This is a genomic window from Streptomyces sp. NPDC048389 (genome assembly GCF_040706335.1).
Taxonomy (GTDB): Bacteria; Actinomycetota; Actinomycetes; order Streptomycetales; family Streptomycetaceae; genus Streptomyces.
In genome coordinates this window covers 1-97,340 of sequence record NZ_JBEZKP010000025.1, presented here as the reverse complement: position 1 = coordinate 97,340, position 97,340 = coordinate 1, and the positions used below count along the sequence as shown (strand labels likewise).

Below are 97,340 nucleotides of genomic sequence, written 5' to 3'. Positions count from 1 at the left end.
GGCCTGCCAGGTACAGCCCGGCCCGGCGCCCGTCCGGCGCGATGTCCACGGTGCAGAGGGTCGCGAAGATCTCTTCGCTCTCCCGCTCGTGCTCCGGCACCCAGCGGCAGATGCACGATCCGGGCCGCGACCCCATGGGCGTGCAGCACCGCTCGTACCGCCGCGTCCCTGGCGTACGGCAGCGGATCGGCGATGTTGTACGCGCCGGGCGGCCAGTCGGCCGCGGCGAGGCACGCGTCGGCCAGGTTCTCCACCGCCGTGAGACTGAGCCGTACGTCCGGGCCCGGCAGCAGCAGCGTCCCCGCCCTGGTCCGGGAGAGCAGGCGCGGCAGGAGCTGTGTGTCACCGGGGCCGTACACGGCACGCGGGCGCAGCACCACCGCGCCGGCGGCCAGGGCGAGCGTGTCGCCGGCCGCCTTGGTACGTCCGTAGGCGTTGAGATGCCCGGCCCGTGGATGGTCCTCGCGGACCAGGGCGCGGCCGGGGCGCGGGTCGTAGACGCTGGCGCTGCTCACCCACACCACCGGGCGGGCCCCGGCCGCCTCCAGCAGCCGTACGGTGCCCTCCACGTTGACCGCGTGCATCCCGGCCTCGGCCTGCGAACCGGGCGGCGGGTCGCCGACCGCTGCCGCACAGTGCACGACCCGGTCGACGCCCGACAGGTCCGGTGCGCCCGACGCGGCGTCCCAGAAGCGGAACTCGCCCGTCGGCCCCGGTCGGCGGCCCAGGCACACCACCTCGGCGCCGGCCGCCGCCGCGGCCCGTGCGACATGGCCGCCGCAGAAGCCCGAGGCACCGGTGACGGCGACGCGGAGCCCGGCGGTCACCGCGGCACCGCCGATGCGGTGGCACGCAGTGTCAGCGTCCGCCAGCTCGGGAGGGCCGCGCCGCGGTCGACCCGCGCCCGCACCACGGCCGGGCGGTACGGGGCCAGCGCCGCGAGCAGGTCCTCCAGCAGCGCCCCGGCGAGACCTGCTCCCGGACAGGTGTGCGGCCCGGCACCGAAGACCAGCCGGGCCACGGCGGGCGGCGCCGGGTGGAGCGCGTCGGGGTCCCCGGTGTGCGCTCCGACGGCGTGCCGGGCGACGAGCAGCAGCCGGTCGCCGGAACGCACCGGGCACCCGCCGACCGCGCCGTCCGCCGCCGCGACCCGGGGCAGCAGCGGCGAGGCGGCCGTGACGCGCAGCAGTTCACCGGTGAGGCTCCGGCGCAGGGTGTCGTCCGCCGCCTGTTCCCACAGGCCGGCGTCGGCGCACCAGGCGGCTGCCCGGGGGAGGGCCGCGACGCTCGTGTTCACGGCCGCGACCGCCACCATCGCGGACAGCGCCTCGTCGCTGCCTCCGCTGCCTCCGCTGCCGTCACCGCCGTCGCTGCCGGTGCCCTCAGGGCCCTCGGGGCCCCGCGACCAGCCGGGCCCCCCGCCAGGCGCGCCGCCCGTGTCGCCCCCGCCGCCCAGGAGTTGCCGCAGACGGTCCGTCGCCCGCGCCACGGCGGCCCGTGCGCCGGGGCGGGGCGGGCCGGGGAGCTCGCTGCGCACCGAGACGGCGGCGACCTCCGCGGCGGCCGCGGCGACCGCCGAAGGCGAGGCCGCGGAGCCCAGCAGCGCGCAGACGACCGTGCCCGCCAGCTCCCGGGTGAGCGCGACGACGTCCACCGTGCCGCCCGCCGCCAGCGGTTCGAGACGGCGCTCCATCAACGGCCGCCACAGCGACCGTAGTTCCTCCACGCCCGCCGTACCGAGGTCCCGTACCAGGCCGCGGCGCAGCGCACGGTGGGCGCCGCCGTCCTGGTCGAACAGGACACCGGGGCTCGCGGCGCTTCCGTCGCCGCCCGCGCCGATCGCCGAGCGCGCCGCGCCGCCCGTGGTCCCGGGGGCCGTACGGTCGAGCGGCAGCCGGGTCAGCACCTCGCGATAGGCGTCCGCGCCGTGGACGAGCACGGTACGGCCGATCCGGCGGACCGGCCGCCCGCGGCCGGCCGCGAGCAGGGCGAAGAGGAAAGGGTGGGCCCGCAGGTACACCCGGCGGTCACGCCGCCGTGCCCGCGCGTGGCCGGCGCCGCCATCCCGGACACGCTCCCGCCCTCCTTTGTGGGCCGGGCGTCCGCCACCCGGCTGTGCGGCGTCGGCCGCTTCCGCGCCTTCGGCGCGCGTGCCGTCCGGCTCGCCGCGGGAGGTCACCGGGCACACGGCGTCGCCGCTGCCGCCACCGAGGCGCCGGTCCGACGAGGGGACGGACGGACGGCCGGTCATGGCCGCACCCCCGCGAGCCCCGCCGTGCCCAGGCGCTCCGCCGCGAGGCGCGACGTCGCCGCCCGGTCCGGCTTGCGTGACCGGCCGGACAGCGGCACGTCCGCGAAGACCAGCGCGTCCGGCCGGGCGGAGCCCATCCGCCGCAGCGGCCCGGCGAGCGCGGCACGCAGCCGGGCCTCGTCGTGGCCCGGCCGGGGCTGGACGACGGCGACCAGCCGCTCGTCGCCGTCGCCCGCCGGAACTCCGACCAGGACGGCGAGTTCGACGCCCGGCACGTGCAGCGACGGCTCGTACAGCCCCGGGTAGATGTTCTCGGCACGCCGCAGCACCATGTCCTTGCAGCGGCCCTCGAGCACGATCCGGCCCGAGGCGTCCAGGTGCGCGCGGTCGCCGGTGCGCACCCACGGGTCAGGGTCCTCCCCGAGGTAGCGGTTTCTGGCCGCCGGGCCGGACAGCAGCAGCTGCCCGTCCTCCGTCCGCACCTCGACGCCCGGCAGCGGAGCACCGACGAGGTCGCCGGCTCCCTCGTACGCCGCCTTGTCGCGGGATTCGACGGCCGCGGCGGGGAAGAGCTCGGTCAGCGCGTACACGCCCCACGCCTCCGCCGCGCCCGCGGCCCGTGTCCGGCCCAGCAGTTCGGCACCGGCCGGTGCCGAACCGGTCCACACCCGCCCCGTGAAGCGGGCACCGGCGTTCAGGGCGTCCCGCAGCTGCGGCGGGGTGAGGTACGTGCCCTGCGGGCGCAGCCGCCGCAGCTGACGCGCCAGGACCTTTGGCGAGCGGGCGGGAAGCGCGACCGGCGCGCCCTGGGCGAGTGAGGGGACGAGGACGAAGAACGTTCCCCCGACGACCGGTTCACCCGGCCGGGCGCGGAACAGCGCGGCGACCGTGCTCATTCCGGCGGCGAGGCCGGAGCGGGTGTGCACCACGGCCCTCGGCCGGGACGTCGTACCGGACGTGAACACGATGACCGCGTCGCCGTCGCCGTGGTCGAAGGCCGGCACGAGCGCCCCGGCCCTGCCGAGCGCCGGAGCGCAACCGGGCAGCCGGCGGCCGACCGTGGCCACCGGACCCAGCTCGTGAAGGGGCGGCAGGGCGAGCCGTGCCCGCGCCGCCAGCGGCCGGGCCCAGCCGGCGACGGCCTGCGCGGCGGCGTCGGCGAGTACCAGCGAGGGGCGGACCGACGCCAGCCTGGCGCGCAGCACATCCGGCCCGGCACCGGGGTCGAGGACGGCGCCGCGCAGTCCGAGCCGCCACAGCGCGAGCAGGACGGCGAGCGCACGGGGGCCGGGACGCACCGCCACACCGACGGTGTCACCGGGGCGCAGACCGCGTGCGTACAGCGACGAGGCGTACGCGTCGGCCAGCTCCGCGAGTTCGCCCCGTGTGGCCCGGACCCGCGTCCGCCCGGTGCGTGAAGCGCCGAGCACGGCGGGCCGCTCGGGCGAGGAGCGCAGTGAGTGGTCGAGAAGGTCCAGCATGGTCAGCCGTCCACGGGTAGGGAGCACGGAGGGAAGTCACGGACAAGGGGGCGCGCAGTGCGTCAGCGCGGGTCGTCACCGCGTCCGCCGCTGCCCTGGTCGAGGTACCAGCGGGCGGTGCCCCGGATGCCGTACGCCCGCAGCCTGCGGGTGGAGTTCTCCACGACCATCGCCGGGCAGCGCACGATCCGGTCCGTCTGCCGCCGCACGCGGTTCAGGAACAGCCGGTCCGTCGGCGACGGACGGCGGGGCATTCCGCCGCAGGCAAGATACAGGTCGGCGGTGATGGCCATGTTGTTGCCGGCGTGCATCCGGTACGGGGCGAGGAAGCCGTTGCGGCGGGCGTGCGCCGGCCGGAGCCGGCCGAACAGGGCGGCCAGCGCCACCAGGGCCGAGAACCCGGCCCGGCCGAAAGGACCGTGCTCGTCGCGCCGGGCGACGATGCGCCCGCACACCATGACCGGCCCGGTCCGGCAGGTCATCGCGGCGCGGGCGGCCCGCGTCCAGCCGGGTCGTGGCAGGCAGTCGGCGTCCGTACGGGCCAGCAGTGCGGCACCCCGCTCGATGGCGTACCGGAAACCGGTGTCCACGGCACAGCCGACGCCCTTCTCCGGCTCGTCGAGCACCTCCACCGGGAACGGCGCCCCGGCCGCGAAGTCCCTGGCGACCGCGCCGGTGCGGTCCGACGAGGCGTTGTCGACCACGAGCAGGGTGAAGTCACGGTCCTGCTGGGCCGCCAGCGCACGCAGGGTGCCGGCCAGCCGCTCCTCCTCCTGGTACGCGGGCACCACGACCCACAGGGCGCTCACGACTTCTCCCAGACCATCGTCATGATGCTGATCCCGCCGCCGAGGCCGACGAACAGCACCCGTTCGCCCGCCGCCAGCTCCCCGTGCACCCGCTCCAGCTGCACGCCGATGCTGGCGCTGGCGATGTTGCCCAGTTCTGGGACGGTGACCACGAGCTTGTCCATCGGCGCACCGGTCAGCTCGGCGAACCGCTCGAGGTAGGGCACCGTCACCTGATGCACCAGGACCTTCGCGAAGCCGTCCCAGTCGAGTCCGGCCCGGTGCAGGGTCCGTTCGACGACGGAGGCGCCCACCTTCTCGAACACGCCGCGCAGTTCGCGGCCGTCGCCGCGGAAGTAGGTGTGCTCGTCGCCGCGCGGGTGTCGCGAGCCGCCGCCGGGTATGCCGCCGACCTCCCAGTGCTCGGAGTGCGTCTCGGTGTCGACGTCGAGAATGCCGCCGCGCTCGACCGCCTCCAGGACGACGGCGGCGCCCGCGTCCCCGAACGTGTAGCCCGCGAAGCCGTCGCGGAACTCGGCGAGTCCGGCCGGATCGCGGCGTATCGCGCGGCTCGGCGTCTCGCCGGTGACGACCAGCGCCCGCCGGGCACGGCCCGCCAGGATGGTGCTGCGGGCGACGTCGATCCCGTTGACGAAACTGTTGCAGGCGTTGGTGACGTCCAGGGCGTGCGCCTTCGAGCCGAGCTCGGCCTGCACGATGTGCGCGGTGGCGGGCTCGACCATGTCGCGTGACGCGGAGGCGAACAGCAGCAGGTCGATGTCGCGCGGGTCGAGCGACGCCCGCTCCAGCGCGCGGCGGCCGGCGCGCACCGCGAGCGTCGAGGCGTACTCGTCGTCCGCCGCGACGCGCCGGGTCTCGATGCCGGTGGCCTGCGTGAGCAGGGTGGCGGGCAGGGACTTGGCCAGGTGGCGGGTCGCCTCGCCCTGGAGGCTGTGCGATGTCAGCACCGCGTCGGGCAGTGCGCTGCCGACACCGGTGATACCGACCCGCGGACGCGGATCGCTCGTTTGTTTGAGCATGCGCAGATCATCGCAGCCGGCGGGCGGGTGGGCCTGAGTACATCCGCTCAATTTCGGGTGCCTTGGGACTGAGTAGCGGCACGGGCGGTGGAACACGGCTGCCCCGGAGTCCCCGCCGCCTCCGGTGCCCCTGCCGTCCCCGCCGTCGTCCGGGCGGCGGCCCGCCGTCCCCGGCGCCCGGGACGGCTGCCCCGCCGTCCCTGACGGGAGGGCGGGGCAGCCGGCTTGTCGAAGCCGGGTCCGCGGGCCGGTGTCCCGCGGGCTCAGAGCTCCTTGATCCTGATGTCTCGGTAGGAGATCACGTCCGTCGTGCCGTGGACCTGGAGGCCGACGTAGCCGGTGGCGTACCGGCGGCCGTCCGTGCCCGGGTCGTCGGAGCGGGGCGGGGTGAAGACCTGGCCGCCGGTGTTGTCGAACTCGTTGACCAGCCTTCCGTTGCGGAAGACCGAGTAGTGCTGGCCCTCCACCCGGATCTCGTAGTCGTTCCAGGTGCCCTTGGGTGTCACCCCGGCGCCGCCGAGGCCGACGCGGTCGAAGCCGTAGACCGAGCCGGACTTGTACATGTCGCCGTCCGGGCGGTCCAGGATCTGCAGCTCGTGCCCGTACTTGATGGCGACCCACTCCGGACGGGGCTCCTCCGGATTGTCGTGGACGTACGGGAAGCGCACGAAGACACCGCTGTTGGCGTTGCCCGAGCCCGGGGCGTCGTCGCGCCACTGGAGCTTGAGCGAGAAGTCACCGTACTGCCGCTGCGGGAACCACAGCATGCCCATGCCCGGCACGGTGCCGCTGCTGGTCATGGCGCCGTCCTCGGTCAGCGAGAACCTGCCGCCGCCGACGTGCTGCCAGGCGTCGAAGGTGTCCCGGGTGCCGTCGAAGAGGTCCCGGTAGCCGTTCGTCCGCCCCGGCTTGCCGATGCCCGACTGCTTGGCGGCCCGGTAGATCCTGCGGTGCTCACGGCTGTCGACGACGCCCTCGTCCAGGAGCCGGTCGAGCACTTCGTCCACGTGTTTGAGGAACAGCGCGTGGGAGGACCAGTCCTTCTCGTCCTCGATCAGCTCGTTGACGGTGCAGCGGTCGCGCGTCACCCGGTTGGGGACGCCGGTGTCGACGTCGCCGACGATGACCGTTGCCCGCTCGTCGTACTCGGGGCAGTTGGGCGCGGGGACGCCGCCGCCGTCCACGACGCCGAAGGAGACGCTCTTCGCTTCCGAGGTGTTGCCCGCCCTGTCCGTGGCCCGGTACAGCACCGTGTGGTGGCCGACCCGGTCGACGACCAACGGCTCGGTGTAGGCCAGGTACGGGCCGCCGTCCAGGGAGTACTCGACCCGCTCGACGCCCGAGCCTTTGGAGTCCACGGCGACGACCGTGACCGTGGCCCGTCCGATGTACCCGCCGTCGGAGTTCTGGTCACCCGCGACGCCGACGGTGGTCTGCGGCGGCTCCTCGTCCTCGGCCGGCGGCGCGACGACCGTGAACCGCACCGACTTCTCGGCCGCCGTGTTGCCCGCCTTGTCGGTCGCCCGGTAGCGGATCGTGTGCGCGCCCGGCTCCCGCACCGTCACCGGCGCGGTGTACGGCTGCCAGGCGCCGTCCCCGAGCGCGTATTCGACGGTGTTGACGCCGGAACCCGTGTCGGAGGCGGTCACCGTGACCGTGGCCGCCCCCAGGTACCGGCCCTGGTCGTCCTTCTCGCCGCTCGCCGTGGCCGATGTCTCGGGCGCGGTGGTGTCGTCGGTCGGCACAGCGGCGACACGGAAGTCCACCGACTTGTCCGCCTCGACGTTGCCCGCCTTGTCGTGGGCGCGATAGCGGATCGTGTGCGAGCCGACCCGGTCGACGACGACCGGCGCCGTGTACGGCTGCCACGGACCGTCCGCCCCGACCGCGTACTCGATCCCGTCGACCCCCGTGCCCTCGTCGGTCGCCGCGAGGGTGACGGCGGCCTGGCCGATGTAGGCGCCGTCGGCGTTCCGGTCGCCGTCCACCCTGGCCGTCGTGACGGGCGCGGTGGTGTCCCCGCCGCTGCCCGCCGTCACGGTCAGGATGCCCTGCATGGTGCCGTGGCCGGGGATGGTGCAGTGGTAGAAGTACCGGCCCTCTGTCAGGTTGACCCGGGCGGTGTGCCTGCCGCCCATGTCGTCGTTCGGATTGGCCAGCAGGTTGAGCCGGACGTCGTCGTTGAACTCGACGTCGGAGACGGAGAACGTCAGGGTGTGCGGCATGCCGGTGGTGTTGCCGGTGGCCGCGCTGTTCTCGAAGACGATCGTCGCCGGGCCGGCCACGGCCGTCGTCGGGAAGGACAGGTACGTGTCGATCGGGTCGCCGGCCGTCCAGGTGAGCACCTGTTCGGTGGCGGCCTCCCGGCCCTTGGCCGGCTTGCCGTACGCGGCCGCGGACGTCAGTCCGACGACCATCACCACGGCGGCCAGCAGGGCCGTCCACACGCTCGTGGTCCGGTGTCCGAAGCTCACCGCGCCGCCCTCCTCGCGAGCTGGTGCGCGGCCGGGGTCGCCCCGCCGCCCTTGTAGGTGACGCGCCACAGCGCGGAGTCGGAGTCGGAGGTGAAGAATCCGCGCCCGTAGTCCAGGACGTACAGCGACCCGTCGGGGGCGAACTTCCAGTCCATGAGGTTGCGGATGCCGCCGGGGCCGGTCGGGACGATCTTCTTGAGCGACTCGGCGTGCACCGGCAGGCCGCCCCTGCCCACCGTCCTCGGGTCGGTCAGCACCGCGTGGCGCGGCTGGTCGCCGTCGTAGAAGTCTCCGACGAACCACTTGCCGTCCCAGTACGCGGGCCATCTGACCGCCGAGTCGCTCGACGCGTCGTAGCGGTAGACGGGCCCGTTCATCGTCGCCTGGCCGCCGCCCTTGAGCCACGGCAGCAACAGCTTCTGCTCCTCCTGCCGGTAGCTGGGGACGCCGTTCGCGTCACGTGGGTAGTCGACGCCGCCGCCCTGGGGCGAGTACCAGATGGTGTTGGGCGTGACGGACGGCAGGTTCACCAGACCGTCGTTGTGGGGCGACTCGTTCTTCGGGGCGTCGCAGTCGTACCAGCCGAGCGGCTGGGACGGGTCCGGCAGATTGCGGTCGCGGTAGGGCTGGTTGTTGCCCATGCAGTACGGCCAGCCGTGGTTGCCGGCCTCGGTGATGGCGGCGAAGGTGTCGTACTTGGCCGGACCCCAGGTCGTCGAGGGGGCGCCTGCGTCCGGGCCGACCCATCCCGCGTAGAGGATGTCGGTGCTCTTGTCGACGGAGATGCGTGCGGGGTTGCGGACACCCATCACATAGATCTCGCCGCGGGTCTTCCCGCCGCCTTCCGCGGTCTCCCGGCCCGTGAACAGGTTCCCCTCGGGGAGGGTGTAGGTGCCGTCGTCCTCGGGGTGGATCCGGAGGATCTTGCCGTTGAGGTTGTTGGTGTTGCCCGCGGTGCGGCGCGCGTCGGCGAACGAGACGCCCTTGAAGTTCGGTTGCGGGTTGTTGCCGGAGTAACCGCCGCTGAAGCCCGACGAGTTGTTGTCGCCGGTCGCGATGTAGAGATTGCCCTTGGAGTCCCAGGCCATGCCGCCGCCCGCGTGGCAGCAGCTGTGGATCTGCACCGGCCAGTCCAGCAGCACCTTCTCGCTCGCCGGGTCCAGCCGGTTGGTGGCCAGGTCGAGCGTGAAGCGGGAGACCCGGCGTTCGGCCGTGCGCGTCTCACGGTCGATGCGGGAGTGGGGTGTGTAGTGCAGATAGACCCAGCCGTTGGTCGTGAAGCCGGGGTCCAGCTCGATCCCGAGCAGGCCCTCCTCGTTCTTGACCAGTTCGTCGCCGCCGCCCTTGTTGCCGAAGACCGTCAGCGCGCCTGCCTCGGTGACCTGCTTCGTCGCCGGGTCGTAGACGTGGATCTCGCCCTGGCCCTTGCCGATGTCGGGGTCGTTCCAGTCCCGGACGACCGGCATGCCGGAGTCGGCTCCGCCTCGGCCGATGTAGAGCACCCGCCCGTCGGGCGCGGTGACCAGGCCGTGGGGTTCGCCGATCTGGTCGTTCCGACCGGGCTGGTTGGGCTCGGTGACCCGTTCCGCCGTGTAGTTGGCGTCGATGGTGGCCGTGCAGTCGGCCTGAGAGAGGCGGGCCGTCCAGGCGAGCGCGCCGCGCAGGTGGTCGCGGAAGTCGGTCTCGGCGAAGGTCTCGACCGTACCGCCCATGCCGGTGTAGAAGGAGCGGCCGCCGTCGTAGTCACGGCACCAGGAGACCGGGTGGTCCCAGCCGCCCGGCTTCGCCGCCGGGGTGTACGAGCTCTCCCTGACGCGCGCCACGGTGTGCACCGTGCCCGAGGGGTTCTTCGCCCAGTTGAACCACTTGTCGGGCCGCTTCCACTCCGGCGGGAGCGACGTGGTGGCCGGATGCACCCGGTCCCCGACCTCGACCACGGCCCGCTGTGTGCTGCTGGGCGCCCCTGTCGGCCGGGCGCCGATCAGGCCGGTGAACCAGTCGGAGTACGGCTCGGTGCGTGCCGCCTCGTGGATGCCGACGAAGCCGCCGCCCGCCTCCATGTACGCCTCGAGACCGGCCTCCTGCGGGGGGTCCAGCACATCGCCGCCGCCGGTGAGGAACACGACCGCGTTGAACCGGCCGAGCCGTTCGGTGTCGGTGAACACCGCCGGATCGTCCGTGGCTTCCGTCGTGAACCGGCCGGCCCGCGGCCCGGTCCGGCCGATGCTCTCGACGGCCGCGATTCCCGCGTCGACGGTCGGCGACTCCGCCGTGGCGGACGCGTGGAACACGAGTACCCGCACATTCGAGCCACCGGGTGGCGAGGGCAGGGATAACGTTGTCGAAGGCTCCGGGTGTGGGGCGGCGCCCGCGATTCCGCCTCCCGAGAGCAGGGAGGCGGTCAGGGCTCCGACGCCGAGTGCCGCCGCCAGTGGACGTTTCGAGGACTTCGTTCTTCCGGACCTGCGATGTGGTGCGTGCTGCATGTGGTCACCTCACCCGTCCCTCTGTGGTCACAACAACAGCCGCTGAAGCTAGACCTCTTCTCGCGGTTGGCCAATAGATATGACGGCAATCCGGCGAACTTTGTCCTGGAGGTGGATAAAGAAGGGTCGTCCGGCTACCGTGTGGCCGACCCCGGGGTGGCTTGCCCCGTCAATCTCTGCCGACGGACAGGGAGTTCGACATGGACAGACGGAGCTTCAGCCGGCGCCTCCTCGCGGGCGGTGCCGTGGCGGCCACCGGAGTGACATCGTTGTCGGCCGCCTCCGCCTCCAACGCCGTCCCCGCCCCGGCCGAGGGCGGCGCCCCCAAGACTGCCCCAGCGGGCGGCCGGGTACGCCATATGAAGCTGTACGCCGAGAAATTGGCCGACGGGCGGCTGGGATACGGCCTGGAGAAGGGCCGGGCCACCGTTCCCGGCCCGTTGATCGAACTGGTCGAAGGCGACACGCTGCACATCGAGTTCGAGAACCTGATGGACGTCCCCGTCAGCCTGCACCCCCACGGCGTCGACTACGACATCGCCAACGACGGCACGAGGATGAGCCGCAGCCATGTCGAACCGGGCACCACTCGCACCTGCACCTGGCGCACCCACACCCCCGGCAGGCGCTCGGACGGCACCTGGCGGGCGGGCAGCGCGGGTTACTGGCACTACCACGACCACGTGGTCGGCACCGACCACGGTACCGGCGGCATCCGCAAGGGCCTGTACGGTCCGCTGGTGGTGCGCAGGAAGGGCGACATCCTGCCGGACAAGCAGTTCACGATCGTCTTCAACGACATGACGATCAACAACCGCCCGGCCGCCGACCCGCCGAACTTCCGCGCCACGGTGGGCGACCGCGTCGAGATCATCATGATCACGCACGGCGAGTACTACCACACCTTCCATATGCACGGTCATCGCTGGGCGGACAACAGGACCGGCCTCCTGGCCGGCCCCGACGACGTCAGCCGCGTGATCGACAACAAGATCACCGGCCCCGCCGACTCCTTCGGCTTCCAGGTCGTCGCCGGCGAACATGTGGGCGCCGGAGCCTGGATGTACCACTGCCATGTCCAGAGCCACTCGGACATGGGCATGGCAGGGCTCTTCCTCGTCGCCAAACCGGACGGCACGATCCCGGGCTACGAACCCCCTCACCCGGCGGCGGGCTCGGGGGGCGGTGGCCACGCGCACTGACCGGCTCCCGCATACGGCACGACCCGGCGCCAGCCCGCGTACCCGTACGCTGAGTCAGCGTACGGGTACGTTCGGTGGACACCGCCCGTAACCAACCGTGACGATGGGGGAGTTGCGGCACGGTACGTGGAGGTGGGCGGCATGGCGGCAGATGACGGCGGCAACGCTGTGGGGGACAACGGGACGGTGGGCGGGACGGAGCCGGAGAGCTGCGCCAGCCTCAAATCGTTCGGCGAGGTCGTCAAGGCGCTGCGCAGGCGGGCGCGCCTGACGCAGGAGCAGTTCGCACCCCGGGTGCGGTACTCGGTGCCGACGGTCGCGTCGATCGAGCAGGGGCGCCGCTTCCCGCCGGTGGACTTCGTGGAGCGGGCGGAAGAGGTGCTCGACGCGTTCGGGGTGCTGCGGGGCGCGGCGAAACACCTGTCGCGCAAGCCGGGGCTGGCGAGCTGGTTCCGGCAGTGGGCACAGCTCGAGGCGGAGGCGGTCAACCTCTACACCTACGAATGCCGGTTGGTTCCCGGCCTGTTGCAGACGGAGGCGTACGCGCGTGCGCTGTTCTCGGAGCGCCTTCCGCCGCTCGGTGACGAGCAGATCGAGGAACGGCTCACGGCACGGACGGAGCGTCAGCGGCTGTTGCGGGAGCGCCCGAACACGGCGTTCAGCTTCATCGTCGAGGAGCACGTGCTCCGACGTGGCGTGGAGGCGTGCGCGGAGCTGCTGCCCAGCATCCTTGCGCTGGCGGAGCTTCGGAACATCGAGGTCCAGGTCATGCCGCAGACACGCCTCACCCATGCCGGGATCGACGGTCCGATCCGTTTGCTGGAGACACCGGACAACAAGTGGTTCGCGTACTGCGAGGGGCAGGAGAGCGGCCAGTTCATCTCGGACCCGAAACTGGTCAGCATGCTCCACATGCGGTATGCCAGGATGCGGTCGCAGGCCCTTTCGTTGGAGGAATCCGCGGGCCTGTTGCGTCGGATGCGAGGAGCAACATGAGCACCACAGAACTGGCCTGGTTCAAGAGCAGCTACAGCGGGAGCTCTGGCGACGACTGCATCGAGGTGGCGACGACACCGGGGGCGGTCCACGTCCGGGACTCCAAGGTCGACCGGAGTCCTCAGCTCGCCCTCTCGCCCACCTCGTGGACGAGTTTCGTCTCGTACGCCACCGAGGTCTGACCTCACCGGTGACGTCCTGGCCCGGTTCCCGGCCGGGGCGCTCACCGGTCCCGGGCCGGCTCAGGCCGCAGTGGCCAGATCCCACATCTCCCACGCGGTGTACGGCTCGGCCTGGACGTACAGGCGCGGGCCGCGGGCGAGGACGCGGTGGTTCCCGACGGGCGATCCGTCGGGCCGTACGAGTGTGCTGTGCAGATACGGCACCGCGGCGCTCTCGGCCAGCGTGCACAGGACGAGCCGGTCCTGCTCCTGGTCGTAGCCGCCGAAGAAGGCGACACCACCGCTGTGGACGGCGGTCGCCGTCGCCCCGGCGACCGGTGAGTCCCACACGCGTACCGAGCCGTCGCCGCGGACGCGGACCAGGGGGAAGTCGGTGTAGTAGTAGGCCCACGCCTCGCCCTGATACGTGTTGAGGGCGTAGCAGTCCGCCATGCATCCGTCGGCGGTGGACGGCGGCAGTTCCCACAGCGGCTCGCCGGTGGACGACCAGCGGCGCAGGCCGGCCTGGCTGAGCGGGTCGTCACCGAAGACGCCCTCGTCGAAGTACCCCACCCACAGGTCGCCGGACTCTTCGGCCAGCAGATGCTCGATGCCGTCGCCGACGGCGAACGCCCAGGACGGCCTGCCCAGCGGGTCGAAGACCTGGACATGGTCGGCGCCCGCCCGGCGGCGGGCGTCCGCCACGACGAAACCGCCGTCGGGCAGGGCGTCGAGTACCGGGCGGCGCGCGGTCACGGCGCCGAGACGGGTCTCGTCGACCCGGCCGTCGTCCACGGTGACGACCGACGCGTCGTACGGACCGTCGCCCGGGGCGCTCTCGGTGAGCAACCAGTGGGCGCGGCCGAAGGCGTCCACCGTGCTGTGCAGGATCACCGCACCGGCGTGTGCGCGCGGCAGACGGGCGTAGGGGGTCAGCGAAGTGGTGTGCGTAAGGGCGGGCATGCGACGGTGCTCCTCGGCGGTGGTGGACGGACCTGGCGGACGGGCCGGCCGGTCCGGCGGCGCGCGCACCCGGGGCAGCGGCATGCGCGTACGCGGCAGACGCCCGGGCGGCATGCGCCTGCTCGGCACGCGGCTACGCGGCATGCGCCCTTCTGGTCGTCACGGACACGGATCCTGCCGGACACCGCCACGCCGCCGCAACGGGATTGCGCCAGGACCGTAGCGGCACGGTCGACGCATGCGGTGCCGCTCGCGCGGCCCGTCCGCGGTGGTGCTGAGGCACCCGGAGGGGCAGTGGCCGACGGAGATCACGTCCGTGCGGACGTTTCCCGGGCGATTGCAGGGGCAAGCGGCCGTCGGGGACACCCCGTCCCGGACCGGCACCCGGAGGGAAGCGCGCCGCACACCACAGCGTGCAACCGGTCTGCCGCCGGGCCGCTGCCGGAACCGACTTGCTGAAGGTGACAGACATGACTGCGCAACAGGAGACCCTGGACGTCGAGGTGGAGATCGTCGACCCCGGCACCGCGATCCTGGTCGTCGGGGGCGAACTGGACGTGGACACCGCCACGCTTCTGCACCACCACCTGGCCAACCAGTTCCTGCACGGCCGCCGGCATCTGGTCCTCGACCTGTCGGCCCTCATGTTCATGGACTCGTCCGGGCTGAACGTCCTCATCAAGGGCGCCAGGGAGGCCCGGCAGCTGGCGGGCGACCTGCATCTGGTGGCGCCGACCCCCGCCGTGGGCCGGCTGCTGGAGATAACCGGACTGAACCTGACCACACCCCTGCACTCGGACGTGGACGAGGCGCTTGCCCAGGTGCGGACGTCCACGGGGCTCACCCCCGTCGCGGGGGACGCAGACGACACGCCCAGTGGTCGGTTGCCGACCTGACCGGCGCAGGAGCGGTGCCCGGCCTCCGTGCCCGGCCTCCGTGGCCGGGCGGCCTCGCCTGCTCCTGCCCCGTCCGTCGTTGCCGCCAGGTCCGGTGCTTCTGCCCCTGCCCCGCCCGTCGTTGCCGCCCCGTCCGGTGCTTCTGCCCCTCCGGCGACCGGTGGTCCGTCGCCCGGGGCCGTCGGCTTCGAGCGGGCGGGTCAGCCGATGCCCGCGCGGGGCCCGCGTGGTCCCCGCGCCGCGCCTCGGCTCGCGGGGCTCGCAGCCGGACCGGGGCCGGGACCGGCGGCCAGGGCGCCGGCACTCGCCACCGCGCCCGCGTCCCCGCTCGCCCCGGTGCACCGCAGGGCGAGCGCCAGCGTGTCGTCGGCGTGCAGGACCACGGTGTGCATGTCCGCCGCGAGCGCACCCGGGATCTCCTCGATGGGGGATCCCGCATGTCCGGTGGCCGCGGAGATGAGACGGCGCTCGCCCTCCAAGGGGTCTCTGCGGCTCTCGGTGAGACCGTCCGTATAGAGGACGACGAGGTCCCCCGGGGCGAGGTGGGTCTGCAAAACCTGTTCGCTCCCCGGCAGCGGGTAGCCGACGCCACGGCCTCGTGCCTCCAGGAACTCGGCCCCGCCGTCGGCGCGTACGACCAGGGCGGGCGGGTGGCTCCCGTTGGCGAGCAGCATCTCGCCCGTCGCGGGGTCGATCCGGGCGAGAAGCACCGAGGCCATCAGATCGGGGTCGACGCCGTTCAGCACGTCGCTGGCCCGTCCGACGACGGACTTCAACGGGCAGCCGTCCAGCGCCAGTGTGCGTACGGCATGGGTGACGTTCAGCGCTGAGCCCGTGCTGCGCACTCCGTGCCCGAGCGCGTCGACGATCGTGATGTGAACGCTGCCGTCGGGCAGGACGAACCAGTCGTAGAGGTCGCCGCCGGTCGGTGCGTCGGTGTCGGCGGGGGCGTAGTGCACGGCGAGTTCGAGCCCCGGGACCCGCAGCGGCGCGGGGCGCAGCGCGTCCTCGAGCGCGCGCAGCATCTGGCCGTGGGCACGGCGCAGTTGCTCGTCGCGTTCCTCGAGCTGGACGTAGAGGGCGAGTACCCCGCTGTTCGTCTCGTCCAGTTCGTCCTTGAGCCGCTGATGGTCGGTGGTCAGGGCGTCGGAGGCGGCCAGGACGGCGGCGAGTTCCTGCTCTGTCGTATCGTCTGATTCGTCGCCGGCGACCGGTTCCTCCAACGCCGACGCGGCGAGCGGGATGTCCCACACCACCGCCCCGTCGTCCGACACCGTCGCGGGCAGGGGGAGTCCTTCCGGCGGAGGTCCCGCCTCGGCGGCGTGGTCCAGCCGTACGCTGAGCGTCCGTGGGCCGGACCGTCCGTCTCCGGGCACGTACAGCGCCGTCACGTGCACCGTACGCCGCAGGGCCAGCGACGGCCGTGCCACCGCGGCTGCCGATACGGCGAGCCTGGCGCGTGTCTCCACGGGCAGGCCATGTACCGCGGCCAGGCCGCGCACCGCCCGGCGCAGACCGGCAAGGTCCGACAACGGGCCGCTGCGCCATACATGTTCGGTCATCGCAGTCCCGTCAGGCTGAGGGCGGAGGCGTCGTCCCGTGACCGGCGGTAGCGATGCGCGAGGGCTGCCGGTAGAAGCTCGGCCGGGAGACGGAGAAGGAACGGCGACGGATCGTGCGACCAGCGGCCCTCGATGCCGTCGGAGTGCATGACCACCACCTGGTGCGGCGTCACCGGCGCGGACCGCACGTGCGGAGTCGGCAGGTTCCACCCGACGATGCCCGGCCGGCCGTCCAGCCGGCGATGAGCGGCGTCCCGCGACAGCACGCACAGCCGGACGTTGCCGACCCCGCAGAACTCCGCGGCCTCGGGCCGCAGCCGCAGCAGACCGACGGCCGCGCCGCGGGTGTGCCGCAGCGCCCGGTGCAAGGCGTTCATGATCTCGGCAAGCGGCCGGTCGCACACGCCGCGGAAGGTGCGCAGCGCGCCGCGTGCGGCCCGTGCCGCCTCACCGCCGTGGCCGAGCCCGTCCACGACGACGGCCGTGCGTCCCGCGTCCGTGTCGAACACCGCGCAGCCGTCCCCGCACTCCTGTTCGCCGTCGGCAGGCAGGCACACCGCGCCGGCCCCCGGCCTCGGCGGGGCCTGGTCGGCGGCGGTGATCCGCGCCGCCGCCACCGTGCCGCCGGGCACCTGAGTACGGACGACGAAGGCCGAGGCGACCCGTTTCACGGCCCCGAGTCCCGTACCGAGTGTGCCCGTTGTCGTGAATCCGTCGGCGAGGCAGCGGTCCAGCCGCTCCATGCCCGGCCCCCGGTCGACCGCGATGATCTCGAGTCCGGCGTCCAGGGCGAGTGGCTGCACGTAGACGATGCCGTCGGTCGCGTGCTTGTCGAGATTGCTCGCCAGCTCGCTCGCCACCGCGGCCGCCTTGTCGGGCAGCGCACCCGCGAGACCGCAGTGCACGGCGGCTTCCCTGGCGCGCGTGGCGGCCAGGTGCACGGCGCTGTAATGGTCGATCGGTATCTGCGCGGTCGGCAGTCTCGCGTACCCGTGGCTGTTCAACGGCCGGCCCACCGCACCGCGGTCACCGTGGTGCCCTGCCCGGGAGCCGAGCGCACCTCGAACTCGTGCATGAGGCGCTGCGCTCCGCCCAGGCCGTGCCCGAGGCCGTGGCCCGTGGTGAAACCGTCGGTGAGGGCTCCGTCGAGGTTCGCGATGCCGGGCCCGTCGTCCCGCACGACGAGCCGCAGGCCGACGCCCGCGGCCCCGTGGACGCACTCCAGCGACAACACGCCGCCACCGCCGTGCACGAAGGCGTTGCGGGCGAGTTCGCTGGCCGCGGTGACCACGCGGGTCTGGTCGACCAGGCTGAAGCCCAGCTGCTGCGTGGCCGCCCGCACGGCGTGACGGGCTGCCAGCAGGTCCTCCTCGGTGCGCACCGGGCATTCGCTCCGCACAAGGATTCCCGCTCCCGCACGGCCAGGGCCGGCCCCGGCCCGGCCGGGGCCACGCCGTACCGTTACGGCGGGCCGCCCGACGACGATCCCGCCGCCGCCGTAGTGCCCGACGGCGAGCGGCCCTTCCGGCCGTCGTCCCTCGGCGCTCATCTCTGCCATGCCCCATCCGCGGTTCGTGGTGCAGAGGGCTCCTGCCGCGCGGGCGTCCGGGACCAGCCGAGGGCGGCCATCCCCTGCTCGGCGTTGAGCGCCGTCTCCACACCTTTGAGTTCGATACCCAGTTCCACGAGAGTGACGGCCACCGGCGGACTCATCCCGGCGACGATGACACGCGCACCGAGCAGCCGAGCCATCGTGCTGAGTTCCATCAGCGCGCGTGCCACGAACGAGTCGATGATCTCCACCCGGGAGATGTCGATCAGCACGCCCCGCGCACCTTCGGTGGCGATCCTCCTGGTCAGCTCGTCGGCCAGCGCGACGGCCGACGCGTCGTCCAACTCGCTGAGCAGCCCGGTGACCAGAGTGTCCCCGAGCCGGAGGATCGGCAGCTTGGTGGGTTCTCTTCCGCTCATCGGCCGTCCTGCATCTCGTCGGTCCACCCCGGGGCGACGCCCGGTTCCGACCGGAACGCCTCCTGCTGGGTGAGACGCATGGACGTTTCGAGGGCGTCGGCGAGGGTCGCCCGGGTCAGGATGTCGGACAGGTCGATGCCGAGCTGCACGATCGTCTGCGCGATCGCCGGACGGACCCCGCTGACGACGCATTCCGCGCCCATGAGGCGCACCGCCTTGACCGTCTGGATCAGGTGCTGGGCGACGGAGGTGTCCACGGTGGGGACGCCGGTGATGTCGATGATCGCCACCAGCGTCCCGTTCTTCTGGATGGCTTCGAGCAGGTTCTCCATCACCACCTGGCTGCGGGCGGTGTCGAGGTTGCCGATCAGCGGTACGGCGAGAACGTGCCGCCACAGGCGGACCACCGGTGTGGACGCCTCCAGCAGCTGCCGGCTCTGTCTGCGGATGATCTCCTCACGGCCGTGGACGAACGTCTCGAAGCACAGGGCGCCCGCAGCGTCGAGCACGCGGTTCACCGCCTGAACGGCGACGTACACCTCGTCGGTGTCGAACGGCTCCTGACGGACGGCCTCCAACACCGCATCCTTCAGCGCGAACACCGCCAGTGACGCCTCGGTCGGCACCGCGCCGGCCCGTGCCCGACGCATCGACATGTCCACCACCACGTCGTGCAGTCCGTCGTGTTCAACGGCCCGTACGAGGGGGACGTCACCGGCCAGGCAGGCGCGGACGGCTTCCACGAGCAGGTCCGCCTCCTCACGCCATTCGCCGTCCACCAAGCTCTCTCCGCCGGTTTCGGTGCGCTCCTCCTGGAGCTGCACCCACCGGTCGGCGATCTCGGCGCCGCGTCGCGTCAGAACCTCGTTCAGACGTGCTCGTACGGCGGACTCGGGGGTAGTCATGTTCGCCTCTCGCTGCGCTTTCTCTGTGGGTTGGCGACCGGAGCCACGGCCCGTCCCAGATGGAAACGGCCCCGGTCGCGCGGAACGGACGGCCGACGGGACGCCGGCACGGAGCGCAGCAGGCCGACGGTTTCTGCCCCGTGGTGTGCGCCAAGTGGCATGAGGACGGGGCCGTTCAGGCGCTCCGCCGTATCGGAGCGCGCCGGCCCGGACCGGCGGGACGCGCGCCCGGGACCGCGATCTCGCCGGCCTCCAGTTCCTGCCGCGCGGCAGCGAGGGCCCCATCCGCGGTTCGCGCGCCCGTGGCCGCGCACAAGGCGCAGGCGGCGTCCTGCAGTCGGGCGTGGATCAAACCCGAGCGCTCCCGCTCGTACCGTGCGACGAGCTCTTGGTACTCGTCGACGGCGTTCCGCAGGATGACCGGGTGCGCCATCAGCACGTTGCTCCTCCTCTTCGGTGGCCGGCCGACGTCGACGGGTCGGCATGATCCCGTTTGCCCCGCCCGCGCGCTCGCAATCGTCCGGGGACCTCTCGGGTGGCACGAGTCACGTCGCGGCGTCAGTAGAGGCGCACCATCGCGTGGATCGTCTTGCCCTCCGCGGCGGAGGTGATGGTCACTTCTTCGCTCAGCCTGTGGACGAGAGGCCATCCGTGTCCACCGGGGACCAGGGGATCCGGGCCGGGGAGCGCGCAGGGGCGGACGGGGGAGCGGTCCGTGACGCTCAAACGCAGCGCGCCCTCGATGATGCAGAGGGTCACGCCGGTCACGCCACCGGCGTGCCGGATGGCGTTCGTCACGAGTTCGGAGGCGACGAGAAGCGCGTCGGCCACGACCACACTGTGTTCGGGGCCCGGTGGCATGGGGCAGAACTCGTCCTCCAGCAGGCGGCGGACCTCTTCGCGTGCCTCTGCCGCCGACAGGGGGAACACGGTGCGGTCGCGGCCGCTCCGGACCGTCGTCATGGGTCCTCCAGTTTGTCTTCCCGGCGTTGGCGCTGGTTCGTCTACCCGGGAACCCTGGTCGCACACCGTCCCTCTTGCAGATCCCTGCGCGAGTGTCAAGAGGACGCGGACCGGGACGTCCCCCGGCGGGCGCCAGGAGCGCGCCCCGGAGCCTGTTGATGCGTCATTGAGCCGGTGTTTATCGGCCATCGGCAAGGTGGTCCGTATGCCGATCAACACCATCACCTCCGCCACCGAGGACGAACTCGCCTGGCAGGAGAGCGCGTTGTGTGCCCAGGCGGGCCCCGAGTTCTTCTTCCCGGCCCCCGGTTCCTCCACCCGTGAGGCCAAGCAGCTCTGCGAGGCGTGCGAAGGCCGGGTGGCGTGCCTCGAGTACGCGCTGACCCACGACGAGAGGTTCGGCGTCTGGGGCGGCCTCTCGGAGAAGGAACGCCTCCGCCTCAAGCGCGCCTCCCACTGAGCCGGGGCACTGCCCATACCCGGTGGCGGCGAGTGCTCGACGAGCTCGAGCATGTCGTGGGTACCCGAGCAGAAGCCGACGATCCCGGCCGTGCAGCCGTTGCCGTCGCCGGTGTCCTCGACGGTGCTGTGTCCTCGACGGTGCCGTACGGGCTGCGCCGGTTCAGCGTCGAGCTCTCGGCGCTCGCCACCAGCCGGGCGGCGAGCGCCTTCTTGCGCGGGTCCGCGGGGTGGGTTCTTCTTGCGTGGGTCCGTGGGGCGGGGCGGCATCGCGTCGATGCGCTTCTCCAGCTCACGCTGCTGCACCGGGGCGCCGGACTTCGGCGGGCCGGGTGCGCCGTCGTGGCGCAGATGCGGTCGCTCTATGAGACGTTGCGGCTCGCCGGCCCCGCCGTCTCCGCCGAACCGGGCGGGAGACGGCGAGGCCGTCGGGGCGCCGATCAGGGCGACACGGGTCAGGGGTCTCACACGGGACGGCGTACGGAGCGGCCGTCACGCTCCACAAGCCCCTGTCCGGCCCGGGCCGACGGCCCGGCAGCCGTCACTGGGCTGCTGCGCGGGCCGCCATCCGGGCCTTGCGGGTGGCGAGCTTCTCGTCGAACTTGAGCGCCTCGGAGTCCAGCCCGCCCATGTACAGGCCGAGCTCTTCCTGGGCCTTCTGCCCTTCAGCCCCGAGCCCGTCGATCTCCATGACCTTCAGGTAGCGCAGCACCGGCTGCAGCACGTCGTCGTGGTGGATGCGCATGTTGTAGATCTCGCCGATCGCCATCTGCGCGGCGGCCCGCTCGAAGCCCGGCATGCCGTGTCCCGGCATCCGGAAGTTGACGACGACGTCGCGCACGGCCTGCATCGTCAGGTCGGGGGCGATCTCGAAGGCCGCGCCCAGCAGGTTGCGGTAGAAGACCATGTGGAGGTTCTCGTCGGTGGCGATGCGCGCCAGCATCCGGTCGCAGACGGGGTCGCCCGACTGGTGGCCGGTGTTGCGGTGCGACACGCGCGTCGCGAGCTCCTGGAAGGCGACGTACGCGACGGAGTGCAGCATCGAGTGGCGGTTGTCGGACTCGAAGCCCTCCGCCATGTGGGCCATCCGGAACTGCTCCAGCTTGTCCGGGTCGACGGCGCGCGAGGTGAGCAGGTAGTCGCGCATCACGATGCCGTGCCGCCCCTCCTCGGCGGTCCAGCGGTGCACCCAGGTGCCCCAGGCGCCGTCGCGGCCGAAGAGGGAGGCGATCTCGTGGTGGTAGCTCGGGAGGTTGTCCTCCGTGAGCAGGTTCACGACCAGCGCGATCTTGCCGATGTCGGTGACCTTGGACTGGGCGGGCTCCCACGCCTCGCCGTCCTCGAAGACTCCGGGGAAGTTGCGGCCGTCGGAGAAGGGTACGTACTCGTGCGGCATCCAGTCCTTGGCGACCTTGAGGTGGCGGTTGAGTTCCTTCTCCACCACCTCCTCCAGCGCGTACAGCAGCCGGGCGTCTGTCCACGCTTCCGAACTGCCGAGGTGGGGAGAGGTGATCGTCACGGGGGCTCCTGGGGGACGCGAGAGTTACTTACGTAATCGTAGGTTACGAAACCGTAGGTTAAACGCGACATAAGGCCCCGGCCAAGCCCGGATCCGCGATGTCCGGTTACGTAGCGTTATGGGGGCTGCTCCAGTAGGCGCGACGGAGAGCCATGTCACTCTTCCGGCCCCTGCCCGGACCCGCCCCGCCCTGACCGGCCCGGCTCCGGAGGCGGCGGGAGGGTCCGCCGGGTCCCGGCCGGGACCCGCCCGCTCCGCCGTCGGGTCCGCGCTCGTCCCCGCCCTCATTCCATCCGGAACACCCCCTCCCGCAGCTCCTCCGCCGAGACGTCCCGCAGCTCGCCGTCGAGCAGCAGTCGGCGGGTGATGCCGATCGAGTCCAGGAACACCGGGTCGTGGCCGGCGACGATCAGCGCTCCCTCGTAGGACTCCAGCGCCGCCGTCAGGCTGCGCACACTCGCCATGTCGAGGTTGTTCGTCGGCTCGTCCAGCATGAGTAGCCGCGGAGCCGGCTCGGCGAGCAGCAGCGCCGCGAGCGCCGCGCGGAACCGCTCGCCGCCCGACAGCGTCCCGGCCGGCTGGTCGGCGAGCGCGCCCCGGAACAGGAAGCGTGCGAGCCGTGCCCTGATCCGGTTGTTCGTGGCGTCGGGGGCGAACCGGGCCACGTTCTCCACCACGCTCAGCCCGTCGTCGAGCAGATCCAGGCGCTGCGGCAGGAAACGGAGGGGGACCTCGGCCACCGCCTCGCCCGCCACCGGCTCCAACTCGCCCGCGATGGTGCGCAGCAGCGTCGTCTTGCCCGCGCCGTTGCGTCCCACGAGCGCGATCCGTTCAGGACCGCGCACCTCGAACTCGCCCTTCACCTGAGCCCCGTACCGCAGTCGCAGATCACGCAGGAGCAGCACTCCACGTCCGGGGTGCACCCGGGTGCCGGGCAGCTCGATACGGATCTCGTCGTCGTCGCGCACCGCCTCCACGGCCTCGTCGAGCCGCTCCTTCGCCTCCGCGAGCTTCTCCGTGTGCATGATGCGGTACTTGCCGGCCGACTCCTGGGCCGCGCGCTTGCGCGAGTTCATCACGATCCTGGGCTCGCGCTTGGTGTCGTACATCTTCTGCCCGTACCGCTTGCGTCGGGCCAATTTGACATGCGCCTGGGCGAGTTCGCGCTTCTGGCGCTGCACGTCGGCCTCCGCGGCGCGCACCGTTCTTTCCGCCGCCTCCTGTTCGACGGCGAGTGCCTGTTCGTAGGCGGAGTAGTTGCCGCCGTACCAGTTGACCTCGCCGTCCCGCAGATCGGCGATCTGGTCGACCAGCTCCAGCAGTTGACGGTCGTGGCTGACCACGACCAGCACCACGGACCAGCGCGCCACCGCGTCGTGGAGGCGCCGGCGGGCGAACAGGTCGAGGTTGTTCGTCGGCTCGTCGAGCAGCAGCACATCGGGCCGGGCCAGCAGCAGCGCGGCCAGCCGCAGCAGCACGCCCTCACCGCCGGAGACCTCGCCGATGGTGCGGTCCAGACCGATGTGCCCGAGGCCCAGCTGGTCCAGTGTGGCCTGTGCGCGCTCCTCGACGTCCCAGTCGTCGCCGACCGCGGTGAAGTGCTCCTCTGCGGGGTCGCCGCCCTCGATGGCGTGCAGCGCCGCGCGGGTCCGTGCGATGCCGAGCACCTCGTCGACCCGCAGGGCGGTGTCCAGGACGACGTTCTGCGGCAGGTGGCCGACCTCGCCCATGGTGCGGACCGCTCCGCCGGAGGGTGCGAGGGTGCCGGTGATCAGTTTCAACAGGGTCGACTTTCCCGACCCGTTGAGGCCGATGAGACCGGTCCGGCCGGGCCCGATCGAGAGATGGAAGTCGTCGAACACGACGGTGCCGTCGGGCCAGGCGAAGTCGAGCGCGGAGCAGGTGATGTACGTGGGGGAAGTGGGCACAGGGGCCTCCCGGTTGCATGGCGGAACGGGCAACGGGTGGAGACACCGGGGCGGGGCGACGGGCGCCGGGGAGAGAAGGTCCCGGCCGCGGGGTGGACGGCATGAGTCGTCGAGGTCGCACACGCGGCGCACGGGCCGAAGCCGTGCCGCACGGTGTCTCAAGACCTCAGACGAGCAACGTCCCACTCCGATCGACGACAACAGAACCGTCGAACACGCTAGGAAGCCGCCGGGCCGCAGTCAACGCATTAATCAGTCGACGCCTTGATCCGCGGACGCCCGCCCGCCGGGGTCACGTTGATGTCGGAAACCCGCCGGACAGGCGCAGCCCGCCCTGGTTGAGTGCTCGCCATGCCGAACCTCCATGATCTCGCGAACCGCTTCCGTGCCCTCCACAGCACCGGCCGCCCCCTGGTCCTCCCCAACGCCTGGGACACCGCGAGCGCCCGGATCATCGCCGAAGCCGGCGCACCGGCGATCGCCACCACGAGCGCCGGCGTCGCCTGGGACCTGGGCGCCGCGGACGGGGAGCGACTGGACCGGGCCGCGGCGCTCGAACAGGCGGTCCGCATCGCCGCCGCCGTGGACGTGCCCGTCAGCGCGGACATCGAGGGCGGTTACGCGCAGGACGCCGACGGTGTCGCGGCCACGGTCCGCCAGGTCCTCGACGCGGGGATCGTCGGCGTGAACATCGAGGACGGCCCGCGCCCCGCCGCCGAGCACGCGCGGCGCGTCGCCGCGGCGCGCGCGGCCGCCGACGCCGTCGGCGTGCCCCTGTTCGTCAACGCGCGCATCGACGTGTATCTGGCAGACATCGGTGCCGGGCCCGACCGGCTGGAGGAGACGCTGAAGCGGGCCGCCGCATGTCTCGCGGCCGGCGCGGACGGCATCTTCGTACCCGGCGTGACCGACCCGCCCACCGTGGCGGCACTGGCACAGGGGATCGACGCCCCGCTGGGCGTCATGGCCGGCCCCGGTGCTCCCGACGTGGCCGAGCTGGGGCGGCTCGGCGCGGTACGCGTCAGCGTCGGACCCGCGATCGCACAGGCCGCGCACGCGCTCGTACGGTCGGCGGCACGCGAGTTGCTCGAACGGGGGACGTATGGCGCACTGGCCGGCGGATACGACTACGGGGAACTCGACGCGCTCCTGGGGAGCTGACACCGCCGCCCGTCCCGCCCGTCCCGCCCGGGGCGCCCCGGGCGGGACGGGCGGCGGTCAGGTGGCGTCGCGCAGCAGCTCCGCCAGGTCCTCGTCGAGGCCCAGATACAGGTGCTCGCACCCGGCCGGGACCAGCTCCTGCACCCGGTCGAGGAAGCGCCGCAGTTCACCGGTGCGGATGTGCACCATGGCCATGCCTTCCGGTGCGTGGAACTCCAGTACCGTCCGGTCGTAGCCGTACGGCCGCACCCGCACGTCGCCCAGGCCGGCCGGCTCGTGGACGCCCTCCGCCAGCAGTTCCCGCGAGAACGCCCAGGACACGTCCGTGCCCTCCAGAGTCGCCGGGCCGGGAAAGTCGATCCGCACCGCGAAGGGATCGCGCGGGTCGTAGTGCAGTGTCGCCGGTACGGACTCCATCTGGGGCGCGGAGGCGACGAGTCGGGCCTGGACGGCCTGCTCGATGACGGTGGACAAAGGCCCGCTCCTTCGATTACGGCTCGCCGGGTCCGGTGGCGCAGGTTCTGCTGACACCACAGAAGACGTCGGAACGAGTGGTTCCGTGCACCTCCGTGAAGCGTGACATGTGTCACCGCCCGCCCCCGGCGGCGTATTCCGGCCGCCCACGCACCCTGGACGGCTCCGGGCGGCTGGGCTAGCTTCCAGCGCCATGACGTCCAAGGGGAAGACGAGAAGAGCGGTGTCGGTGGGACTGTGCGCGGCTGCGGTGGCGGCTGCGCTGGCCGCGCCGGCTCCCGTGGCTCCGGCGAACGCCGCGCCGGCTCCCGTGGCTTTGCTTCACGCGGCCCCGGCCGGGGAGTCGACGTCGAGGATCCGCACCCTGGGCTGGAGCCTGAAGGACACCGGGACAGACGTGCGGCTGCGCGGGCTGGCACCGGTCAGCCGGACGACCGCGTGGGTCGCGGGCTCCAAGGGCACCGTGCTGCGCACGGACGACGGCGGCCGCAGCTGGCTCGACGTGTCGCCGCCCGGCGCCGAGGGGCTGGAGTTCCGTGACGTCGAGGCGTTCGACGCCCGGCGGGCCGTGGTCCTGGCCATCGGCGAGGGGGTAGCGTCCCGGCTGCTGCGCACCGAGGACGGCGGAGCGACCTGGACCGAATCGTTCCGCAACACCGACCCCAGAGCGTTCTACGACTGCGTCACCTTCTTCGACAGCCGCCACGGGCTGGCCATGAGCGACCCCGTGGACGGCAAGTACCGCATCCTGTCCACCGCGGACGGCGGCCGCTCGTGGCAGGTGCTCCCCGACGCGGGGATGCCGCCCGCCCTGCCCGGCGAGGCGGGCTTCGCGGCGAGCGGCCAGTGCCTCGTCAGCGCCGGTCCCAAGGACGTCTGGCTGGCCACCGGCGGCGGCGCGACGGCCCGGGTCCTGCACTCCGCCGACCGAGGTCTGAACTGGACCGTCACCGAGTCCACGATCCCGGCCGGCGACCCGGCCCGAGGCGTCTTCGCGCTGGCGTTCCGCGACCGGTGGCACGGGCTCGCGGTCGGCGGCGACTACCGCCCCGGCCAGGCATCGCCGCGGGCCGCGGCCGTCACGCGGGACGGTGGCCGCAACTGGCTGCAGGCGAAGAACCCGCCGGGCGCGTACCGCTCCGGCGTGGCCTGGCTGCCGCACGGCAGGTCCGCCGCGCTCGCCGTCGGCCCCACCGGGACAGACCTCACGACAGACGGCGGTCGGAGCTGGCGCACGGTCGACACGGGCTCGTTCGACACCGTCGACTGCACGTCCGACTTCGGCTGCTGGGCCTCGGGGGAGAAGGGCCGGGTCGCGCGCCTGGAGTTCTGACCGGCCGGCAGGACGTCAGGAGGGCGGCTGCCGGTACGGAGCCAGCTCAGGGGCGGTCCTGGTCGCGACGAACTCCGTGATCCGGTACGCGCACACCGCGCCGAGGACGAAGGGGTCGGTCGCCGCGACCTTCTCGATTCCCGCGCGATCGTCCCCGACGGCGAGGACGATCCCGCCGTCGCGGGGCTTCTTGCGGCCCGACGCGATGACGACGCCCTCCTCGTACAGCGCGTCCAGCCAGGCCACATGGGCCTCCATGAGCGGTTCGACGCGTTCGAGCGGCGCGGTGTAGGTCAGCTCCATCACAAACATGACCGCCACGCTACCTCGCAGACCGGACCGAAAGGTTCCGGCCAACTCCTGGAGTCGCCGTGCCGGACGGGTGACACGCGGGGAACCGGGCGACGGCACGGGGAATCAGTGAGGCCGACCACTCTCCGCCACCGGCGGACCTCCAGAGAAGAGGGCTCATGTCGCGCCGATCCGTGAAGACCGTGCCGGCCGCCGCCGCAGCTGCCGCAGCCGTCGTCGCCGGCACTCCGTTCACCGCCCAGGCCGCGTCCTACTCAGGCGGCAACTACGGTGCGTACGCATTCGAGGGGCAGTACCCGACCGTCGGGGGCTGCGCCGGGACGTTCTCCCAGAAGTACGTCCGGTACGCCGAGGGCATGACGCTGCGTTACTACTACTCGGGCACGTGCGGTTCGTTCGCCCGGATCGAGAACTCCCGGCAGGGCTGCGTCGCCGTGGCGCAGCGCGCCGACGGCGGCGGCTGGGTCTCCGAGTCCGTCGACCCCGGCATCAACTACGCCTACACCAAGATCGCCAACAACCTCAACGGACGGCTCTCGCGCGCCATCCTGTCCTGCGACGGCCACGACCTGACCAGCACGCCCTGGTACTAGGATCATCCGCCGGGGTCCGGAGCAACTCCTGAGTACCAGTCGGTACCTTTCATCTCGGTGCCGACGCCTCGACGGTGGGCCGCCGGCGGGCCCGGTGCATCGCCGAACATCTCCCGGGCACCGGACACGCCTCTACGTCTGCCCGTCCGTACGGCCTACGACCGGTCCTGTGGCCGGCAGGCAACGGGACGTCGGGGCCTTGCGTTCACGGGGGCGGTCATGCCCTGCCACGCTCGCTCAGCAGCCTTTCCGTGTACGCACCCAGCATGTCGCCCTCGTCGGCGGAGACCCCCAGGGCGCGGGCCGCGGCGGGGAAGTCCCAGTCGGAGACCCGCTCCCGGACGTTGAGCCGGCCGAAGGCGTTGACGCGCTCGAAGTCGACGAGGACGCCGCCGTCGTACGACGACGCGCGCGCGGTGTAGTCGTTGTGGCCGAAGTAGAACGTGCCGGGGCACCGGATGCCGTCCAGCGCCAGGATCTCGCCGCCGGTCGCACCGTCGCCGCACTCGATCTCCCGCGCGGCGACCATGGAGTAGTCCGGCCTGCCCACCAGCGCTCCGGTGACGGACAGGCCACCCAGGACGAACAGCACCGCCTGTTCCTCCAGCACGAGGTCCCCGCTGACGCGGAGATCGGCCCCGACCACGTGGACCGTGCCCCCCGGTATGACGACACGTCCCGCGAGGTCGTACGGGCCGGCCGGAGGACACGCCTCCACCAGGACCCGCAGCACGGCCCATCGGAAGTGCTCCGGACCGTCGAGCCAGTCCCATGACGTTCCACTGCCCAGCCGGGCGGGCGGCTGCTGCATCCTCCGGTCGAGTTCCTCGATCGTGAAGCCGTACCGGGCTGCGTCCTGCATGAGCAGTGCGTCATCAACGAGTGATGCCCTGACGCGGGCATACGCGGCCTTGACCTGCTGTGCCGCGAGCGGGAAGGCCGCGGGGTGCCAGGGAAGGCCGTGCGAGGAGCTGACCATCCTCCGAACCTATCGAAGCCGAGCGGCGAGGTCATCGGTAGATCCACGTAAGCCGCATGCGTATGCCTGGCCTCGGGCTCTCGCGTGGCCGGGGGTTGGCGATGCATGATCGGACCGCGAGGTGGTCGACGTCTCGGTCCGCTCTACGGCGCGGATCCCCGTCCGGCCGGTGCGACTGATCGCTGAAAGCTGCCGTCTTTCCCGGGCCGAGGTCGAGAGACTCCTCACGGAGGGAAACTCGTTTCGGCGGTCCGGCTCGGTCGCAAGCTCTGCGACGACTTCACCTTCACGCTCAAGCGCTGAGCCCTTCTCGGGGTCAGGGGCGTGTCCGGCTGGTCCCTCGACGGAATTGCCGCGTACCGCCGGCGATTTCCGGCTCGGGTCACCGGGCGGCCTATGGTGGGCGGCATCATGAAGATCGTCGAAGCGCCGGCCGGCTGGCCCGTGAACGAGGAACAGGCCCTGGCCGTCCAGGACGAGCTGCGCACCCGCGTCGTCCTGGACGAGCCGGGCCCACCGGTCGGCACCGGGCTGGTGGCCGGCGTCGACGTGGCGTACGACGACGACCGCGATGTCGTCGCGGCGGCGGCCGTCGTGCTGGACGCGGCGACACTGGCCGTGGTGGAGGAGGCCACGGCGATCGGCCGGATCACCTTCCCTTACGTGCCCGGGCTGCTCGCCTTCCGCGAGATCCCGACGGTGCTGGCCGCTCTCGGGTCCCTCACGTCGGCCCCCCGCCTGGTCGTCTGCGACGGGTACGGCCGGGCGCACCCCCGGCGTTTCGGGTTGGCCAGTCATCTGGGTGTGCTGACCGGGCTGCCCGCGATCGGTGTCGCCAAGAACCCGTTCGTCTTCACCTATGGTGAACTCGGCGACGCGCGCGGTGACTTCGCGCCGCTCGTCGCCGACGACGGGGAGGAGGTCGGCAGGGCGCTGCGTACGCAGCAGGGAGTGAAGCCGGTCTTCGTCTCCGCCGGGCACCGGGTCACCCTCGACGCGGCGTGCGCGCACACCCTGCGGCTCTCCCCGCGGTTCCGGGTCCCGGAGACGACACGGCGGGCCGACGCCCTGTGCCGGAGGGCGCTTCGCGAGACGACGGGCGTGTGACGGGTTTGGTGCACGCCTCGGGTGAGGCGCCGGCGTGCCGGGGCCTCACCCGCGGTCAGGCGGCCTTGCCGCTGTCGACCGCCGCGGAGTACCCGAAGGCCCTGACTGCCTGGTAGTACGTCCACGCCGTGGAGTTGCACGCGGTGCGCGTCGCGCCGGAGCAGCGGTTGCACACCCGCTTCATGTCCTCGTAGAACGCCGAGTCCAGTCTCGACTTGTTGGCGTCGAAGCGGCCGACGGCCTTGTAGTTCCGATAGCCGAAGTCATGGCGCATGACATTTTGAACGGAAAGCCGAACGGGTTGTCCGGCGACGTGGAGCAGTAGCCCGTGGACCAGTTGAAGCCGTAGGCGCTCCAGGTGCCCTGGTTGGCCCGGGCGGCCGCCCGGGCGTTGTAGCCGGACGCGCTGGTCTGGGTCCAGGAGTTGAGCACCTGGAGCTTGTCGGCGGGGGCGGCGGACGCAGAGCCGGCGGGGATCAGGGCGGCGGGCGATGCGAGTACGGCTGACACGAGCGGCAGGGCGAAACGGCGACGCATGCAGAACCTCCATGTGTGGAACGGGGGTTGGCGCACGCCACGTGGCCTGTCCACGGGCAGGTCAAGAGCCCCGCTATACGCGCGTCCTGCACAGGCTTTGCGTCACATGCAATGGATGAATTCTTCGGGTCCTCCGGTCGCGGACGCGCCGTCGGAAGGAGAGGGCGGAGCCCGGCGGGCACCGGACGGTCGACGCCGCCGCATCCACTCCCGGCCGGCGGGCCGTCTCCGCCCCCGTCGTGCCGGGCGCCCCTGGAGGCCGGCCCGCGAGCCTCCACCGACACCCGCGAGCCTCCGCCGACGTACGCGAGCCCCTGGAGGCCGGCCCGCGAGCCTCCACCGACACCCGCGAACGCCCACGGACGGACCGGCGATCCGGGCGGCCCCGGCGATCCGGGCGCCTGGGCGGAGTGGCGATCCGGGCGGGTCTGGGCGGACCGGTGATCCGGGCGGCTTTGGGCGGCCTTGGGGCAAGGTGTCCGACCGTCCGTGTGCGTATTGCGAGCGGGGTCCGGGGCAGAGGGTTCGCCCCGCCGTACGGAGGGGCGGGCCCGGAGGAGGGCAGCCCCGGCACGGGCGGTCGGGGCCGCGCCGCTACCGCGAGTGCGCCACCCGGAAGCGCAGGCCCGCCCGCTGAAGCCGCGTCAGCAGCGCGTCGCCCATCGCCACCGCCGGCGTCACCTGACCGGACGTCCTCGGCAGTGTGTCGCCGGCGAGGCACATCGCCGACTCCGCGAGGATCTTCGCCGTCTCGTCGTAGCCGGGGTCCCCGCCGGTCACCTCGGTGAAGACCCGGCGGCCGCCGCCCTCGCCGACGAACCGGACGGAGAACCAGCTCTTTGCGCGCCGCTTCGCGCTCGGGCCGTCGCCCGAGGCGTAACGGTCCATCAGCCACCGCCTGGCGGCGGGCAGTTGCGCGAGGGCGAAGCCCGCGGCAGCGGCGGCCAGGCCGCCGAGGGCCATCGGCAGGGTCCTGACCGCCGCGTAGTGGCGGTAGCGGAAATCGGGGCCGTAGCGCTCGAGCGCGCGGGCCGAGCGGACCACGATCTGCGGGTCGATGGTGGGCAGGGGCAGCGCCCACGCCCCGGTCTGAGGGCTGAAGCGGGGCCCGGCGAACGGCGTCCGGGCGCGGCGGCCGACGAGGCGGGGCTCGTGCAGCCGGCGTTCCCGGGCGGCGCGCAGCGTCTGGCTCCCGCGACCCATCGCGGTGAGCGCGGACGCCATGGTTCCGCCGGAGAACATCGCGTTGGAGCGGACGAAGCCGTCGACCGTGAGCGGAACGCCCTCGGGCAACCGCCCGACCGTGAAGTACACGCCCAGGTCGTGCGGCACCGAGTCGAATCCGCACGCGTGCACGAGCCGCGCGCCCGTCTCCCGGGCCCGTGCGTCGTGCCGCACGTACATCAGATCCACGAACTCGGGCTCACCGGTCAGGTCGACGTAGTCGGTGCCGGCCTCCGCGCACGCGGCGACCAGGCCCTCGCCGTACCAGACGTACGGGCCGACCGTCGTGGCCACGACACGCGCGGACCCGGCGAGTTCCCGGACCGACGCCCGGTCCGAGGCGTCGGCCTCGACCAGGGGCAGGGCGGCGCACGCGGGGTCGATGACCGCCAGTCGCTCCCGCAGCCGTTCGAGCTTGCCGCGGCTGCGCCCGGCGAGCGCCCAGCGGAGGTCCTTCGGCGCGTGGCGCGCGAGGTACTCGGCGGTGAGCGCGCCGACGAATCCGGTCGCCCCGAAGAGCACGATGTCGTACGGGCGCTGTGCGCGCTCCGCCCCGTTCTGGCTGTCCACTGGCTCCTCCGCCGTCAGGCCGTCCGGCGGATCAGGGCCGGCGGCCCCTGCCCCACGCCGATGTCGGTGGCTGAGGCTAGCGCGCGATCGGTCCGTGCAGAAGATCCGTTTCCCATCGGTGATCCGCCGGGGCCGTACAGCGGATCACCGCGTGTCGCTCGTGTCTAAGCGCTTGCTCGGCCGAAACCCTTGTGCGGCTCGGACCACGTTCTTATCATTACTGGTGTTACATCAGTTGTGTCACATCGCTGCTGGGGGGCTGGATGACGGCGTCAGGAAACGGCCCGCTGGCCGGGGTGCGCGTGGTGGAGCTGGCCGGCATCGGGCCCGGCCCGTTCGCCGCGATGCTCCTCGGCGATCTCGGGGCCGATGTCGTACGGGTCGACCGTCCCGGCGGTGCCGGGCTCGCCATCGACCCGGCGTACGACCTCACCAACCGCAACAAGCGCTCGGTGCTGATCGACCTCAAGTCCGCGGACGGCCCCGGCCGCATCCTCGACCTGGCGGAGCGTGCGGACGTGCTCATCGAGGGGTACCGCCCCGGCGTCGCCGAGCGTCTCGGCGTGGGCCCCGACGCCTGCCTCGCCCGCAACCCGCGCCTGGTCTACGGGCGGATGACCGGTTGGGGCCAGCAGGGGCCGCTGGCCGAGCGGGCCGGACACGACATCGCGTACATCGCCCTGACCGGCACGCTCTCCATGATCGGCAAGGCGGACGAGCCGCCCGTCGTCCCCGCCAACCTCGTCGGCGACTACGCGGGCGGATCTCTCTACCTGGTCATCGGCGTGCTCGCGGCGCTCCAGCACGCCCGCACGGAAGGCGGCACCGGCCAGGTCGTCGACGCCGCCATCGTCGACGGCGCCTCCCATCTCGCCACGATGATCCACGGGATGATGGCGGCCGGGGGGTGGCAGGACCGCCGCGGCGCCAACCTCCTCGACGGCGGCTGCCCCTTCTACGGCACCTACGAGACGTCCGACGGCCAGTGGATGGCGGTCGGCGCGCTGGAGCAGCGGTTCTACGACGAGTTCGTCGAACGGCTCGGCATCAAGGACGACATCCCCGCCCGCAAGGACTTCGCCCGCTGGGACGAGCTGCGCCGCGCGGTCGCCGAGCGGTTCAGGACCCGTACGCGCGCCGAGTGGACCGAGGTCTTCGAGGGCTCGGACGCCTGCGTGGCGCCCGTGCTGTCCCTTCGGGAGGCCCCCGCCCACCCGCACCTCGCCGCCCGCGGCACCTTCACCGACCACGGCGGCATCACCCAGCCCGCGCCGGCGCCCCGCTTCTCCGCCACCCCCGGGGCCGTGACCCGCGGGCCCGCCCTGCCCGGCGCGGACACGGCGGAGGTCGCCCGCGACTGGGACGTACCCGGCATCCGGCCCCAGGAGGACCGTTGAAGCGCCAGATCTTCACCGCCGAGCACGAGGCGTTCCGCGAGAGTGTCCGCACCTTCCTCACCAGGGAGGTGCGGCCCCATTACGAACAGTGGGAGAAGGACGGCATCGTCAGCCGCGACGTCTGGCTGGCGGCGGGCCGCCGGGGACTCCTCGGCCTCGCCGTGCCGGAGGAGTACGGGGGCGGCGGGAACGACGACTTCCGGTACGCGGCCGTGCTGCACGAGGAGTTCACCCGGGCGGGCGCGCCCGGCCTCGCCATCGGCCTGCACAACGACATCATCGGGCCCTACCTGACCTCGCTCGCCACCGACGAGCAGAAGCGGCGCTGGCTGCCCGGCTTCTGCAGCGGTGAGACCATCACCGCCATCGCGATGACCGAGCCGGGCGCGGGCTCCGACCTCCAGGGCATCCGCACCACCGCCGAGGACCGCGGCGACCACTGGCTGCTGAACGGTTCCAAGACCTTCATCTCCAACGGCATCCTCGCCGACCTCGTGGTCGTCGTCGCGAAGACGACACCGGAGGGCGGCGCGCACGGCCTGTCGCTGCTCGTCGTCGAGCGCGGCACGGCGGGCTTCGAACGCGGCCGCAATCTCGACAAGATCGGCCAGAAGGCGCAGGACACCGCCGAGCTGTTCTTCAACGACGTCCGCGTCCCCAAGGAGAACCTGCTCGGAGAGGTGAACGGCGCCTTCATCCACCTGATGACCAATCTGGCGCAGGAGCGGATGGTGATAGCGGTCGCCGGTATCGCCGCCGCCGAGCACCTGCTGGAGATCACCACCGAGTACGTGAAGGAGCGCGAGGCGTTCGGCAGACCGCTCGCCAAGCTCCAGCACATCCGCTTCGAGATCGCCGAACTCGCGACCGAGTGCGCCGTCACCCGCGCCTTCCTCGACCGCTGCATCGAGGACCACGCGAAGGGCGAACTGGACGCCGTCCACGCCTCGATGGCCAAGTGGTGGGCCACCGAACTCCAGAAGCGTGCCGCCGACCGCTGCCTCCAGCTGCACGGCGGGTACGGCTACATGAACGAGTACCGCGTCGCCCGGGCCTTCACCGACGGACGCGTCCAGACCATCTACGGCGGCACGACCGAGATCATGAAAGAGATCATCGGCCGTTCGCTGCTCGGCTGACCTCCCGAAAGCTCGGCCGACCCCCGAGGGGCCGGGCCAACCCCCGAAAGCTCTGCCGACCCCCCGAAGGCTCGGACCAACCCCCGAAAGCTCGGCCAACCTCCCGAAAGGCTGACAAGGTGAGCACCGAAGCGTACGTGTACGACGCGATCCGCACCCCGCGCGGACGCGGCAAGGCGAACGGAGCCCTGCACGGCACCAAGCCGATCGACCTCGTCGTCGGACTGATCCACGAGATCCAGGCCCGCTTCCCCGGCCTGGACCCGGCCGCGATCGACGACATCGTGCTCGGCGTCGTCGGCCCGGTCGGCGACCAGGGATCCGACATCGCCCGCATCGCGGCCATCGCCGCCGGACTGCCCGACACCGTCGCCGGCGTGCAGGAGAACCGCTTCTGCGCCTCGGGCCTCGAAGCCGTCAACCTGGCCGCCATGAAGGTGCGTTCCGGCTGGGAGGACCTCGTCCTCGCCGGTGGCGTCGAGTCGATGTCCCGGGTGCCGATGGCCTCCGACGGCGGTGCCTGGTTCGCGGACCCGATGACCAATTTCGAGACGAACTTCGTCCCCCAGGGCATCGGCGCCGACCTGATCGCCACCCTCGGCGGCTGGTCGCGGCGCGACGTCGACGAGTACGCGGCGATGTCCCAGGAGCGGGCGGCAGCGGCGTGGAAGGACGGGCGCTTCGAACGCTCCGTCGTCCCCGTCCGCGACCGCAACGGCCTCGTCGTCCTCGACCACGACGAGCACATGCGGCCCGGCACCACCGCCGACTCCCTCGCCGCCCTCAAGCCCTCGTTCGCCGGCATCGGCGACGTCGGCGGCTTCGACGCCGTCGCCCTGCAGAAGTACCACTGGGTCGAGAAGATCGACCACGTCCACCACGCGGGCAACTCCTCCGGCATCGTCGACGGCGCCGCCCTCGTCGCCGTCGGCTCCAAGGAGGCCGGCGAGCGGGCCGGCCTGACCCCGCGCGCCCGGATCGTCTCCGCCGCCGTCTCCGGCTCCGAGCCGACCATCATGCTCACCGGCCCCGCGCCCGCCACCCGCAAGGCACTGGGCAAGGCGGGTCTGACCATCGACGACATCGACCTGGTCGAGATCAACGAGGCGTTCGCCGGCGTCGTCCTGCGCTTCGCCCAGGACATGGGGCTGTCCCTGGACAAGGTCAACGTCAACGGCGGCGCGATCGCCATGGGCCACCCGCTGGGCGCGACCGGCGCGATGATCCTCGGCACCCTCGTCGACGAACTGGAGCGCCAGGACAAGCGGTACGGCCTCGCCACCCTGTGCGTGGGCGGCGGCATGGGCGTCGCCACCGTCGTCGAGCGCCTCTGACCCCGTCCTCTTCCGCCCTTCCGCCTTACGGAGCAGCCATCACCATGAGCGAGCCCACCACCATCCGCTGGGAACAGGACGAGACCGGTGTCGTCACCCTCGTCCTCGACGACCCGGACCAGTCCGCCAACACCATGAACCAGGCGTTCAAGGCTTCGATCGCGGCCGTCGCCGACCGCGTGGAGGCCGAGCAGGACTCCATCCGCGGCATCATCTTCACCTCCGCCAAGAAAACCTTCTTCGCGGGCGGCGACCTCAAGGAGATGATCAAGGCCGGACCGGACGACGCGCGGTTCGTCTTCGAGGCGGGCATGGGCATCAAACGCGCCCTCCGCCGCATCGAGACCCTCGGCAAGCCCGTCGTCGCCGCCATCAACGGCGCGGCCCTCGGCGGCGGTTACGAGATCGCCCTCGCCTGCCACCACCGCATCGCCCTCGACGCGCCCGGCTCCAAGATCGGCCTGCCCGAGGTCACCCTCGGACTGCTCCCGGCCGGCGGCGGCGTCACCCGCACCGTACGGCTGATGGGCATCGCGGACGCGCTGCTGAAGGTGCTCCTCCAGGGCACCCAGTACAGCCCGGCGCGGGCCCTGGAGAACGGCCTGGTCCACGAAGTGGCCGCCACCGAGGAGGAGATGCTCGCCAGGGCCCGCGCCTTCATCGACGCCAACCCGGAGTCCCAGCAGCCCTGGGACGTCAAGGGCTACAAGATTCCCGGCGGCACTCCGTCGAACCCGAGTTTCGCCGCCAACCTCCCCGCGTACCCCGCGAACCTGCGCAAGCAGACCGCCGGCGCGCCCTACCCGGCGCCGCGCAACATCCTCGCGGCCGCCGTCGAGGGCTCACAGGTCGACTTCGAGACAGCCCAGGTCATCGAGGCGCGCTACTTCACCGAGCTGGTCACCGGCGCGATCGCCAAGAACATGATGCAGGCGTTCTTCTTCGACCTGCAGGCCGTCAACGCCGGCCGCAGCCGCCCCCGGGACATCGAGCCGCGCCGCGTGCGCAAGGTCGCCGTCCTCGGCGCCGGCATGATGGGCGCCGGCATCGCCTACTCCTGTGCCCGTGCCGGGATGGACGTCGTCCTCAAGGACGTCTCCGCCGAGGCCGCCGCCAAGGGCAAGGGCTACTCGGAGAACCTGTGCGCCAAGGCGGTGTCCCGGGGCCGTACCACCCGGGAGAAGGCCGACGCACTGCTCGCCCGGATCACGCCTACCGCGGACGCCGCGGACCTCGCGGGCTGCGACGCCGTGATCGAGGCCGTCTTCGAGGACACGGCGCTCAAGCACAAGGTGTTCCAGGAGATCCAGGACGTCGTCGAGCCCGACGCACTCCTCTGCTCCAACACCTCGACGCTCCCCATCACCGTCCTCGCGGAAGGCGTCTCACGGCCGGACGACTTCGTCGGGCTGCACTTCTTCTCGCCCGTCGACAAGATGCCGCTGGTGGAGATCATCAAGGGCGAGCGCACCGGCGAGACGGCGCTGGCCCGCGCCTTCGACCTGGTCCGGCAGATCAACAAGACGCCGATCGTCGTCAACGACTCCCGCGGCTTCTTCACCTCCCGGGTCATCGGGCAGTTCATCAACGAGGGCGTCGCGATGGTCGGCGAGGGCGTCGACCCCGTCTCCGTCGAGCAGGCGGCCGCGCAGGCCGGCTACCCGGCGAAGGTGCTGTCCCTGATGGACGAGCTGACCCTCACGCTGCCTCGGAAGATCCGCAACGAGACGAAGCGGGCAATCGAGGAGGCCGGCGGCACCTGGGCCGGCCACCCCTCCGACTCGGTGATCGACCGGATGGTCGACGAGTTCGGGCGCACCGGCCGCAGCGGCGGGGCTGGCTTCTACGACTACGACGAGGACGGCAGGCGCACCGGCCTGTGGCCGGGGCTGCGGGAGCACTTCGCCCACGCGGACGCCGACGTCCCGTTCGACGACATGAAGGAGCGGATGCTCTTCTCGGAGGCCCTGGACACGGTCCGCTGCCTCGAGGAGAACGTCCTCACCTCGGTCGCCGACGCGAACATCGGCTCCATCATGGGCATCGGCTTCCCGGCCTGGACCGGCGGCGCCCTGCAGTACATCAACGGCTACGAGGGCGGCCCGGCCGGTTTCCTGGCCCGCGCCCGCGAACTGGCCGAGCGCTACGGCGAGCGCTTCCAGCCGCCCGCGCTGCTGGTCGAGAAGGCGGAGCGGGGGGAGGTCTTCACCGACGCGTGAGGCGTGATGTGTGAGGCGTGACCGCCACGACGGCGGCAGTCACCGGCCACGCCGGTAGCTGCCGCCGTCCTTCGTCCGGGTCAGCAGGCCCGCTACCACCATGTAGCGCCGCAGCGCCGCACAGTCGTCGTGCACGGTGCGCAGCGCGTCGTTGACCTCCCGCTCGGTGTAGTCGCGGCCGTCGTCGAAGAGCGTCCCGGCGAGGTGTACGAGCAGTTGCTCACGGCGGGCCGGTTTGCGAGGGATCGTGGTCAGCCGCCCCTGGGAGTAGAGGTCATGGACGCTGCGCGCGGGGCGGGTTCCTTTGTCGGACATGGCTGGAACCCTCGCGCACCACCACGGCCCGGGCAACGCGTTTACGTCGCTCCCACGGCTGCGCTACCGCTCCTCGTCCGTGAACGCCGCCCGCAGCTCCTCCCGCAGCGACCGCTGGAACGCCGTCACCAGGGCCTGGATCACCATCGGCTGCATATGGGCGGAGAGCGACTTCATGGCCGCCACATGGTCGGGATCCGACTCGCGCTCACGGTAGGGTCCCCAGACCTCGTCACGGAAGAGCCGGCTCAGGTCCTGGGCCGCGGCCCACGCGTGCTCCAGCAGCACCGTGCGGGAAGCGAGGATCGTCTCGTGCGCGATCGGCACGTCCAGCAGCTCCACGCCCAGCCGCAGGAGACCGCCGTCCAGCCGGTACGCGTCCGCGCCCGCCCGGTCCAGGACGCCCATCGCGGCCAGTCGGCCGACGTCCTGGTCCGACAGCGGCCGGCCCGCCCTGCGCTCCAGTTCCTCCCGGCCGACCTCCTCTGCCGACTCCGGCGCCCACGAGGCGACCAGCGCCCGGTGGATCGCCAGATCCTGCGCGCTCAGGTCGGCGGGCAACTGCCCCAGATAGCGCTCGATCGCGGCGAGCGTCATGCCCTGGTGCTGGAGCTCCTCGATCAGGGCCAGCCGGGAGACGTGCTCGCCGCCGTAGTGCCCGACCCGGCGGGGACCGATCACGGGCGGCGGCAGCAGTCCGCGGGTGCTGTAGAACCGGATGGTGCGCACGGTGACCCCGGCGCGTGCGGCCAGTTCGTCGACGGTGAGCGTCGGCTCCTCGGTCCCGGTCGCCATGACTCTCCTTGCTGCTGGACCACTGGTGCAACAGTATTGCTGTCTCACCAGTGTTGTGAAAGGCGTGGGGCGATCGAGCTCCGCAGTCGGTGGCGGATCGTTCCGAGATCGAGTGCGGATCGTTCCGAGATCGAGGGCGTGCCCGGCACAGCGGGCACGCCCTGCTCTGCGCGGAGCCGGTCCGGGGGCGTGCGGTCGGTGGACGCCGGCCCCGAGGGCGTGCGGTCAGTAGACGGCGACCCCGTAGGCGGCGAGCGCCTCCTTGACCGGCTGGTGGAGGGCGGAGCCGCTGCTGCCCGTGCATCCGGCGCTGCCGGAGTGGATGCCGAGCGCGGTGGAGCCGGCGAAGTGGGCGCCGCCGCTGTCGCCGCCCGCGGAGCAGGCGGTGGTGCGGACCAGATCGTGGACCGGGCCGTCGCCGTAGTTCACGGTGACGTCCACCGCGGTCACCGTGCCGCTGGTGAGCCCGGTGGTGGAGCCGCTCTTGCGGATGGACTGGCCGACGATCGCGTCGGCCGCGGCGGTGATGTCCTGGTGGCTGCCGTTGTAGAGGTCGACGTCGCCCGCGGGCTGCGAGCCGTCGGTGTAGCGGACGATGCCGTAGTCGTTGGTCGGGAAGCTGGTGCCCGTGCGGGTGCCGATCTCGGGGCCGCCCGAGGTGGCGGACCAGATGCTCGCGGCATTGGTGCAGTGGCCGGCGGTCAGAAGGTAACGGGCGGTGCCGTCGGAGACGTTGAACGCCGCCGAGCAGCGGTAGCCGCCGCCGTAGATCGCGTCGCCGCCCGCCACCTCCTTCTTGAACGCGCCCGGGACGCGCTTGATGCTGACGGCGTCTCCGAGCGGTACGGCGACGCTCCGCAGCTTCGCCATCGAGGCCGCGGAGACGGTGCTGTCGGCCTCGACGGCGACCTTGTTGGCCGACGGGTCGATGCCCCATGACGTGCCGGTGATCCTCGCCCTGGACTCCAGGGTGTCCATGGCGGCCCTCAGCTGGGCCATGCTCCGCTCGACGAGCTCGGCGCGGGCGCCGGTGGCCCGTACCTCCTCGGCGGCCTCCGCGTCGGTGACGGTGACGACGAGTTCGCCGCTCTCCGCGTCCAGGTAGGAACCGGCACTGCGGTCGCCGAGGTCGCGTTCGAGCGCGGTGTGCAGGGAGTACTGGGCGGGCAACGCGGTGATGCCGGGGTGGGGGTTGCCGCCGGCGCCCGCAGTGTCGGCGGCGGCCGTGGCGGAGCCGAGTCCGACGGTGGTCAGGGCCAACAGGGCGGGAAGGCAGATGCGCGCGCGGAGCGTGCGTCTCATGGGGGCTTCTCCTTCGTGCGAGTCCGTGTGGGGGGATCGCCTGACGGCAATGTGGACCGGACCAGTCCGGAGCGTGGACCCAATCTGGCAGGGCCCTGACAGGAACGTCAGGGCCACCGTCGGCGGCTCGCGCCTACTGGCCGGAGGCGATCACCGGATAGTGGTCGGACAGATTCGTGTACGTGTAGGTGGTGCCCCAACTCGAGACCGACCAGGGCGCACTCCGCTCCTTGATCACCTCATTGGTCCAGCCGGACGGTTTCACGTGCCCCGCCCGGTGCAGGACGAAGTCCAGGTCCTCGCGCGGGTCGTCCGGGTAGCGGTCGGCGGCGATCGAGTTGTCCCGCGTGTCGAACGAGTAGGGGTGGCCGGTGCGCGCGTCGGCCCCGACCAGACCGGCGTCGGCCAGCATCGAGGTGTACTCGGGGGAGTGCGAGTCCACGTTGAAGTCGCCCGCCACGACGACCTGCTCGGAGGCCGGGATGTCCTTGGCGTCCAGGAAGGCGTCCATCGCACGGAACTGACGACCGCGCATCTCGGCCGCTTCACCCGCGTCACAGCCGGGATCCGTGGACTGCGCGTGGGTGCCCACGACATGCACCCGGGTTCCGTTCACATCGAGGACGGCGTAGGCGAAGCCCTTGTTCGACCACCAGTCCGCGCCGCACGCGTCCTTGTAGACGTACTGCTCCTTGCGGACGATCGGCCATCTGCTGAGGACGGCGACCCCGCCGTCCTCCGGTGTCGTCGCCGAGTACGAGCCGCCCGTCGCGTCCCAGCCGCTCCTGCTCCGGCCCACTACCGGCGTGCGGTGCGGATACTGGTCGGCGGCGGCCTGCATCAGCGCCTCCGAGGAGGAGTTGTCGAACGCCTCCTGGAGGACCACGACGTCGTGGCCCTGGAAGAACGGCGCCGCGGCTATGGCCGCGGCCCGGTAATCCTGGCCCCAGTTGGGGTAGAGCGTCTTGCTGAAGAGGAACGCGTTGTAGGTCAGGACCTTCAGGTTCGGCGTCCCGTCGGTCGGTGCGGCGGCCGCCGTCGGCGCCGTGCCCGCCAGGGCGGTGGCGGCGAGCACGGCGGACAGGGCGGCGGACACGGCCGCGCCGGAGGCACGGCGAAGCTGGGGATGCGGCACTGGATCTCCCGTTCGTGGTGGGGGGGTTACCTCCGGTCGGGGGACCGGCGCCGCACATCAAATCAGCCGTAGTTACCTTCTGGTAATGGTCAGGTGCCGGGTTTCTGTACCCGACTTCACGATCAGGGACCGAGCGGCAGTTTGAACCCGATGTGGGAGCCGGTGAAGCCGAGCCGCTCGTAGAACCGGTGAGCGTCGGCACGGGAGGCGTCGGAGGTCAGCTGGACCAGTCGGCACCCCTGTTTGCGGGACTCCTCGATGGCCCACTCGACGAACCGCTGCCCGAGCCCCCGGCCCCGCTCCGACGTGTGCACGCGCACCGCCTCGATGATCGAGCGGGTGCTGCCGCGACGCGACAGACCGTGCACGATGGTCAGTTGCAGAGTGGCGACGACCGTTCCGGCGCGCTCGGCCACCATCACGTGCTGGTGCGGGTCGTCGCGCAGCCGCTCGTACGCCGCCAGACAGGGTTCCAGGTCGTCGGGGGACTCCCTGTCCACTCCCATCGAGTCGTCGGCGAGCATGGCCACGATGGCCGGGATGTCGTCCGCGACGGCGGACCTGATCACGATGTCCGTCATGCGGAGCAGGCTATCCGGGCACCTGCCCGCCACCTGGCGGGGCCGGACGCCGGGCCCTCGGCGTGACCCGGCCCGGTGTCAGAGCCTCCCGATAGCGTGCCGGCAGCCAGATCCGACTCATCTTCGGGAGAAGCACCGTGGACATTCTGCTCATCGCCGGCCTGTGGCTCGACGGATCCGTCTGGGACGACGTGGTGCCCGAACTCACCGCGCTCGGCCACCGTCCGGTGCCGCTCACCCTGCCGGGCCAGGGTGACGGCGCCGCCTCTGCGACCTTTGACGACCAGCGGGAAGCAGTGCTCGCCGCGGTTGACGCGGCTCCCGGAAAGCCCCTGGTGGTGGGGCACTCCGCCGCATCGAGCCTGGCCTGGCTGGCTGCCGACGCGCGACCGGAGAAGGTGGCCAAGGTCGTCCTGATCGGTGGTTTCCCCGCCGCCGACGGGCGGGCCTACGCCGATCACTTCGCGATCGAGGACGGCGCCATGCCCTTCCCGGGCTGGGCCCCCTTCGAGGGCGCGGACGCCGCCGACCTGGACCAGGCAACCCGGGACCGCGTCGCGTCCGCCGCCATTCCCGTCCCCGAGGCGGTCGCCCGGGGACTCGTACGCCTGACCGATGAGCGCCGCTTCGACGTCCCCGTTGTTGTTGTCTGCCCCGAGTTCACCCCAGCCCAGGCCGAGGAGTGGATCGCTGCCGGTGAGAGTCCCGAGCTGGCCCGCGCCACCCGCCTTGAGTACGTGGACCTCGACTCCGGCCACTGGCCGATGGCCACCCGCCCCCGCGAACTCGCCCGCGTCCTGGCGGAGGCCGCCACCACGACAAGGTAACCCGGTGCACGAGACGGTCGGCGTACGGGTCTGTACGGCCCGTGTACGGGTCGGCGGGCGTGTCCCGGGGATCGCCGGCCCCGTTGAACCCTGGCCGAGCGCAACGGGGTTGGCGTGCGCTGCGGTGCGAGCGGGGTGAACTCGGGGACGGAAGGGCGTGAGAGCGGTGCGGGACGCGCGGAACAGTCGTACGGGCGAGAGCAGGGAGGGCAGCGAGCTGCCGGGGGCGTGGTCGGCCTACGGGCGGTTGCTGCAACACCTGCGGAAGCGGGCGGGGTTGAACCAGCAGGCGCTCGGGGAGGCCATCGGCTACTCGCTGGAGCAGGTCGCCTCGGTCGAGCAGGGCCGGCGGCCGGCGAAGGCGACCTTCACGGCGGCGGCGGACCGGGTGCTGGAGGCGCGGGGCGTGCTGGAGGTGCTCCAGGACGACGTGGACCGGGCGAAGCTGCCGCAGTTCTTCCGGAACTTCGCGCTCATCGAGGCGGAGGTGTTGAGCCGCTTCTCGTACGATCCGCTGCTGGTCCCGGGCCTGTTGCAGACGGAGGCGTATGCGCGGGCGGTGTTCGCGGGGCACTGCCCGCCTCTGAGCGACGAGACCGTGGACCAGCATACGGAGGCTCGGCTGAGTCGCCAGAAGCTGCTGACACGGGTGCCGCTGGCGGAGCTGTCGTTCATCGTGGGCGAGGAGGCGCTGCGCGATCCGGTGGGCGATGTGGAAATCATGCGTGCGCAGTGGCAGCGGCTGCTGGAGGTCGGAGCGTTGAGGAATGTCGAGCTTCAGGTTATGCCTGCGGGCCGCGGGTTTCATCCCGGCAAGAACGGCCCGTTCGTGGTCGTGGAGTCGAAAGAACACCGGCACTTCGGGTACTTCGAGTCCCAGGGAGTCGGGTGCGTCGTGCAAGATGCTGCCGAGGTCAGCGCCTTCGGCCTGCGCTATGGCAAGCTGCGGTCGCAGCCCTGAACGTCGAGGAGTCTGCGCGGCTCATCGAACGGATGGTTGGAGAGACATGAGCGTGGAGCAGGTGGCCGACAGCGTGGACGGGCTCCCCTGGTTCAAGAGCAGCTACAGCGGATCGGACGGCGGCGACTGCGTGGAGGTGGCCACCGGCCGCGACGGCGTGTACGTACGGGACTCCAAGGCGGCGGGTGAGGGGCCCGCGCTGCGGGTCGGCCGGGACGAGTGGGCCGCGTTCGTGGCGCTCGCTGCGGCGTAGGGCCGCCGGGGCGGCTCCGCCGCAGGTCGCATACTGGAAGGTGACCGACCGACCGGGCACCCTCCAGGGAGACGACCGATGAGCAGGGCAACCGACGACGAACCCCTGCCGCCTCCGCCCGGAGGCGTGCTCTGGGGCCTCGCCGGTGACATCCGCGCCCTGCTGATGCTGCCCGCGGCGCTCACCATGCAGGTCGCCCACCCCGCCGTCGCCGCCGGCGTCGACGAGCACTCCGTCTTCCGCACCGACCCCTGGGGCCGGGGCGAGAGGTCCCTGCGCTCGCTCCAGCTGTGGATCTACGGTGGCGAGGCGGCCGCCGCGGAGGGCCGCAGGCTCCGCGAACTGCACCGCACCATCCAGGGCACCGACGCGCACGGCCGCCGCTACCACGCGCTGAGCCCGGCCTACTACTCCTGGGTCCATGCCACCGGCTTCCCCGTGTACCGGCATGCCGCCAGGTACCTGGTGCGCGAACTCACCGATGCCGAGGAGCGGCAGCTGTACGCGGAGTGGCTCCAGGTCGGCCGGATACTCGGCATCCACGACCGGGACATGCCGCAGACGATCGAGGAGTTCTGGCCGTACTACCGCAAGGTGCTGGCCGACGAGCTGGAGGCGACCGTCGTCGTACGGGAGCTGGTGGACGTCGGCCAGCCGGTACCCCCGCCCGACCGAGGGCCGCTGCCCCTGCGGCTGGTGCTGCGCGCCCTGTGGCCGGTGCTGCGCCCGCCGCTGGCCCGCTTCCGCCGGTTCATGACCATCGGGCTGATGCCGCCGGACGCACGCGAGGCCATCGGCCTGCCCTGGACCGGTGCGCAGGAGCGCAGGCTGCGGCGCTTCGCCCGGGTCGTACGGGCCGTGGTGCCCGTACTGCCCGAGCGGCTGCGCTACCTGCCCCTCGCCCGCGAGGCGCGCCGGAAGGAGCGGGCGCGCCTCGCGGCGGGGACGGACGGGGCTCAGCGGGTGAAGCGGCTCAGGTCAGGCCGCCGCGCGCGATGACGTCCGCGTACCAGTGCGCGCTGTCCTTGAAGGTGCGGCGCTGGGTGGCGAAGTCGACGTGCACGATGCCGAACCGCTTGCTGTAGCCGTACGCCCATTCGAAGTTGTCCAGCAGGGACCACAAAAAGTAGCCCCGTACGTCCGCGCCTTCGCCGATCGCCCGGTGCACGGCCGAGAGATGGGCGTGGAGATAGGCCACCCGCTCGGGGTCGTGGACCGCCCCGGACGGATCGGCGTAGTCGTCGTACGCCGCGCCGTTCTCGGTGATCACCAGCGGCACGCCCGGCAGGTCGTCGCGCAGCCGGATCAGCAGCTCGTGCAGGCCGTTCGCGTCGACCGGCCAGTCCATAGCGGTGCGCGGGCCGGGAGCGGGCAGGAACCGTACGTGCTCCTCGGCGCCGGCCCACGGCGAGGGCGACTCGGAGGAGCCCGCCGCGACGACGGTGGGGGAGTAGTAGTTGATGCCCAGCGAGTCGATCGGCGTGGACGCCGCCTCCAGGTCGCCGTCCAGCACGAACGACCAGTCCGTGACCGCCGCGGTGTCCCGTACCAGGTCCTCCGGAAGGCGGCCGTGGAAGACCGGGTCGAGGAAGACGCGGTTGCCGACCGCGTCGATACGGCGGGCCGCGTCCAGGTCGGCGGGCGAGTTGGTGTGGGCCCGAACCGCGTGGAGGTTGAGGGTCAGGGAGATCTCCGCGCCCGCCGGGAGCGCGGCGCGCAGGGTCTGCGCGGCCCAGCCGTGCGCCAGGTTGAAGTGGTGGGCGGCGCGCAGCGACGCGAGCGGACTGGTGCGGCCGGGGGCATGGACCCCGTTGCCGTAGCCGAGGAAGGCGGCGCACCACGGTTCGTTGAGGGTCGTCCAGGTCGCCACCCGGTCACCGAGCGCCTCGGCCATGATGCCCGCGTACTCGCCGAACCGCCGGGCGGTCTCCCGCTCCGGCCAGCCACCCGCGTCCTCCAGCTCCTGCGGCAGGTCCCAGTGGTAGAGCGTGGCCACCGGCCGGATGCCGGCGTCCCGAAGCTCGTCGACGAGCCGGCGGTAGAAGTCGAGGCCCTTCTGGACGGCGGGCCCGCGGCCGGTCGGCTGCACCCGTGGCCAGGCGATCGAGAACCGGTAGTCGGTGACCCCGAGCCGGCGCATGAGGGCGACGTCCTCACGCATCCGGTGGTAGTGGTCGGCCGCGATGTCACCGGTGTCGCCGTTGCGGACCTTGCCCGGGATGCGGCTGAAGGTGTCCCAGATGGACGGGGTACGGCCGTCCTCGGCGGCCGCGCCCTCGATCTGATAGGCGGCGGTGGCGGTGCCCCAGCGGAATCCGGTGGGGAACCGGAGCGTCGTGGTGGTCTCGGGGCGTGCGTCGAGCGCGGTCATGAGGTGGAACTCCCAGAGGTGAGACGTCGAGCGAGGAGAGTGAAGGCGAGGCCGTGTCCGGCGGATCGGGAACCGGACACGGCCTATCCCTTGACCGCGCCCTGCATGATGCCGCCGACGATCTGCCGGCCGAGCAGGCCGAAGACCAGCAGCACCGGCAGCGTGCCCAGCAGTGTGCCCGCCATGATCACGGACTGGTCGTGCACATAGCCGCCGCCGAGCTGGCGCAGTGCCACCTGGACGGTCGGGTTCTGCGAGGAGAGCGCGACGATCGGCCAGAAGAAGTCGTTCCAGGCGGCCATGAACGTCAGCATGCCGAGGACGGCCATGCCGGGCCGTGCGACGGGCACCACGATCGACCAGAAGATGCGGGCGGTGGAGGCGCCGTCCACACGGGCGGCCTCGATCAGCTCGTCCGGCAGCGACTGCACCAGGTACTGGCGCATGAAGAACACACCGAACGCGGAGACCAGACCGGGCAGGATCACCGCCTGCAGCTGGTTCACCCACTGCAGCTCCGCGATCAGCATGAACAGCGGGATGACGCCCAGCTGCGGCGGGATCATCATCGTGCCGACCGTGACGGCGAGCAGCGCGCCCCGGCCGCGGAACCGCAGCTTGGCGAAGGCGAAGCCGGCGAGCGTGCAGCACAGGACGGTGCCGACGGTGATCGAGCCCGAGACGACGAAGGAGTTGAGCAGCGCTTTGCCGATGTCCGCCTCCTCCATCACCGCCTCGAAGTTGCGGAACAGGTTGGGGCCGGGCAGCAGCGTCGGCGGCACCTTCGCCAGGTCCGCGTTGGAGCGGCTGGCTGCGACGATCGTCCAGTAGAACGGGAACGCGGAGACGAGGAAGGCGGCGATCAGGATGGCGTAGGCGAGCTTGCCGCCCTTGGTCGTGCGGCCCGCGCCGGACCTGCGGCGGCGGGGCCGCGCCTCCTTCCGGCTCCGGTCGGCCGGCTGCTTCGCCGGCGGGGCGGCGAGCTCCTGGACAGGGCCCAGCGCGGTCATCGGCCGGCCTCCTTGCGGGCACGGCGGCGCGCGATCAGGGCGTTGACCCCGACGAGCACCACGATCAGCAGGAACATCACCCAGGCGATGGCGGCGGCCCGCCCCAGGTGGAAGAAGCCCCAGCCCTGCTCGTACATGTAAAGCCCGAGCGTCTGGTACTGGTGCGAGATGCCACCGGAGATGGAGCCCTCGAACAGCAGCGGCTCACCGAAGAGCTGCGTCGCGCCGATCGTCGAGACGACCACGGTGAACAGGATCGTGGGGCGCAGCCCCGGCAGCGTGACATGGAAGAACTGCCGCCACCGGGAGGCGCCGTCCACCTCCGCCGCCTCGTACAGCTCGGAGGGGATGGACTGCATGCCCGCCAGGTAGATCAGCGCGTTGTAGCCGGTCCAGCGCCAGATGACGATGGTGGACACGGCGATCTGCGAGGCGACGGTGCCGGTCTGCCAGTCGATCGGATCGATGCCGACCAGGCTCAGTACGTAGTTGATCAGCCCGAAGTCACGCCCGAAGAGCTGGGCGAAGACGAGCGTGGCGGCCGCCACGGACGTCGCGTACGGCAGGAGCATCGCGGTGCGCAGGAAGGTGCGGCCGCGCAGGCGGTAGTTGAGCAGGTGCGCCAGGCCGAGCGCCATCACCAGCTGCGGCACTGTGGAGAGCACGCCGATGGTGAAGGTGTTGCGCAGCGCGGTCCAGAAGAACTCGTCGCCGAGCAGCGCGGTGTAGTTGCCCAGTCCGCGCCACTCCATGTCGCCCGGGGTCTGCAGCTCCACGCGGTAGAGGGAGACGAACGCCGTGTAGATCAGGGGGAAGAGCCCGAAGGCGGTGAACAGGGTGAAGAACGGGGCGATGTAGGCGTACGGCGAGAGCTTGCGCCAGGCGCGTCGCACGGCCGGCGGCCGGGGCGGCGAGACCGGTTTCGGCTCCGGTTTCGGCTCCGGCTTCGCGGTAGCGGTGAGGGTCACGGGGCGGCCCTTCGGGGCGAGTCGGTACGGGCGGTACGCGGTACGGGCGGTACGAGGCGAGTCGTTGCGGGAGCGGCGGTGCCGGGCGGGGGCTGCGGGGGGAGGCGGTACGGGGCGGTGCGGGGGCGGCGGTGCGGTACGGGGCTGCCGGGCGTGGCGGTACAAGGCGGGGGCGAGCCGGTACGTACGGGCCCCGGGCCGCGCCCTCCGGATCAGGCGAGGTGTCCGATCCGGAAGGGACGGCCTTCGGGCCGGTCCGGTGCGGGGGGTCGAGTGACGACGGACCGGCCCGAAGGGGCTGGGGGTTCTCGTTCGGATCGGGCGGGGCCTCACGAACCCCGTGTGGACGGTCCGCACGAGAGGCGGCGGGCGTCAGCCGATGGTGTTCTCGACGCCCTTCTTGGCGTTCCCCCATGCCTTCTCGGACGAGATGCCCTTGCGCTCGACCTCGTTCAGCGCGTTGGTGATCTGCTGGTTGACGTTCTGGTCGTGGACGCCGAGGACCTGGACCGGGGCCTCCTTGGCCGCGTCACCGAAGATCTGGCCGATCGGCGCGCCGGAGAAGTACGGGTCGGTGGCGTCCGCGACCTTCTCGATGGCGCCGGTGGAGGAGGGGAAGTTGCCCTGCTTCTGGAAGAGCTTGGCCTGCTGCTCGGGAGCGGTGAGCCACTGGATCAGCTCGTACGCCTCCTTCTTGTGCTTGGCCGCGCGCGGAACGGAGAGGTACGAGCCGCCCCAGTTGCCGGCGCCGCCGGGCAGCTTGGCGATGTCCCACTTGCCCTTGCCGCTGTCTCCGGCCTGGCCCTTGATGTAGCCGAGCATCCAGGCGGGGCAGGGGATGGTGGCGAAGGAGCCTGCGGCGAACGCCTGGTTCCACTGGGGCGACCACTGGTCGAGCTTGGCGCTCAGATCACTCTCCGCCGCCTTGACGGAGGTGTCCCACGCCGTCTTCAGCGCCGGGTTGGTCTCCCAGATGAGCTTGCCGGACGCGTCGTAGTACCGCTCCTCCTCCTGGCCGATCATGATGGAGAAGAGGCTGCCGACGCTGTCCAGCCAGGCGCTCTTGGCGGGCGCCTTGGCCTTGTACTGCTTGCCCAGCTCGAGGTAGCCCTCCCATGTCGACCACTTCTTCGCGAGTTCCTCGCGGTCGGTCGGCAGGCCCGCCTGCTTGAACAGGTCGGTGCGGTAGCACATCGCCTCGGGACCCACGTCGGTGCCCAGGCCCAGGACCTTGCCGTCCTCGGTGGTGGCCGCGGCCCACTTGGCCTCGGCGAACTGGCTCTTCAGCTTGTCCGCGCCGTACTTGGTCAGGTCCTCGAACTTGTCGGACTGCTGCCGGGTGACCGACGCGATCCGCCCGACCTCGATGCCCTGGACGTCCGCGAGACCGCCGCCGCCGGCCAGCCGGGTCTGGAGCGACTTCCAGTAGTCGGCCTCGTCCTCGGTGTCGGTCTGCTTGATCGTGACGTCCGGGTTCAGCTTCTCGTACTCCGCGTAGAGCCCGGCCTCCTTGTAGCCGAAGGAACCGAAGAGGTCGACGGTGAGCGTGACCTTCCCGCCCTCGCCGTCGGAGGCGGTGTCCGACGAACCGGATCCGCAGGCGGCGAGCAGTGTCCCGGCGAGTGCGACTGCACCGAGGCGGACGGCGGCCCTTTTGGCGGCTCTGGCTATGGGCATGGGAAGCCTCCCTTGGCTTCGGGGTGGGACGAGCGCTTGAGAGCGCTCTCAAACATGCGCTTGGAGAGTGCCCCGCCGGTGCGCGCCTCGTCAAGACTCGAAGGCGTAACGGCTTGGACTCGAGCCCAACTGCCCGCTGTGTGCGATGTATTGACACCCGTGTTTCAGGGGTTTTACGTTTCGGCCATCTGAGAGCGCTCTCAGCCACCCGTCCCGTGATGACTTGAGGTGCCGCATGCCAGCCCCCCGCACCAGGCCGGCGACCGTACTGGTCCTGGCCTCAGCCCTGGCCACCGTCGGCCTGGGCCCGGCCGCCGCACCGGCGGCCGCCGCCACCGTCCCCGTCGGCTCCGGCAGCTACTCCGACACCCGCCCCGCCGGTACGTCGGGCCCCACCACCAACACCGGAACCCCGGTCACGCCCAAGGTGACCGCCGCCGCGCGGAACCGGCCCGTACCCACCAACGACTGGTGGTCCTCCCTCGCCTTCCAGCGCTACGGCGACAACCCGTACTCGACCCCCATGTACGGCCATCCCCTCACCTACCAGGCCACGTCCGGCGGGCTCGACGTCGGCTACCCGACCAACCCCGCGATCGTCGGCGACGGCCGCCAGTACGAGTACGCCCACAAGCGCGACCTGACCATCGGGCTGACCGGCCTCAACTCTCCCGACACCAAGGCCGACGACTGGTCCGACTGGACGGTCACCCCCTACTGGTCCGACGGCGCCCGCACCCTGCGCACCACCATCGGCCACGGCTCCCCGTTCGTGTACGCCAAGGGCTCCGGCGGCAACGCGCAGATCACCACCGCCGGCGCGCCCGCCGTCTTCGCCGACCAGGGCAACGTCCTCGGCATCACCGTCGCCGGACACCACTACGCCCTCTTCGCGCCCTCCGGCAGCGACTGGAACGTCTCCGGCTCCACCATCACCGCCGGCCTCGGGTCAAAGGACTACTTCTCCGTCGCCGTGCTGCCGTCCACCGGCGCGCTCGCGACCTACCGGAACTACGCCTACAGCTTCGTCACCGGCTCCCAGGCCACCTGGAGCTACAGCGGCGGCACCGTCAGGGCCACCTACCGGCTCACCACCGAGGCGGAGGAAGGCAGCGAGCGCGGCGCGCTCCAGGCCCTCTACCGCCACCAGTGGCTGAACACCACGGACCCGCTCACCTCCTACACCTACGTCTCCCCCCGCGGCACCATGAAGGTCCGCGAGTCGGCCTCCTTCACCACCAGCCAGAAGGCCGCCGCGGTGCTGCCGGCGCTGCCGAAGTCGAGCGGCGTGGACACCGCCCGGCTGCGCGGCTACCTCAACGAGGTCGTGAACGCCTCCGACCCCTTCTCCGGGGCCTCCGACACCTACTGGACCGGCAAGGCGCTCGGCCGCCTCGCCCAGCTCGTACCGGTCGCCGAACAGATCGGCGAGACCGGCACCCGCGACCGGCTCCTCGGCCTGATCAAGGGCAAGCTGCAGGACTGGTTCACGGCGGGAGGCGCCAACGAGTTCAGCTACGACAGGGACTGGAAGACCCTCACCGGCTACCCCGCCTCCTACGGCAGCGACACCGAACTCAACGACCACCACTTCCACTACAGCTACTACGTCTACGCGGCGGCGATCGTCGCCCAGTACGACCGGGCGTGGGCCGCCGACTCCGCCTGGGGCGGCATGGTGAAGACCCTCGTCCGCGACGCCGCCAACCCCAGTCGCACCGACACGGCCTTCCCCTTCCTGCGCGGCTTCGACGTCTACGCCGGCCACAGCTGGGCCTCCGGCCACCAGGGCTTCGCCGCCGGCAACAACCAGGAGTCGTCCTCCGAGTCCACCAACCTCAGCGCCGCCCTCGTCCTGTGGGGCTCCGCCACCGGTGACACCTCGCTGCGCGACCTGGGCGCCTATCTGCTCACCACCGAGTCCGAGTCGATCGCGCAGTACTGGTTCGACGCCGACGAGCAGGTCTTCCCCTCCTCCTTCGGCCACGACACGGTGGGCATGGTGTGGGGCAGCGGCGGCGCCTACGCCACCTGGTGGACCGCCAACCCGGAGGAGATCCACGGCATCAACGTCCTCCCCGTGACCGGCGGGTCCCTGCACCTCGGCGGCGAGAAGGCCGCGATCCGGCGCAACATCGCCGAGATGGAGCGCGAGAACGGCGGCCCGGCCGTCGAATGGCGCGACATCCTCTGGGAGTTCCAGTCCTTCGCCGACCCCGGCGCGGCCAAGGCCAAATGGGACGCGGGCCACGCGGGCTACACCCCCGAGCAGGGCGAGTCGAAGGCGCACACCTACCACTGGATCAACACCCTCGACACCCTCGGCGCCCCGGATGCCACCGTGACCGGTGACCTCCCCACCTCCGCGGTCTTCACCAAGGGCACCACACGCACCTACGCGGCCCACAACCACGGCCCGACCGCCCGCACCGTCACCTTCTCCGACGGCAAGACCCTCTCCGTACCCGCCCGTTCCACCGCGAGCGGCACCGGGACCGGCGGCGGCCCCGACCCCGACCCCGAGCCGCCGACCGGCAACACCTTCCAGCTGCGCAGCGGCGGCGCCCTGACCACGGCGACCGGCGGCACTGCGGTCAGCGACACGATCGCCTCCGCAGGCGGCGCCAACCACGACGGCACCCCCCACCAGCCGCTCGTCTACGAAGTCCGCGGCGTCAACGGCACGCTCGCCCCGGGCGCCACGACCGCCTTCCGGCTCCAGGTGGACGCGGGCAGCGCGGTCGGACTCGGCCAGCAGGCCCGTATCAGCTACGACTTCACCGGTGACGGGAGCTTCGACCGGACCGAGACCTACCACTACTTCGCGACCGACCCGGTCACCGGCTGGGAGGAGTACACACAGGCACGCGGCCTCAAGGCGGCCACGGGCATGCCGGGCGACCTGGCCGGCGGCACCGTACGCCTCGAGGTGTGGAGCGCCATCGGCAACGGCACATCGAAGCTGCAGACCGGCACCGACAAGTCCGTCCTGGTGATCCCCTACAGCTGACAGACCGGAGCCGTGAGCCGCCCCCGGCCAGGAGCTGAGAGGCCGGAGCCGGCGGCTCGCGGCTCACCATCGCGACACCGCACGTGCGGCGGGCACCGGCGTCAGGCCGATGCCCGCCGCACCAGCGTGGTGGGGGTGATCACGGACGCGGGGGCGGCGCCGCCCGACTCGTTCAGCAGCCGCATCAGCAGCCGGACCATCAGCCGCCCCATCCCCTCGATGTCCTGGCGCACCGTGGTCAGCGCCGGGTCCGTCGTGCCGACGACCGAGGCCATGTCGTCGAAGCCGACCACGGCCACGTCCTGTGGCACCCGCAGTCCGCGCTCCCGCAGGGTGCGCAGCGCACCCGACGCCATCAGGTCGTTCGAGACGAAGACCCCGTCGAGGTCCGGGCGGCGGTCCAGCAGCTCCGCCATCGCCCGCGCGCCGCTCTCCTGCGTGAAATCGCCCTGGCAGCACAGGCCGGGGTCGGCGTCCACCAGGATGTCGTGATAGCCCTCGGTCCGGTCCTGCGCCGAGGTCTGGTCGCGCGGCCCCGCGATGTGGGCGATGTTCACACAGCCTCGCGAGACGAGATGGCGAACGGCCTCCCGGGCGCCGCCGCGGTTGTCGGCATCCACGTACGGGACCGTGAGATCGGAGCCGGGGGCCGGACGCCCGCCGAAGACCATGGGAATCTTCGTCCTGCCGATCAGCGCGGGCAGTTCGTCGTCGTCGTGCAGGGAGAACGCGAGGGCCCCGTCGACGTGCCCGCCGCCGAGGTAGCGGGCGATCCGGTCGTGGTCTCCCGGGCCCTCGACCCACAGCAGCACCAGCTGGGAGTCGTACGCCGTGAGCTCACGGCTTATCCCACGCACCTGCTGCTCGAAGAACGGGTCGGAGAAGATCCGCATCTCGGGCTCGGCGATGACCACGGCGACCGCGCCGTTGCGCCTCGTGACCAGCGTGCGCGCCGCGTGGTTCGGCACGTAGCCGAGCTCCTCCACCGCCTGGCGCACCTTGTCGACCAGCGGCGCGCGCACCCCCGCACCGCCGTTGACGACCCGGGAGGCCGTGGCGCGGGAGACACCCGCGCGCGCCGCGACGGCCTCCAGGGTGGGGCGGGTCCCAGCGGTCTGCTCCGGCACGTGAGACGCTCCTCGTCTGCTCCGGTCGTGGTCCAGTGCGCCGGTCGGCGACATGATCTGACACCGACAGGATATCTGCCCGGTCAGGAGTCTGAGAGCGCTTCCATTCCGGCGCCCGCCGGCCGGGTGGCGATGGCCGATCCCGACGGCAACGAGTTCTGTGTGCCGACGCCCCCGTAGTCCGGGTCCGGCGAAGGCCGCCCGCGCCCGTGCACCGGCGGCCTTGTCGGGGCGGGCCCGGAACGGGCAGGCTCCCGCTGCGCGGAGTCGCCGAGCCGCGTCCGATCCGCCCGACTCCCGGAGGCAGCAGCCGATGAGCCCCAGCCCCAGCGCCAGCCCCAGCCCCAGACCCAGCGCCGGCGCCGGCATCCGCGTCCGCGCCCGTACGCTCGTGCTCACGGCCGTCGCCGCAGCGCTCGCCGTGCCTCTGCTCACCGGGAACGCGCGGGCGGCCCACACCGTGCCCCGTACCGGCTTCGAGACGACCAGGGGCGAACGCTGGACCACTCAGGCGGAGGAGCGGGCCCTCCTCGCCGCGGTCGACCGGGGCAGCGGCCGGATGTCGTACGAGCGCCTCGGCACGACGAAGCAGGGCCGCCCGCTGCACCTCGTCCACCTGGGGAACGAAAGGTCGCCCCACACCGTGCTCCTGATCTGCGCTCAGCACGGCGACGAACCGGCGGGCCGCGAGGCGTGCCTGACCACCATCCGGGACCTTGCCTTCGCCCGGGGCGGCGGGGCCCGCGGGCTGATGTCCCGTATGCACGTGATGGTGGTGCCGACGGCCAACCCCGACGGGCGGGCCGCGGACACCCGGGGCAACGCGGACGGGGTCGACATCAACCGCGACCACATGGCGCTGAGGACGGCCGAGGGCCGGGCGCTCGCCGCCGCCGTCCGTGACGAGCGTCCGGACGTCGTCTACGACCTGCACGAGTACGGAGCCACACCGCCGTACTACGACAAGGCCCTGTTCGACCTGTGGCCGCGCAACCTCAACACCGACCCCCGTGTGCACGACGAGGCGCGGACGCTCTCGGCCTCCTACGTCCGCCCGGCCGCCGGCCTCGCGGGCTACAGCACCGGTACGTACGGCATCTGGACCGACCCGGTCACCGGCGAGCCCCTCAAGCAGACAGCGGGTGACGGCCAGGAACGCATCCTGCGCAATGCGTCCGGCGTCAAGAACGCGATCGGCCTGCTCATCGAGAGCCGCGCCGACGCCCTCGGCGAGGACGAGCGGGCCGATCCCGCCCTCAACAAGCGCCGCCGCGTCGACAGTCAGCTCGTGGCGCTCGGCGGGCTGCTGGCCTACGCGGACGAGCGGCGCGACCGGACCGAGGCGGTCACGGCAGCCGCCCGCGCGGCGGGTTTCGAGGACCGGGGGGCGGTCCACCTCGGCGGCGCGGACAACGATCCGCCCGCACCGGACGAGACCCTCCAGGACCCGCCCTGCGGCTACCGGCTCGACGCCGCGCAGTTCGCCGACGTGGGCGACGAACTCGCCCTGCACGGAGTGCGTTCCCGACCGGACGGGGACGGCGTCGTCGTGCCGCTGCGGCAGTCGCAGCGGAAACTGGTGCCGCTGCTCCTCGACATCCGAGCGGCCTATCACCTCATTGCCGGGCAGCCGGTCGAAGCTTGTTGATACCGGGAGGAGTGTGGCTCCTGTGGTAGGGGGTACCGGGGAGTGAATTCAGGCTCCGCGTATCCGCGAAAGGTACCTCCGTGTCGCACGAAGTGCAGAAGCCACAGAAGCCGGCCGAACGGCTGTGGTATCCGGTGAAGGCGGCCCTGCCGGGCCGCCATCCGCACGAGGACAGTCCACCTGTCACGGACCGCGTGGTGTTCGGCATCGCGGCGGTCCTCACGCTCGCCTTCGTGTTCTGGGGCTCGGTGTTCACGGAGACGCTGGAAAGCGTGTCCGACACCATGCTGAGCGGCCTGATGCACAACGGCGGATGGGCCTTCGTCCTGGCCGCCTCCGGGTTCGTCGTCTTCGCGCTCTGGCTCGCCGTCAGCCGCTACGGCCGCATCCCGCTCGGCCAGGAGCACGAGAAGCCCGAGTTCCGCACGGTCTCGTGGATCGCGATGATGTTCAGCGCGGGCATGGGCATCGGCCTGATGTTCTACGGGGTCAGCGAACCGCTGGCGCACTACACGAACCCTCCGCCGGGCACCACGCCGATCGACTCGGCGGACGCCATGCAGACCGCTCTGGCCACCACGCTCTTCCACTGGACACTGCACCCGTGGGCCATCTACGCCGTGGTCGGTCTCGCCATCGCGTACAGCACCTTCCGGCGCCGCAGGCGGCAGAACATCAGCGCCGTCTTCACGCCCTTGATGGGCAAGAAGCACGCCGAGGGCCCTCCCGGCCGGGTGATCGACATCCTCGCCATCTTCGCCACGCTCTTCGGCTCCGCGACGTCACTGGGCCTCGGTGCCCTGCAGATCGGCAGCGGGATGCAGGAGGTGGGCTGGATGGCGCAGGCGGGCACGGGCCTGCTGATCTCCGTCATCGCGGTCCTGACGGTGTGTTTCGTGGTCTCCGCCGTATCCGGCGTCGAGCGGGGCATCCAGTGGCTGTCCAACACCAACATGGTGCTGGCCGTGGTCCTCGCCCTGTTCGTCTTCGTCGCCGGTCCCACCATCCTCGTGCTCGATCTGGTTCCCACGTCCCTCGCCGCCTACTTCGGTGAGCTGCCACAGCTGGCCGGCCGTACCGAGGCGTCGACCGGTGGCGTCGACGTCGCCGACTGGCTGAGCAGCTGGACGGTCTTCTACTGGGCGTGGTGGATCTCGTGGACGCCGTTCGTCGGCATGTTCATCGCGCGGATCAGCCGCGGTCGCACGATCCGTCAGTTCGTGGGCGGCGTCATCCTGGTGCCGAGCACGGTCAGCCTGGTCTGGTTCGCCATCTTCGGCGGCACGGCCATGAAGCTCGAGGAGCGCGGCGAGCTGGCCGGTGAGACGACACCTGAGGGCCAGCTCTTCGGCGTCCTGCAGGAGTTCCCGATCGCCGGGGTGATGAGCCTCCTGGTGATGATCCTCGTCGGCATCTTCTTCGTGTCCGGCGCGGACGCCGCCTCGATCGTCATGGGCACGCTCTCCCAGAAGGGCACCTTCGAACCGGCTCGGCTCGTCGTCATCTTCTGGGGCGTGGTGACCGGTGCCGTGGCCGCCGTCATGCTGCTCGTCGGCGAGGGCAAGGGCGACGCCCTCGCGGGTCTGCAGCAACTGACGATCCTGGTCGCGGCTCCCTTCGTACTGGTGATGATCGGGATGTGCCTGGCGCTCATGCGCGACCTGCGCCAGGACCCGCTGATCGTCCGTGGCGAGATCGCGGAGGAGGCGGTGGAGTCGGCGGTGATCGCGGGTCACGAGAAGTACGCGGGAGAGTTCGAGATCCGCATCGGCCCGGGCCTCGGCCCCGAGGCGGGACAGATCCCCGTCGAGGAGCCGGAGATCCCGCCGGAGGCGGCAGAGGGCCTGCAGAAGCGCGAGGACGGGCCGGAGCCGGGGTGATGGGAGGCCGGACGCCGGTTCGTCCGGGGCCGGTCCGGGCCGGTCCGGGCCCGTCCGGGGCCGGTCCGGGGCCGGTGCCGGCTCGGTCGGTGTTCGTCGACGGGGCAGGCCACTCAGAGGGCGTGCTGCGGCGGGCCGCTCCCGTTACCGCTGCGGGAGTGGCCGCCGGCCCCGGCCCACGCGAGCGGCCGCCGCCTCGGCACGCCCCCACGTCACCGTGACAACGTGACACCGGCGCCACCGTGCCTGTAGTTGTGGTCCTGCCGTGCGACGCGGTCAGCCCGCCGGATCCCGGTCCTGCCGCCTGCCCCGGCCTGCCCGGCCCGGCTCGTCCCACCCGGCCTGCCCGGCCCGGCCCGCGAAGCCTTAAGATGCACCCCCTGATGACTGCAACTCTCGTCGCCAAGGATCTCGCCGCCGCCCACGGCGACCGCTCGCTGTTCACCGGGCTCGACCTCGTCGTCGCCCCCGGCGACGTGATCGGTCTCGTCGGCGTGAACGGCGCGGGCAAGTCCACGTTGCTGCGGCTGCTCGCGGGGCTCGACCGGCCGGAACAGGGCGAGCTGCGGCTCTCCCCGCCGACCGCGACCGTCGGCCATCTCCCGCAGGAGCCGGAGCGCCGCGAGGGGGAGACCGTACGGGACTTCCTGGCCCGCCGCACCGGCGTCGCGGCCGCCCAGACCGCCATGGACGCCGCCGCCCAGGGCCTGGCCGACGGCGTCCCGGGAGCCGACGACGCCTACGCCGTCGGTCTCGAGCGGTGGCTGGACCTCGGCGGCGCCGACCTGGACGAGCGTGCGGAGGACGTCGTCGCCTCACTCGGTCTCACCGTGGGCCTCGATGTGCCCATGACCTCCCTGTCCGGTGGGCAGGCGGCCCGCGCCGGTCTCGCCTCGCTCCTGCTGTCCCGCTACGACGTCTTCCTGCTCGACGAGCCCACCAACGACCTCGATCTGGACGGTCTCGAACGCCTGGAGAAATTCGTCCAGGGCCTGCGTGCCGGCACGGTCGTCGTCAGCCACGACCGCGAGTTCCTCACCCGTACCGTCACCAAGGTCCTCGAACTCGACCTGGCCCAGCAGCAGATCACCCTCTACGGCGGCGGCTACCAGGCGTACCTGGAGGAGCGCGAGCGGGCCCGGCGCCACGCCCGCGAGGAGTACGACGAGTTCGCCGACAAGAAGGCCGCGCTCGAAGGCCGTGCCCAGATGCAGCGCAGCTGGATGGACAAGGGCGTCAAGAACGCCCGCCGCAAGGCCACCGACAACGACAAGATCGGCCGCAAGATGCGGAGCGAGGCGAGCGAGAAGCAGGCCGCCAAAGCACGCCAGACGCAGCGCATGATCGAACGGCTCGACGCCGTGGACGAGCCACGCAAGGAGTGGGAGCTGCGGATGGAGATCGCCGCCGCCCCGCGCTCCGGCTCGGTGGTGGCCACCCTCAGAGAGGCGGAGGTCCGGCGCGGCGGCTTCCGCTTCGGGCCCGCGTCGCTGCAGATCGACTGGGCGGACCGGGTGGCCATCACCGGCGCCAACGGGGCCGGCAAGTCGACGCTGCTCGCCGCGCTGCTCGGCCGGCTTCCCCTCGACGAGGGACACGCCGCCCTCGGCTCGGGTGTCGTCGTCGGCGAGGTCGACCAGGCCCGCCGCCTGTTCTACGGCGACGAGTGCCTGCTGGACGCCTTCTGCGCGGCCGTCCCCGACACCGAACCGGCCGAAGTGCGCACTCTGCTGGCCAAGTTCGGGCTCAAGGCGGAGTATGTGCTGCGCCCCGCGACGACCCTCTCACCGGGGGAGCGGACCCGCGCCGCGCTCGCTCTGCTCCAGGGCCGGGGCGTCAATCTGCTCGTACTGGACGAACCGACCAACCATCTCGACCTGGCCGCCATCGAACAGCTCGAGTCGGCGCTCGACTCGTACACGGGCACGCTGCTGCTGGTCACCCACGACCGCCGCATGCTGGACGCCGTCCGTGTCACCCGCCGCGTCGAGGTGGCGGACGGCAGGGTGACCGAGGTCTGACAGGTCCCTCCCGGGCCGGGGAACCCCGGCCCGGGAGAGACCGGGGCGTCAGCGGTTCTTCGGGTCCGCCAGACCCGCGCGGCGCAGGGCGTCCGCCATCGCACTGTTCGACGGGGCCGGGGCCTGGCGCTCCGCACCGCGGCGGTCGCCCCCGCCCCCGCGGCGATCCCCACCGCCTCCACCGCGCCGGTCACGGCCGCCACCGCCCTGGCGCTGCTGCGGCGGCCGACCGCCACGCTCACGCTGCGGCGACGGCGCCGCCGACGCCTCGTCGTCCAGCCGCAGCGTCAGCGAGATCCGCTTGCGCGGGATGTCGACCTCGACGACCTTCACCTTCACCACGTCGCCCGGCTTGACCACGTCCCGCGGATCCTTGACGAACGTCTTGGACATCGCGGAGACATGCACCAGACCGTCCTGGTGGACACCGACGTCCACGAACGCCCCGAACGCGGCCACGTTCGTGACGACGCCCTCCAGCACCATCCCGGCAGCCAGGTCGCCGATCTTCTCGACGCCCTCCTTGAAGGTGGCCGTCCTGAACGCCGGACGCGGGTCGCGGCCCGGCTTCTCCAGCTCGCGCAGGATGTCCGTCACGGTCGGCAGACCGAAGGTCTCGTCCACGAAGTCCGCGGGCCGCAGCGACCGCAGCACCGAGGTGTTGCCGATGAGGGAGGCCACTTCGCCACCGCCGGTCTTCACCATCCGCCGCACCACCGGGTACGCCTCCGGGTGGACGCTCGAGGCGTCCAGCGGGTCCACGCCGCCGCGGATGCGCAGGAAGCCCGCGCACTGCTCGTACGCCTTCGGGCCGAGGCGCGCCACGTCCTTGAGCGCCCTGCGGGAACGGAACGGGCCGTTGGCGTCGCGGTGCGCGACGATGTTCTCCGCGAGGCCGGCGCCGATGCCCGAGACCCGCGACAGCAGCGGCGCGGACGCCGTGTTGACGTCGACACCGACACCGTTCACACAGTCCTCGACCACGGCGTCGAGCGAGCGCGACAGCTTCAGCTCGGACAGGTCGTGCTGGTACTGCCCGACACCGATGGACCTGGGGTCGATCTTGACCAGCTCGGCGAGCGGGTCCTGCAGCCGTCGCGCGATCGACACGGCGCCGCGCAGCGAGACGTCCAGGCCGGGCAGCTCCTGCGAGGCGAACGCCGACGCCGAGTACACCGACGCGCCGGCCTCCGAGACCATCACCTTGGTCAGGCCCAGCTCCGGGTGCCTGGTGATGAGATCGCCGGCGAGCTTGTCCGTCTCACGGGAGGCCGTGCCGTTGCCGATCGCGATCAGCTCGACCGCGTGCTCCTTGGCGAGGCGTGCCAGCGTCGCGAGCGACGCGTCCCACTTGTTCGCGGGGACGTGCGGATGGATCGTGTCGGTGGCGACGACCTTGCCGGTCGCGTCGACCACCGCGACCTTCACGCCGGTACGGAAACCGGGGTCGAGCCCGAGGGTGGCGCGGGTGCCGGCCGGGGCGGCGAGCAGCAGATCCCGCAGGTTGGCGGCGAAGACCCGTACCGCCTCGTCCTCCGCGGCCGTGCGCAGTCGCAGCCGCAGATCGATGCCGAGATGCACCAGGATCCGGGTCCGCCAGGCCCAGCGCACGGTGTCGGCGAGCCACTTGTCGCCGGGCCGGCCCTGCCGGGACACACCGAAGCGGGCCGCCACGATCCCCTCGTACGAGGAGGGCCCCTCGACGGGCTCCTCCGGCTCCAGCACGAGGTCGAGGACCTCCTCCTTCTCGCCGCGGAACATCGCGAGGACGCGGTGCGAGGGCATCTCGGTGAACGGCTGGGAGAAGTCGAAGTAGTCCGCGAACTTCGCGCCGGCCTCCTCCTTGCCTTCCCGGACCTTCGCCGAGAGCCGGCCACGGGTCCACATCCGCTCACGAAGCTCGCCGATGAGGTCGGCATCCTCGGAGAAACGCTCCGCCAGAATGGCCCGCGCCCCCTCCAGCGCCGCGGGCGCGTCCGCGACGCCCTTGCCGGCGTCGACGAACGCCGCGGCGGCGGCGAGCGGTTCGACCGAAGGGTCCGAGAGCAGCCCTTCGGCCAGCGGCTCCAGGCCCGCCTCGCGCGCGATCTGCGCCTTGGTGCGCCGCTTCGGCTTGAACGGCAGATAGATGTCCTCGAGCCGCGCCTTGGTGTCGGCGGCCCGGATCCGGGTCTCGAGCTCGTCGTCAAGCTTGCCCTGCTCGCGCACCGAGTCCAGGATCGCGGTCCGCCGGTCCTCCAGTTCCCGCAGATAGCGCAGCCGTTCCTCGAGCGTGCGCAGCTGCGCGTCGTCGAGCATCTCGGTCGCTTCCTTGCGGTAGCGCGCGATGAACGGGACGGTCGACCCGCCGTCGAGCAGCTCGACGGCCGCCTTCACCTGCCGTTCGCGTACGCCGAGCTCCTCGGCGATCCTGCCTTCGATGGACGTCGTCACGGTTGTCCGACTCGCCTTCTCGTGCTCGCTGTGCATGAGTGAGCATTGTGCCGTGCCCTGGGGCGGTCGGCGGGCCGGGTTCACGTTCGCGGGCGTGGCCCGGTCGTGCGCGGTTGCGGTTCGGGGCGCTTCCGGTCCGGTGGCTCGGCGCCCGGGTGCCGCTCCGGGGGCGTGTCGGGGACCGCGTTCCCGTACACGCCTCGCCGTGTCTCAGGACGCCTCACGTCACACGCCTCGCCGTGTCTCACGACGCCGCACGTTCCGGACACCCCGAGCGCCCCTGCCCCGGGCCGACGGTTTCGTTTCCGTCGGCCCGAGCGACATCGGCCTCGTCGGCGATCGAGGCGCGGGGTTCTGGGCGGCGCCCCGACAGGACCGCCGCGCCTGTGCCGGGCCGGCCTCAGTCCTTGCCGACCAGGTCCGGCGGGAACGCGCCCGCCACCGCCGCCGTCATCAGGAAGCCCCGGCCCAGCTCGGTCAGGCGCTCGACACCGTCCGCACCCAGGTGCTCGTACGAGGCACGGTCCAGGCGGTCGGTGTGCTCCTCGACCTCGGCCCGCAGCGCGGTGCCCGCCTCTGTCAACCCGCCCTCCGCGTCCAGCAGTCCGCGCTCCCGTAGCCGCGCCTGCGCCGCCTCCCAGTCGGCCCGGCCCCAGCCGCGGGTGGTGAGGATCCAGCGCGGTGACATGCCCTTGCCCGTAGCGGTGTGGCTCACCAGCGCCTCGAGCGGATCGAGCCCCGCCGCCAGCAGCGCCGCGAGATGGCCGTCGCCGCGGTGCTCGCGCAGCAGCGTCGCGGCATGCCAGTACGCCAGGTGCGGTGCCTCGGGCACGGGCAGGTCCGCGTGGGCCGCGTACAGCGGGCGGGCGTGCCGGGTGCACGCCTCGGCCGCGCGCAGGGCGAGACCGGCGGCCTCCGCCATCTCGGCGGAGGAGACCGCGTCGTCGCCGAGCAGTCGCCGGAGCGTGTTGTCGGCGGCACGCAGCCGCGCGTCGAGCACCGCCTGCGGCGAGGCGGTGTCCCACACGGCCGGCACGTGCTTGGCGATCAGCTCGTGATTGAAGTTGTAGAAGGCGGCGGCCACCGCGCCCGCCCCGACCGCTCCCATCGCGGCACCGCGACCCGCGAAGTACGCGGCGTTCGGGTCCTCGATGCCGATCCGGCCGAGTTCGCCGGTGAAGTCGGGGGAGAAGTAGACCGTGGAGTGCAGCGGGTTGACGACGTTGTGGCAGCGGCGTCCCGCGCGCGGGTGCAGAGAGCTCATGAGGGCACGTTACCGACTGGTTGGTATGCCGTGAAAGGGGTCGTGAGGGGGGCCGTCAAGGGCCGGTCGCCGGGTTGGTACGAAGAGGAGGGCCGGGGGCCACCCCGACCGTCCATGGCAGGAAGAGTGGGTTCCTCGTCATTGCGGCCACGCGCCGGCCCGCCAAGGATGAAGACCATGACGGAGCGAACCCTGCTCGTCGTCCTCTTCGACGACGTACAGAGCCTTGACGTGACCGGCCCCATCGAAGTCTTCGAGGGAGCCCGTCGCAGCTGCGGCGACCGTTCCGCGTACCGCATCCGCACCGCCTCGCTCGACGGTTCGCCGGTACGGACCTCCAGCGGCCTCACCCTGGTGCCCGACGGCAGCCTCGCGGACGCGCCCGCCCCGCACACGCTCCTCGTGCCCGGCGGTGAGGGCACCCGCCGCCCCGACCCGCGTCTCATCGACTGGCTCCGCGCGGATGCCCCGCGCGCCGGGCGTCTGGTCTCCGTCTGTACCGGGGCCCTGCTGCTCGCCGCCGCCGGACTGCTGGACGGGCACCGGGCGACCACCCACTGGCGCGCCTGCGACCACCTCGCCGCCACCTATCCGCACGTCGACGTCGAGCCTGATCCGATCTTCGTGCGGGACGGCCGGATCTCCACCTCCGCGGGTGTCACGGCGGGGATCGACCTGGCGCTGGCTCTCGTGGAGGAGGATCTGGGCAGGGACGTCGCCCTGGCCGTGGCCCGGAATCTCGTCGTCTTCCTGCGCCGCCCCGGCAACCAGTCCCAGTTCAGCGCCCAGCTCGCGGCACAGACCGCCTCGCGCGAACCGCTGCGCGCGGTGCAGCACTGGGTCGTCCAGCACCCCGAGGCCGATCTGTCGGTCGAGTCGCTCGCCGACCGCGCGGGCCTGTCACCCCGCCACTTCGCCCGAGCCTTCCACACGGAGACGGGTACGACACCGGGGCGCTACGTCGAGCGGGTGCGGCTCGAGCACGCCCGACGACTCCTCGAGGACACGGCCGACGGGGTCACGAAGATCTCGCGCGCCTGTGGCTACGGCACCGCCGAGGCCATGCGCAGGGCGTTCGTCAAGTCCCTCGGTGTCGCACCGGTCGAGTACCGCCGCCGCTTCCGCAGCCCCGCGCACCCCGCCCGCTGACGTCCGACGAAAGGACACCGCTCGTGCCCACCCGAATCGCCGTCCTGCTCTTCGACCACTTCACGGCCCTGGACGCCGTCGGCCCCTACGAAATGCTGTGCCGCCTGCCCGACACCGAGGTCGTCTTCGTCGCCGAGCGGACCGGCCCCGTGCCCAACGACCGCGGTGAACTGGGACTCGTCGCCACCAGGACCTTCGCCGAGGTCCCCGCACCGGCCATCGTCGTCGTTCCCGGCGGCCCCGGCCAGGAGGCGCAGATGGAGAACGAGGTGCTGCTGGAGTGGCTGCGCGCCGTGGACGCGACCAGTACGTGGACCACATCGGTGTGCACCGGCTCCCTGCTCCTCGCCGCCGCCGGACTGCTGAAGGGGCGTGAGGCGACCTCGCACTGGCTCGCCCTCGACAGGCTGAAGCGGCTGGGCGCCGAGCCGACCGGCCGCCGGGTCGTCACCGACGGCAAGTACGTCACGGCCGCCGGCGTGTCGTCCGGCATCGACATGGGGCTCACGCTCGTCGGCAGGGTGGCCGGTGACCGGCACGCCCAGGCCGTGCAGCTGCTCACCGAGTACGACCCCCGGCCGCCCTACGACGCGGGCTCGCCCGGGAAGGCGTCGGCGGACCTGGTGGAGGAGTTCCGCACCCGCAGCCGCTTCATCCCCCGGTAGGCGCCGGCGTCCATTCGAAGCGCGGCGTGCGCCGCTCCAGGAAGGCGGCGACCCCCTCCGCGGTGTCGCCGCTGCCGCGCGCCTGCTCGGCCCAGTACGTGTCCCGATCCGTGCGTCCGGCGGCGAACTCCTTCGCCGCACACTGCGTGAGCTGCGAGCGCGACGCCAGAATCCGGGTGAACTCCGCGGCCCGGCGCCCGAGTTCGTCCGCCGGCAGCACCTCGTCGACCAGGCCGGTCCGCAGTGCCCGCTCGGTGCTGATCAACTCGCCGGAGAACAGCAGGTACTTGGCGGCCGCCGGGCCGACCAGTGCCGTGAGCCGGCGCGTCGAGGCCGCCGGGTAGACGATGCCGAGCTTCGACGGCGTCACACCGAACAGGGCGTCCTGCTCCGCGAACCGCAGATCGCAGGCCGCGGCGAGCTGGCAGCCGCCGCCCACGCAGTAGCCGCGCACCACGGCGAGCGTCGGCTTGGGGAACGCCGCGAGCGCCTCCTCGGCGCGTACCGCCAGTGACTGCGGGTCCTCGCCCGGTTCCCGCAGCGAGGAGATGTCCGCGCCCGCGCAGAACGTCGCACCCTCGCCGGTCAGCACCAGTGCCCGTACGGCGTGCTCCGCCGCGAGTCGTCCGAGCAGTTCGGGCAGCGCCCGCCACATACCGGCGGTCATGGCGTTGCGCTTGGCGGGGTTGCTGATGACGACGGTGGCGACGCCGTCCGCGACGGTGTGCGTCAGGCGTGGCGGCCGGGCCTTGGGGGACTCCATGCGCGGGATGCTATCCGCAGGACCCGGCCCGTGATCACGGAGGTGCCGGACCGCAGCGCCGCGGCAGCTCCGAAACCCGATAAGAGTGCTGAAACGATCGGCCAGGCGAAGCGCGCAGAAGGCGGTTCCGAGCAGTCACACACCTGACATCGTCATCCGTGTTCGGTCATGAACCGCTGATAGGTGTTCACTTCCGTTCAGCGGTGCGGCACGGACCAACTGACTCCCAACACTTGTTACCCGAAGGTCAGCGGGACGAGCCGAAGGTGGGTGCCGGACTATGGAGAGCCGCGGAAGCGTGCCCGCCCGGCCGCTGTCGTACGAGGGCGTCTGGCGGTTCACCGCTCCCGCCCTCGAGGTGGCCGTGCCCCAGGCCCGGCACGCCGTGCGCGACCTGCTCGCCCGCCAGGGCGTGCCGGTCGCCGACGACGTGGTGCAGGGCCTCCTGCTGATCGTCTCCGAACTCGTCACCAACACCGTGCGGCACGCGGCCCTGCTCTCGCCGGAGGTCGCCGTGGAGGTCGCCATCGGCGCGCACCGGGTACGGGTCTCCGTGGAGGACAACCACCCCTACCGGCCCAAGGCGCTCGAGACCGACGCCGCGCGGACGGGAGGCCGCGGACTGCTGCTGGTCCGTGAGATCACCCGGGAGGCCGGGGGCATCTGCGACGTCGAGCACACCGCGAGCGGCGGCAAGATCATCTGGGCGGAGCTGCCGCTGGTGCCGCAGCTCCAGGGCGGCGCGGCGGCCCTGTGAGGCGGCGCCGGCCGACAGGGCCGTAAGCGCCGCGCCGCCGCGTACGGGCTACCAGCCGCCGACCGGTCCCGTCAGCTCCCTGACCGCGGGCCTGGCCGCGTCCAGCACCGTCATGAACCACGCGGAGAACGGCGCGGACCCGTGCAGCTCGGTCAGTTCGTCCGGCGTCACGAAAGCCGTCTCCCCGATCTCCTCGGGGTCCGGCCGCAGCGTGGACTGCACCATCCCGACGAAGAGATGGTTGAACTCCTGCTCGACGAGCCCCGATTCGGGATCCGGGTGGTTGTAGCGGACCGTGCCCGCCTCGGCGAGCAGCGAGGGCGACACACCCAGCTCCTCGTACGCACGCCGGGCGGCCGCGGCGAACGGAGCCTCGCCCGGGTACGGGTGGCCGCAGCAGGAGTTCGACCAGACACCGGGGGAGTGGTACTTGCCGAGCGCGCGGCGCTGCAGCAGCAGCCGCCCCAGCTCGTCGAAGAGGAACACCGAGAACGCGCGGTGCAGCTGACCGGGCGGCTGGTGGGCGGCGAGCTTCTCCGCCGTGCCGACGGTGTTGCCCTCCTCGTCGACCAGCTCGAGCAGGATCGCTGGTGATGCGCCGTTCGACGCACTGGTCGCCGCGTTGGCTGGTGTGATCGGCATAACCGTCCTTCGCATCGGTCCTCGGCCCTGCGGCCTTCCGGTGGAAGGACCCTGGGCTCCGCTCAGTCTGCCGTACAAAAGCGGCTTGTCCGTACTTCGGTGGCCGTCTGGCATGTCCGCCCCGCCGCGCACCCGCGCGGCGGGGCGGACGGCCGTCAGACGCCGAAGGCCGCCGGACAACGGACCGTGCCCCGCGGCACGTCCCGGCTGCCGTCGAGCGCCAGCACCATCAGGGCCTCTCCCGGTACCTCGAAAGATGTCCTGATCCCGTGCTTCGAGGCGGTCTCGAAACCGAACCTCGGGTAGTACTCGGGGTGCCCGAGGGCGACGACCGGCCCCTCACCGCGCGCCCGTGCCGCGTCCAGCACCGCACGGACCACCGCCTGGCCCGCGCCCTGCCGCTGGTGACGCGGCGCGGTCGCCACCGGCGCGAGGGCCAGCGCCGGCGCGCCGCCGATCCGGCACCGGCTGAGCAGTGCGTACGCCGCCACCGACCCGTCCGGCGCCTCGGCGACGTACGACAGCCCCGGCAGCCACGCCTCGACGTCCTCGCGCAGCGCGTCCACCAGGGCCGCCTCGCCGGCGGTGGGAAACGCGGCGGCGTTGACCGCGCGCACCGCCGGGATGTCCGTCGCCGTCTCCGGACGGGTGCGCCAGCGGAGGTCGGCGGGACGCAGCACATAGCCGGTGTAGCCGAACTCCGTGCCGTGCTCCCGGCGTACGGCGATCTCCTCGCGGGTCGCGGCCAGCGCCTCGGCCATCCCCGGGGCGCCGGGGTCGGCGGCGTCGGCCCGCTCGGCCAGCGGGCCGTAGTACTCGTCCCAGTCGCTCGAAGGCTGCCGGTACAGCCCCACGACGTGATAGCCCGCGGCGACGGCCGCCGAGCAGTTCTCGGCGGTCGTACGGAGCCGGTAGTGCCGGTCCCAGAAGGCGCGGGCCGCTGCCGAGGGGGCGTCGGCCGTCCACTCGCACTCGGTCACCACCAGACTGCCGCCGGGGGAGAGCAGCCGGCGCCACCGCTCAAGGGCGGTGTCGAAACCGATGCTGTACGCGGAACTCTCCGCCCACACGGCGTCGAAGGAGCCGTCGGGGAAGTCCAGTGCCCCCATGTCGGCGCGGACGGTGCCGATAGCGTCACCGAGACCGCGCGCCTCGGCGCTGTGCCGCAGTTCGTCGAGGAACGGCTCGTGCAGATCGACCGCCGTCACCCGGGCGCCCGCCCGTTCGGCGAGTGCCAGGGCGCTGCGGCCGGGCCCGCAGCCCAGGTCGAGCACGCGCGGACGCGCGGGCAGCGGACCCGCCATGGCGAGCAGCCGGGCGGTCGTGTCGTCGGAACCGGGGCCCTGCCGCGGCAGACCGTGGTGCAGGGCGAAGAAAGCGTCGTGCAAAGCGTTGTCGGACAACGTGAAACCCTTGTTCGCGGGGGCTCCGGCCGACGGGCGCGACCGCGGGACCGGGGGAGACCGGACCGGGTCGGGTCAGGCTCGGACGGAGGCCCGGAGGATGAGGAAGGACCGTGTGCTGCGCGGGGCAGCCTCCACTGCGACGGTCATCGACCTCAGCTCCTCTCGAACCGCTCAAGGGGGTGGGACGGCCATGTCCCGCCGGGAACCCTAGCAGCGGCCGGGCCTTCGCGTGACGGGGTCTCAATGGCAGAGTCTCGCCTCGTGCTCCGCGTGGCCGACCGGCTCGAGCTGGAAGGTGCAGTGCTCGACGTCGAAGTGCGCACCCAGGCAGCCCTGCAGGTCGTGCAGCATCTTCTCGTGCCCCACCGCGTCCAGTACGTCCTGGCTCACGACCACGTGCGCGGAGAGCACCGGCATCCCGGACGTGATCGTCCAGGCGTGCAGGTCGTGCACGTCCTCGACACCGGGCAGCGCCAGTATGTGGGAGCGGACCTCGCCCATGTCGACGCCCTTCGGGGCCGACTCCAGCAGCACGTTCAGGGTCTCCCGCAGCAGCCGCCAGGTGCGCGGCACGATCATCAGGCCGATGGCGAGGGAGGCGATCGGGTCGGCGTACTGCCAGCCGGTCGCCAGGATGACCGCCGCGGAGACCAGCACGGTCACCGAGCCGAGCGCGTCCGCCAGCACCTCCAGATACGCGCCCCGCACGTTGAGGCTCTCCTTCTGCCCGCGCATCAGCAGCGTCAGCGAGACCATGTTCGCCGCCAGGCCGACGAGCGCGAAGACGATCGTCAGCCCACCCCTGGTCTGCGCGGGCTCGATGAAGCGCTCCACCGCCTCGAACAGCAGGAAGCCACCGACGCCGAGGAGCAGCAGGCAGTTGGCGAGCGCGGCGAGGATCTCGGCGCGGGCGAAGCCGAACGTGCGGTTCAGCCCGGCGGGCCGGTTGGCGAAGTGGATCGCCAGCAGGGCCAGCGCGAGCCCCACCGCGTCCGTCGCCATGTGGGCGGCGTCGGCGATCAGGGCCAGGGAGTCCGCCAGCACTCCACCGACGATCTCCAGCACCATGACGCCCAGGGTGATGGTGAGGGCGATCCGCAGCCGGCCCTTGTAGGCCGCCGCGGCGGTGCCCGTCGGTGGCGGGCCGCCGTGCCCGTGGTCGTGCCCAGCCCCCATGTCGGTGCCCTTCCCGTGCCCATGCGTCGGTCGCGTCCCTCGGTCGAGTCCACAGTGAACTACGGGAGGGGGGTATCGGGCAACACGGCACTGAACACCGTTGTCATATCGTCTGACCTGCGCAAATGCTTGCAGGTCAGGCGAGATCGACGATCAGTGTGCCGCGGTCTCGGGGTGCCTGGCCAGCCAGCCCTCCCAGGCGGAGGCGACCATCTCGCGCACCCCGTACGAGGCGGTCCAGCCGAGCTCCTCGGTGATCCGGACGACCGACGCGACGGCCTTCGCAGGGTCGCCGGGCCGGCGCGCCTCGACCACCGGTCCCGGGCCGCGGCCGGTGACCTCGGCCACCACGGAGGCGAGCTCCCGGACCGAGACGCCGATGCCGCGGCCGATGTTGACGGTGAGGTCCTCGCCGCCCGCCGTCTTCGTGAGCCGCCGCGCCACCGCGAGATGGGCGTCGGCGAGGTCCGCGACATGGATGTAGTCGCGGATGCAGGTCCCGTCCGGGGTGGGGTAGTCCGCGCCGAAGATCCGCGGCGCCTCGCCACGGGTGATCCGGTCGAAGAACATCGGGATGATGTTGAACACTCCCGTGTCGGACAGTTCGGGAGCGGCCGCACCCGCGACGTTGAAGTACCGCAGGCAGGCCGTCGACAGGCCGTGCGCCCGCCCCGCCGCCCGCACCAGGCGCTCACCCGTGAGCTTCGTCTCCCCGTACGGGTTGATCGGTTCGCACGCGGCCGACTCGGGGACGAGCTCGGTGTCCGGCACCCCGTACACGGCGGCCGACGACGAGAACAGGAAGCGCCGCACACCCGCCGCGACAACGGCCTCCAGCAGCACGGTGAGGCCGCACACGTTCTCCCGGTAGTACCTGAGCGGCTGCTCCACCGACTCACCGACCTGCTTCTTCGCGGCGAGGTGCACCACGCCCGTCACGGCGTGCTCGGACAGCACCCGGTCCACCACGTCGCGCTCGAGCACGGAACCGCGCACCAACGGGACCCCGGCCGGCAGCCGCCCGGGAAGCCCCGAGGACAGGTCGTCGAGCACGACGACCTGTTCACCGGCAGCCGTCATGGCGTGCGCCACATGCGCCCCGATGTATCCCGCTCCACCTGTGATCAGCCAAGTCATGACGGTCACCCTATGGGGTGTCCCGCCGCGTCCCCGGCCCTCCCGGTGCACGGCCGGGCCGGCCTTCCGGGGACTCTCCGGCGGACGGCCGGGCAGCCGGTCCGGAAGGGAGGTCCGGCAGGCGGTCCGGCAGCCGGTAGGGAGGGCGGTTCGGAGCGCGGTTTGGAGGGCGGGGCATCGATCGACAATGATGATCCCGGCGGGCCGCCAGGGCGTGAACGGCCGGTGAACTCCCGCTTCCGTTCATCCGATAGCCTCAGCCGACGTGCCGCCGCCCCACTGCCGGGCCGGGCCGCCGTGCTCCAGCATCCTCGGCTCCAAGGAGTGAGTTCGTCTGTCGACCGCCATCCTCACCGGTCCGCCGGTACCCGGATCGTCGCTCGAGGGCGATCTGCGGTCGCTGGGCTTCGACGTGCGGGTCGCGGGCGGCCCCGAGCACACCGCCGCCCTGATCGCGGCCGTGCCCGGTGCCGAGCGCGTCGCCGTGGTCGACCCGCGCTTCCTGGGCCATGTGCACGCCCTGCGGCTGGCGCTCACCGACCCGAGGTTCCCCATCGCGGCCGTCACCGGCGCGCTCACCGCCCAGCCCGCCGGACGTGCCGCGCTGACCGGTGCGGTACAGGCGGTCTCCGCGACCGTGCCCGCCGGCGCGGGCGCCGTGGCCGGTGACGGCGTGGTCGACGGCGTGGCCGCCGAACTCGAGGCCCGGGGCGTGGCCGTGCACCGCCCCGAGCTGGGTTCCCTGGTCGCCGCCGTGCCGTCGGAGGCGGAGGCGCGGCACCGGGTGCGCGCCGCCGTGGAGGCGGTCGACGACGAGGCGGTACGGCTGCGCTCCGCCGTGAAGGCGCGTGACGGCTTTTTCACGACGTTCTGCATCAGTCCGTACTCCCGCTACATCGCCCGCTGGTGCGCCCGCCGCGGACTGACCCCGAACCAGGTCACGACCGCGTCCCTGCTCACCGCGCTGGTCGCGGCGGGGTGCGCGGCCACCGGAACCCGCCCCGGGTTCGTCGCGGCCGGTCTGCTGCTGCTGTTCTCCTTCGTCCTCGACTGCACCGACGGGCAGCTCGCCCGCTACTCCCTGCAGTACTCGACGATGGGCGCCTGGCTCGACGCGACCTTCGACCGGGCCAAGGAGTACGCCTACTACGCCGGCCTCGCGCTCGGCGCGGCCCGTGGCGGGGACGACGTGTGGGCTCTCGCGCTCGGCGCGATGGTGCTCCAGACCTGCCGGCACGTCGTGGACTTCTCCTTCAACGAGGCGAACCACGACGCGACCGCGAACACCAGTCCGACCGCGGCCCTGTCCAGCAAGCTCGACAGCGTCGGCTGGACGGTCTGGTTGCGCCGGATGATAGTGCTTCCGATCGGTGAGCGCTGGGCCATGATCGCCGTGCTCACCGCCGTGGCCACCCCGCGCGTCGTCTTCTACGCCCTGCTCGTCGGCTGCTCGCTGGCCGCCTGCTACACCACGGCCGGCCGGGTGCTGCGCTCGCTGACCCGCAGGGCGCACCGCACGGACCGTGCCGCCCAGGCCCTCGCCGACCTCGCGGACTCGGGTCCGGCGGCCGAGGCCGTGGCCCGCGCCTCGGCGCGCTGGGCACGGAGGCTGCCCGGCGCCGCGCCGCTGGCGGCGGCCGCTGCCGGTGCGGCCGCTCTCGTGGCGACCGCCGCGTTCACCGGATTCGGCAGCGTCTGGACGGTTGCCGCCGCCCTCGTGTACGCGGCCACCTCGGGCATCGCCGTCGCCCGGCCCCTCAAGGGCGCCCTCGACTGGCTGGTCCCCCCGGTCTTCCGGGCCGCCGAGTACGGCACCATCCTCGTGCTCGCCGCCCACGCGGGGGTGAACGGGGCGTTGCCCGCGGCTTTCGGCCTGATTGCGGCCGTCGCCTACCATCACTACGACACGGTGTACCGCATCCGCGGCGGCACCGGCGCGCCCCCGCACTGGCTGGTGCGGACGATCGGCGGGCACGAGGGGCGGGTCCTCGCGGTCGCGCTGCTCGCCCTCCTGCCGGGCACCGCAGACTTCACCCTCGCGCTGACGGTCCTCGCTGTGGCCGTGGCCCTGGTGGTGCTGGTGGAGAGCATCCGCTTCTGGGTGTCCTCGCAGGCACCCGCCGTACATGACGAAGGAGAACCCGCATGATCGGCCTCGTACTGGCAGCCGGTGCTGGACGGCGTCTGCGCCCCTACACGGACACGCTCCCGAAGGCCCTCGTGCCCGTGGACCCCGCGGGGGACGGCTCGGTCACGGTCCTGGACCTGACGCTCGGCAACTTCGCGGAGATCGGGCTCACCGAGGCCGCGATCGTCGTCGGCTACCGCAAGGAGGCCGTGTACGCGCGCAAGGCGGAGCTCGAGGCGAAGTACGGGCTGAAGCTCACCCTCGTCGACAACGACAAGGCGGAGGAGTGGAACAACGCCTACTCCCTGTGGTGCGCCCGTGACCTCCTCGCCCAGGGCGTGATCCTCGCCAACGGCGACACCGTGCACCCCGTCTCCGTCGAGAAGACGCTGCTCGCCGCCCGCGGCGACGGCCGGAGGATCATCCTCGCCCTCGACACGGTGAAGCACCTCGCCGACGAGGAGATGAAGGTCGTCACCGCCGAGGGCAAGGGCGTCCGGCGGATCACCAAGCTGATGGACCCGGCCACCGCCACCGGCGAGTACATCGGCGTCACGCTCATCGAGCCGGAGGCGGCCGCCGACCTCGCCGACGCGCTCGAGGCCACCTTCGAGCGGGACCCCGACCTCTACTACGAGGACGGCTACCAGGAGCTCGTCAACCGCGGCTTCACGATCGACGTGGCCCCCATCGGTGACGTCAAGTGGGTCGAGATCGACAACCACGACGACCTCGCGAAGGGCCGTGAGATCGCGTGCCAGTACTGACCCGGCTCATCCCCTCCCCGGTCGTCGTCGACATCCGCGCGGGTGCCCTCGACGACCTGGCCGGCATCCTCGCCGACCAGCGGATCTCGGCCTCCGGCCGACTGGCCTTCGCGATCAGCGGCGGCTCGGGGCAGAAGCTGCGCGCCGAGATGGCCCCGGCCCTGCCCGGAGCCGACTGGTACGAGGTCTGCGGCGGGACCATCGACGCCGCGGTGAAGCTGGCCGACGACATCAAGGGCAAGCGGTACGACGCGGTCGTCGGCCTCGGCGGCGGCAAGATCATCGACGTGGCGAAGTACGCCGCGGCGCGGGTGGGGCTCCCGCTCGTCGCCGTCGCGACCAACCTCTCGCACGACGGTCTGTGCTCCCCGGTCTCGACGCTCGACAACGACAACGGCCGCGGCTCCTACGGTGTCCCCACGCCGATCGCCATGGTCATCGACCTGGACGTGATCCGCGACGCCCCGGTGCGCTTCGTCCGCTCCGGCATCGGCGACGCGATCTCCAACATCTCGTCGATCGCCGACTGGGAGCTGTCGCAGCGGATCACCGGCGAGAAGGTCGACGGCCTGGCCGCCGCCATGGGCCGCACCGCCGGCGAGTCCGTGCTGCGCCACCCCGGCGGCGTCGGCGACGACGAGTTCCTCACGGTCCTCGCCGAGGCGCTGGTGCTCACCGGGATCGCCATGTCGATCAGCGGCGACTCACGCCCGGCCTCGGGCGCCTGCCACGAGATCAGCCACGCCTTCGACCTGCTCTACCCCAAGCGGGCCGCCAGCCACGGCGAGCAGTGCGGTCTCGGCGCGGCCTTCGCGATGCACCTGCGCGGCGCCCACGAGGAGTCGCGCCTGTTCGCCGAGGTGCTGCGCCGGCACGGGCTGCCGGTGCTGCCCGAGGAGATCGGGTTCACCCCGGACGAGTTCGTGCGCGCCGTGGAGTACGCGCCGCAGACCCGCCCGGGCCGCTTCACCATCCTCGAGCACCTCGACCTCACCCACGACCAGATCAGGGACGCGTACGCCGACTATGCCAAGACCATCAGTAGCTGAACTCCGCCCGGTCGTTCACCCGGCGGGTGTGAAGGACCGGCGCAGCGGTGAGCACTGGGGCGGCCGCCTCTACATGCGAGAGATCTCCCTGCGCATCACCCGCCTCCTGGTCACCACCAAAGTCACGCCGAACCAGCTGACCTATGTGATGACGCTCGCCGGTGTCCTGGCTGCTCCGGCCCTCCTGGTGCCGGGCATATGGGGGGCCGTCCTCGGTGCGGTCGCGGTCCAGCTCTACCTGCTGCTCGACTGTGTCGACGGCGAGGTGGCGCGCTGGAAGCAGCAGTTCTCGCTCTCCGGCGTGTACCTGGACCGGGTCGGCGCCTATCTGTGCGACGCGGCGGTCCTCGTCGGCTTCGGTCTGCGCGCCGCGGACCTGTGGGGCAGCGGCCGGATCGACTGGCTGTGGGCCTTCCTCGGCACCCTGGCCGCCCTCGGCGCGATCCTGATCAAGGCGGAGACCGACCTGGTCGGCGTCGCCCGGCACCAGGGCGGGTTGCCGCCGGTCAAGGAGGCGGCGGCAGAGCCGCGCTCTTCCGGGGTGGCGCTCGCCCGCCGGGCGGCCGCCGCGCTCAAGTTCCACCGGTTGGTCCTCGGCATCGAGGCGTCCCTGCTCATCGTGGTGCTGGCCGTCCTGGACCAGGCCCGGGGCGACCTGTTCTTCACCCGCCTCGGCGTCGCCGTGCTGGCCGGCATCGCGCTGCTCCAGACGCTGCTGCACCTGGTTTCCGTCCTGGCGTCGAGCAGGCTGAAATGACCTCATCGCTGAAACTGGGCGCCGTCGTCATCACGATGGGAACCCGGCCCGACGAACTGCGCGCCCTGCTCGACTCCGTCGCCAAGCAGGACGGCGATCCGATCGAGGTGGTCGTCGTCGGCAACGGCGCCCCCGTGGTCGACGTGCCCGCCGGTGTGCGGACCGTGGAGCTGCCGGAGAACCTGGGCATCCCCGGCGGCCGCAACGTCGGGATCGAGGCGTTCGGGCCCGGCGGCTCTGACGTCGACGTCCTCCTCTTCCTCGACGACGACGGACTGCTGCCCGACACCGGCACCGCCCGGCTGGTCCGCGAGGCATTCGACGCGGACCCGGGGCTCGGCATCGTCAGCTTCCGCATCGCCGACCCCGAGACCGGGCTCACCCAGCGCCGCCACGTCCCGCGGCTGCGCGCCTCCGACCCGATGCGCTCCTCGCGGGTGACCACCTTCCTCGGCGGCGCCAACGCCGTGCGCACCAAGCTCCTGGGCGAGGTCGGCGGTCTCCCGGACGAGTTCTTCTACGCGCACGAGGAGACGGATCTCGCCTGGCGCGCGCTGGACGCCGGCTGGTCCATCGAGTACCGCGCCGACATGCTGCTCCTCCATCCGACGATGCCCCCGTCACGGCACGCGGTCTACCACCGCATGGTGGCCCGCAACCGGGTGTGGGTCGCCCGCCGGAACCTGCCCGCGCCGCTGGTGCCCGTCTACCTGGCGGTGTGGATCCTCCTCACGCTGCTGCGTCGCCCGTCGCTTTCGGCGCTGAAGGCGTGGTTCGGCGGCTTCGCGGAGGGCTGGCGCACCCCGTGCGGACCGCGCCGTCCGATGAGATGGCGTACGGTGTGGCGTCTCACCAGGCTGGGCCGACCTCCTGTCATCTGACATGCTCGGCTCTGAGAGCATCGGGACCACAGGCCGGTGAGGCCGCGCCCCGAATTGCCGCGCATCTTGAACACGAAAGTTTCAACTTGTGAGTGACACAACCCATGACGGCGCCGTCGCGATGAGTCCCGCACCGTCGCCCGACGACGGCCTGTCCCCGTCACAGCTCGCCGCCAAGTACGGGCTGTCGGTCAGCGGTGCCCGTCCGGGCCTGGTTCCGTACATCAGGCAGCTCTGGGGCCGGCGCCACTTCATCCTGGCCTTCTCGCAGGCGAAGCTGACCGCCCAGTACAGCCAGGCCAAGCTCGGCCAGCTCTGGCAGGTGGCGACTCCGCTGCTGAACGCGTTCGTCTACCTGGTGATCTTCGGGGTGATCCTCAAGACCAGCCGCGGGATGTCGATGGACATCTACATCCCGTTCCTGGTGACGGGCGTGTTCGCGTTCACCTTCACCCAGACCTCGGTCATGGCGGGCGTGCGCTCGATCTCCGGCAATCTCGGGCTGGTGCGCGCCCTGCACTTCCCGCGCGCCTCGCTGCCGATCTCCTTCGCGCTCCAGCAGCTCCAGCAGCTGCTGTTCTCCATGATCGTGCTGCTGGCGATCGTGGTGGGCTTCGGCAGCTATCCGGCGCTGTCCTGGCTGCTGGTCCTCCCCGCGCTCGCCCTGCAGTTCGTGTTCAACATCGGCCTGGCCATGATCATGGCGAGGCTGGGTTCGAAGACGCCCGACCTCGCCCAGCTGATGCCGTTCGTCATGCGGACGTGGCTCTACGCGTCCGGTGTGATGTTCTCCATCCCGGTGATGCTCGCCGACAAGCCGGCCTGGATCGCGGACGTGCTCCAGTACAACCCGGCGGCCATCTACATGGACCTCATGCGGTTCGCGCTGATCGACGGCTACGGCTCCGAGAACCTGCCCTCGCACGTGTGGGCCGCGGGCCTGGGCTGGGCCGTCCTGATCGGCTTCGCGGGCTTCGTGTACTTCTGGAAGGCTGAGGAGCGGTACGGCCGTGGCTGAGAACAACGACAACCTGGCCGACGCACGCGTCCCGACGGTCATCGCCGACGACGTGCACATCGTCTACCGCGTCAACGCGGGCGGCGGCAAGGGCAGCGCCACGGCGGCGCTGAGCCGGATGCTGCGCCGCGACAAGGGCGAGTCGCGCGGGGTGCGCAAGGTCCACGCGGTGCGGGGCGTCAGCTTCACCGCGTACCGGGGCGAGGCGATCGGCCTGATCGGCACCAACGGCTCCGGCAAGTCGACCCTGCTGCGCGCCATCGCCGGTCTGCTGCCGACCGAGAGCGGCAAGGTCTACACCGACGGCCAGCCCTCGCTGCTCGGCGTCAACGCGGCGCTGATGAACGACCTGACCGGTGAGCGCAACGTCATACTCGGCGGCCTGGCCATGGGCATGTCGCGCGAGGAGATCCGCGAGCGCTACCAGGGCATCGTCGACTTCTCCGGCATCAACGAGAAGGGCGACTTCATCACCCTGCCGATGCGCACGTACTCCTCCGGCATGGCGGCCAGGCTGCGCTTCTCCATCGCCGCCGCGAAGAACCACGACGTGCTGATGATCGACGAGGCGCTGGCCACCGGTGACCGCCGGTTCCAGATCCGCTCGGAGCAGCGGATCAGGGAGCTCCGCAAGGAGGCCGGCACGGTGTTCCTGGTCAGCCACAGCAACAAGTCGATCAGGGACACCTGCGACCGCGTCCTGTGGTTGGAGAAGGGCGAACTGCTGATGGACGGCCCGACCGACGAGGTCATCAAGGCGTACGAGAAGGAGACGGGCAAGTAGCCCGCTCCGCACGGCCCCCGCCCCCGGCGGGGGCCTTCGCGCGCACCTCCGTGGGCGACCGCATGTGCGGTGCCGGTGCGTCGGGGTACGGTCAAGTCCCTTGCGGTGCGGGGACATCGGCGCGGAAGGCCGCGTTGTCCCCGGGCCCGCGCGACACCCCTGGGCGTCGCGGAGCGTTGTACAACGTAAGCTGTACCGGTACTGAACGCGGCAACTCGGGTGAAATGCCGTGGGCCGGCCGGCCGAGTCCGTCACCGCCGCGCGGCGGACATGGGGCGCAGCGTGCGGCGGCGTGTCCGAAATGAGATGCATTGGGTCGGCAGTGTAGAACGGGAGACGTGACGGCCATGACGGGAAATCTCCAGCTCCGAGAGTGCTTCGCCGTCCTCGCTCGCGGAGGTGCGCCGTACCCCGTTCCCGGCAGCGCGCAGTGACGGGCGCCGCGCAGGCCGCCGCCCGTGCCACCCTCGACAAGGCGGCCGGCGAGAACTTCCCCGTCGCCCCCTTCTTCCTGCCCCGCGCCTGGCGTGACGACCTCATGGCCGTCTACGGCTACGCCCGCCTCGTCGACGACATCGGCGACGGCGACCTGGCGCCCGGCGGCACGGACGCCCGGCACCTCGGCGTCCCGCCGGACCGGGCCGACGACCGGCTCGCCCTGCTCGACGCCTTCGAGGCCGATCTGCGCCGTGTCTTCGGCCCCGACGGCGAAGCCCCCCGCCATCCGCTGCTGCGCGCGCTGCGCCCCACGGTCCGCCGCCGGTCACTCACCCCGGAGCCCTTCCTCGGACTGATCGCCGCCAACCGGCAGGACCAGCTGGTGCGCCGCTACCAGACGTACGGCGACCTCGCCGCCTACTGCGCCCTGTCGGCCGACCCCGTGGGCCGCCTGGTGCTCGGCATCACCGGCACCACCACCCCCGAGCGGGTGCGCCGTTCCGACGCGATCTGCACCGCGCTGCAGATCGTCGAGCACCTCCAGGACGTCGCGGAGGACCTGGCGCGCGACCGTATCTACCTGCCCGCCGAGGACATGAAACGTTTCCACGTGACCGAGGCCGACCTCGCCGCACCGACCGCGAACGCGTCGGTGCGCGCCCTTGTCGCCCACGAGGCGCGGCGCGCCCGCGCGCTGCTCGACGAGGGCACGCCCCTGGTCGGGAGCGTCGACGGCAGACTGCGGCTGCTCCTGGCGGGATTCGTCGCCGGCGGGCGTGCCGCGCTCGCCGCGATCGCCACGGCCGGACATGATGTGCTGCCCGGGCCGCCCAGAGCCACCAGGGCACATCTGCTGCGTGAAGTGGGAGCCGTCTTGCGAAGAGCGCGTAGAGAGGGATGAGCCGGACGATGGAGGGACCGACCGTGGTGCCCGCGCCGGTGCAGGCCGCGTACAGCTACTGCGAGGCCGTCACCGGGCAGCAGGCACGCAACTTCGCCTACGGCATCAGGCTGCTGCCGCCGCACAAGCGCCAGGCGATGTCGGCGCTGTACGCGTTCTCCCGGCGCGTCGACGACATCGGTGACGGCACACTGGCGCCGCAGGCCAAGCAGGACCGCCTCGAAGGCACCCGCGACCTGCTCCAGCGCATCCGACGCGGCGCCGTCGACGACGACGACACCGATCCCGTCGCCGTCGCGCTCTCGGACGCCGCGCGCCGCTTCCCCCTGCCGCTCGGCGGCCTCGACGAGCTCATCGACGGGGTGCTGATGGACGTCCGGGGCGAGACCTACGAGACGTGGGACGACCTCAAGGCGTACTGCCGGTGCGTCGCGGGCGCGATCGGCAGGCTCTCGCTCGGCGTGTTCGGCACCCGGCCCGGCGTGCGCGGAGCGGAGCGCGCCGCCGAGTACGCCGACACGCTGGGGCTCGCGCTGCAGTTGACGAACATCCTCCGGGACGTGTCGGAGGACGCGGCCAACGGCCGCACCTACCTCCCGGCGGACGACCTCGCCAAGTTCGGCTGCTCAGAAGGGTTCGGCGACACGACCCCGCCGTCCGGCTCGGACTTCGCCGGTCTCGTCCACTTCGAAGTCCGGCGCGCGCGGGCCCTGTTCGCCGAGGGCTACCGCCTGCTGCCGATGCTCGACCGGCGAAGCGGCGCGTGCGTCGCGGCGATGGCCGGCATCTACCGCCGCCTCCTCGACCGCATCGAGCGCGAGCCGGAGGCGGTGCTGCGCGGACGGGTCTCCCTGCCCGGTCGCGAGAAGGCGTACGTCGCCGTCCGCGGCCTCTCCGGCCTCGACGCCCGCCTGATCGGCCGCCAGCCCCACGGGGGCCGCCGATGACCCCCACGCCCCGAACCCCCTTCGCTCACGGTCCCGCTCCGTCCCGGCCCGTCCGGCATGACGGCGCGGCCCGTGCGTGCGCGGCTGGGACGGTGGGCGCGGTGCCCGGTGGCGCGGGCCTTGCCGGGACCGACGCCGGCCGGCAGGCCGGGGGTGTCCCTTCGCACCTCGGCGCCCCTGTGGCGGTGCGGGAGCGGCGTGCCGGTGACGTGGACGGCCGCGCGGGGTGCGGCATGGTGGTGACCCGCCCGCAGGGCGGGCCCGCGATGAACAGGGAGGCGAGCGCATGACGGTGCCCGACAGCACGTCCGCACGGCACGCCGTGGTCGTCGGCGGCGGTATCGCCGGTGTCACCGCCGCCCTCCAGCTCGCCGACGCCGGCGTGCGGGTCACGCTGCTCGAGAGCCGGCCGCGGCTCGGCGGACTCGCCTTCTCCTTCCGCCGCGGCGACCTCACCGTGGACAACGGCCAGCACGTGTACCTGCGTTGCTGCACGGCCTACCGCTGGTTCCTCGACCGGATCGACGGCGCCCACCTCGCCCCGGTCCAGGACCGCCTGGACGTGCCCGTGCTCGACGTCGCCGCCAGGCGCGGCCCCCGGCTGGGCCGGCTGCGGCGCAGCGCGCTGCCCGTACCGCTGCACCTCGGAGCGAGCCTCGCCCGCTATCCGCACCTGAACCTCGCGGAGCGCGCCGGTGTCGGGCGGGCCGCGCTCGCCCTCGGCAGGCTCGACCCGGCCGACCCGGCGCTGGACGGCATCGACTTCGCCACCTGGCTCGGCCGCCACGGCCAGTCGCCGCGCGCCGTCGCCGCCCTGTGGGACCTCGTGGGCCTGGCGACGCTCAACGCGAGGGCGCCGCAGGCATCCATGGGGCTGGCCGCCATGGTCTTCAAGACCGGACTGCTCTCCGACCCGGGCGCCGCCGACATCGGCTGGGCCCGGGTGCCCCTCGGCGAGCTGCACGACACGCTCACCCGCAAGGCCCTCGACTCGGCCGGGGTGTGCACCGAGGTGTCCACCCGTGCACGGGGCATCACCCGGACGGAGGACGCCCGTTGGCAGGTCGCGGTCGACGGCGAGGAGATCGACGCCGACGCCGTCGTGCTCGCCGTCCCCCAGCGCGAGGCCCACGCGCTGCTCCCCGACGGCGCGCTGGACGACCCGGACCGGCTGCTCGACATCGGCACCGCACCGATCCTCAACGTCCATGTGCTGTACGACAGAAGGGTGTTGCGCCGCCCGTTCTTCGCCGCTCTCGGCACCCACGTCCAGTGGGTCTTCGACCGCACGGAGGCGTCCGGCGTGAAGCAGGGCCAGTACCTGGCCGTGTCCCAGTCGGCCGCGCAGGACGAGATCGACGAGCCCGTGTCCGTGCTGCGGAAGCGGTATCTGCCCGAGCTGGAGCGGTTGCTGCCCGCGGCGCGCGGTGCCGGGGTGCGGGACTTCTTCGTCACCCGTGAGCGGACGGCGACGTTCGCGCCGGCGCCCGGCGTCGGCCGGCTGCGGCCGGATGCGTCAACACGAGCCCCGGGCCTGTACCTTGCCGGCGCGTGGACTGCCACCGGCTGGCCCGCGACCATGGAGGGTGCTGTCCGCAGCGGGTTCAGTGCCGCGGCCGCCGCGCTCTTCGCGCTCGGCCGCCGCCATGAACATCCGCTCGAGGAGGCGGCGTGAGCACCAGTACTGGAACCAGAGGAGAAAGCGTGCCGACAGTGCACTCGGCGTATCCGGCTGACGACACCGCGCAGAACGCGGAGGGCGTCGACGTCTCCGCGCTGCTGGAGCGCGGACGGGCCCTGTCCACGCCGGTGCTGCGCGCCGCCGTGAACCGGCTCGCACCGCCCATGGACACCGTCGCCGCCTACCACTTCGGCTGGATCGACGCACAGGGCCGGCCGTCCGACGGCGACGGCGGCAAGGCCGTGCGCCCGGCGCTGGCACTGCTGTCCGCGGAGGCCGCCGGGGCAGCGCCCGAGGTCGGCGTCCCCGGCGCGGTCGCCGTCGAGCTGGTCCACAACTTCTCCCTGCTGCACGACGACCTGATGGACGGTGACGAGCAACGCCGTCACCGCGACACCGTCTGGAAGGTGCACGGGCCCGCGCAGGCGATCCTCGTCGGCGACGCGCTGTTCGCCCTGGCGAACGAGGTGCTGCTGGAGATCGGCACCGTGGAGGCCGGGCGGGCCACCCGCCGGCTCACCACCGCCACCCGCAAACTCATCGACGGACAGGCCCAGGACATCTCCTACGAGCACCGCGAGCGGGTCACCGTCGAGGAGTGCCTGGAGATGGAGGGCAACAAGACCGGCGCGCTGCTGGCCTGCGCCGTCTCCATCGGCGCCGTGCTCGGCGGCGCCGACGACGCGACGGCCGACACCCTGGAGGCGTACGGCCACCACCTCGGCCTCGCCTTCCAGGCCGTCGACGACCTGCTCGGCATCTGGGGCGACCCGGTCGCCACGGGCAAGCAGACCTGGAGCGACCTGCGGCAGCGCAAGAAGTCCCTGCCGGTCGTCGCGGCCCTGGCCGCCGGCGGCCAGGCATCCGAACGGCTCGGCGAACTGCTCGCCGCCGACGCCAAGAGCAACGACTTCGACAGCTTCTCGGAGGAGGAGTTCGCCACCCGGGCGGCTCTGATCGAGGAGGCCGGCGGCCGTGAGTGGACCGCTCAGGAGGCCCGCCGCCAGCACACCGTCGCGATCGAGGCCCTCAGCCGCGTCGACATGCCGGAACGGGTCCGGGCGCAGCTCGTCGCGCTCGCGGACTTCGTCGTCGTACGAAAGAGATGATCGCCATCGCCACCGTCTACGCCGCCGCAAGGCCGTGCCCGGCACGGCCCACGACCGACCGGAGCAGCAGCCGCACCATATGAAGCGCGTCGCCGGCCGGTGACCTACTCGTGTCACCGGCCGACGTCAGACCCCGGCTCAGCAGAGACCACTGCAACGAAGGGGAGACACATGACAGCGACGACCGACGGAAGCAGCGGGCCCCTGAGGGGCGGCGCTGCCACTGCCGGCGGAACAACTCCCACGAGCGCCGCACGGACCGCCGAGCCGGTCGGAGGCGTACGGGAAGCGGCCGGACGGGCCGCGGAACGCGCCGTGGAGCACCTGCTCGCACGGCAGGACGCCCAGGGCTGGTGGAAGGGCGACCTCGAGACGAACGTGACCATGGACGCGGAGGACCTGCTGCTGCGGCAGTTCCTCGGCATCCAGGACGCGGCGACCGTAGAGGCGTCCGCCCGCTTCATCCGGGGGCAGCAACGCGACGACGGTACCTGGGCGACGTTCTACGGCGGACCGGGCGAGCTGTCCGCCACCATCGAGGCATACGTCGCCCTCCGGCTGGCCGGCGACCGGCCGGACGACCCGCACATGCAGCGCGCCGCCTCGTGGGTCCGCAGCCGGGGCGGTATCGCCGCGAGCCGGGTCTTCACCCGGATCTGGCTCGCCCTGTTCGGCTGGTGGAAGTGGGACGCCCTGCCCGAGCTGCCGCCCGAGCTGATCTTCCTGCCGAAGTGGTTCCCGCTGAACATCTACGACTTCGGCTGCTGGGCACGGCAGACCATCGTGCCGCTCACCGTCGTCTCCGCGAAGCGGCCGGTACGGCCCGCGCCCTTCGCCATCGACGAGCTGCACACCGACCCCACCCGGCCCTGTCCGGGCAGGCGTCTCGCGCCGGCGGCGAGCTGGGACGGCTTCTTCCAGCGCGCCGACAAGGCGCTGCACGCCTACCGCAAGGTCGCACCGCGCCGGCTGCGCCGGGCCGCCATGAACGCGGCGGCCCGCTGGATCGTCGAGCGCCAGGAGAACGACGGCTGCTGGGGAGGCATCCAGCCCCCGGCCGTGTACTCGGTGATCGCCCTCCGGCTGCTCGGCTACGACCTCGAACACCCGGTGATGCGCGCGGGGCTGGAGTCGCTGGACCGGTTCGCCGTGTGGCACGAGGAGGACGGCCTGCCCGTCCGGATGATCGAGGCATGCCAGTCCCCGGTCTGGGACACCTGCCTGGCCGTGATCGCCCTCGCCGACGCCGGACTGCCCGCCGACCACCCGGCGCTGGTGAAGGCGGCCGACTGGATGCTCAGCGAGCAGATCGTACGGCCGGGCGACTGGGCGGTGCGCAGGCCCGGAGTCGGCCCGGGGGGCTGGGCGTTCGAGTTCCACAACGACAACTACCCGGACATCGACGACACCGCCGAGGTGGTGCTCGCCCTGCGGCGGGTGAAGCATCCGGACCCGGAGCGGGTCGACGCCGCCGTGGCGCGCGCCACCCGATGGAACCTCGGCATGCAGTCCCAGGACGGCGGCTGGGCCGCGTTCGACGCCGACAACACCAGCCCGTTCCCGAACCGGCTGCCGTTCTGCGACTTCGGGGAGGTGATCGATCCGCCGTCGGCGGACGTCACCGCGCATGTCGTCGAGATGCTCGCCCATGAGGGACTGGCCCAGGACCCGCGCACCCGGAGGGGGATCCGGTGGCTTCTCGCCGAACAGGAGGCGAACGGCGCCTGGTTCGGCCGGTGGGGCGTCAACTACGTCTACGGGACGGGCGCGGTGGTGCCGGCCCTGACGGCGGCGGGCCTGCCCGGCTCGCACCCGGCGATCCGGCGCGCCGTCGGCTGGCTGGAGTCCGTGCAGAACGAGGACGGCGGCTGGGGCGAGGACCTGCGCTCCTACCGGGAGGAGAAGTCGATCGGCCGCGGCGCGTCCACGGCCTCCCAGACCGGCTGGGCGCTGCTCGCCCTGCTGGCGGCGGGGGAGCGGGAGAGCAAGGCCGTCGAGCGTGGCGTGGCCTGGCTCGCCAGGACTCAGCAGGCGGACGGCTCCTGGGACGAGCCGTACTTCACCGGCACCGGCTTCCCCTGGGACTTCTCCATCAACTACCACCTGTACCGGCAGGTGTTCCCCCTCACCGCACTCGGCCGCTACGTGCACGGGGAGCAGTTCCCCGGCCGTACGGGTGCCCGCGAGGGGGGTTGATGGGGGACACCCGGGAGCCGTCCGGCTCCGCCGGCCCGATGCTGATCGCCTGCGCGCTCGGTATCGAGAAGCTCGCCCTGCGCGCCGGAGCCCGCAGTGGCGCCGCGGGTGAGGTGACGATCCTCCGTACCGGGATGGGGCCGGTCAACGCGGGGCGTGCCGTGCGCGCGGCCTGCCGGACCGGGCCCCTCGCCGAGGCGGCGGTCGTCGCGTCCGGATTCTGCGCGGGTCTCGCGCCCGGCATGCACCCGGGGGATCTGGTGGTCGTGGACGAGGTCGGGCTCGGTGGGACGCCCACCGTCTGCACCCGCACGGACCTGCTGGTGAAAGCCGTCGCCAAGGCCGTCCCCGGCCGCACGGTGCACACCGGACCGCTGATCGGCGTCGACCACGTCGTACGCGGTCCCGAGCGTGCGCGCCTGCTGGCCACGGGCGCGATCGCCGCGGACATGGAGTCCGCGGCCACACTGAACAGCGCCTTGGAGGCCGGACCGCGGCCGGTTGCGGCCGTGCGGGTGGTCGTGGACGCTCCGGAACACGAACTGGTACGTATCGGCACTCTTCGCGGTGGAATATCGGCCTTTCGTGTTCTTCATTCAGTCATGCCCGCATTTTTCGAATGGCACCGTTCTTTGCTGCTCCCCAGGAGGTGAGCCAGATGGCCATGCCGCTCCGCCAGACCATCAGGGTCGGGACGTATCTCTTCGAACAGAAGCTCCGCAAGCGCGAGAAGTTCCCGCTGATCGTCGAGCTCGAGCCGCTGTACGCCTGCAACCTCGCCTGCGAGGGCTGCGGGAAGATCCAGCACCCGGCGGGTGTGCTCAAGCAGCGGATGCCCGTGGCGCAGGCGGTCGGTGCGGTGCTGGAGTCCGGTGCCCCGATGGTCTCCATCGCCGGCGGCGAGCCGCTGATGCACCCTCAGATCGACGAGATCGTACGCCAGCTGGTGCGCCGCAGGAAGTACGTCTTCCTGTGCACCAACGCCCTGCTGCTGCGCAAGAAGATCGAGAAGTTCACGCCCTCCCCCTACTTCGCCTTCGCGGTGCACATCGACGGGCTGCGGGAGCGGCACGACGAGTCGGTGGCGAAGGAAGGCGTCTTCGACGAGGCCGTCGAGGCGATCAAGGAGGCCAAGCGCCGCGGCTTCCGGGTCACCACCAACTCGACCTTCTTCAACACCGACACCCCCCAGACCGTCGTCGAGGTGCTCAACTACCTCAACGACGACCTCCAGGTCGACGAGATGATGATCTCGCCCGCCTACGCCTACGAGAAGGCCCCCGACCAGGAACACTTCCTCGGCGTCGAGCAGACCAGGGAGCTGTTCAGGAAAGCCTTCGCCGGCGGCAACCGGCGCCGGTGGCGGCTCAACCACTCCCCGCTCTTCCTCGACTTCCTCGAGGGCAAGGCCGACTTCCCCTGCACCGCCTGGGCGATCCCCAACTACTCGCTCTTCGGCTGGCAGCGCCCCTGCTACCTGATGAGCGACGGCTACGTCCCCACCTACCGCGAGCTCGTCGAGGACACGGACTGGGACAAGTACGGCCGCGGCAAGGACCCCCGCTGCGCCAACTGCATGGCCCACTGCGGCTATGAACCCACCGCCGTGCTCGCCACCATGGGCTCGCTCAAGGAGTCCCTCCGTGCCGCCCGCGAGACGGTCTCCGGCAGCCGGTGAGCGTCCTGCCACGCCAGACGACCTGATCAGGAGAGCCGAGGAATGACCGAGCAGCCCAAGGGCTTCGACGTGGCGGACCTGCTGGCGCGGCGCGGCGGTGAGCGCTACGAGCTGCACGCCCGGTACCTCAACCATCAACTGCCGCGCATGCTGCGCACCATCGGGTTCGACAAGGTCTACACACGGGCCGAGGGCGCCTACTTCTACGACGCCGAGGGCAACGACTACCTGGACATGCTCGCGGGTTTCGGAGTGATGGGGCTCGGCCGCCACCACCCCGTCGTGCGCAAGGCCCTGCACGACGTGATCGACGCCTCGCTCGCCGACCTCACCCGCTTCGACTGCCAGCCGCTGCCCGGGCTGCTGGCGGAGAAGCTGCTCACCCAGACCCCGCACCTGGACCGGGTGTACTTCGGCAACAGCGGGGCGGAGGCGGTGGAGGCGGCGCTGAAGTTCGCCCGGTGCGCGACGGGCCGGCCGCGCGTCGTGTACTGCTCGCACGCCTTCCACGGGCTGACGACGGGCGCGCTCTCGGTCAACGGAGAGGCGGGCTTCCGCGACGGATTCGCACCGCTGCTGCCCGACACCGCGATCGCGATGGGCGATCTCGACGCGCTCGAGCGCGAGCTGGTGCGCGGCGACGTGGCCGCCTTCGTCGTCGAACCGGTCCAGGGCAAGGGCGTGCACGCCACCCCGCCGGGATTCCTGCGCGCTGCCCAGGAGTTGCTGCACACGTACAAGGCGCTGCTCATCGTGGACGAGGTGCAGACCGGGCTGGGGCGCACGGGGGACTTCTACGCCTTTCAGTACGAGGCGGGCGTCGAGCCGGATCTCGTGTGTGTGGCCAAGGCACTGTCGGGCGGCTATGTGCCGGTGGGCGCGACGCTCGGACGGGACTGGATCTTCAAGAAGGTCTACTCGTCGATGGACCGGGTCCTGGCCCACTCGGCGAGTTTCGGCGCCAATGCCCAGGCGATGGCGGCGGGCCTCGCCGTGCTCTCCGTGCTGGAGGACGAGCACGTCGTGGCGAACGCGAGGGTGACCGGTGAGTTGTTGCGCTCCCGGCTGGCGGCGCTGGTCGACCGGTACGAACTCCTGCACGCGGTCCGGGGGCGCGGGCTGATGATCGGCATCGAGTTCGGGCGTCCGGAGTCGATCAGGCTGCGCAGCCGCTGGACCGTGCTGCAGGCGGCCCGCAAGGGGCTGTTCGCGCAGATGGTGGTGGTTCCGTTGTTCCAGAAGCACCGCATCCTCACCCAGGTCTCCGGTGACCACATGGAGGTGATCAAGCTGATCCCGCCGCTGATCATCGGTGAGCGGGAGGTCGACCGCTTCGTGGCGGCCTTCACCGCCGTGATGGACGACGCCCACGGCAACGGCGGTCTGATGTGGGACTTCGGCAAGACCCTCATGAAGCAGGCGGTCGCCAACCGCTGAGGCTGCGTTTGCCTGTGAGGCAAAAATCTTGCCTCACAGGCAATGGGCTGACTCAATGGAAACATGACGACCTCCGCGGGACCGGCGGCCGAGGGTCTGCCCGAGATGGCGCCCCGGCTGCGTGAACTGCGCCGCCGCCGCGGGCTGACCCTGGAGGCCGGAGCCCACCGGGCCGGCCTCTCGCCCGCCCACCTCTCCCGGCTCGAGACGGGCCTGCGGCAGCCCTCGCTGCCGGTGCTCCTCGCGCTGGCCCGTATCTACGGTACGACGGTGGCCGAACTGCTCGGCGAGCAGCCGCCCGAGCGCGAACCCGTCATCCGCGGCCGCCGGCCCGAACCCGCACCGGCCGGCTCCTGGGACTACCACCGGGCGGGCGGTCCGGGGCGGGCCATGCAGGCTCTGCGCGTGTTCGTCCCCCACGGCGTCCAGGGGGATCTCGTGCGGGTGCACCCGGGTGAGGAGTGGCTGCACGTCGTCGCGGGACGGCTGCGGCTGAGTCTCGGGGAGGCCGTCCATGAACTGGGTCCCGGCGACAGCGCCCACTTCGACTCGCTCACCCCGCACCGCATCCAGGCGCAGTCGCCCGAAGGCGCGGAACTGCTGTTCGTCCACACCCTGCTCCAGGCGCCAGAGCTGCATCCGCTACCCGACCGGCAAGGAATGTGATCCACGACATGTCGCACGACCCCTTGGACCGGCGCGGCTCCGCCGGCGACAGCCCGCGTGAGGAGCGGTTCCCCCGCGGGCTGGTGATCCGGCTCTTCGCCTATCTGGTCGCGGGCCACGTCGTCGCCGGCTTCCTCTATCTGCTCTTCCTGCTCGGCGGCCGGAATCAGTAGCCCCGGCTCAGCCCTGCTCGACCAGCCGCTCCCGCAGGCGCTCGCGCGTTTCGGGAGCGAGCCGAAGGCCCTCGGAGAGATAGCGCTCCGTCGTGCCCCAGGTCTGCTCGATGGCGTCGAACGCCGCGGCCAGATACTCGGCGCGGGCGTCGAAGAGCGGGCTGAGCAGCTCCATCACCTCGGAGGACATCGCGTCGGGCGAGCTGTCGCTGCGCCGGACCTTGTACCGTCGGTGCGGGTCGTTGGACATGAGGTAGTCCGCCTCGATGGCGTCCCGCTCCACCCCGACGGCGAGGAGGGAGACGGCGATCGACAGACCGGCACGGTCCTTGCCCGCGGCGCAGTGCATCAGCGCCGGAACGCTGTCCTCCGCGAGAGCGTGCAGCACCTGGCTGTGCTCCGCCGTCCGCTCCGTGATGATCATCCGGTACGACTCGATCATGCGTCCGGCGCCCTTGCCGTCGGCGAGGATCTCCTTGAGCTGGTCCAGGTTCCCGTCGCGGACCATCTTCCAGAACTCGGCCCCGTCCGCCGGGTCGCTCAGTGGCAGATTCACGTTGCGCACGCCGGGGAGCTCGACGTCCGGTCCTTCGAGCCGCTGGTCGGCGGCGTTGCGGAAGTCGAAGATGGTGTGGAGGCCGAGCGTCGACAGGAACGCGGTGTCGGTCTCGGTCGCGTGCGCCAGGTGCCCGCTGCGGAACAGCCTGCCGGACCGCACCCGCCGCCCGTCCACGGTCGGCAGTCCGCCCACGTCGCGGAAGTTGCGCACCCCGGACAGTCGGGGCTCTGACGAGGTGGCCTGCGGCAGTTGCTGCGTCACGGGGACTCCTTCGGGGGACGGTGGCCGGCAATGCTCGCCGACGACGGCGCGGCCTCCGACCATACGACACACATTCAGTACGCAATCATCTTGTCCGCCCTTCATGGGCGTTGACGAGACTCCGGTCGTCCCGGCATTGCCCTCGGCCGCCTACAGGGCGGATGATGTTCGAGTCTGTGCGGGACTGTGAGTATCTGAGAGGCCGGATGATCGAGAACACGGGCAACGGGCGTACGTGGGTCCTCTCCGGGCCGGCGAGCAGCTACGCACTGCACCTCACCGGCGCGGACGAGCTGGTCCATCTGCACTGGGGCGCCCGCATCACGGCCGCCGACGCCGAGGCGCTCGCGGCCCAAGGGCCGCCGCCCTACTGGCCCTTCGAGTCCCAGCTCGACGGCCGCGAGGAGTACCCCGTCGAGGGCGGCCCCCGCTTCGTCCGTCCCGCACTGTCGGTCCGTACCGAGGCCGTGCGCGGCACCGAGTGGGCCTTCGCCGACTGGGCGGCGGAGGACGACGAACTGCGGCTGCGCTTCACCGACGCACTGGTCGGTCTCGGCCTGACCCTGCACTACCGCATGCGTGACGACTCCGACGTGATCGAACGCTGGGTCACCGTCGCCCACGGCGGCACCGGACCGGACCTCGAGCTGCTCCGGGCCGACGCCGCCACCTGGACCCTGCCGCACCGGGACACATGGCGGCTCTCCCAACTGCACGGCCGCTGGGCCGCCGAGTCCCGGCTGGTGCGCTCCGAACTCACCTACGGCGAAAAGATCATCGGCAGTCGGCGGGGTCACACCGGCCACCAGCACCTGCCGTGGGTGTCCCTGGACGCGGAAGGCGCCACGGAGGAGCGGGGCGAGGTCTACGGCTGCGCCCTCGGCTGGTCGGGATCCTGGCGGATCGCCGTACAGCAACTGCCGGACAAAATAGTACAGATCACCGGTGGGGCCGGGCATGACGATTCCGGACTCCTGCGGCTCGCGCCGGGGCAGACGTACACCTCACCGGTCTTCGCGGGGCTGTGGAGCGACGGAGGATTCGGCGGCGCCAGCAGGGCGTGGCACGCCTGGCAGCTCGCCCATGTCATCCCCGACGCCCAAGAGGTGCGTCCGGTGCTCTACAACTCCTGGGAGGCCACCGGCTTCGACATCTCGCAGCAGCAGCAGCTGGCTCTCGCCCGGCGCGCCGCCGGGATCGGGGTCGAGCTGTTCGTCGTGGACGACGCCTGGTTCGGGCGGCGCACCAGCGACCGTGCCGGGCTCGGCGACTGGACACCGAACCCGGACCGCTTCCCCGGTGGGCTGACGCCGCTCGCCCGCGAAGTCCACAGCCTCGGCATGCGGTTCGGGATCTGGGTGGAGCCGGAGATGGTCAACGCGGACAGCGACCTCTACCGCGCCCGTCCCGACTGGGTGCAGCACCATCCGGGACGGGCGCGCACCGAATTCCGCAACCAGCTGGTGCTGAACCTGGCGCGTGAGGACGTCCGGGAGCATCTCTGGGAACAGCTGGACTCCCTGCTGTCGAGCGCGCCCGTCGACTATGTGAAGTGGGACTTCAACCGCTGCTTCACCGATGCGGGCTGGCCGGGCGAGGCGTATCCGCAGAAGCTGTGGACCTGCCACGTCGAGGGCTACTACGCCCTGCTGGACCGGCTGCGGGCGGCGCATCCGGGTGTCGCCTTCGAGTCCTGCTCCGGCGGGGGCGGCCGGATCGACCTCGGAGTCCTCGGCCGCACCGACCAGGTGTGGACCTCGGACAACACCGACCCGCTGGACCGGCTCGCCGTCCAGCACGGCTTCAGCCAGCTGCACCCTGCCCGCGTCATGGCGGCCTGGGTGACCGACAGCCCCAACGTCCAGCTCAACGGCCGCCGCAGCAGTCTGCGCTTCCGCTTCGTCAGCGCCATGGCCGGGGTCCTGGGCGTCGGGGGAGACCTCGCCGCCTGGAGCGAGGCGGAACTGGCGGAGGCACGTGACTGGGTCCGGCTCTACAAGGAGATCCGGCCGGTGGTCCAGCACGGGGAGCTGTACCGGCTTCGGGCCCCGAAGGGCGGGCTGAGCGCGGTGCAGTACCTCCTGGGCGGGGAGACGGTCGTGCTCGCGCTGCTCCAGGCGCAGCGGTACGGCGAACGGCCGCCGGCGCTCCGGCTGCGCGGTGTCGACCCGGCCGCGGCCTATGAGTGCGTCGACACCGGAGCCGTCCATCAGGGCGGGGTGCTACTGCACCACGGACTGCACACCGGGCTGAAGGGTGACCTGGACGCCACCGTGATCCGGCTCCGGCGGAAGTGAACCGCAGCCGTAGTGCGGCACTGGATGACCAAATGATCCTTCTGTCCGAATTGACTTGTTCGGCATAACATGCCCCATAAGAAGGGGAGATGGGATCCGGCTCGTGAGCAGCGTCATATTCGTGACGTTGTGTGCCCGGGGTCGATCGGTGAATTCCGTAATCGGCAAGGCGATTGAAGGGGCGTCGTCCACGGAGGGTGACCGGAATTCCCCGGCGATGTCGGGCTCTGCGTTGATCGTGGAAAATCGTCGCTTGTCCACGCCTGCCCGACTCGCCTACGGTCACGCTCAATCCGGACGGAACGCCTAATCCTGCCGCCGGCCGGAATTCGAACCCACCCACGTGTGGCAGGAGCGGGGGACCCAGGTAGTACGCCGATTCCGGGAAAACCGGACGGCTTGGGGTGAAGTCGCACAAGCAGTGCGACCGGGCATCTCCAGTCCGAACCCGACAGCTCACCTCGTAGGCGCCGGAGAGGAATGCGCCATGCCCGCGAAGGGTAAGCACCGTCGTCCCAAGTTCAACCCGTTCGCCCGAGGCTTCGTCGTCGCCGGCACGGGCGGCGCCGCCATCGCGCTCCCGCTGCTCGGTGCCACGACCGCCACGGCCGCCCCGGCGGCGGCTCCGGTCGCCGTGCCGCAGCAGGCCGCTGCCCCGGCCCTCGTCGAGTCGGCGCTGCCGGCCGCCAAGAAGGCCCCGAAGACGTACACCGTCGTCGCCGGCGACTACCTGTCGAAGATTGCCGAGGAGCAGAGCGTCCGCGGCGGCTGGAAGCAGCTCTTCGACGACAACCGTCGCGCCATCGGCTCCAACCCCTCGCTGATCCACCCGGGTCTGGAGCTGACGATCGGCGCCAAGTCCAAGGCGAAGAACGACCCCGAGCCGCGCGCCGAATCCAAGCCCCGCCCGTCGCGTGACGATTCGCGGACCGCCGCTCCCGAGGCCGAGGCCCCGAAGAAGAAGGCTCCCGCGAAGAAGGCTCCGGTGGAGCAGGCCCCCGTGAAGGAGGCCCCCGTGAAGGAGGCCGCGGCCCCGGCGTCGTCTTCCGGCTTCAGTGCTCCGGTCGACGCTGCCGTCACCACGCCGTACCGCGCCTCCGGCGCGATGTGGTCCAGCGGTTACCACACCGGCGTCGACTTCGCCGCCCCGACCGGCAGCTCCATCAAGGCCATCGGCGCGGGCACCGTCGTCTCGGCCGGCTGGGGCGGCGCGTACGGCAACGAGGTCGTCATCCGGCACACGGACGGCACCTACTCCCAGTACGCCCACCTCTCCTCGCTGGCCGTTTCCACCGGTCAGTCCGTGAGCGGTGGACAGCAGATCGGCCTGTCCGGCTCCACCGGAAACTCCTCCGGTCCGCACCTGCACTTCGAGGTCCGCACCGGCCCCTCCTATGGCTCGGACATCGACCCGGTGGCCTACCTGCGCGAGCACGGAGTCTCCCTCTGACCCGTGTGGCCCACCGTCCGGCGACGGTCCGCCAGCCCCTGTTCCGCATCCGCGGAGCGGGGGCTTCCGCGTATTCCGTCCCCCCGGAATGTGACGGGTGGTAAAGATCACCCCTCGTCAACCCCTCCTTACGGTCGCGTAGGCCACATCCGTAAAGGAAGGATGTGCTCCCGTGGCAGACGATTCGAGAACAGAGAACAGTGGCGCATTCGGGTCGTACGCGGCGATCGGTGACAGCTTCACCGAGGGCGTGGGCGATCCGGGACCCGACGGCGGATTCGTCGGGTGGGCGGACCGGTTCGCGGTCCTGCTCGCCGACCGCAGGCCGGAGGACACCTTCCGGTATGCCAACCTGGCCGTGCGCGGGCGGCTCCTCGACCAGATCGTCGAGGAGCAGGTGCCGAGGGCCCGTAGGCTCGCGCCCGACCTCGTCACCTTCTGTGCCGGCGGCAACGACATCATTCGGCCCGGCTCCGACCCGGACGACGTGGCGGAACGCTTCGAGAGGGCCGTCGCCGACCTCACGGCCTCGGTCGGCACCGTCATGGTGACGACCGGCTTCGACACCCGGGACGTACCCGTCCTGCGCCACCTGCGCGGCAAGATCGCCATGTACACCGCGCACGTGCGGGCCATCGCCGACCGGTACGACTGCCCGGTGCTGGACCTGTGGTCGCTCAAGTCCGTCCAGGACCGGCGGGCCTGGGACGCCGACCGGCTGCACCTGTCACCAGAGGGGCACACCCGGGTGGCCCTCCGCGCGGCGCAGGTCCTCGGGATCGACGTGCCCGCCGACCCCGACCAGCCGTGGCCGCCGCTGCCCCCGCGGGGGGCGCTGGAGGTGCGCAGGGACGACATCCAGTGGGCGCGCGAGTACCTGGTGCCCTGGATCGGGCGGCGGCTGCGCGGTGAGAGCTCCGGCGATCATGTGGAGGCCAAGCGTCCGGACCTGCTGCCGCTCTGAGGACGGCGGCGGTCCGGTACGCGCGGGCGGGCGGCGGGGGCCCCGCGGTCACCGGTAGCTCATCGGGGGGCGCTGCGGGGCCCATTGACGGTGGCTCTTCGAGGGTGCTTCGGCTCACCGGCGGTCCTTCGAGGGCTGCTTCGGGGGTTACTTCGCGGGCTCGCGGGCGATTCCGCGGGGTGCTCAACAGGGCCCGCCGAGCGGTTCTTCGGGGGTGCTTCGCGGGGCCCGTCCAAGGTCACAGGTGGTGCTTCGCGGGCTCGTCCGAGGGGTATGCCGGTGCCCGCCGAGTTCCTGCGCGAGCTGACGGCGCTGACTCCTGAGCGGATACGCACGGAGGAGAACGCGGAGCTGCGCCGCGTGATGCTCGAGTCCTACGGATACGACCGGTATCTCACGGAGTCGGGCGCGGAGCCGGTGCACCGCGACGAGACCGGCATCCTGTGGCGGATCGCGCTCGCCGACGACGAGGACGTGGTGATGGTCGAGGTGGTCAACTCCACGTCGGAGCCCGACGGCACCCACCGGACGTACTGGCTGCGGGTGCCGCCGACGACGAGGACGGCGAGGGAAGGCGTCGCCTGGACGTTCGGGCTGGACGGCGCAGCCTACGAACCACTGCGACAGACCTGAGAGGCAGAGGCGGAAGCAGCGCCAGAGGCAGCAGGGCCCCGGAAGGTCGGCCCACGACGGCCGACGGGTCCGCGGCCGGGCGCGACGCTCGGCGCGCCTTCACCGCACCGTGGCTCTCAACGTGCTTCACGCGCCGCGATGCTCAGCGTGTCGAGGAGTGCAACTCGCCCTCGTCGATGCCCAGTTCGCGGGCAAGTGCCTCATCGGCCCACCGCAGCATCGCCGCGCGGGACAGCGATCCGGCGTACGACGTCATCTGGACGGCCAGCCCGTCCAGGAACGCAGTCAGCCGCCAGGCCGCCGCCGCCGGATCCTCGCAAGGGAACTCGCCGGCGGCCGCACCCTCCGCCATGACCTCCGCCAGCGCGGACTTCCACTGCTGGTCGAGGTCGCGGAACACGCTCCGCAGCGCAGGCTCGCGCAGCGCGGCGGCCCAGGCGTCGATCCACAGCCGCCATCCCTTGGCCTGCCCTGTCGGCGCGTACCAGCGCACCGCGGCGCGCAGCCGGCGCAGTGCGCTGGTACGCCGGCCGAGCAGCTTGCGCAGATGAGCCAGATCCGCGTCGGCGGCGTGGGTGAAGGCGGCGGCGACCAGCTTCTCCTTCGTGGAGAAGTGGTAGAGCACCAGTGCGCTGCTCACGCCGAGGGCGGCCGCGACATCGGCGATCCGTACGGCCGCCACACCCCGTTCTTCAATCTGCTGGACGGCGGCGCGGAGCAGTTCCTCGCGCCTCTCCGCCACGCTCAACCGAACTCTGGCCACGGCGTCACAGTCAACACCGTTGCGTTTACGTCCTTGAGCGGTTCGCAAGTCCGTGTTCGAAGAACGTGACGGTGGTGTGGAGGGTGTAGTTCTGGCTGGTCGTGGG

Annotated in this window: 84 protein-coding genes, 4 pseudogenes and 1 riboswitch; of the genes and pseudogenes, 46 read left to right on the top strand and 42 right to left on the bottom strand. The window is 71.8% G+C overall.

What is annotated here, in order from left to right; genetic code table 11:
- From AB0903_RS19060 to AB0903_RS19030, 7 genes are all read right to left on the bottom strand, one after another.
- The coding region (locus AB0903_RS19060; RefSeq protein ID WP_366704197.1) for an NAD(P)-dependent oxidoreductase at positions 1-827 on the bottom strand (827 nt) is incomplete at its 3' end.
- Positions 824-2,251 (bottom strand): cytochrome P450, encoded by a 1,428-nt coding sequence (locus tag AB0903_RS19055; protein WP_366704195.1) that lies wholly within the window; start codon positions 2,249-2,251, stop codon positions 824-826. The genes AB0903_RS19055 and AB0903_RS19060, both read right to left, overlap by 4 nt.
- Positions 2,248-3,732, bottom strand: a complete 1,485-nt coding sequence (locus AB0903_RS19050; protein ID WP_366704193.1) for a class I adenylate-forming enzyme family protein — start codon at positions 3,730-3,732, stop codon at positions 2,248-2,250. Before AB0903_RS19050 ends, AB0903_RS19055 begins: the two co-directional genes overlap by 4 nt.
- A gap of 62 nt (positions 3,733-3,794) precedes the next feature.
- The gene (locus tag AB0903_RS19045) at positions 3,795-4,541 is read right to left on the bottom strand and encodes a glycosyltransferase family A protein (protein WP_366704191.1); all 747 of its coding nucleotides are present in this window, start codon (positions 4,539-4,541) and stop codon (positions 3,795-3,797) included.
- Complete coding sequence (locus AB0903_RS19040) at positions 4,538-5,560, bottom strand: ketoacyl-ACP synthase III (RefSeq protein ID WP_366704189.1); 1,023 nt, start codon at positions 5,558-5,560, stop codon at positions 4,538-4,540. Before AB0903_RS19040 ends, AB0903_RS19045 begins: the two co-directional genes overlap by 4 nt.
- A gap of 263 nt (positions 5,561-5,823) precedes the next feature.
- Positions 5,824-7,977, bottom strand: coding sequence for a family 16 glycoside hydrolase (locus AB0903_RS19035; RefSeq protein ID WP_366704209.1), 2,154 nt, complete (start codon positions 7,975-7,977; stop codon positions 5,824-5,826).
- Between the two features lie 53 nt (positions 7,978-8,030).
- Positions 8,031-10,520 carry a ThuA domain-containing protein gene (locus AB0903_RS19030; RefSeq protein ID WP_366704187.1) on the bottom strand — a complete coding sequence of 830 codons (2,490 nt, stop codon included), beginning with the start codon at positions 10,518-10,520 and terminating at the stop codon, positions 8,031-8,033.
- A gap of 200 nt (positions 10,521-10,720) precedes the next feature.
- Between AB0903_RS19030 and AB0903_RS19025 the strand changes: the two genes are divergently transcribed.
- From AB0903_RS19025 to AB0903_RS19015, 3 genes are all read left to right on the top strand, one after another.
- The gene (locus AB0903_RS19025; RefSeq protein WP_366704185.1) at positions 10,721-11,722 is read left to right on the top strand and encodes a multicopper oxidase domain-containing protein; all 1,002 of its coding nucleotides are present in this window, start codon (positions 10,721-10,723) and stop codon (positions 11,720-11,722) included.
- Positions 11,723-11,863: 141 nt separating this feature from the next.
- On the top strand, positions 11,864-12,718 hold the full coding sequence (locus tag AB0903_RS19020) for a helix-turn-helix transcriptional regulator (RefSeq protein ID WP_366704183.1): 855 nt from the start codon (positions 11,864-11,866) through the stop codon (positions 12,716-12,718).
- Entirely contained in the window at positions 12,715-12,900 is a 186-nt protein-coding gene (locus AB0903_RS19015) for a DUF397 domain-containing protein (protein WP_366704181.1), read from the top strand. The genes AB0903_RS19020 and AB0903_RS19015 overlap by 4 nt, the downstream gene beginning before the upstream one ends.
- Positions 12,901-12,960: 60 nt before the next feature.
- On the opposite strand, the gene AB0903_RS19010 is transcribed toward AB0903_RS19015, so the two are convergent.
- Positions 12,961-13,842: a hypothetical protein gene (locus AB0903_RS19010; protein WP_366704179.1), complete on the bottom strand. Its 882-nt coding sequence runs from the start codon at positions 13,840-13,842 to the stop codon at positions 12,961-12,963.
- Between the two features lie 470 nt (positions 13,843-14,312).
- Between AB0903_RS19010 and AB0903_RS19005 the strand changes: the two genes are divergently transcribed.
- Positions 14,313-14,738, top strand: a complete 426-nt coding sequence (locus AB0903_RS19005; protein WP_366704177.1) for an STAS domain-containing protein — start codon at positions 14,313-14,315, stop codon at positions 14,736-14,738.
- Positions 14,739-14,938: 200 nt separating this feature from the next.
- On the opposite strand, the gene AB0903_RS19000 is transcribed toward AB0903_RS19005, so the two are convergent.
- The 7 genes from AB0903_RS19000 to AB0903_RS18970 form a co-directional block, all read right to left on the bottom strand.
- Positions 14,939-16,300, bottom strand: a complete 1,362-nt coding sequence (locus AB0903_RS19000) for a PP2C family protein-serine/threonine phosphatase (protein ID WP_366704175.1) — start codon at positions 16,298-16,300, stop codon at positions 14,939-14,941.
- A complete protein-coding gene (locus tag AB0903_RS18995; protein ID WP_366704173.1) occupies positions 16,297-17,304 on the bottom strand; it encodes a SpoIIE family protein phosphatase in 1,008 nt (335 codons plus the stop codon). The genes AB0903_RS19000 and AB0903_RS18995 overlap by 4 nt, the downstream gene beginning before the upstream one ends.
- A complete protein-coding gene (locus AB0903_RS18990; RefSeq protein WP_366704207.1) occupies positions 17,301-17,705 on the bottom strand; it encodes an ATP-binding protein in 405 nt (134 codons plus the stop codon). Before AB0903_RS18990 ends, AB0903_RS18995 begins: the two co-directional genes overlap by 4 nt.
- 140 nt (positions 17,706-17,845) lie before the next feature.
- Complete coding sequence (locus tag AB0903_RS18985) at positions 17,846-18,271, bottom strand: STAS domain-containing protein (RefSeq protein WP_366704171.1); 426 nt, start codon at positions 18,269-18,271, stop codon at positions 17,846-17,848.
- Positions 18,268-19,176: an STAS domain-containing protein gene (locus AB0903_RS18980; RefSeq protein WP_366704169.1), complete on the bottom strand. Its 909-nt coding sequence runs from the start codon at positions 19,174-19,176 to the stop codon at positions 18,268-18,270. The genes AB0903_RS18985 and AB0903_RS18980 overlap by 4 nt, the downstream gene beginning before the upstream one ends.
- A gap of 175 nt (positions 19,177-19,351) precedes the next feature.
- The gene (locus AB0903_RS18975; RefSeq protein ID WP_366704167.1) at positions 19,352-19,609 is read right to left on the bottom strand and encodes a DUF5133 domain-containing protein; all 258 of its coding nucleotides are present in this window, start codon (positions 19,607-19,609) and stop codon (positions 19,352-19,354) included.
- 125 nt (positions 19,610-19,734) lie between these two features.
- A complete protein-coding gene (locus tag AB0903_RS18970) occupies positions 19,735-20,139 on the bottom strand; it encodes an ATP-binding protein (RefSeq protein WP_366704205.1) in 405 nt (134 codons plus the stop codon).
- A gap of 205 nt (positions 20,140-20,344) precedes the next feature.
- Here AB0903_RS18970 and AB0903_RS18965 point away from each other — a divergent pair, with 205 nt between their 5' ends.
- Entirely contained in the window at positions 20,345-20,599 is a 255-nt protein-coding gene (locus tag AB0903_RS18965; protein ID WP_366704165.1) for a WhiB family transcriptional regulator, read from the top strand.
- Between the two features lie 83 nt (positions 20,600-20,682).
- Here AB0903_RS18965 and AB0903_RS18960 read toward each other — a convergent pair.
- The 3 genes and pseudogenes from AB0903_RS18960 to AB0903_RS18950 all read right to left on the bottom strand — a co-directional run.
- Positions 20,683-20,868 (bottom strand): annotated as a pseudogene (locus AB0903_RS18960) (hypothetical protein); the annotation flags it as partial.
- A 271-nt stretch (positions 20,869-21,139) separates the two neighbouring features.
- On the bottom strand, positions 21,140-22,117 hold the full coding sequence (locus AB0903_RS18955; protein ID WP_366704163.1) for an acyl-ACP desaturase: 978 nt from the start codon (positions 22,115-22,117) through the stop codon (positions 21,140-21,142).
- Positions 22,118-22,401: 284 nt separating this feature from the next.
- On the bottom strand, positions 22,402-24,045 hold the full coding sequence (locus tag AB0903_RS18950) for an ATP-binding cassette domain-containing protein (protein WP_366704161.1): 1,644 nt from the start codon (positions 24,043-24,045) through the stop codon (positions 22,402-22,404).
- Between the two features lie 351 nt (positions 24,046-24,396).
- Between AB0903_RS18950 and AB0903_RS18945 the strand changes: the two genes are divergently transcribed.
- Entirely contained in the window at positions 24,397-25,206 is an 810-nt protein-coding gene (locus AB0903_RS18945; protein WP_366704159.1) for an isocitrate lyase/phosphoenolpyruvate mutase family protein, read from the top strand.
- 57 nt (positions 25,207-25,263) lie between these two features.
- On the opposite strand, the gene AB0903_RS18940 is transcribed toward AB0903_RS18945, so the two are convergent.
- Positions 25,264-25,680 (bottom strand): SsgA family sporulation/cell division regulator, encoded by a 417-nt coding sequence (locus AB0903_RS18940; RefSeq protein ID WP_366704157.1) that lies wholly within the window; start codon positions 25,678-25,680, stop codon positions 25,264-25,266.
- A gap of 193 nt (positions 25,681-25,873) precedes the next feature.
- On the opposite strand from AB0903_RS18940, the gene AB0903_RS18935 reads away from it, so the two are divergent.
- Positions 25,874-27,013: an oxidoreductase gene (locus AB0903_RS18935; RefSeq protein ID WP_366704155.1), complete on the top strand. Its 1,140-nt coding sequence runs from the start codon at positions 25,874-25,876 to the stop codon at positions 27,011-27,013.
- 15 nt (positions 27,014-27,028) lie between these two features.
- On the opposite strand, the gene AB0903_RS18930 is transcribed toward AB0903_RS18935, so the two are convergent.
- Positions 27,029-27,325, bottom strand: coding sequence for a YciI family protein (locus tag AB0903_RS18930; RefSeq protein ID WP_366704153.1), 297 nt, complete (start codon positions 27,323-27,325; stop codon positions 27,029-27,031).
- Between the two features lie 158 nt (positions 27,326-27,483).
- Here AB0903_RS18930 and AB0903_RS18925 point away from each other — a divergent pair, with 158 nt between their 5' ends.
- Positions 27,484-27,918 carry a hypothetical protein gene (locus AB0903_RS18925; RefSeq protein ID WP_366704151.1) on the top strand — a complete coding sequence of 145 codons (435 nt, stop codon included), beginning with the start codon at positions 27,484-27,486 and terminating at the stop codon, positions 27,916-27,918.
- A gap of 217 nt (positions 27,919-28,135) precedes the next feature.
- Here the strand turns inward: AB0903_RS18925 and AB0903_RS18920 are convergent, their stop codons facing one another.
- Positions 28,136-28,897, bottom strand: a complete 762-nt coding sequence (locus AB0903_RS18920) for a hypothetical protein (RefSeq protein ID WP_366704149.1) — start codon at positions 28,895-28,897, stop codon at positions 28,136-28,138.
- A gap of 112 nt (positions 28,898-29,009) precedes the next feature.
- On the opposite strand from AB0903_RS18920, the pseudogene AB0903_RS18915 reads away from it, so the two are divergent.
- Together AB0903_RS18915 and AB0903_RS18910 are read left to right on the top strand one after the other, a co-directional pair.
- Positions 29,010-29,200, top strand: a pseudogene (locus AB0903_RS18915) (DUF1062 domain-containing protein); the annotation flags it as partial.
- A gap of 108 nt (positions 29,201-29,308) precedes the next feature.
- On the top strand, positions 29,309-30,004 hold the full coding sequence (locus AB0903_RS18910) for an endonuclease V (RefSeq protein WP_366704147.1): 696 nt from the start codon (positions 29,309-29,311) through the stop codon (positions 30,002-30,004).
- A 55-nt stretch (positions 30,005-30,059) separates the two neighbouring features.
- Here the strand turns inward: AB0903_RS18910 and AB0903_RS18905 are convergent.
- A pseudogene (locus AB0903_RS18905) lies at positions 30,060-30,541 on the bottom strand (phospholipase).
- Between the two features lie 594 nt (positions 30,542-31,135).
- Positions 31,136-32,335 carry a saccharopine dehydrogenase NADP-binding domain-containing protein gene (locus AB0903_RS18900; RefSeq protein WP_366704145.1) on the bottom strand — a complete coding sequence of 400 codons (1,200 nt, stop codon included), beginning with the start codon at positions 32,333-32,335 and terminating at the stop codon, positions 31,136-31,138.
- Positions 32,336-32,598: 263 nt separating this feature from the next.
- Here AB0903_RS18900 and AB0903_RS18895 point away from each other — a divergent pair, with 263 nt between their 5' ends.
- The 4 genes from AB0903_RS18895 (at position 32,599) to AB0903_RS18880 (ending at position 38,424) form a co-directional block, all read left to right on the top strand.
- A complete protein-coding gene (locus AB0903_RS18895) occupies positions 32,599-33,732 on the top strand; it encodes a CaiB/BaiF CoA-transferase family protein (RefSeq protein WP_366704143.1) in 1,134 nt (377 codons plus the stop codon).
- Complete coding sequence (locus AB0903_RS18890) at positions 33,729-34,871, top strand: acyl-CoA dehydrogenase family protein (RefSeq protein WP_366704142.1); 1,143 nt, start codon at positions 33,729-33,731, stop codon at positions 34,869-34,871. Before AB0903_RS18895 ends, AB0903_RS18890 begins: the two co-directional genes overlap by 4 nt.
- A 119-nt stretch (positions 34,872-34,990) precedes the next feature.
- Entirely contained in the window at positions 34,991-36,205 is a 1,215-nt protein-coding gene (locus AB0903_RS18885; RefSeq protein WP_366704140.1) for an acetyl-CoA C-acetyltransferase, read from the top strand.
- A gap of 44 nt (positions 36,206-36,249) precedes the next feature.
- Positions 36,250-38,424: a 3-hydroxyacyl-CoA dehydrogenase NAD-binding domain-containing protein gene (locus AB0903_RS18880; RefSeq protein ID WP_366704138.1), complete on the top strand. Its 2,175-nt coding sequence runs from the start codon at positions 36,250-36,252 to the stop codon at positions 38,422-38,424.
- A 39-nt stretch (positions 38,425-38,463) separates the two neighbouring features.
- Here AB0903_RS18880 and AB0903_RS18875 read toward each other — a convergent pair whose 3' ends face one another.
- The 5 genes from AB0903_RS18875 to AB0903_RS18855 form a co-directional block, all read right to left on the bottom strand.
- Positions 38,464-38,739 (bottom strand): DUF2087 domain-containing protein, encoded by a 276-nt coding sequence (locus AB0903_RS18875; RefSeq protein WP_366704136.1) that lies wholly within the window; start codon positions 38,737-38,739, stop codon positions 38,464-38,466.
- Between the two features lie 63 nt (positions 38,740-38,802).
- On the bottom strand, positions 38,803-39,534 hold the full coding sequence (locus tag AB0903_RS18870; RefSeq protein WP_366704134.1) for a MerR family transcriptional regulator: 732 nt from the start codon (positions 39,532-39,534) through the stop codon (positions 38,803-38,805).
- 225 nt (positions 39,535-39,759) lie between these two features.
- Positions 39,760-40,836, bottom strand: coding sequence for a S1 family peptidase (locus tag AB0903_RS18865; RefSeq protein ID WP_366704132.1), 1,077 nt, complete (start codon positions 40,834-40,836; stop codon positions 39,760-39,762).
- A 133-nt stretch (positions 40,837-40,969) separates the two neighbouring features.
- A complete protein-coding gene (sph, locus tag AB0903_RS18860; RefSeq protein WP_366704130.1) occupies positions 40,970-41,971 on the bottom strand; it encodes a sphingomyelin phosphodiesterase in 1,002 nt (333 codons plus the stop codon).
- Positions 41,972-42,093: 122 nt separating this feature from the next.
- Positions 42,094-42,552: a GNAT family N-acetyltransferase gene (locus AB0903_RS18855; protein ID WP_366704128.1), complete on the bottom strand. Its 459-nt coding sequence runs from the start codon at positions 42,550-42,552 to the stop codon at positions 42,094-42,096.
- A gap of 137 nt (positions 42,553-42,689) precedes the next feature.
- On the opposite strand from AB0903_RS18855, the gene AB0903_RS18850 reads away from it, so the two are divergent.
- From AB0903_RS18850 to AB0903_RS18835, 4 genes are all read left to right on the top strand, one after another.
- On the top strand, positions 42,690-43,379 hold the full coding sequence (locus tag AB0903_RS18850; RefSeq protein WP_366704126.1) for an alpha/beta hydrolase: 690 nt from the start codon (positions 42,690-42,692) through the stop codon (positions 43,377-43,379).
- 277 nt (positions 43,380-43,656) lie between these two features.
- Entirely contained in the window at positions 43,657-44,340 is a 684-nt protein-coding gene (locus tag AB0903_RS18845; RefSeq protein WP_366704124.1) for a DUF5753 domain-containing protein, read from the top strand.
- Between the two features lie 46 nt (positions 44,341-44,386).
- The gene (locus AB0903_RS18840) at positions 44,387-44,593 is read left to right on the top strand and encodes a DUF397 domain-containing protein (protein WP_366704122.1); all 207 of its coding nucleotides are present in this window, start codon (positions 44,387-44,389) and stop codon (positions 44,591-44,593) included.
- Between the two features lie 78 nt (positions 44,594-44,671).
- The gene (locus AB0903_RS18835) at positions 44,672-45,592 is read left to right on the top strand and encodes an oxygenase MpaB family protein (RefSeq protein WP_366704120.1); all 921 of its coding nucleotides are present in this window, start codon (positions 44,672-44,674) and stop codon (positions 45,590-45,592) included.
- Here AB0903_RS18835 and AB0903_RS18830 read toward each other — a convergent pair.
- The 4 genes from AB0903_RS18830 to AB0903_RS18815 all read right to left on the bottom strand — a co-directional run bounded on the left by AB0903_RS18830 (position 45,567) and on the right by AB0903_RS18815 (position 50,619).
- The gene (locus AB0903_RS18830) at positions 45,567-46,964 is read right to left on the bottom strand and encodes a GH1 family beta-glucosidase (RefSeq protein ID WP_366704118.1); all 1,398 of its coding nucleotides are present in this window, start codon (positions 46,962-46,964) and stop codon (positions 45,567-45,569) included. The two genes, AB0903_RS18835 and AB0903_RS18830, sit on opposite strands and share 26 nt — an antisense overlap.
- 83 nt (positions 46,965-47,047) lie before the next feature.
- Complete coding sequence (locus tag AB0903_RS18825) at positions 47,048-47,974, bottom strand: carbohydrate ABC transporter permease (protein ID WP_366704116.1); 927 nt, start codon at positions 47,972-47,974, stop codon at positions 47,048-47,050.
- A complete protein-coding gene (locus AB0903_RS18820; protein WP_366704114.1) occupies positions 47,971-48,942 on the bottom strand; it encodes a sugar ABC transporter permease in 972 nt (323 codons plus the stop codon). Before AB0903_RS18820 ends, AB0903_RS18825 begins: the two co-directional genes overlap by 4 nt.
- Positions 48,943-49,314: 372 nt before the next feature.
- Positions 49,315-50,619: an extracellular solute-binding protein gene (locus tag AB0903_RS18815; RefSeq protein WP_366704112.1), complete on the bottom strand. Its 1,305-nt coding sequence runs from the start codon at positions 50,617-50,619 to the stop codon at positions 49,315-49,317.
- A 235-nt stretch (positions 50,620-50,854) separates the two neighbouring features.
- On the opposite strand from AB0903_RS18815, the gene AB0903_RS18810 reads away from it, so the two are divergent.
- On the top strand, positions 50,855-53,629 hold the full coding sequence (locus AB0903_RS18810; RefSeq protein WP_366704110.1) for a glycosyl hydrolase: 2,775 nt from the start codon (positions 50,855-50,857) through the stop codon (positions 53,627-53,629).
- A 101-nt stretch (positions 53,630-53,730) separates the two neighbouring features.
- On the opposite strand, the gene AB0903_RS18805 is transcribed toward AB0903_RS18810, so the two are convergent.
- Positions 53,731-54,756 carry a LacI family DNA-binding transcriptional regulator gene (locus AB0903_RS18805; protein WP_366704108.1) on the bottom strand — a complete coding sequence of 342 codons (1,026 nt, stop codon included), beginning with the start codon at positions 54,754-54,756 and terminating at the stop codon, positions 53,731-53,733.
- Between the two features lie 313 nt (positions 54,757-55,069).
- On the opposite strand from AB0903_RS18805, the gene AB0903_RS18800 reads away from it, so the two are divergent.
- The 3 genes from AB0903_RS18800 to AB0903_RS18790 all read left to right on the top strand — a co-directional run bounded on the left by AB0903_RS18800 (position 55,070) and on the right by AB0903_RS18790 (position 60,305).
- Entirely contained in the window at positions 55,070-56,404 is a 1,335-nt protein-coding gene (locus tag AB0903_RS18800) for a M14 family metallocarboxypeptidase (RefSeq protein ID WP_366704106.1), read from the top strand.
- Between the two features lie 134 nt (positions 56,405-56,538).
- Positions 56,539-58,284, top strand: a complete 1,746-nt coding sequence (locus AB0903_RS18795; protein WP_366704203.1) for a BCCT family transporter — start codon at positions 56,539-56,541, stop codon at positions 58,282-58,284.
- Positions 58,285-58,667: 383 nt separating this feature from the next.
- On the top strand, positions 58,668-60,305 hold the full coding sequence (locus tag AB0903_RS18790; protein ID WP_366704104.1) for an ABC-F family ATP-binding cassette domain-containing protein: 1,638 nt from the start codon (positions 58,668-58,670) through the stop codon (positions 60,303-60,305).
- Positions 60,306-60,353: 48 nt separating this feature from the next.
- Here the strand turns inward: AB0903_RS18790 and AB0903_RS18785 are convergent, their stop codons facing one another.
- Both AB0903_RS18785 and AB0903_RS18780 read right to left on the bottom strand, forming a co-directional pair.
- The gene (locus AB0903_RS18785) at positions 60,354-62,774 is read right to left on the bottom strand and encodes a Tex family protein (protein WP_366704102.1); all 2,421 of its coding nucleotides are present in this window, start codon (positions 62,772-62,774) and stop codon (positions 60,354-60,356) included.
- Between the two features lie 364 nt (positions 62,775-63,138).
- Positions 63,139-64,002, bottom strand: a complete 864-nt coding sequence (locus AB0903_RS18780; RefSeq protein WP_366704100.1) for a hypothetical protein — start codon at positions 64,000-64,002, stop codon at positions 63,139-63,141.
- A gap of 177 nt (positions 64,003-64,179) precedes the next feature.
- On the opposite strand from AB0903_RS18780, the gene AB0903_RS18775 reads away from it, so the two are divergent.
- Both AB0903_RS18775 and AB0903_RS18770 read left to right on the top strand, forming a co-directional pair.
- The gene (locus AB0903_RS18775; protein WP_366704098.1) at positions 64,180-65,151 is read left to right on the top strand and encodes a GlxA family transcriptional regulator; all 972 of its coding nucleotides are present in this window, start codon (positions 64,180-64,182) and stop codon (positions 65,149-65,151) included.
- Between the two features lie 23 nt (positions 65,152-65,174).
- Positions 65,175-65,816 carry a DJ-1/PfpI family protein gene (locus AB0903_RS18770; RefSeq protein WP_366704096.1) on the top strand — a complete coding sequence of 214 codons (642 nt, stop codon included), beginning with the start codon at positions 65,175-65,177 and terminating at the stop codon, positions 65,814-65,816.
- On the opposite strand, the gene AB0903_RS18765 is transcribed toward AB0903_RS18770, so the two are convergent.
- Positions 65,803-66,579 carry an enoyl-CoA hydratase/isomerase family protein gene (locus AB0903_RS18765; protein WP_366704094.1) on the bottom strand — a complete coding sequence of 259 codons (777 nt, stop codon included), beginning with the start codon at positions 66,577-66,579 and terminating at the stop codon, positions 65,803-65,805. The genes AB0903_RS18770 and AB0903_RS18765 overlap by 14 nt on opposite strands.
- Before the next feature lie 280 nt (positions 66,580-66,859).
- Here AB0903_RS18765 and AB0903_RS18760 point away from each other — a divergent pair, with 280 nt between their 5' ends.
- Positions 66,860-67,336: an ATP-binding protein gene (locus AB0903_RS18760; protein WP_366704092.1), complete on the top strand. Its 477-nt coding sequence runs from the start codon at positions 66,860-66,862 to the stop codon at positions 67,334-67,336.
- A 48-nt stretch (positions 67,337-67,384) separates the two neighbouring features.
- Here the strand turns inward: AB0903_RS18760 and idi are convergent, their stop codons facing one another.
- The 4 genes from idi to galE form a co-directional block, all read right to left on the bottom strand.
- Entirely contained in the window at positions 67,385-67,978 is a 594-nt protein-coding gene (idi, locus tag AB0903_RS18755; RefSeq protein WP_366704090.1) for an isopentenyl-diphosphate Delta-isomerase, read from the bottom strand.
- A 155-nt stretch (positions 67,979-68,133) separates the two neighbouring features.
- On the bottom strand, positions 68,134-69,381 hold the full coding sequence (locus AB0903_RS18750) for a bifunctional class I SAM-dependent methyltransferase/N-acetyltransferase (protein WP_366704088.1): 1,248 nt from the start codon (positions 69,379-69,381) through the stop codon (positions 68,134-68,136).
- A gap of 243 nt (positions 69,382-69,624) precedes the next feature.
- A complete protein-coding gene (locus AB0903_RS18745; RefSeq protein ID WP_366704087.1) occupies positions 69,625-70,560 on the bottom strand; it encodes a cation diffusion facilitator family transporter in 936 nt (311 codons plus the stop codon).
- A 153-nt stretch (positions 70,561-70,713) separates the two neighbouring features.
- The gene (galE, locus tag AB0903_RS18740) at positions 70,714-71,697 is read right to left on the bottom strand and encodes a UDP-glucose 4-epimerase GalE (protein WP_366704086.1); all 984 of its coding nucleotides are present in this window, start codon (positions 71,695-71,697) and stop codon (positions 70,714-70,716) included.
- A gap of 334 nt (positions 71,698-72,031) precedes the next feature.
- Here galE and AB0903_RS18735 point away from each other — a divergent pair, with 334 nt between their 5' ends.
- The 17 genes from AB0903_RS18735 to AB0903_RS18655 all read left to right on the top strand — a co-directional run bounded on the left by AB0903_RS18735 (position 72,032) and on the right by AB0903_RS18655 (position 90,307).
- Positions 72,032-73,846, top strand: coding sequence for a DUF5941 domain-containing protein (locus AB0903_RS18735; RefSeq protein ID WP_366704201.1), 1,815 nt, complete (start codon positions 72,032-72,034; stop codon positions 73,844-73,846).
- Complete coding sequence (locus AB0903_RS18730) at positions 73,843-74,592, top strand: phosphocholine cytidylyltransferase family protein (protein ID WP_366704085.1); 750 nt, start codon at positions 73,843-73,845, stop codon at positions 74,590-74,592. The genes AB0903_RS18735 and AB0903_RS18730 overlap by 4 nt, the downstream gene beginning before the upstream one ends.
- Positions 74,580-75,641 carry an iron-containing alcohol dehydrogenase family protein gene (locus tag AB0903_RS18725; protein ID WP_366704083.1) on the top strand — a complete coding sequence of 354 codons (1,062 nt, stop codon included), beginning with the start codon at positions 74,580-74,582 and terminating at the stop codon, positions 75,639-75,641. The genes AB0903_RS18730 and AB0903_RS18725 overlap by 13 nt, the downstream gene beginning before the upstream one ends.
- Positions 75,619-76,398 (top strand): CDP-alcohol phosphatidyltransferase family protein, encoded by a 780-nt coding sequence (locus tag AB0903_RS18720; protein WP_366704081.1) that lies wholly within the window; start codon positions 75,619-75,621, stop codon positions 76,396-76,398. Before AB0903_RS18725 ends, AB0903_RS18720 begins: the two co-directional genes overlap by 23 nt.
- A complete protein-coding gene (locus AB0903_RS18715; protein ID WP_366704079.1) occupies positions 76,395-77,279 on the top strand; it encodes a glycosyltransferase in 885 nt (294 codons plus the stop codon). Before AB0903_RS18720 ends, AB0903_RS18715 begins: the two co-directional genes overlap by 4 nt.
- Positions 77,280-77,367: 88 nt before the next feature.
- Positions 77,368-78,297, top strand: coding sequence for an ABC transporter permease (locus AB0903_RS18710; protein ID WP_366704077.1), 930 nt, complete (start codon positions 77,368-77,370; stop codon positions 78,295-78,297).
- Positions 78,290-79,081 carry an ABC transporter ATP-binding protein gene (locus AB0903_RS18705; protein ID WP_366704075.1) on the top strand — a complete coding sequence of 264 codons (792 nt, stop codon included), beginning with the start codon at positions 78,290-78,292 and terminating at the stop codon, positions 79,079-79,081. Before AB0903_RS18710 ends, AB0903_RS18705 begins: the two co-directional genes overlap by 8 nt.
- A 430-nt stretch (positions 79,082-79,511) precedes the next feature.
- Positions 79,512-80,420, top strand: coding sequence for a squalene synthase HpnC (gene hpnC, locus AB0903_RS18700; protein WP_366704073.1), 909 nt, complete (start codon positions 79,512-79,514; stop codon positions 80,418-80,420).
- An 8-nt stretch (positions 80,421-80,428) separates the two neighbouring features.
- Positions 80,429-81,367 carry a presqualene diphosphate synthase HpnD gene (hpnD, locus tag AB0903_RS18695; RefSeq protein ID WP_366704071.1) on the top strand — a complete coding sequence of 313 codons (939 nt, stop codon included), beginning with the start codon at positions 80,429-80,431 and terminating at the stop codon, positions 81,365-81,367.
- Between the two features lie 286 nt (positions 81,368-81,653).
- Complete coding sequence (gene hpnE, locus AB0903_RS18690; RefSeq protein ID WP_366704069.1) at positions 81,654-83,042, top strand: hydroxysqualene dehydroxylase HpnE; 1,389 nt, start codon at positions 81,654-81,656, stop codon at positions 83,040-83,042.
- Between the two features lie 38 nt (positions 83,043-83,080).
- Entirely contained in the window at positions 83,081-84,157 is a 1,077-nt protein-coding gene (locus AB0903_RS18685; RefSeq protein ID WP_366704199.1) for a polyprenyl synthetase family protein, read from the top strand.
- Positions 84,158-84,328: 171 nt separating this feature from the next.
- A complete protein-coding gene (shc, locus tag AB0903_RS18680; protein WP_366704067.1) occupies positions 84,329-86,353 on the top strand; it encodes a squalene--hopene cyclase in 2,025 nt (674 codons plus the stop codon).
- Positions 86,353-87,006 carry a 1-hydroxy-2-methyl-2-butenyl 4-diphosphate reductase gene (locus tag AB0903_RS18675; protein WP_366704065.1) on the top strand — a complete coding sequence of 218 codons (654 nt, stop codon included), beginning with the start codon at positions 86,353-86,355 and terminating at the stop codon, positions 87,004-87,006. Before shc ends, AB0903_RS18675 begins: the two co-directional genes overlap by 1 nt.
- A gap of 5 nt (positions 87,007-87,011) precedes the next feature.
- Positions 87,012-88,031 carry an adenosyl-hopene transferase HpnH gene (gene hpnH, locus AB0903_RS18670; protein WP_366704063.1) on the top strand — a complete coding sequence of 340 codons (1,020 nt, stop codon included), beginning with the start codon at positions 87,012-87,014 and terminating at the stop codon, positions 88,029-88,031.
- Between the two features lie 42 nt (positions 88,032-88,073).
- A complete protein-coding gene (locus AB0903_RS18665; protein ID WP_366704061.1) occupies positions 88,074-89,468 on the top strand; it encodes an aspartate aminotransferase family protein in 1,395 nt (464 codons plus the stop codon).
- A gap of 63 nt (positions 89,469-89,531) precedes the next feature.
- Complete coding sequence (locus AB0903_RS18660) at positions 89,532-90,134, top strand: XRE family transcriptional regulator (RefSeq protein WP_366704059.1); 603 nt, start codon at positions 89,532-89,534, stop codon at positions 90,132-90,134.
- 8 nt (positions 90,135-90,142) lie between these two features.
- Positions 90,143-90,307 (top strand): DUF6126 family protein, encoded by a 165-nt coding sequence (locus tag AB0903_RS18655; protein WP_366704057.1) that lies wholly within the window; start codon positions 90,143-90,145, stop codon positions 90,305-90,307.
- Positions 90,308-90,314: 7 nt separating this feature from the next.
- Here the strand turns inward: AB0903_RS18655 and AB0903_RS18650 are convergent, their stop codons facing one another.
- A complete protein-coding gene (locus AB0903_RS18650) occupies positions 90,315-91,127 on the bottom strand; it encodes a tyrosine-protein phosphatase (RefSeq protein WP_366704055.1) in 813 nt (270 codons plus the stop codon).
- A 206-nt stretch (positions 91,128-91,333) separates the two neighbouring features.
- Between AB0903_RS18650 and AB0903_RS18645 the strand changes: the two genes are divergently transcribed.
- The 4 genes and pseudogenes from AB0903_RS18645 to AB0903_RS18630 all read left to right on the top strand — a co-directional run.
- Positions 91,334-93,424 (top strand): alpha-galactosidase, encoded by a 2,091-nt coding sequence (locus AB0903_RS18645; protein ID WP_366704053.1) that lies wholly within the window; start codon positions 91,334-91,336, stop codon positions 93,422-93,424.
- Positions 93,425-93,750: 326 nt separating this feature from the next.
- Positions 93,751-93,907: riboswitch (cyclic di-AMP (ydaO/yuaA leader) on the top strand.
- A 4-nt stretch (positions 93,908-93,911) separates the two neighbouring features.
- Positions 93,912-94,874, top strand: a complete 963-nt coding sequence (locus AB0903_RS18640; RefSeq protein ID WP_366704051.1) for a LysM peptidoglycan-binding domain-containing M23 family metallopeptidase — start codon at positions 93,912-93,914, stop codon at positions 94,872-94,874.
- 172 nt (positions 94,875-95,046) lie between these two features.
- Complete coding sequence (locus AB0903_RS18635) at positions 95,047-95,838, top strand: SGNH/GDSL hydrolase family protein (protein WP_366704050.1); 792 nt, start codon at positions 95,047-95,049, stop codon at positions 95,836-95,838.
- A gap of 267 nt (positions 95,839-96,105) precedes the next feature.
- Positions 96,106-96,471: pseudogene (locus tag AB0903_RS18630) on the top strand (DUF6745 domain-containing protein); the annotation flags it as partial.
- A 142-nt stretch (positions 96,472-96,613) separates the two neighbouring features.
- On the opposite strand, the gene AB0903_RS18625 reads toward AB0903_RS18630, so the two are convergent.
- Positions 96,614-97,234: a TetR/AcrR family transcriptional regulator gene (locus tag AB0903_RS18625; RefSeq protein ID WP_366704048.1), complete on the bottom strand. Its 621-nt coding sequence runs from the start codon at positions 97,232-97,234 to the stop codon at positions 96,614-96,616.
- Positions 97,235-97,340 lie beyond the last annotated feature (106 nt).

What these genes read in the sequence shown, in the direction of transcription:
- AB0903_RS19055 (WP_366704195.1), bottom strand. Translation starts at nt 2,251, where the DNA reads ATGACCGGCCGTCCGTCCGTCCCCTCGTCGGACCGGCGCCTCGGTGGC.
- AB0903_RS19050 (WP_366704193.1), bottom strand. Translation starts at nt 3,732, where the DNA reads ATGCTGGACCTTCTCGACCACTCACTGCGCTCCTCGCCCGAGCGGCCC.
- AB0903_RS19040 (WP_366704189.1), bottom strand. Translation starts at nt 5,560, where the DNA reads ATGCTCAAACAAACGAGCGATCCGCGTCCGCGGGTCGGTATCACCGGT.
- AB0903_RS19035 (WP_366704209.1), bottom strand. Translation starts at nt 7,977, where the DNA reads ATGGTCGTCGGACTGACGTCCGCGGCCGCGTACGGCAAGCCGGCCAAG.
- AB0903_RS19030 (WP_366704187.1), bottom strand. Translation starts at nt 10,520, where the DNA reads ATGCAGCACGCACCACATCGCAGGTCCGGAAGAACGAAGTCCTCGAAA.
- AB0903_RS19025 (WP_366704185.1), top strand. Translation starts at nt 10,721, where the DNA reads ATGGACAGACGGAGCTTCAGCCGGCGCCTCCTCGCGGGCGGTGCCGTG.
- AB0903_RS19020 (WP_366704183.1), top strand. Translation starts at nt 11,864, where the DNA reads ATGGCGGCAGATGACGGCGGCAACGCTGTGGGGGACAACGGGACGGTG.
- AB0903_RS19015 (WP_366704181.1), top strand. Translation starts at nt 12,715, where the DNA reads ATGAGCACCACAGAACTGGCCTGGTTCAAGAGCAGCTACAGCGGGAGC.
- AB0903_RS19010 (WP_366704179.1), bottom strand. Translation starts at nt 13,842, where the DNA reads ATGCCCGCCCTTACGCACACCACTTCGCTGACCCCCTACGCCCGTCTG.
- AB0903_RS19005 (WP_366704177.1), top strand. Translation starts at nt 14,313, where the DNA reads ATGACTGCGCAACAGGAGACCCTGGACGTCGAGGTGGAGATCGTCGAC.
- AB0903_RS19000 (WP_366704175.1), bottom strand. Translation starts at nt 16,300, where the DNA reads ATGACCGAACATGTATGGCGCAGCGGCCCGTTGTCGGACCTTGCCGGT.
- AB0903_RS18985 (WP_366704171.1), bottom strand. Translation starts at nt 18,271, where the DNA reads ATGAGCGGAAGAGAACCCACCAAGCTGCCGATCCTCCGGCTCGGGGAC.
- AB0903_RS18980 (WP_366704169.1), bottom strand. Translation starts at nt 19,176, where the DNA reads ATGACTACCCCCGAGTCCGCCGTACGAGCACGTCTGAACGAGGTTCTG.
- AB0903_RS18975 (WP_366704167.1), bottom strand. Translation starts at nt 19,609, where the DNA reads ATGGCGCACCCGGTCATCCTGCGGAACGCCGTCGACGAGTACCAAGAG.
- AB0903_RS18970 (WP_366704205.1), bottom strand. Translation starts at nt 20,139, where the DNA reads ATGACGACGGTCCGGAGCGGCCGCGACCGCACCGTGTTCCCCCTGTCG.
- AB0903_RS18965 (WP_366704165.1), top strand. Translation starts at nt 20,345, where the DNA reads ATGCCGATCAACACCATCACCTCCGCCACCGAGGACGAACTCGCCTGG.
- AB0903_RS18945 (WP_366704159.1), top strand. Translation starts at nt 24,397, where the DNA reads ATGCCGAACCTCCATGATCTCGCGAACCGCTTCCGTGCCCTCCACAGC.
- AB0903_RS18935 (WP_366704155.1), top strand. Translation starts at nt 25,874, where the DNA reads ATGACGTCCAAGGGGAAGACGAGAAGAGCGGTGTCGGTGGGACTGTGC.
- AB0903_RS18930 (WP_366704153.1), bottom strand. Translation starts at nt 27,325, where the DNA reads ATGTTTGTGATGGAGCTGACCTACACCGCGCCGCTCGAACGCGTCGAA.
- AB0903_RS18925 (WP_366704151.1), top strand. Translation starts at nt 27,484, where the DNA reads ATGTCGCGCCGATCCGTGAAGACCGTGCCGGCCGCCGCCGCAGCTGCC.
- AB0903_RS18920 (WP_366704149.1), bottom strand. Translation starts at nt 28,897, where the DNA reads ATGGTCAGCTCCTCGCACGGCCTTCCCTGGCACCCCGCGGCCTTCCCG.
- AB0903_RS18910 (WP_366704147.1), top strand. Translation starts at nt 29,309, where the DNA reads ATGAAGATCGTCGAAGCGCCGGCCGGCTGGCCCGTGAACGAGGAACAG.
- AB0903_RS18895 (WP_366704143.1), top strand. Translation starts at nt 32,599, where the DNA reads ATGACGGCGTCAGGAAACGGCCCGCTGGCCGGGGTGCGCGTGGTGGAG.
- AB0903_RS18880 (WP_366704138.1), top strand. Translation starts at nt 36,250, where the DNA reads ATGAGCGAGCCCACCACCATCCGCTGGGAACAGGACGAGACCGGTGTC.
- AB0903_RS18875 (WP_366704136.1), bottom strand. Translation starts at nt 38,739, where the DNA reads ATGTCCGACAAAGGAACCCGCCCCGCGCGCAGCGTCCATGACCTCTAC.
- AB0903_RS18870 (WP_366704134.1), bottom strand. Translation starts at nt 39,534, where the DNA reads ATGGCGACCGGGACCGAGGAGCCGACGCTCACCGTCGACGAACTGGCC.
- AB0903_RS18865 (WP_366704132.1), bottom strand. Translation starts at nt 40,836, where the DNA reads ATGAGACGCACGCTCCGCGCGCGCATCTGCCTTCCCGCCCTGTTGGCC.
- AB0903_RS18855 (WP_366704128.1), bottom strand. Translation starts at nt 42,552, where the DNA reads ATGACGGACATCGTGATCAGGTCCGCCGTCGCGGACGACATCCCGGCC.
- AB0903_RS18840 (WP_366704122.1), top strand. Translation starts at nt 44,387, where the DNA reads ATGAGCGTGGAGCAGGTGGCCGACAGCGTGGACGGGCTCCCCTGGTTC.
- AB0903_RS18835 (WP_366704120.1), top strand. Translation starts at nt 44,672, where the DNA reads ATGAGCAGGGCAACCGACGACGAACCCCTGCCGCCTCCGCCCGGAGGC.
- AB0903_RS18830 (WP_366704118.1), bottom strand. Translation starts at nt 46,964, where the DNA reads ATGACCGCGCTCGACGCACGCCCCGAGACCACCACGACGCTCCGGTTC.
- AB0903_RS18825 (WP_366704116.1), bottom strand. Translation starts at nt 47,974, where the DNA reads ATGACCGCGCTGGGCCCTGTCCAGGAGCTCGCCGCCCCGCCGGCGAAG.
- AB0903_RS18815 (WP_366704112.1), bottom strand. Translation starts at nt 50,619, where the DNA reads ATGCCCATAGCCAGAGCCGCCAAAAGGGCCGCCGTCCGCCTCGGTGCA.
- AB0903_RS18810 (WP_366704110.1), top strand. Translation starts at nt 50,855, where the DNA reads ATGCCAGCCCCCCGCACCAGGCCGGCGACCGTACTGGTCCTGGCCTCA.
- AB0903_RS18800 (WP_366704106.1), top strand. Translation starts at nt 55,070, where the DNA reads ATGAGCCCCAGCCCCAGCGCCAGCCCCAGCCCCAGACCCAGCGCCGGC.
- AB0903_RS18790 (WP_366704104.1), top strand. Translation starts at nt 58,668, where the DNA reads ATGACTGCAACTCTCGTCGCCAAGGATCTCGCCGCCGCCCACGGCGAC.
- AB0903_RS18785 (WP_366704102.1), bottom strand. Translation starts at nt 62,774, where the DNA reads ATGCACAGCGAGCACGAGAAGGCGAGTCGGACAACCGTGACGACGTCC.
- AB0903_RS18780 (WP_366704100.1), bottom strand. Translation starts at nt 64,002, where the DNA reads ATGAGCTCTCTGCACCCGCGCGCGGGACGCCGCTGCCACAACGTCGTC.
- AB0903_RS18775 (WP_366704098.1), top strand. Translation starts at nt 64,180, where the DNA reads ATGACGGAGCGAACCCTGCTCGTCGTCCTCTTCGACGACGTACAGAGC.
- AB0903_RS18765 (WP_366704094.1), bottom strand. Translation starts at nt 66,579, where the DNA reads ATGGAGTCCCCCAAGGCCCGGCCGCCACGCCTGACGCACACCGTCGCG.
- AB0903_RS18760 (WP_366704092.1), top strand. Translation starts at nt 66,860, where the DNA reads ATGGAGAGCCGCGGAAGCGTGCCCGCCCGGCCGCTGTCGTACGAGGGC.
- idi (WP_366704090.1), bottom strand. Translation starts at nt 67,978, where the DNA reads ATGCCGATCACACCAGCCAACGCGGCGACCAGTGCGTCGAACGGCGCA.
- AB0903_RS18745 (WP_366704087.1), bottom strand. Translation starts at nt 70,560, where the DNA reads ATGGGGGCTGGGCACGACCACGGGCACGGCGGCCCGCCACCGACGGGC.
- galE (WP_366704086.1), bottom strand. Translation starts at nt 71,697, where the DNA reads ATGACTTGGCTGATCACAGGTGGAGCGGGATACATCGGGGCGCATGTG.
- AB0903_RS18730 (WP_366704085.1), top strand. Translation starts at nt 73,843, where the DNA reads ATGATCGGCCTCGTACTGGCAGCCGGTGCTGGACGGCGTCTGCGCCCC.
- AB0903_RS18720 (WP_366704081.1), top strand. Translation starts at nt 75,619, where the DNA reads ATGCCAAGACCATCAGTAGCTGAACTCCGCCCGGTCGTTCACCCGGCG.
- AB0903_RS18715 (WP_366704079.1), top strand. Translation starts at nt 76,395, where the DNA reads ATGACCTCATCGCTGAAACTGGGCGCCGTCGTCATCACGATGGGAACC.
- hpnD (WP_366704071.1), top strand. Translation starts at nt 80,429, where the DNA reads ATGGAGGGACCGACCGTGGTGCCCGCGCCGGTGCAGGCCGCGTACAGC.
- hpnE (WP_366704069.1), top strand. Translation starts at nt 81,654, where the DNA reads ATGACGGTGCCCGACAGCACGTCCGCACGGCACGCCGTGGTCGTCGGC.
- shc (WP_366704067.1), top strand. Translation starts at nt 84,329, where the DNA reads ATGACAGCGACGACCGACGGAAGCAGCGGGCCCCTGAGGGGCGGCGCT.
- AB0903_RS18675 (WP_366704065.1), top strand. Translation starts at nt 86,353, where the DNA reads ATGGGGGACACCCGGGAGCCGTCCGGCTCCGCCGGCCCGATGCTGATC.
- hpnH (WP_366704063.1), top strand. Translation starts at nt 87,012, where the DNA reads ATGGCCATGCCGCTCCGCCAGACCATCAGGGTCGGGACGTATCTCTTC.
- AB0903_RS18665 (WP_366704061.1), top strand. Translation starts at nt 88,074, where the DNA reads ATGACCGAGCAGCCCAAGGGCTTCGACGTGGCGGACCTGCTGGCGCGG.
- AB0903_RS18660 (WP_366704059.1), top strand. Translation starts at nt 89,532, where the DNA reads ATGACGACCTCCGCGGGACCGGCGGCCGAGGGTCTGCCCGAGATGGCG.
- AB0903_RS18655 (WP_366704057.1), top strand. Translation starts at nt 90,143, where the DNA reads ATGTCGCACGACCCCTTGGACCGGCGCGGCTCCGCCGGCGACAGCCCG.
- AB0903_RS18645 (WP_366704053.1), top strand. Translation starts at nt 91,334, where the DNA reads ATGATCGAGAACACGGGCAACGGGCGTACGTGGGTCCTCTCCGGGCCG.
- AB0903_RS18640 (WP_366704051.1), top strand. Translation starts at nt 93,912, where the DNA reads ATGCCCGCGAAGGGTAAGCACCGTCGTCCCAAGTTCAACCCGTTCGCC.